This is a genomic window from Bartonella sp. MR100HLJHH, from assembly GCF_042194215.1.
GTDB classification, from domain to species: Bacteria; Pseudomonadota; Alphaproteobacteria; order Rhizobiales; family Rhizobiaceae; genus Bartonella; species Bartonella grahamii.
In genome coordinates this window covers 115343-230685 of sequence record NZ_JBHIMR010000001.1, presented here as the reverse complement: position 1 = coordinate 230685, position 115343 = coordinate 115343, and the positions used below count along the sequence as shown (strand labels likewise).

The 115343-nt window shown below is 37.4% G+C and carries 79 protein-coding genes and 1 tRNA gene (2 of these 80 running past the window's edge); 41 read left to right on the top strand and 39 right to left on the bottom strand.

Annotated features, from left to right (window positions below; genetic code table 11):
- The 4 genes from ACFIJ7_RS00900 to aroA form a co-directional block, all read right to left on the bottom strand.
- Positions 1–8330, bottom strand: partial view of a GH36-type glycosyl hydrolase domain-containing protein gene (locus tag ACFIJ7_RS00900; protein ID WP_375644383.1) — the 5' portion only. The gene continues 241 nt to the left of window position 1, outside the view; only the first 8330 of its 8571 coding nucleotides appear in the window; its start codon is at positions 8328–8330; its stop codon lies off the left edge, out of view.
- Between the two features lie 228 nt (positions 8331–8558).
- On the bottom strand, positions 8559–10259 hold the full coding sequence (gene rpsA, locus ACFIJ7_RS00895) for a 30S ribosomal protein S1 (RefSeq protein ID WP_026500132.1): 1701 nt from the start codon (positions 10257–10259) through the stop codon (positions 8559–8561).
- 132 nt (positions 10260–10391) lie between these two features.
- A complete protein-coding gene (cmk, locus tag ACFIJ7_RS00890) occupies positions 10392–11039 on the bottom strand; it encodes a (d)CMP kinase (protein WP_375635413.1) in 648 nt (215 codons plus the stop codon).
- Positions 11036–12364 carry a 3-phosphoshikimate 1-carboxyvinyltransferase gene (gene aroA / locus ACFIJ7_RS00885; protein WP_375635412.1) on the bottom strand — a complete coding sequence of 443 codons (1329 nt, stop codon included), beginning with the start codon at positions 12362–12364 and terminating at the stop codon, positions 11036–11038. Before aroA ends, cmk begins: the two co-directional genes overlap by 4 nt.
- 187 nt (positions 12365–12551) lie before the next feature.
- Here aroA and ACFIJ7_RS00880 point away from each other — a divergent pair, with 187 nt between their 5' ends.
- Entirely contained in the window at positions 12552–12932 is a 381-nt protein-coding gene (locus ACFIJ7_RS00880) for a TIGR02300 family protein (protein ID WP_375635411.1), read from the top strand.
- Positions 12933–13049: 117 nt separating this feature from the next.
- Positions 13050–13125: transfer RNA gene (locus tag ACFIJ7_RS00875), tRNA-Ala, on the top strand.
- A gap of 1187 nt (positions 13126–14312) precedes the next feature.
- Here the strand turns inward: ACFIJ7_RS00875 and ACFIJ7_RS00870 are convergent.
- Both ACFIJ7_RS00870 and ACFIJ7_RS00865 read right to left on the bottom strand, forming a co-directional pair.
- Positions 14313–14900: a hypothetical protein gene (locus ACFIJ7_RS00870; protein ID WP_375635410.1), complete on the bottom strand. Its 588-nt coding sequence runs from the start codon at positions 14898–14900 to the stop codon at positions 14313–14315.
- Between the two features lie 111 nt (positions 14901–15011).
- Positions 15012–16193: a DNA recombination protein RmuC gene (locus ACFIJ7_RS00865; protein ID WP_375635409.1), complete on the bottom strand. Its 1182-nt coding sequence runs from the start codon at positions 16191–16193 to the stop codon at positions 15012–15014.
- Between the two features lie 90 nt (positions 16194–16283).
- Here ACFIJ7_RS00865 and def point away from each other — a divergent pair, with 90 nt between their 5' ends.
- The 3 genes from def to truA are packed head-to-tail and all read left to right on the top strand — an operon-like array spanning position 16284 to position 18494.
- A complete protein-coding gene (gene def, locus ACFIJ7_RS00860; protein WP_375644382.1) occupies positions 16284–16820 on the top strand; it encodes a peptide deformylase in 537 nt (178 codons plus the stop codon).
- Positions 16820–17749 (top strand): methionyl-tRNA formyltransferase, encoded by a 930-nt coding sequence (fmt, locus tag ACFIJ7_RS00855; protein WP_375644381.1) that lies wholly within the window; start codon positions 16820–16822, stop codon positions 17747–17749. The genes def and fmt overlap by 1 nt, the downstream gene beginning before the upstream one ends.
- Before the next feature lies 1 nt (position 17750).
- On the top strand, positions 17751–18494 hold the full coding sequence (gene truA, locus ACFIJ7_RS00850; protein WP_375635406.1) for a tRNA pseudouridine(38-40) synthase TruA: 744 nt from the start codon (positions 17751–17753) through the stop codon (positions 18492–18494).
- A 32-nt stretch (positions 18495–18526) separates the two neighbouring features.
- On the opposite strand, the gene ACFIJ7_RS00845 is transcribed toward truA, so the two are convergent.
- The gene (locus tag ACFIJ7_RS00845; RefSeq protein ID WP_375644380.1) at positions 18527–19390 is read right to left on the bottom strand and encodes an LOG family protein; all 864 of its coding nucleotides are present in this window, start codon (positions 19388–19390) and stop codon (positions 18527–18529) included.
- A gap of 106 nt (positions 19391–19496) precedes the next feature.
- Here ACFIJ7_RS00845 and dapD point away from each other — a divergent pair, with 106 nt between their 5' ends.
- Together dapD and ACFIJ7_RS00835 are read left to right on the top strand one after the other, a co-directional pair.
- On the top strand, positions 19497–20345 hold the full coding sequence (dapD, locus tag ACFIJ7_RS00840) for a 2,3,4,5-tetrahydropyridine-2,6-dicarboxylate N-succinyltransferase (RefSeq protein WP_375635404.1): 849 nt from the start codon (positions 19497–19499) through the stop codon (positions 20343–20345).
- A gap of 240 nt (positions 20346–20585) precedes the next feature.
- Positions 20586–20756: a hypothetical protein gene (locus ACFIJ7_RS00835; RefSeq protein WP_375635403.1), complete on the top strand. Its 171-nt coding sequence runs from the start codon at positions 20586–20588 to the stop codon at positions 20754–20756.
- Positions 20757–20923: 167 nt separating this feature from the next.
- On the opposite strand, the gene lepA is transcribed toward ACFIJ7_RS00835, so the two are convergent.
- The 5 genes from lepA to dnaK all read right to left on the bottom strand — a co-directional run bounded on the left by lepA (position 20924) and on the right by dnaK (position 30063).
- A complete protein-coding gene (lepA, locus tag ACFIJ7_RS00830; protein ID WP_012754493.1) occupies positions 20924–22729 on the bottom strand; it encodes a translation elongation factor 4 in 1806 nt (601 codons plus the stop codon).
- Between the two features lie 1433 nt (positions 22730–24162).
- On the bottom strand, positions 24163–25077 hold the full coding sequence (locus tag ACFIJ7_RS00825) for a DMT family transporter (RefSeq protein WP_375644379.1): 915 nt from the start codon (positions 25075–25077) through the stop codon (positions 24163–24165).
- 32 nt (positions 25078–25109) lie between these two features.
- Positions 25110–26015 carry an acetylglutamate kinase gene (argB, locus tag ACFIJ7_RS00820; protein ID WP_012754491.1) on the bottom strand — a complete coding sequence of 302 codons (906 nt, stop codon included), beginning with the start codon at positions 26013–26015 and terminating at the stop codon, positions 25110–25112.
- Between the two features lie 856 nt (positions 26016–26871).
- Positions 26872–28014 (bottom strand): molecular chaperone DnaJ, encoded by a 1143-nt coding sequence (dnaJ, locus tag ACFIJ7_RS00815; protein WP_012754490.1) that lies wholly within the window; start codon positions 28012–28014, stop codon positions 26872–26874.
- 156 nt (positions 28015–28170) lie between these two features.
- The gene (dnaK, locus tag ACFIJ7_RS00810; RefSeq protein ID WP_375635402.1) at positions 28171–30063 is read right to left on the bottom strand and encodes a molecular chaperone DnaK; all 1893 of its coding nucleotides are present in this window, start codon (positions 30061–30063) and stop codon (positions 28171–28173) included.
- Between the two features lie 968 nt (positions 30064–31031).
- On the opposite strand from dnaK, the gene ACFIJ7_RS00805 reads away from it, so the two are divergent.
- A complete protein-coding gene (locus ACFIJ7_RS00805; RefSeq protein WP_375635401.1) occupies positions 31032–31586 on the top strand; it encodes a copper chaperone PCu(A)C in 555 nt (184 codons plus the stop codon).
- A 108-nt stretch (positions 31587–31694) separates the two neighbouring features.
- On the opposite strand, the gene lysM is transcribed toward ACFIJ7_RS00805, so the two are convergent.
- The gene (gene lysM / locus ACFIJ7_RS00800) at positions 31695–32150 is read right to left on the bottom strand and encodes a peptidoglycan-binding protein LysM (RefSeq protein ID WP_012754487.1); all 456 of its coding nucleotides are present in this window, start codon (positions 32148–32150) and stop codon (positions 31695–31697) included.
- 386 nt (positions 32151–32536) lie between these two features.
- Between lysM and ACFIJ7_RS00795 the strand changes: the two genes are divergently transcribed.
- The 6 genes from ACFIJ7_RS00795 (at position 32537) to thpR (ending at position 37582) form a co-directional block, all read left to right on the top strand.
- Positions 32537–33259 (top strand): response regulator transcription factor, encoded by a 723-nt coding sequence (locus ACFIJ7_RS00795; RefSeq protein WP_005774392.1) that lies wholly within the window; start codon positions 32537–32539, stop codon positions 33257–33259.
- 39 nt (positions 33260–33298) lie between these two features.
- Complete coding sequence (locus ACFIJ7_RS00790) at positions 33299–35083, top strand: stimulus-sensing domain-containing protein (RefSeq protein WP_375627983.1); 1785 nt, start codon at positions 33299–33301, stop codon at positions 35081–35083.
- Between the two features lie 23 nt (positions 35084–35106).
- Complete coding sequence (locus tag ACFIJ7_RS00785) at positions 35107–35571, top strand: HPr kinase/phosphatase C-terminal domain-containing protein (RefSeq protein WP_273722417.1); 465 nt, start codon at positions 35107–35109, stop codon at positions 35569–35571.
- 135 nt (positions 35572–35706) lie between these two features.
- Positions 35707–36105, top strand: coding sequence for a PTS sugar transporter subunit IIA (locus ACFIJ7_RS00780; RefSeq protein ID WP_375635398.1), 399 nt, complete (start codon positions 35707–35709; stop codon positions 36103–36105).
- Between the two features lie 17 nt (positions 36106–36122).
- Positions 36123–36416: an HPr family phosphocarrier protein gene (locus tag ACFIJ7_RS00775; RefSeq protein WP_012754483.1), complete on the top strand. Its 294-nt coding sequence runs from the start codon at positions 36123–36125 to the stop codon at positions 36414–36416.
- 626 nt (positions 36417–37042) lie between these two features.
- Positions 37043–37582 carry an RNA 2',3'-cyclic phosphodiesterase gene (gene thpR, locus ACFIJ7_RS00770; RefSeq protein ID WP_375644378.1) on the top strand — a complete coding sequence of 180 codons (540 nt, stop codon included), beginning with the start codon at positions 37043–37045 and terminating at the stop codon, positions 37580–37582.
- A 106-nt stretch (positions 37583–37688) separates the two neighbouring features.
- Here thpR and grpE read toward each other — a convergent pair whose 3' ends face one another.
- Both grpE and hrcA read right to left on the bottom strand, forming a co-directional pair.
- Positions 37689–38351, bottom strand: coding sequence for a nucleotide exchange factor GrpE (grpE, locus tag ACFIJ7_RS00765; RefSeq protein ID WP_375635396.1), 663 nt, complete (start codon positions 38349–38351; stop codon positions 37689–37691).
- Between the two features lie 124 nt (positions 38352–38475).
- Complete coding sequence (gene hrcA, locus ACFIJ7_RS00760) at positions 38476–39546, bottom strand: heat-inducible transcriptional repressor HrcA (RefSeq protein ID WP_375635395.1); 1071 nt, start codon at positions 39544–39546, stop codon at positions 38476–38478.
- A gap of 515 nt (positions 39547–40061) precedes the next feature.
- Here hrcA and rdgB point away from each other — a divergent pair.
- Positions 40062–40709, top strand: a complete 648-nt coding sequence (gene rdgB, locus ACFIJ7_RS00755) for an RdgB/HAM1 family non-canonical purine NTP pyrophosphatase (protein WP_375644377.1) — start codon at positions 40062–40064, stop codon at positions 40707–40709.
- Positions 40706–41905: a radical SAM family heme chaperone HemW gene (gene hemW, locus ACFIJ7_RS00750; protein ID WP_375644376.1), complete on the top strand. Its 1200-nt coding sequence runs from the start codon at positions 40706–40708 to the stop codon at positions 41903–41905. Before rdgB ends, hemW begins: the two co-directional genes overlap by 4 nt.
- An 83-nt stretch (positions 41906–41988) precedes the next feature.
- Here the strand turns inward: hemW and dapE are convergent, their stop codons facing one another.
- The 3 genes from dapE to ACFIJ7_RS00735 all read right to left on the bottom strand — a co-directional run bounded on the left by dapE (position 41989) and on the right by ACFIJ7_RS00735 (position 44943).
- On the bottom strand, positions 41989–43161 hold the full coding sequence (dapE, locus tag ACFIJ7_RS00745) for a succinyl-diaminopimelate desuccinylase (RefSeq protein WP_375644375.1): 1173 nt from the start codon (positions 43159–43161) through the stop codon (positions 41989–41991).
- A gap of 224 nt (positions 43162–43385) precedes the next feature.
- A complete protein-coding gene (locus tag ACFIJ7_RS00740; protein ID WP_375644374.1) occupies positions 43386–44132 on the bottom strand; it encodes a M48 family metallopeptidase in 747 nt (248 codons plus the stop codon).
- A 31-nt stretch (positions 44133–44163) separates the two neighbouring features.
- The gene (locus tag ACFIJ7_RS00735) at positions 44164–44943 is read right to left on the bottom strand and encodes an alpha/beta hydrolase (protein WP_375644373.1); all 780 of its coding nucleotides are present in this window, start codon (positions 44941–44943) and stop codon (positions 44164–44166) included.
- A gap of 196 nt (positions 44944–45139) precedes the next feature.
- On the opposite strand from ACFIJ7_RS00735, the gene infC reads away from it, so the two are divergent.
- The 3 genes from infC (at position 45140) to ACFIJ7_RS00720 (ending at position 48005) form a co-directional block, all read left to right on the top strand.
- Positions 45140–45658, top strand: a complete 519-nt coding sequence (gene infC / locus ACFIJ7_RS00730; protein ID WP_375644372.1) for a translation initiation factor IF-3 — start codon at positions 45140–45142, stop codon at positions 45656–45658.
- A gap of 324 nt (positions 45659–45982) precedes the next feature.
- Positions 45983–46168: a hypothetical protein gene (locus tag ACFIJ7_RS00725; RefSeq protein ID WP_375635389.1), complete on the top strand. Its 186-nt coding sequence runs from the start codon at positions 45983–45985 to the stop codon at positions 46166–46168.
- A 64-nt stretch (positions 46169–46232) separates the two neighbouring features.
- Complete coding sequence (locus ACFIJ7_RS00720; RefSeq protein WP_375644371.1) at positions 46233–48005, top strand: ABC transporter ATP-binding protein; 1773 nt, start codon at positions 46233–46235, stop codon at positions 48003–48005.
- A 1566-nt stretch (positions 48006–49571) separates the two neighbouring features.
- On the opposite strand, the gene ACFIJ7_RS00715 is transcribed toward ACFIJ7_RS00720, so the two are convergent.
- Both ACFIJ7_RS00715 and ACFIJ7_RS00710 read right to left on the bottom strand, forming a co-directional pair.
- Positions 49572–54230, bottom strand: a complete 4659-nt coding sequence (locus ACFIJ7_RS00715) for a translocation/assembly module TamB domain-containing protein (RefSeq protein WP_375644370.1) — start codon at positions 54228–54230, stop codon at positions 49572–49574.
- On the bottom strand, positions 54230–56194 hold the full coding sequence (locus ACFIJ7_RS00710) for an autotransporter assembly complex family protein (protein WP_375635386.1): 1965 nt from the start codon (positions 56192–56194) through the stop codon (positions 54230–54232). Before ACFIJ7_RS00710 ends, ACFIJ7_RS00715 begins: the two co-directional genes overlap by 1 nt.
- Before the next feature lie 406 nt (positions 56195–56600).
- Between ACFIJ7_RS00710 and ACFIJ7_RS00705 the strand changes: the two genes are divergently transcribed.
- Complete coding sequence (locus ACFIJ7_RS00705) at positions 56601–58133, top strand: YifB family Mg chelatase-like AAA ATPase (protein ID WP_375635385.1); 1533 nt, start codon at positions 56601–56603, stop codon at positions 58131–58133.
- 11 nt (positions 58134–58144) lie between these two features.
- Here the strand turns inward: ACFIJ7_RS00705 and ACFIJ7_RS00700 are convergent, their stop codons facing one another.
- A complete protein-coding gene (locus ACFIJ7_RS00700; RefSeq protein ID WP_375644369.1) occupies positions 58145–59050 on the bottom strand; it encodes a transporter substrate-binding domain-containing protein in 906 nt (301 codons plus the stop codon).
- Between the two features lie 1354 nt (positions 59051–60404).
- Between ACFIJ7_RS00700 and gyrB the strand changes: the two genes are divergently transcribed.
- The 11 genes from gyrB to tsaE all read left to right on the top strand — a co-directional run bounded on the left by gyrB (position 60405) and on the right by tsaE (position 78750).
- Entirely contained in the window at positions 60405–62837 is a 2433-nt protein-coding gene (gene gyrB / locus ACFIJ7_RS00695) for a DNA topoisomerase (ATP-hydrolyzing) subunit B (RefSeq protein ID WP_375644368.1), read from the top strand.
- A gap of 118 nt (positions 62838–62955) precedes the next feature.
- On the top strand, positions 62956–63738 hold the full coding sequence (gene ubiE / locus ACFIJ7_RS00690) for a bifunctional demethylmenaquinone methyltransferase/2-methoxy-6-polyprenyl-1,4-benzoquinol methylase UbiE (protein WP_375644367.1): 783 nt from the start codon (positions 62956–62958) through the stop codon (positions 63736–63738).
- Between the two features lie 2 nt (positions 63739–63740).
- Positions 63741–65327 (top strand): 2-polyprenylphenol 6-hydroxylase, encoded by a 1587-nt coding sequence (gene ubiB, locus ACFIJ7_RS00685; protein WP_375644366.1) that lies wholly within the window; start codon positions 63741–63743, stop codon positions 65325–65327.
- Positions 65328–65395: 68 nt separating this feature from the next.
- A complete protein-coding gene (gene coaBC, locus ACFIJ7_RS00680) occupies positions 65396–66817 on the top strand; it encodes a bifunctional phosphopantothenoylcysteine decarboxylase/phosphopantothenate--cysteine ligase CoaBC (RefSeq protein ID WP_375635380.1) in 1422 nt (473 codons plus the stop codon).
- Between the two features lie 1884 nt (positions 66818–68701).
- Positions 68702–69421, top strand: coding sequence for a sulfate transporter family protein (locus ACFIJ7_RS00675; RefSeq protein ID WP_375635379.1), 720 nt, complete (start codon positions 68702–68704; stop codon positions 69419–69421).
- 906 nt (positions 69422–70327) lie between these two features.
- Positions 70328–71248 (top strand): acetyl-CoA carboxylase, carboxyltransferase subunit beta, encoded by a 921-nt coding sequence (gene accD, locus ACFIJ7_RS00670; protein WP_375635378.1) that lies wholly within the window; start codon positions 70328–70330, stop codon positions 71246–71248.
- A gap of 4 nt (positions 71249–71252) precedes the next feature.
- Entirely contained in the window at positions 71253–72572 is a 1320-nt protein-coding gene (locus ACFIJ7_RS00665) for a bifunctional folylpolyglutamate synthase/dihydrofolate synthase (RefSeq protein ID WP_375635377.1), read from the top strand.
- Positions 72573–72614: 42 nt separating this feature from the next.
- Positions 72615–73613, top strand: a complete 999-nt coding sequence (locus tag ACFIJ7_RS00660; RefSeq protein WP_375644365.1) for a complex I NDUFA9 subunit family protein — start codon at positions 72615–72617, stop codon at positions 73611–73613.
- Positions 73614–74331: 718 nt separating this feature from the next.
- A complete protein-coding gene (ahcY, locus tag ACFIJ7_RS00655) occupies positions 74332–75729 on the top strand; it encodes an adenosylhomocysteinase (RefSeq protein ID WP_375644364.1) in 1398 nt (465 codons plus the stop codon).
- 33 nt (positions 75730–75762) lie between these two features.
- On the top strand, positions 75763–78228 hold the full coding sequence (locus tag ACFIJ7_RS00650; protein ID WP_375644363.1) for a PAS-domain containing protein: 2466 nt from the start codon (positions 75763–75765) through the stop codon (positions 78226–78228).
- 51 nt (positions 78229–78279) lie between these two features.
- Positions 78280–78750 carry a tRNA (adenosine(37)-N6)-threonylcarbamoyltransferase complex ATPase subunit type 1 TsaE gene (tsaE, locus tag ACFIJ7_RS00645; RefSeq protein ID WP_375644362.1) on the top strand — a complete coding sequence of 157 codons (471 nt, stop codon included), beginning with the start codon at positions 78280–78282 and terminating at the stop codon, positions 78748–78750.
- Positions 78751–79490: 740 nt separating this feature from the next.
- Here the strand turns inward: tsaE and trxA are convergent.
- The 6 genes from trxA to ACFIJ7_RS00615 form a co-directional block, all read right to left on the bottom strand.
- Complete coding sequence (trxA, locus tag ACFIJ7_RS00640; RefSeq protein ID WP_012754458.1) at positions 79491–79814, bottom strand: thioredoxin; 324 nt, start codon at positions 79812–79814, stop codon at positions 79491–79493.
- A 175-nt stretch (positions 79815–79989) separates the two neighbouring features.
- Entirely contained in the window at positions 79990–83466 is a 3477-nt protein-coding gene (addA, locus tag ACFIJ7_RS00635) for a double-strand break repair helicase AddA (RefSeq protein WP_375644361.1), read from the bottom strand.
- Positions 83463–86585 (bottom strand): double-strand break repair protein AddB, encoded by a 3123-nt coding sequence (gene addB, locus ACFIJ7_RS00630; protein ID WP_375644360.1) that lies wholly within the window; start codon positions 86583–86585, stop codon positions 83463–83465. The genes addA and addB overlap by 4 nt, the downstream gene beginning before the upstream one ends.
- A gap of 730 nt (positions 86586–87315) precedes the next feature.
- The gene (locus ACFIJ7_RS00625) at positions 87316–88890 is read right to left on the bottom strand and encodes a peptide chain release factor 3 (RefSeq protein ID WP_208438469.1); all 1575 of its coding nucleotides are present in this window, start codon (positions 88888–88890) and stop codon (positions 87316–87318) included.
- The gene (locus ACFIJ7_RS00620; RefSeq protein WP_375644359.1) at positions 88890–90551 is read right to left on the bottom strand and encodes a lysine--tRNA ligase; all 1662 of its coding nucleotides are present in this window, start codon (positions 90549–90551) and stop codon (positions 88890–88892) included. Before ACFIJ7_RS00620 ends, ACFIJ7_RS00625 begins: the two co-directional genes overlap by 1 nt.
- Before the next feature lie 364 nt (positions 90552–90915).
- Positions 90916–92163 (bottom strand): argininosuccinate synthase, encoded by a 1248-nt coding sequence (locus ACFIJ7_RS00615; protein WP_375635369.1) that lies wholly within the window; start codon positions 92161–92163, stop codon positions 90916–90918.
- 170 nt (positions 92164–92333) lie between these two features.
- Between ACFIJ7_RS00615 and ACFIJ7_RS00610 the strand changes: the two genes are divergently transcribed.
- Positions 92334–92981 carry a LysE family translocator gene (locus ACFIJ7_RS00610; protein WP_375635368.1) on the top strand — a complete coding sequence of 216 codons (648 nt, stop codon included), beginning with the start codon at positions 92334–92336 and terminating at the stop codon, positions 92979–92981.
- A gap of 497 nt (positions 92982–93478) precedes the next feature.
- Here ACFIJ7_RS00610 and rlmN read toward each other — a convergent pair whose 3' ends face one another.
- The 6 genes from rlmN to lptC form a co-directional block, all read right to left on the bottom strand.
- Complete coding sequence (rlmN, locus tag ACFIJ7_RS00605) at positions 93479–94705, bottom strand: 23S rRNA (adenine(2503)-C(2))-methyltransferase RlmN (protein WP_012754451.1); 1227 nt, start codon at positions 94703–94705, stop codon at positions 93479–93481.
- Positions 94706–94747: 42 nt separating this feature from the next.
- Positions 94748–95251 (bottom strand): invasion associated locus B family protein, encoded by a 504-nt coding sequence (locus ACFIJ7_RS00600; RefSeq protein ID WP_026500150.1) that lies wholly within the window; start codon positions 95249–95251, stop codon positions 94748–94750.
- A gap of 1708 nt (positions 95252–96959) precedes the next feature.
- A complete protein-coding gene (ptsN, locus tag ACFIJ7_RS00595) occupies positions 96960–97424 on the bottom strand; it encodes a PTS IIA-like nitrogen regulatory protein PtsN (protein WP_012754449.1) in 465 nt (154 codons plus the stop codon).
- Between the two features lie 911 nt (positions 97425–98335).
- Entirely contained in the window at positions 98336–99130 is a 795-nt protein-coding gene (gene lptB / locus ACFIJ7_RS00590; RefSeq protein WP_375635367.1) for an LPS export ABC transporter ATP-binding protein, read from the bottom strand.
- Positions 99131–99136: 6 nt separating this feature from the next.
- Positions 99137–99733 carry an LptA/OstA family protein gene (locus ACFIJ7_RS00585; protein ID WP_375635366.1) on the bottom strand — a complete coding sequence of 199 codons (597 nt, stop codon included), beginning with the start codon at positions 99731–99733 and terminating at the stop codon, positions 99137–99139.
- A 76-nt stretch (positions 99734–99809) separates the two neighbouring features.
- The gene (gene lptC, locus ACFIJ7_RS00580; protein WP_375644358.1) at positions 99810–100454 is read right to left on the bottom strand and encodes an LPS export ABC transporter periplasmic protein LptC; all 645 of its coding nucleotides are present in this window, start codon (positions 100452–100454) and stop codon (positions 99810–99812) included.
- Between the two features lie 184 nt (positions 100455–100638).
- Here lptC and ihfB point away from each other — a divergent pair, with 184 nt between their 5' ends.
- The 7 genes from ihfB to ACFIJ7_RS00545 all read left to right on the top strand — a co-directional run bounded on the left by ihfB (position 100639) and on the right by ACFIJ7_RS00545 (position 106432).
- Positions 100639–100917, top strand: a complete 279-nt coding sequence (ihfB, locus tag ACFIJ7_RS00575; RefSeq protein WP_012754445.1) for an integration host factor subunit beta — start codon at positions 100639–100641, stop codon at positions 100915–100917.
- A 7-nt stretch (positions 100918–100924) separates the two neighbouring features.
- A complete protein-coding gene (locus ACFIJ7_RS00570) occupies positions 100925–101221 on the top strand; it encodes a lipopolysaccharide assembly protein LapA domain-containing protein (RefSeq protein WP_375628030.1) in 297 nt (98 codons plus the stop codon).
- Between the two features lie 171 nt (positions 101222–101392).
- Positions 101393–102328 (top strand): class I SAM-dependent methyltransferase, encoded by a 936-nt coding sequence (locus ACFIJ7_RS00565; RefSeq protein WP_375644357.1) that lies wholly within the window; start codon positions 101393–101395, stop codon positions 102326–102328.
- A gap of 2 nt (positions 102329–102330) precedes the next feature.
- The gene (locus tag ACFIJ7_RS00560) at positions 102331–103185 is read left to right on the top strand and encodes an RNA methyltransferase (protein ID WP_273787537.1); all 855 of its coding nucleotides are present in this window, start codon (positions 102331–102333) and stop codon (positions 103183–103185) included.
- Positions 103175–103678 (top strand): signal peptidase II, encoded by a 504-nt coding sequence (gene lspA / locus ACFIJ7_RS00555; RefSeq protein WP_375635362.1) that lies wholly within the window; start codon positions 103175–103177, stop codon positions 103676–103678. The genes ACFIJ7_RS00560 and lspA overlap by 11 nt, the downstream gene beginning before the upstream one ends.
- Before the next feature lie 1004 nt (positions 103679–104682).
- The gene (locus ACFIJ7_RS00550; protein WP_012754440.1) at positions 104683–105456 is read left to right on the top strand and encodes a Bax inhibitor-1/YccA family protein; all 774 of its coding nucleotides are present in this window, start codon (positions 104683–104685) and stop codon (positions 105454–105456) included.
- 112 nt (positions 105457–105568) lie between these two features.
- Complete coding sequence (locus ACFIJ7_RS00545; RefSeq protein WP_375644356.1) at positions 105569–106432, top strand: endonuclease/exonuclease/phosphatase family protein; 864 nt, start codon at positions 105569–105571, stop codon at positions 106430–106432.
- 5 nt (positions 106433–106437) lie between these two features.
- On the opposite strand, the gene polA is transcribed toward ACFIJ7_RS00545, so the two are convergent.
- The 6 genes from polA to ACFIJ7_RS00515 form a co-directional block, all read right to left on the bottom strand.
- Positions 106438–109347, bottom strand: a complete 2910-nt coding sequence (gene polA, locus ACFIJ7_RS00540; RefSeq protein ID WP_375644355.1) for a DNA polymerase I — start codon at positions 109345–109347, stop codon at positions 106438–106440.
- Positions 109348–109669: 322 nt separating this feature from the next.
- Positions 109670–110377, bottom strand: a complete 708-nt coding sequence (gene dnaQ, locus ACFIJ7_RS00535; RefSeq protein WP_375644354.1) for a DNA polymerase III subunit epsilon — start codon at positions 110375–110377, stop codon at positions 109670–109672.
- Between the two features lie 4 nt (positions 110378–110381).
- A complete protein-coding gene (gene coaE / locus ACFIJ7_RS00530) occupies positions 110382–110966 on the bottom strand; it encodes a dephospho-CoA kinase (RefSeq protein ID WP_375644353.1) in 585 nt (194 codons plus the stop codon).
- Complete coding sequence (locus ACFIJ7_RS00525) at positions 110963–111835, bottom strand: shikimate dehydrogenase (RefSeq protein ID WP_375644352.1); 873 nt, start codon at positions 111833–111835, stop codon at positions 110963–110965. Before ACFIJ7_RS00525 ends, coaE begins: the two co-directional genes overlap by 4 nt.
- Positions 111828–112424 (bottom strand): Maf family nucleotide pyrophosphatase, encoded by a 597-nt coding sequence (locus ACFIJ7_RS00520; RefSeq protein ID WP_273787544.1) that lies wholly within the window; start codon positions 112422–112424, stop codon positions 111828–111830. The genes ACFIJ7_RS00525 and ACFIJ7_RS00520 overlap by 8 nt, the downstream gene beginning before the upstream one ends.
- Positions 112425–112436: 12 nt before the next feature.
- A complete protein-coding gene (locus tag ACFIJ7_RS00515; RefSeq protein WP_375644351.1) occupies positions 112437–113261 on the bottom strand; it encodes a pyruvate, water dikinase regulatory protein in 825 nt (274 codons plus the stop codon).
- Positions 113262–113816: 555 nt separating this feature from the next.
- Between ACFIJ7_RS00515 and rho the strand changes: the two genes are divergently transcribed.
- Both rho and mnmE read left to right on the top strand, forming a co-directional pair.
- Entirely contained in the window at positions 113817–115082 is a 1266-nt protein-coding gene (rho, locus tag ACFIJ7_RS00510) for a transcription termination factor Rho (RefSeq protein WP_015857121.1), read from the top strand.
- 31 nt (positions 115083–115113) lie between these two features.
- Positions 115114–115343: the 5' portion of a tRNA uridine-5-carboxymethylaminomethyl(34) synthesis GTPase MnmE gene (mnmE, locus tag ACFIJ7_RS00505; RefSeq protein WP_273787546.1), read on the top strand. The gene runs 1078 nt beyond the window's last position; only the first 230 of its 1308 coding nucleotides appear in the window; the start codon lies at positions 115114–115116; its stop codon lies off the right edge, out of view.

The following is a 115343-nucleotide window of genomic DNA, read 5'->3' as shown; positions in this document are numbered from 1 at the left end:
GTTGCAGCACGATAAAACCAACCGGCTGAGCCTGTATACCATGTCCAACCGCCTTGACCACATCGTGGTTCAACAGAATAAATATCTGCGGCCATCACATAAGGTTCAACACGATAAGTTTCAGGATCTTGTCCATGGGTAATCGGGTTAATCATAGAAAATAAAGCGTAAGCTTTATCGTTTTGTTCCATTTCAGCCAATGCTAAAATACTCCAAATGGCACCATGCGTGTATTGACCACCATTTTCTCGGATTCCCGGAGGATAACCTTTTATATAACCGGGCTCAAGTGTGCTTTTATCAAAAGGTGGCCAAAAAAGGCGAATGAGTCCGCCTTTTTTATCATAGAGATGTTCCAACATTGATGTCATTGCTTGCTTTTGATGTTCAGGCGACGCCATTTGAGAAATGACAGCCCAAGATTGAGCAATGGTATCAATTTGGCATTCATCATTAATTTTAGAACCAAGAGGTGTTCCATCATCAAAATAACCACGTCGATACCAAGCACCATCCCAACCGTTTTCCTCTAGGGATTTTGTTAAGCGTTCAAGGTATGTACTCCATATTTGCATATGGCTGTTATCACCACGTTTTTTGGCCAAAGGAATAAATGCTTGTAATGTGTACCCAAGAAACCATCCTAACCAAATGCTTTCGCCTTTTCCTTCCACACCTACCAAATTCATGCCATCATTCCAATCCCCACCTAAAATAAGAGGGAGACCATGGGGCCCGCAGCGTTTAATGGCAAGGTCTAAAGCTAAAGCACAATGTTCATAAACTGTTGCAACCTTTGAGGATTGGATAGGTTGAAAATAAGCATCCTGTTGCCCACTTTTGAGAACATCACCTTCAATAAAAGGAATGAGCGTATCAAGAAAAGCGTCATCACCAGTGGTAGTGACATAAAGAGCTGTTGCATATGCAAGCCAAACAATATCATCAGAAATGTATGTACGAACACCAGCATTTGTGTCAGGCAACCACCAATGTTGCACATCCCCTTCAAGAAATTGGTGCGCTGCTGCATTTAATAATTGTTCACGTGCTAATTGTGGTTCCAGCAATAACAAAGACAGGCTATCTTGTAACTGGTCACGAAAACCAAATGCACCACTCGCTTGGTAAAAGCCTGCACGTGCCATGATGCGGCATGCGTAGATTTGATAAGGAAGCCAATGGTTGACCATAAGATTAAAAGAAGCGTCAGGTGTTTTGACTTGGAAAGGAGAAACAAAATCACTCCATTGCTGTTTTTGTTTTGTGAGCAGAATTTCAAAATCACTTGCATGTACTTGATTGAGTAATTTTTCAGCTTCTTGCCTATTTTCAGCACTGCCAAGATAGAAGATGATTTCTTTTGTTTGCCCTGGTTGAAGATCAATATCATAGGCGAATGCTGAACAAGGATCACATCCTGCTTCAATGATATTCGAAAGAGCACCAGCTTTACGGATCGCAGTTGGATGCGTTACGGTTCCCGTTGCACCAATAAATTCAGCACGATTGGTTGTGGTGCTGGTTGGCATTTCAGATGCCGATAAGAATGTGACTTGTTGAGATTTTTCAATGTGATAAGGATTTTGAATAAAATGTACACCCCTTTTGTCCTCATAAGAGGAAATAATGAAGGGGGCATATTTTGTACGGGTATTTCCCAAAACCCATTCAACATAATTATAAAGGCGTAAACTGCGTAGTTTTTTCCCTTCATTCGTGAGGGTAAGACGTGAAAAGCGAACTGATTTTTCCGGATCGAGTGTATGAGTCAGTTCTAATGCAATTTCTGAATGTGTCGATTTAAAAGTTGAAAATCCAAAACCATGACAAGCCTCATAGACAATATTTTCATCACATTCTACAGCAGAAACGGGTGAAAAACGTTTTAAAGACTGGCGATCAACTAGATAAAGTGCTTCTCCTGGCCGGTTAGATGTTGGATCATTTGCCCAAGGAGTTAATTTATAATCGCGGCTATTATTAACCCAAGTAAAAATTGCACCTTCAGCAGAGACATGAAAACCAAATTTGTGGTTAGCGATGACGTTAATCCACGGGTGCGGTGTAGTTGTACGTCCATGAAGACGTATTACATAATGGTTATACTGGTTAAAACCACCGTAACCATTCCAATATTTTAGATCTTCTCCATTTATGGGAAAGGAGGAGGGTTTTTGTTGGCTAATAAGACCAATGGAAGCAAAAAAATTTTGTTCAGTTTGTATTGTAACTTGCCTTCCTTCGCTATACTTTGGGGAATCTAATTGATCATGCAATTCATGATAATTTTTATGAACTGTAAGATCAAAATCACTCTCATCAAGTCGTTTAAGCTGTTCAGATAAAGAGCCATTTTGGGCATCAAGAACGATGCGCGCTGATGCAAGAAGCGTTTTAAAACTCTGTTCACTCATTTGATCGCGTCGAAGCATGAAAATATGTTGGCGTTCATCTGCTTTTTGCGTGTGGTGATAATAAGATTCACAGACCCACTCAAGAGCGCGTTGTGTATTTTGTATGTAGGAAAATGTTTGTTCATTAAGAATGACCAAATCAACAATGAGTCCGCGTATATGCCAATATTCGTGTGCTTTAAGGAGCTCGCGCAGTACAGAGATATTTCCCTCGTTATTTAACCTAAGAAGACAGAGTGGATTGTCTCCTGAAATGGACATAGGCCAAAGATCGGACTGTTTTCCAAGCGTTTTTGCTAATATTTCAGGAGAAAGACGCCATGTTCGATCAAGGTAGATAAGCGATGTGGCATATTTTTGATAGACAATAGCTTCTTTAGGCTGGGTTCCGCTCTGATACAGTGCGACTTGTGAGCGCGTCCATGCCCTTGAAAGTTCTTTTTGAAACATATCGGGTTGTCGATAATGTTTAATATGATTATGCAGCGCTTCTTTTGTATGAGCAGCAAAAGTCCAAAAAATAAGTTCTGCTTTTCCATATGCTGAAATTTTGATACGGCATCGCAATGACATAATAGGATCAAGAACACAACCTTGACTGTTACTGAAACGAGCATTTTGGTCAAATGCAGCGGGCCGATGAATAGATCGACCCCGCCCAATAAACAGAGAGCGATCCGTTTCAGCTTCTGTCTCTTGGAGAATATCTGTTGTACTAGAGACAAAATGGGCAACATAGATTTCAGGATCGCTAGGTGAGCGTTTGCGCCTTTTGGCAAAAATTGTTTTACCTTCCTCAGCAATTTCTGTCTCTATAAACATACGGAAAAAAACAGGATGAGCTTGGTCTGTATCCATTGTGGCAAGCGCTAATTCACCATAAGAAGTCACTTCAATGAGGCGCTCTTTATTTGTCGTATTCATCAGTTGAATACGTCTACCTTCGCCACATCCTTCAGATGTAATAAGACATTCAAGTGTTGATTTTATACCATCAACCATTTTTGTATATTCAGCCTTTTCATCTGTAAAAATGCTGACAGCTTCTTCTTCAATAACACGTGTTGGCTCACTAGTAACAGACCACCACCGTCCACTATGCGTATCGCGTAAGAAGAATAAAGTACCTTGTTGATCTTCTGTTGCATCAGGAATAAAACGCGTAATCGCATAATCGTGCCACCGACTGTAACCAGAACCATTCGCTGTTAGCATGGTAAAATAAAAGCCATTAGACAAAAGTAACGTTTCTCGTGGTTTGAGCAACGGGTTTGTAATAATGCGCAAAGGAGCGGCGTCAAGTGCTTGAGACTTATTGCGCATACGATTAACAGCTTTGGTATGAATAATAGGAATGAGATGAGGCGCTCTTTCCTGTAACAGCAATTGCGTTGCTTCAATAATGGGATCACGGTGAAAACGGTCACGCATTCGCCCTTGAAAAATAACATTGTTAAGAGCAAGGATAGACATGCCATGATGGTGCGCATAATAATTGCGTACAACAGCGTATTTTTCCCCTGTTTTCACGCGTGAAGGGGTAAAATCGACAGAGTCATAATAACCATATGTTCCTAAAGCTCCAAGATCACGGAGTCGTTTTAAATTAGCGACAGCGCAAGCAGGAGCATATTGTGCCGCTAGAAGGCTGGCATAGGGAGCAATGACAGCATTGCGTGAAAGACCACGTTGGAGTCCGAGGTTTGGAACACCAAAATGAGCGTATTGGTAATTCATTAAATGATCGCGAGCGTTAAATGCGGCCTCTGAAATACCCCATGGCAATTCCCGTTTATGAGCATATTGTATTTGACAATGAATAATCAATCGATTTGTTTGATCTAGGAGAGATCCTAAAGGTTCATGCATTACGAGAGATGGCATAAGATATTCGAACATCGATCCAGACCATGATAGGAGCGCACCTTTCCAACCTATGGGTACGAGGAGTCGACCAAGACGAAACCAATGTTTAAGTTTTATGTCTCCTTTTGCGATAGCAAAAAAACTTGCAAGACGTGCTTCTGAAGCAAGTAGATCATAACAATTTTCATCGAGTTTGTTTTCTTGAACACGATATCCAATGGATAAGAGATGCCGTTTAGGCTGTTCTAAAAAGTCAAATTTCATATCAAAGGCTATTTGCCGTGCTACTATAGCCAACCTGTTTAGTTTTTTACGTAATTTTTCAGTATCACAATGAGCAGTCGCATCATGATGATAAGCGTTACAGGTATCGATAAGGCATTTAGCCCAAGAAAGCGCACGAGCAGATTCTATCGTTTGAATTTTGTGGTCAAGTTCACTGACTAAGTGCACAATATCGTGGGCTGCATGTGAAAGGTCTATGATGTGAGAAGGAATCGTATTTTCTTGTTTTACAAAAGTGAAGACAGAGTCATGAAAACGAATGATGTTTTCTTCGATTTTTTGACGTAACGAGCGTAAATTGGGTTGATGATCTGGAATTTCTTTGACAGTTTCTTCAAGAATAGCAAGAACATCCGATAAGCCTTCTCGATCACTTTGAAACAAAAGAGGCAGTTTTTCAGCCCATTCACTTAAGGCAGAAGAGAGTGTTATCAAATGACCGGCAAGATTTCCTGAATCAACGGTTGATACATAAGTAGGTAAAAGAGGCCTGAGTGTATCCGTTTCATACCAATTATAGAGATGACCACGGAACTTTTCCATTTTTGTAAGAGAGCGTAATGTACATTCAATACGGGTAATGGTCTCTTCAAAACCAATCCAGCCAAAATCACGTGCAGCAATAATAGAAAGGAGATAAACGCCAATATTCGTAGGAGATGTACGTTGAGCAACAAGAGGTTCAGGATCTTCTTGAAAATTATCGGGAGGCAAATAGTTGTTTTGTGCATTGACAAAGGTTGTATAATAAAGCCATGTACGCCGTGCAATAGAGCGAAGTTTTTTTTCATCTTTTGAAGAAAGATCAAGACTATCTTGAAAGGTTGAAGGTTGACTCACAATCCAAGCAATGAAGGGTGAAAAAAACCATGCTATCCCAAAAGGAAAAGCAATCAAGCTTGCAAAACTATCAGAAAAAAGAGAAAGTGCTACAGTAAGGACACCAATAAGCGATGCTGGTGCCATTATAAAAACATAGAAGCGCAAACTATTGGGCATTGATTTTGTTGCGGCAGAAGTTTTCCATTCAAGAAGATGCTGTTTTGAAATCGTCATACGATAGAGTGTACGAATAATCGCATCGGTCATAAAATACGCCGAATGAGCAAGAAACGTTGTTTTAAGAAATATATCAGCGCTTGTAAGAGCAGTTTTGTTCCAAATTAATTGAAAATGTCCACGCAAAGAATGATCTATATTGGACGAGACAAGCGTTTTTAATACACATAGAATGGAAGAAATGAAGGAGCTAAACAACAAGAATATTTGCCAGACGATTGCACTCTTGAAAGACAAAAAAGTCCATCCTGCAAATGCTGCGATTAACCACATAAGTGGAGTAAGAGAACGACGTAAATTATCCTGCATTTTCCAACGCGTCACGGAACTTATTTGACGGTAGAAAAAAAGATAAGGCAAAAGCTGCCAATCACCGCGAATCCAGCGATGATAACGCATAACATCAATATTATAAGCGGTTGGATAGTCTTCAATGACTTCTATGCTACTTACCAGAGCAGTACGAGCATAACCTCCTTCTAAGAGATCATGACTAAGAATAGTATTTTCTTTAATTTTGCCATCAAGCGCTTGTTCAAATGCATCAATATTATAAAGACCTTTACCGATAAAGGTACCTTCTCCTAAAAGATCTTGATAAGTATCAGAAACGGCAAAAACATAAGGATCAATGCCACGGTTGATAGAAAAAACCCGTTGGAGAATTGATGTTTTTTTTCCCGTTGTAAGAGAAGGAATAATGCGTGGTTGTAAAACGCTATAGCCTTTTACAACCTTTCCACTTTGCGGATCAAAAATGGGATGATTGAGTGGATGGTTAAGCTTTCCAACAAGTTTCGCGACGCTCTCTGGAGTAAGACGTGTATCACAATCCAGCGTCATAACAAAACGGCAATCCATAGGAAGGTGTGGCTTGGGAGGATAAAAGCTTGTGTTTTTATCGCCTCTTAAGAGCCGATTGAGTTCATGAAGTTTTCCTCGCTTTCGTTCCCATCCCATCCAACATTTTTCGCTTGTATTATAAAGGCGTCGGCGATGTAAAAGGAAAAAAAGAGGAAGTTCATCACGATGATAACGACTATTGAGTTTATCAATACTCTTTTGCGCATAGTGCAATAAATCAAGATCATCTTGCGTTTCTCTCAATGGAGCATCCACCCAATCTGTAATGAGCGCAAAATGAATGGCACCTTTAGGATTGGAAAGATAGTGCACTTCAAGATTGCGCACTTGTTCATCAATATCATCGCGTGATGTCATCAAAGTAGGTACAACAACCATTGTCCGTGCATGTTTTGGAATACCTTCTTTATATTCATAGCCAATGAGTTGTCTTGATGGGACAAACCATGAAACAACAGTGTTAAATAAAGCAAAAGCAGCATCGATAGCAGGAAAAAGCGCTAATACAGTAAAGCAAAAAGACATCCATGATGTCATGCCAGATATTTGTAAAAGGGCGTAAATTACAAGCAAAAGAGCGAGCGTCAGAAAAGAGACAGGAATAGCGATGACTCTCAATTTTGAGCAACAGGAAGCTCGTGTCCATTTTATGAGAAAGGGCGGGATATATCCACAAGCCTTTTCAAATATGCCACGACCATCATCAACAAGGTACCACCCCACACAAGAATGATGAGGCATATCTTTAGAAGTGGAATTTGCCATTTCTACAACTTTATGTGCAATTTCCAGCTCACTAAGAGGCGAAAAGCGTGCAACTTTTTCAATGACTTGTCGATAAATATTGCGTGAGTGAGAATCAATTTCAGAAAAATCACTATTTTTACGCAAAATAGAATCGACACAACTCACTGTTTCAAACCATGCTGTCCAATCAACATCATCTATAGCTTTAAGAGCACGGATAATATTTCCCATGGTCACACCATCTGCTGCTTGTCGGGTATGTTCATCAGCTGTTGCAATTTCTAAGCTACTGCCTTGGCTTTTCAATTGCTTTTCAAGCCAAGTTAATGCTACGGTTGAATCGACAGATGCACTGCGTAGGCGATAGAATAAATGTGCTGAAAACGTTGGATCAACAGTAAATGGTTTATACTGCGTAAAGAGAGAGTGTAGATTTGTTTTATTTTTTACAAGAGAAATTTTATCAGCCACTTGACTAGCAAGATGGCGCATATGTCGCGCTTTTTCGATACGTACTGAAAGACGACGGACATTTTCAATGAGCAGCATTTGCATAACAGAAGGAAGAGCCCACAATTCACCAATTGTGAGCGCACAAACTTCTTGAAATCCATTGGTCATAGCAGTGAGTGTTTCTTGTGAAAAGCTGCTATCAGTATGCGCAATATAAAGCCAAGTTAAAGCAAAAATTCGTGGTATTCCCGCTTTGTGTGTAGAAAGAGGAAGTTGCTTTATGAAGGACTTAGGTAGATTACGACGTAGCTTTTGTATAGTTTTATCAATGGTGTAATGATTATCAATGAGCCATTGAGCAGACGGTGCGATAGTCTCATCATTTCGGGCTGCAAAATCACTGGTATGAAAGGCATTAAGAATAAGTTTCGCATTTTCATTCAATCTCTTGCGAAAATCTTCTACTCCTTCATATTCAGGGAGTAAAATTTCTTTACCAGAAGCTATATCATGCCCTAATTTATAAAGATCTTCCCGTACCTTATAAATTGCACGAAGAGGAAAATCCGTATTAATAAAATGTTTTTTTTTCTCTTTTTGAGAAAAAAAGCACTTTATGAAAGGTATTATGCACGTCATAATGTCCCATTGTTATTCAATTACATCGTTTTTTATTTAAATTGTAAGCATTTTATCTGAATAGTGAACCGTTGATAGACAAAAAAACAAACTTTTTGTTTTTAGTTGCAAGCAGTTATAATTTTTTACGCAATAATTAGAAAATAAGCAGACAATTTTTTTAGAAAATAAAAAGGTCACCCTAAAATGAGTGACCTTAATAACACCGTCAACTTTAATGATTGATGATTAATCTTGTTCTTGTTTTTTTAAAGCAGCACCAAGAATATCACCAAGAGAAGCGCCCGAGTCTGTAGAACCATATTGTGCAACAGCTTCTTTTTCCTCTGCAATTTCTAAAGCTTTAATCGATACCGAAATTTTACGTGTTTTTTTATCAAATGCTGTGATGCGAGCATCAACCTTTTGCCCAATTGCGAAACGCTCAGGACGTTGCTCATCACGATCACGCGCGAGATCAGCACGCCGAATGGTTGTCTCAAGGTTGTGGTCAATCAATTTCACACCAATGTCATTGTCGTTAACAGCAATCACTTCGCATGTTACAACAGCACCTTTTCGCAATTCGCCAGAAGCAGCTGCTTCTCCAACTTTATCGCTGGAAAGCTGCTTAATTCCAAGAGAAATGCGCTCTTTTTCAATGTCAACATCAAGGACCACAGCTTTAACGATATCGCCTTTATTGTAAGTATCAATGACTTGTTCACCAGGACGGTTCCAATCAAGATCAGACAAATGAACCATACCGTCAACATCGCCTTCAAGCCCAATAAACAGACCAAATTCTGTTTTATTTTTAACCTCTCCTTCAATTTGCGAATTGACAGGAAATTTATTGGCAAAAGCTTCCCATGGATTTTCAAATGTTTGCTTTAAGCCAAGAGAAATACGCCGTTTAGAAGGATCAATCTCAAGAACAACCACTTCTACTTCTTGTGATGTAGACAGAATTTTCCCAGGATGAACATTTTTCTTCGTCCAGCTCATTTCAGAAACATGGATCAGCCCTTCGATTCCTGGCTCAATTTCAACAAAACCACCGTAATCAGTAATGTTGGTGACAGCACCCGTAATTTTTTTACCAATCGGATACCGAACACTAATGCTTTCCCAAGGATCACTTTCAAGCTGTTTCATTCCAAGAGAAATACGGTGTGTATCCTGATTGATACGAATAATCTGGACTTTAATCGTTTGACCAATTGTGAGGACTTCAGATGGGTGGTTAACACGCCGCCATGCCATATCTGTAACGTGCAAGAGACCATCAATCCCACCAAGATCAACAAAGGCACCATAATCTGTGATATTTTTCACCACACCTTCAACGATTTGGTTTTCTTCAAGATTTTGTACAATTTCTGAACGTTGCTCGGCGCGACTTTCTTCTAAAACAGTACGACGTGAGACCACAATATTGCCACGACGACGGTCCATCTTCAAGATTTCAAAGGACTGAGAATTATGCATGAGAGGTGAAACATCACGAATGGGACGAATATCAACTTGGCTGCGCGGCAAGAAAGCAACAGCACCATCAAGATCGACTGTAAAACCACCTTTTACTTGGCTAAAGATCACTCCATCAACGCGTGCACCAGCATTGAATTTTTCCTCCAAACGGACCCAACTTTCTTCGCGCCGTGCTTTTTCACGGGATAAAACAGCTTCGCCCATCGCATTTTCAATGCGTTCAATGTAAACCTCAACTTCATCGCCAACTTGCAAAGAACCGTCTTTTGCTTTAGCTCCAAATTCTTTGAGAGGAATACGTCCTTCAACTTTAAGACCAGCATCAATAATGGCCATGTCTTTTTCGATTGCAATAACACGACCTTTAACAACAGATCCTTCATTAAGATCATTGGTTTGAAAAGATTCTGTTAAAAGGGCTTCAAAATCCGCTGTTGTGGGATTGTATTGTGACATAAGAACTCCTAATATATACCTTGTGTTATAAGGTATGAGCGCTAGGTTAGTGTTAACATAAGCAACTCCCTGCCTTTTTCCTTGAATAAAGGAAAAAAAGTTAGCGCGAGGCTGGAAGTCACCTTAACGAATTTATCCAATTATATGCATTTTTATGATTGGATCAATAAAACTACATGCAATTTCAAATGTTGCTTCTATACTCAATTCTGATGTATCAAGCAAGTGGGCGTTTTTTGCTGGTTTTAGTGGACTTTGTTTACGGGTTATATCGCGACTGTCGCGCTGTTCAAGTTGAGCTAGGATTTCATGATAATTTGCTTGAACCCCCTTTTTTAAAATCTCCTGGTAGCGACGTTTGGCGCGCGTCTGAACATTGGCTAAAACATAAAACTTGATATCGGCATCAGGACAAACAATAGTTCCGATATCACGTCCATCAAGCACACAGCCAGGCAAAACTTTAGCAAAGTTGCGTTGTTTTTCGACAAGAATTTTGCGTACAGCAGGGTTAATCGCTATTTTTGAAGCCGCTTCACCAAGTTCATGAGAAGAAAGAAGGGCAGGATTTAAGGTATTAAAATCAAGTTCTTTAGCATAAATAATAGCATTTTTTTCATCATTAAGAGCTAAATTTTGTTGTAAAAGCGTATGAGCAACACTACGATAAGTAAGACCCGTATCGAGATGGCGAAGACGATAATGTGCAGCAATTTTGCGTGCTAAGGTTCCTTTGCCTGAGGCTGCAGGTCCATCAATGGCAATAACAAAAGGCTTCAAGCAATTTTCCCCCCAAGTTGTTTTATAAAAGGAATAAATTCTGGAAAGCTCGTAGCGATCATTCGTTTATCATCAATGGTAACAGGTTTTTCTGATATAAGCCCAAAAATGAGAAAACACATAGCAATTCGATGATCAAGATGTGTGGAGACATGTCCACCACCCAAACCTTTGGCAGAACCTTTCCCATAAACAATAAGAAAATCTTGACCTTCTTCACAGTCTACGCAATTAATTTCGAGTCCTTGAGCAACAGCAGACAGTCGATCTGATTCTTTTACACGCAATTCTTCAATTCCTAACATCACTGTTTTGCCTTCTGCAAAGGCTGCTGCTACTGCCAAAGCAGGATATTCATCAATCATTGATGGAGCACGTTCTTTGGGCACCGTAACACCTCTAAGAACCGATGATTTTATCCGTAGATCAGCAACATCCTCTCCACCTGTTTGACGTCGGTTCAAAAATTCAATTTGAGCACCCATTTCCCTCAATGTTTCGATAAGTCCTATTCGAGAGTTATTTATCAAAACATTTTCAATGGTGATATCAGAGTCTTCTACAAGAAGGGCTGCGATAATTAGAAAAGCAGCAGAAGAAGGATCACCCGGAATATGAATCGTTTGTCCAGTAAGATGGGGTTGACCGTTAAGATGAATCAAACGCGCACCTTCATTATCTTTTTCTATTTCAAGTTGTGCACCGAATGCTTTTAACATTTTTTCCGTATGGTCTCGTGTCAGAACTGGTTCAATAACAGTTGTAATGCCGGCGGTATTGAGTCCAGCAAGCAGGACTGCTGATTTAATTTGGGAGGAAGCTATTGGAACACGGTAACGAATCGGATTAGCCATTTTCGGACCATAAAGCGTTAAAGGAAGGTGATCGTCGTGCGTTGCTTCAATTTCAACCCCCATGAGACGCAGTGGATCAAGGATACGTCCCATTGGACGTTTAGAGAGAGAAGCATCACCAATAAAGGTTGTTTTCATATGATATGGACCAACCATTCCCATAACCAAACGAGCACCTGTTCCAGCGTTTCCAAAGTCTAAAGGTTTTTGTGCAGCTAAAAGGCAACCATTCCCTGTTCCTCGTATGGTCCATAAGCCATCTTTTTTAATAATACAGGCACCCATAGCTTGCATAGCAGCAGCTGTATTGAGTACATCAGCGCTTTCAAGTAATCCATGAATATGTGTCTCACCACTTGCTAATCCTCCCAATATAAGAGAGCGATGAGAGATTGATTTATCTCCTGGTATTTTAATTTTTCCAGAGAGACTACTCGATTTATAGGTGGTTATAGGGATTGCTTTTTGCATGGAAATTCTATTTAATTCTATCTAACTTTTATGAAATTGTGCATCCTTTAGCACATGCTTTAAAAGACGTCATGAAAAAATCACTGTGAAACGGTGTATTTATCTTTGACAAAGGCATTATTTTTCGATTAAGCACCATAGAATTTATCTTTTAATGGAATAATAGTTAATCAAAGAGGCACGGTTTATGGCAAAAAAAGAACTTGGAACTAAACGTGTTGATCCAGAAACGGGAAAAAAATTTTACGATCTAAATCGCGATCCTATTGTGTCGCCCTATACAGGAATTTCTTATCCGCGTTCTTACTTTGAAGTTGCAGCAGCTGAGGCAAACAATGAAGAAGACGTTGATACTGAAGAGCTTGATACAGCACTTGAAAAATCTGCTTTTATGCTTCTTGAAGAGGATGATGAGGATTCTAAAGATGACGATCTTCCTGATTTAGAAGATAGTGATGTAGATCTTGGTGATGACGATGATACATTTTTATCTCATGATGATGACGATGAAGATGATGACGTTACTGATATTCTCGGAGGCGGTGTTTCTAATGATGACGATGCTTAAGAGAAGTAAAAGAGGACATCTTTTCCATTGAATGTAAATTCTTCTTGATCTTCAATTTTGATCGTTCTAGAAAAGCTGAAACTGTATACTTTCCTTTTGGGAAAAATTGTTTTTATAGGGGCTATAGCTCAGCTGGGAGAGCGCTTGCATGGCATGCAAGAGGTCAGCGGTTCGATCCCGCTTAGCTCCACCAAAAGGACCAGCTATTCTATCAAGGGAATCAATTATAATAGAGAATGTGTGCATCAATTTAAAAGGTTTATGCGCTATTTAATCATCATTCCAATAGCGCCTGTTGCTTGCATTTTAGCGGTATTATAACACGTTTTTAATCATTTGTTGGATTATAAAATTTTACTGTCGTAACCGTGAAAGTAGATAATTTTTTATGCTTTGCACAGAAACAGAAAAAGAGCTGTTTAACTTACGCCTTGTTTTAAAGGACAAAATTTGAATTACCTTTATCACAATATTTCCACAAAATCATAATATGTTGGTTATCGATATCTTTTTAAAAGGTACGAAGTACCTAAACAAAGATGAGGGAATAAAATATTAAAATATTCTTCTCAATTATTGCGAATCAGAACTTTTTTCGAGTATTTTTAGCTTGATCAAATGTCCTGCCAATTAAAAAATTGCCTACTTTGAGTAGCATCTACCTACTCAATACTAAGGTGTATTAACGCTCAAATAACATATTGAATCAATTAATTTTGTTTTCTTGCACGTCACAAAAAAGGTTGAGGTGTGAAAGCGACGTGCGCCATCATTATATGTGCTAATTCCCAATGTTGCCAATAATTCTTACATTTGAGAATGTTCATAAGAAACATTTTTAGTCTTTTCTTTCACAGTTTTTATCCACATGCCAATTGCGCTTGTTATGTGCAAGCCAATGGTTTTTATTGATTCAACCTCAAGAGATCTGAAATGATAAAACCCTACGCCATTCGAGATTCTTACTTTAATATGATGCTCGAATTGCATTTCTTTTGATTGCTCTTTTATACGCTAACAAAGAAAATATTCATGTAATAATCAGTCAGCAATACGCATAATGAAAATAAAAAATAATATTAAATTTTAAAATTTTTATTCAATAATCTCTGGTACTTAGCCCTGTGAGAAATGTCAGAACCAAATAGAAGATAGTTTTCATTGTAAATTTTTTAAACAACAGAGGTAAAAATATTGAGAGTGCTCTCAAAATATTGTGCATTGCAAAAGCTTTCTGTCTCTTTGGTTTATTCTAAAAAATAACAATTTATTTCATTTAACAATCAGAAAAACGATACAGCCTTATCACGCCATAAGAAATTTGGCTCTCAAATAATTTTACCAAAACAATTCTCTAATTGAGATTTTCAAAAATCTTCCCTAACGCCATCCACATCTCTTTAATTGCTGTTCATAGAGCCTCGATATCCTTGCCATGCGCTGTGCTGCCTGTGAAAGTGCCGCAGAGACATGCCCGCCACTACGCGCATAAGCACCATGTCCCATATGATAATTTAAATAAAGGCTATATGCATCATCAAATCTCACCCCATTGCGTTGAACACTTTGGCGATGGTACCAAGCAATAAAATCAGCAGAATCTGCAAAATTCGTACGCCATGCAAAAGATCTGCCCGTAGAGCGAAGATACATTGCCCATGTACTGTCAAGCGCTTGAGAATAACCATAGGCTGTCGATTGACGCTTCCATGGAATAAAACCAAGTAGTTTTTTACGTGGAGGACGTGCATTGTGACGAAAGCTCGATTCCATATTAATGGTTGCAAGAATAATAGACATAGGAATCCCATAGCGCATTTCTGCACGTTTAGAAGCCTTACCCCAATTGTCAAAAAAACCATTTTTTTGTGCTAAAATAGCACACGCATTGTTCGTGTGTATGGGAGTGGTTGTTGCACACCCATCTAGCAGAAACACCAGTGCCCCTAAAAACAAAAGGTGTCGCATATTCCTATTCCTCTCGTTTAAGAAATAAAACAAGATAGAGATACTAAAAAAATATTACCAATCAATAAAGAACATGATCTGACTTGTGATATTTAAGAAGCTTGCTTTGCTTTATTCCTCGTCAGCAAAACGCAATGTTTGCGACTGAGCCAATGTTGTCATTTTTGTTGGTTCAGAATGATTCTCTTTTAATTCGACAGTTTCAATGCGATTTGCCCGTTTCATAATTTTGGAAGACGATATCAAAATTCCCTCTATATCTTCACCTGCTTTGTGAAAGTGCTTCTGTAACGCACGAACACGTATATCCATTCGTCCAAAATCTTCCATCAATTTTGCTACTTCTGATTGAATTAAGTGCGCTTGTTCACGCATCCGTGCATCTTTCATAATGGTTTGTACCACTTGGACAGAGAGCATCAACAAAGATGGTGAAACAATAATCACATGAGCTCTATTGGATTTTTGTACCAATGCCTCAAAGTCCTCATAAATTGTTGCAAAAATCGATTCAGATGGCACAAAAAGGAAAGCAGTGTCATGGGTTTCTCCAGGAATCAAATATTTTTGTGCAATATCACGAATATGGACTTCCATATCGGTACGAAATTGGCGTTCTGCCTCTTGACGCTCTTGCGCTGATTCTGCCTTACGCATAGCATTCCAAGCCTCCAGAGGGAATTTAGCATCAACAACAAGAGAAGGGGCTTTATTGGGCATATGAATGAGACAATCTGGGCGTTTTCCATTGGAAAGAACAGCCTGAAAAACATAAGCATTTGTTGGTAAGGCATCGGCAATAATTGCTTCCATCCGCCCCTGACCGAAAGTACCACGTGTCTGCTTATTGCTTAAAATGGACTGCAACTGAACAACTTGTCCCGTAAGCGATTGAATATTATTTTGTGCCGCGTCAATCACTGCTAAACGCTCTTGCAAACGATTCAAATTTTCATAAGTGGATTTGGTCTGTACCTGAAGTGTTTGGCCTAAGCTTGTTGTCATCCCATTGAGTTGCTCACTGAGTGATTTATTCAATTCAGCCTGCCGTTGACCAAAAATTTCCGCCATCGTTTGCATTCTCCCTTGCATTTCAGCTTGTGTTTTCAGCAAGGTAGCCATCTGCATTTGTGCCTCACGTGCGCGTTCAGCAATTTCATTTTCCAAAAATGCTTTTTTTCGATGAGAATGTATCAACATAAAAAATGCCCAACAAACAAGTATAAATAAAAGCAAAAGCATTAGTTTAGAAAAAAACTCTCCAGCGAGTATGGAAAAAAACGAATCAAACATAAATTGTAATATAACGCTCTTATTGTAAAAAAACGCAAGAATCCGTTATTCAATATTGACCAATAACAAACCATTGATTAATCTCTACTTATGCCAATGAGATCTTTAGTTACTTTACCTGATCCGATTTTACGGGAAGTGTCCAAGCCTGTTGATCAGGTCGATTCAGCTCTTCAAAAACTTGCGGATGATATGTTGGAAACCATGTATAGTGCTAAGGGCGTTGGTCTTGCTGCTATTCAAATTGGTATACCGCTACGTATGTTGGTTATAGATGTCTCTGGAAATTCTGAAGATGAGCAGAAAAAACCATTTGTTATTATCAACCCTGAAATTTTATGGCTTTCAGATGAGCGTAATATTTATAAAGAAGGTTGTCTTTCTATTCCTGACTATTTTGCAGAGGTTGAACGTCCTAAACGCCTTTGTGTTCGCTACCAGAACCGTGAAGGAAAACAAACAGAAATTGAAGCAGACGATCTCTTGGCAACTTGCTTGCAGCATGAAATTGATCATTTAGATGGGCGCCTTTTTATTGATTACATTTCAAAGATCAAACGCGATATGGTGATACGAAAATTTAAAAAACGCGCAAAAGAAAAAAACATGCAGGAAGCAGTTTTGTAATGGCTTTACGATTAAGTTTTATGGGGACACCAGATTTTTCTGTTCCTATTTTACGTGCTTTATTGGATGCAGGTCATGATGTTGTTGCTGTTTATAGTCAACCCCCTCGCCCAGCAGGACGTCGAGGACTTAAATTAATCCCCTCACCTGTTCACAATGTAGCAAAAGAGAAATCTATTCCCATCTTTACGCCACAAACACTCAAAACAATCGAACAACAGGAGCAATTTGCAGCACTTTCTGTTGATGTTGCTGTTGTTGTTGCCTATGGACTCCTTTTACCCAAAGCTATTCTTGAAACACCCCGTTTTGGTTGTTTTAATGCCCACGCTTCACTCTTACCACGCTGGCGTGGTGCTGCACCTATTCAGCGTGCAATTATGGCTGGCGATAAAGAAATAGGTATCATGATCATGAAAATGGATGAAGGACTTGATACGGGACCTATCGCTCTTTCTCGCTCCATCCCCATTACTGATAACACCACCACTGCTGAGCTTTCAAACAAACTTTCACATATTGGCGCAGAACTTATGATAGAAACCCTATCAACTCTTGAAAAAGACCAACTTAAACTAACCCCACAATCAGAGGAAGGCATCACCTATGCTGCCAAAATCAAAAAGGAAGAGACCCGCATTGATTGGACAAAACCTGCAGAATTTATTCAGAGGCATATTCGCGCGCTCTCTCCTTCTCCTGGTTGCTGGTGCAATATGAATATTGGGGGACGAGAAGAACGTGTAAAAATTCTTGATAGTCGCTTAACAACAGGTCCTTCTCTTGAAATTGGACGGATCGAACCAGATTCTTTGATTGTCCATTGTGGACAAGGGCGGATAGAAATAACCTCTCTCCAAAGATCGGGTGGTAAAGTCCTTGATAGCGCAACCTTTTTACGAGGTGCTTATATTTCTGCTGTTTTTTAAGATGCCACGTTTTAAACTCACTCTTGAATATGATGGTTCAAATTATGCTGGTTGGCAGCGTCAAGTAAAACTTCACACTGTACAAGGAGCTCTTGAAAAGGTACTCTTTTCCTTTAGTGGACAACAATTGACCATAACAACAGCAGGAAGAACCGATGCGGGCGTACACGCTACGGGACAAGTTGCGCATGTTGATTTCATAAAAAACTGGCATCCCCATACTGTACGTGATGCGCTCAATGCTCTTTTACGTAAACAGGGAGAAGCGATTTCAATCTTAAACGTACAAAATGTCCCTGATGACTTTGATGCACGATTTTCCGCTGTAAAACGCCATTATCTTTTTAAAATTCTTAATCGTCGCTCTCCACCAGCCTTAAATGCCAAACGCGTGTGGTGGTTGCCAAAGCCTCTTAATGCTGAAGCCATGCATGAAGCTGCTCAAAAGCTTGTAGGAAAACATGATTTTACCACTTTCCGTTCCGCACATTGCCAAGCAAAAAGCCCTATTCGCACCCTTGACCGCCTCGATATTCAAAGAGAAGGTGAAGAAATTTTCCTTTATGCGCAAGCCCGTTCTTTTCTTCATCATCAAATCCGTTCATTCGCAGGAAGCCTCATGGAAGTGGGTATTGGACGTTGGACAGCTCAAGATCTCGAAGCAGCTCTTCATGCTAAAGATCGTAAACATTGTGGTGTTGTTGCTCCTCCTTCAGGACTTTATTTAACCAAAGTAGAGTATTAATTATCCTTCAAGAGTGAACGTCTTAAAAGTCATTAAGGCAGTTTATAAAAAGAACGAATTTCTTCAAAAGCTTCTGCTGCTGTATTGACAAATTTCACAAAATTAACATCAGTAGGAGAAATTGTACCTTGTTCAGATAGATACTCAAAATTGATAGTATTGCTCCAAAATTCTTTGCCAAACAATAAAATTGGTACCTGTTTCATACGCCCCGTCTGTACTAAAGTTAACGTCTCAAACAATTCATCCAGAGTCCCAAATCCTCCAGGGAAGATAGCTAATGCTTTCGCTCGTACTAAAAAATGCATTTTGCGCATCCCCAAATAATGAAAATTGAAACACAAATGCGGCGACACATACGAATTAGGTTCCTGCTCATGTGGTAAAATAATATTCAAACCAATCGTTGGGGCACCAACATCACAAGCACCACGATTTCCCGCCTCCATAATTCCTGGTCCGCCTCCCGTAACAACCACAAATTCACGATATTCTGTCGTAGCAGAATAAAGTGAGCACAAACGCGCAAATTCTCTCGCTTCATCGTAATAATGTGACATAGCATGCAAATTTTTCTTTTGTATTTCATTTTTTGCAGCCCACGCCGCTTGCCCAGATTCAGGAATACGCGCACCACCAAACAAAACAACTGTTGATTGAATATCATATTCTTTAAGGGTTATTTCCGGCTTTAAAAATTCAAGACCAATACGTTGTGAGCGCAACTCTGGACGCATCATAAAATCTTGATCGATATAGGCTAAACGATAAGTAGACGAACGCATTTGTGCTGAATTAGAGATTTTATGTATTTGTTGTAGAGCATCCTTCGTATGGAGAAGTGGTGTCCAATTTTCTTGTTCTCCTTTTCTTTTTTCTTTACAGCCTTTTTTCATGCACCTGTCCTACTTCCTCATCGTTTTATTGACTGAACACATTTCTTCGCGTAGTTCATAGAGAATAAACCTTGAAGCTTTCAACTTGTTTAACGGAACTCTCGTCATGCCCCATCTCACACAACTTGAAATGATTATTCAACAAGCTTTTGACGATCGCGATTCTATCGATACTACCACAAAAGGCGAAATCCGTGAGAGTGTCGAACATACATTGAACCTTCTTGATAACGGTGAAATCCGTGTTGCAGAACGACAAAAAAATGGACAATGGCATGTTCATCAATGGTTGAAAAAAGCGGTTTTGCTCTCTTTTCGGCTTAATCCTATGCAAATTATTACTGGTGGAATCAATGGAACACATTGGTGGGATAAAGTTCCTTCAAAATTCTCTGGTTGGCAAGAGACCGATTTTAAAAGTGCTGCTTTCCGTTCCGTTCCTGGAGCCATTGTACGTCATTCTGCTTACATTGCACCCAACGTTATATTGATGCCATCCTTTGTTAATCTTGGTGCTTTTGTCGATGAGGGTACAATGGTTGATACATGGACCACCGTTGGTTCTTGTGCACAAATTGGTAAACATGTCCATCTTTCTGGCGGTGTTGGTATTGGAGGTGTTTTGGAACCACTGCAAGCAAACCCAACAATCATTGAAGATCACTGCTTTATCGGTGCTCGCTCTGAAATTGTTGAAGGCTGTATTATCCGTGAAGGTGCTGTTTTGGGAATGGGAGTCTTTATTGGAAAATCTACAAAGATTATTGATCGTACAACAGGTGAAATTTTTATCGGTGAAGTACCAGCCTATTCAGTGGTTGTGCCAGGTTGTTTCCCTGGAAAACCTTTACCAAATGGTGAAGCAGGACCAAGCCTTTATTGTGCTGTTATTGTAAAACGCGTTGATCAAAAAACACGAGAAAAAACATCCATTAATGATCTTTTACGTTCTTAGACACAAGATTAATTCACAATAATATTTCATCGTTTTTTTACTTGAATAATAACCTCGAATACAAAAATTCTCTCATTTCAAATCCTTTCATAGTGAATCTAATCACTATCATTTCCTTGCGTGTTACAAACGCAGTTGGTGTGTGGGCAAGAGACACTTTAAGAAAAGAGTAAAAATATTTTTAATGAAAATTCTCTCAAATGATAAGGACTGTCATAATATTTTGAGCTAAAAAAGAGTATGATAGATGCGCTTTGCACCTTTATGACGCGTAAAGACGGTGATGCCAAATGGATTTTATATCATTCACAGTGTATGTTACTTTATATTTTTCACAGCCTCCATTGTGAAATGGAATTTGATGCATTGAGTGATGATTCACTAAAACAAGCACACCAATATGCAACATAAATGTATTTCGTTTAAAGCATTCTGTTTTACGTGAGAAGCATGACATCATTACGCAATACACAAAAACATGAAGCACAGCGCAATTCTATTTAAAAGTGTTCTTTAAGCACCTGAATCAATTAATAAAAGCAAAAGCGCAATCAATAAGAGAAATACTCCTTTTTTCATTATTTGTTCATTTTGAGTGCTTGAATAAATGCCGATTGTGGAATTTCTACTTTTCCAAATTGACGCATCCGCTTTTTGCCTTCTTTTTGCTTTTCCAAAAGTTTGCGCTTACGCGTGACATCACCCCCGTAACATTTCGCTGTTACATCTTTACGCAAAGCACGAATTGTTTCGCGCGCTATAACTTTACCACCAATAGCCGCTTGAACTGGAATCTGAAACATATGCTGGGGAATAAGATCTTTCAGCTTTTCACACATGGAACGCCCGCGCTTTTCTGCAATCGTGCGGTGCACAAGCATAGACAATGCATCTATAGACTCTCCATTTACCAAAATAGACATTTTAACTAAATCCCCTTCTGCATAATCTGCCATCTGATAATCAAAAGAAGCATAACCCTTTGAGATTGATTTTAGCCGATCATAAAAATCAAAAACAACTTCATTCAGTGGTAAATCGTACGTTACCATAGCACGGGTTCCAACATAGGACAAACCAGCTTGTATCCCCCGCCGCTCTTGGCATAGCTCTAAAATTGACCCAAGATAATTATCAGGAGTCATGATTGTCGCCCGAATCCATGGTTCTTCGATTGAAGAAATTTTAACCACATCAGGCATATCCGCTGGATTGTGCAACTCTTTAACAGAACCATCATTCATATTCATGCGATAAACAACCGAAGGTGCAGTCGCGATTAAATCCAAATTAAACTCACGCTCTAATCGCTCTTGAATAATTTCAAGATGAAGAAGTCCCAAAAAGCCACAGCGAAAACCAAATCCCAAAGCCGCGGATGTTTCCATTTCAAAAGAAAAACTCGCATCATTTAAGCGTAATTTGCCCATGGCTGCACGTAAATCATCAAAATCGGCAGCATCAATTGGAAAAAGACCACAAAATACAACTGGTTGCGCCGGCTTAAAACCAGGCAAAGCATTTTCACAAGGACGGCGCTCTTCAGTAATCGTATCCCCAACCCGTGTATCTGCTACTTCTTTGATAGAGGCAGTGATAAAACCAATCTCGCCTGGTCCTAACTCATCAACTTGTACCATTTTAGGTGTAAACACCCCAACGCGCTCAACTGGATATTTTGCTCCCGTACCCATCATACGAATGGTTTGGCCTTTTTTTAAAATACCATCTATCACTCGTACCAAAACAATGACACCAAGATATGCATCATACCAGCTATCAACCAACATTGCTTTCAAGGGATTTGCAACATCGCCTGTATGTGGAGGTGGTAATTGTGTAACAATTGCCTCCAAAACATCAGGAACACCCAAACCTGTTTTTGCTGATATTTCTACTGCTTGAGATGTATCAATGCCTATCACATCTTCAATTTGTTCTTTAACACGCTCAGGTTCTGCTGCTGGAAGATCAACTTTATTGAGTACAACAACCAACTCATGGGAATTATCAATGGCTTGATAAACATTTGCTAACGTCTGCGCCTCTACACCTTGGCTTGCATCCACCACCAACAGAGAACCTTCACAAGCTGCCAATGAACGCGAAACCTCATAAGCAAAATCCACATGACCAGGTGTATCCATAAGATTTAAAATATAGGTTTCACCATTCTTTGCCTTATAGTGTAAACGTACCGTTTGTGCTTTAATAGTAATTCCACGTTCACGCTCAATATCCATGGAATCGAGTACTTGTTCTTTCATCTCACGTGTATCAAGTCCACCTGTTATTTGAATCAAACGATCAGCTAAAGTGGATTTGCCGTGATCAATATGCGCCACGATGGAAAAATTACGAATATAATTACGATCTATTGTCATATAAGGCGATTTAGCAAAGAATAATACAAAACGCAAAGACCAATTATGCTCCGGCTTCTATCAAAAGAATATAAACCTAAAAAGCTTCTCAAAACACAACTTTTCATAACCTAAAAAATGAGGCTTTTATTTGCTAAATTAAATCCAACGGTACTAAAATGATATTTTCACATCTTATTTTATGACTCATATGCTGGATAAACCGGCACCATCACACATTTTGCCAACCTCCAATGTTGCAACAATCCTTTACACTTGAAAGAGTTTATAAGAGATATGCCTTTCTTGTACAGTTTTTACCCACATGGACCACCTTCTTGTAACGTGTAAGCAAGTAGATTTGGATTGATTTAATATGAAAACGATTTGAAGTGAGAAAATTTTAATTCAATGTGAATAATTCTATATTATGATTATAAATCAATATGTTATAATATTTATATGATGGGCGTGTATATCACTTAAGCTTGCAATAAAATTCGCAGGAAGTGCTTTTTTATTTATACGCAATAACCTGCTTTTTTAGCAATCTTATATAAAATAACATGAATATCGAGGGAGTTTCTTCTCAATTTTTAAAACTTTAGAAATATGCTCTATTGAGTGATCTTTTTATGTACTTTTTATACAACTCCTTCCTCCGTCCATTAAAGATAAAAAACACCAATCCTCTTCGATTCATTGGATAATGCATTAATTTATAATGATCGTTTATTGTTTTTCAATTTAAATTAAAACTCTGAATATCTCGAGCCTTTCTCATTTTAAATCTTTTCATAGTGAATCAATCAAATTTTTTGCTTCCCCATTATAAAACAGGGCTAGTATATGGATAAAAACGTTTAAGAAATGAGTAAACATGCCTCTCTCTTTTAAATGCCAAAGGCTGTCGTAATATTGAGAACTGACAAAGAAAATGCTAGTGCCTTTTATTTAAGTAAAACGATGATGCTCTGTGGTTTTTCTATACTTCACGCGGACCGTCAATGAATATGATGTATATTAAGAAAATTGTCTTTTTAAAAAACGCGTTAATATACAACATTATGGGAAGCTGCTTTAGGCGTTCTATTTTACGTGAAAAGCGTGATCCCATGAAATAACAAAAGGAATAACGTGCAACGGTGCGTAATTTTTATTATTCAAAAAAATTACCATGGATGTTTTTGAAAATTGTAAAGCTAAATTTAACAATAACAGTAAAGATGAGTGTTGTTTTTTGTCTTTACCACTTCATGCTTTGACTCAATGAAGGTTGGCTTCCCGTTTCAGAGGTTAAGCAAACAGATAAATATTATTACTCCAATTTGCTATACAAAAGCTGGAATAGCTTATAAAGCCTCCTTATCTTCATATTTTAAAAAAGCCTCAAAAATGAAAACTTTGCAAGCAAAAATCTCATGTAATAAAATCATAATAGCAAAGGTGCATAGCTAATCAATTTTTTCAATTGCTTTATTTTTTTTACGCCATTGTGAAGGTTGTAATTCAGCCACAATGATCCCAATCAGAATAAGCAAGCCACCTAATAATGCTAACGGGGATAAATGCTCTCCAGCCAAACGCCCAACAATACCAGCCCATACCGGTTCACCTGCGTAAATGAGTGTTGCACGTGTAGGAGAAATAGACTTTTGTGCCCAATTCATAGCCAATTGAATGATGGCACTCATTAATGCCAATCCGATGCCAATACTAAACCATACCCACGAAAATTCAGGAATGCTTTCACCCATCAAAGGCATACAAGAAAATGAAAAAAAACCACTAAAAAATAACTGAATAATGGTCACACGCCGACTATCAACCTTATTGGCAAAAATTCCGATGAGTATGACTTCTCCAGCAATCGCTAACGCGCCTAACAAAGTCAAAGTTTCGCCTTTTGAAAAATCAAAATTCCCCGGCTTTTGTCCTGAAACAAGAACAAGCCCAATAAAAGCGAAAACAATACCAACCCAACAAGCAAAACGGGGAGGTTTTTTAAAAACAATCCATTGCAAGATTGGAACCATCGGTACATAAAGCGCTGTAATAAAAGCCGACTGACTACTAATAATCGTTTGAAGTCCAGCTGCTTGAAAAGCATAACCTAAAAACATGGCTAAACCAATCGCCATCCCAGCGAAAACTTCATAAACCGTTATACCTTTTATAGAGCGCCAAAAAATTGCTCCACATATAAGAGATGCAATAATAAAACGAAATCCAACAAAAAACAGGGGACCACTATAGCGTACCGCAATATGAATGACTAAAAATGTAATACCCCACAATATTGTTGCAGCAAATATTGCCAATTCTGGCTTACTTAATAAAGGATATTTAAGCTGTTTTATATTTGTCATGAAAGGCTTTCTCCTCCAATTTTCCGCACAATTTATGAAACAATAAGCGTTCCAACTCCCTGTTCGGTAAACAGTTCTAGTAAAACAGAATGAGGAGTTTTACCATTTAAAATGACAACACCTTCCACACCATTTTGAAGGGCTTTTATACAAGTCTCTACTTTTGGAATCATGCCTCCTGAAATTGTCCCATTTTTGATAAGTTTCTCTGCTTCAGAAACTGTCAATTCTTTTAAAAGTTGGCCCTGTTTATCCAAAACACCAGGAACATCAGTGAGAAATAAAAGGCGTTTAGCTTCTAATGCACCAGCAATAGCCCCAGCAAAAATATCAGCATTAATATTATAGGTTTTTCCATCGCGTCCTGGAGCCACAGGAGCAAGAACTGGTATCATTTCAGAACATGCTAAAAGATCCAGCAATGTGCGATCAACTTCAATAGGCTCACCAACAAATCCCAAATCTAAAACACGTTCAATATTCGAATCAGGATCAATGACAGTTTTATAAGCCTTTTCGGCAAAAACCATATTGCCGTCCTTACCACATAATCCTATTGCCCATTCACCCTCTGCATTGATGAGAGCGACAATTTCTTTGTTTATGGAACCGGCCAAAACCATTTCAACGACTTCAACGATCCGCTCGTCGGTTACGCGTAAACCGTTTTCAAATCGTGATTCAATCCCCATTTTCATCAAAATTTCAGCAATTTGAGGTCCTCCACCATGAACAACAACAGGGTTAATCCCCGATTGCTTTAATAGAGCAATATCACGCGCAAATGCTCGCCCCAAGGCAGGATCACCCATAGCATGACCGCCATATTTTACCACAACCGTTTCATTTTCGTATTTTTGCATATATGGTAAAGCAGACGATAGAAATGCTGCTTGTTTTTCTAAAACATCTACAGCACCGTTTTTAGCATCATCCATTAATAGAGCCTCCTCATCACTTTTTACCATCTCTTAGTGGAATTTAGGAAAAGTAATAACGAAATGAAACAAGAAAACAACTTCCTCAAAAAACTGACAGCGAAAAATTAAACAAAACAGGCGTACAAAACGTTATTATTTTATGATTTTATGTATAAAATTGAAAAGCAAAGTTCTGAAAAAATTTTAAAGCTATGCCGTACATTCGACTCGTTAGTTTATGCTTATGGATACTTAACAATGAATAAGAATATATACAACCATTGATTTTGTAAGATAAAAACAAAATTTTCTTATAATAATAAAATAATAATAAAATTAACAGATCACCAAGATAAGAAGTAGATTGACTTAGCTCTGTAACCTTATCCAAGCAATTTTTAAGACTATCAAAAATGCCAAAAATAAAATTGGTTATGAGGAATTGATATTTTATTTGAAAAAGATGGATTGTCTAACAGCTTATTTAGCTACTTCTTGATAGGCTACTACCTATTTGACAGTTTTAGTATAGGGCTTTTAAAAAGACATTTTGAGTAAAACAATAAATACAAAAAATGCTGAATGCATAAAGGCAGTTATCATGACACTGGAAATTAGTCACTCAATTGCGTTCTTCTTGTATGGATAAGCCCTTTTTAAAATATCATAGATACTCAAAAATAAGACTTATCCATAAAACTCGTGAAATGTAAAAAACTATCAGCGGCAGGCACTTACTTACCCTAAATTAATCGTTTCTCTCTTTTCTTTTCAAGAAAAAAATGCTTTTCACAGATGAATAAGACTATAGAAAGCTTAATTAAAATAACCTTCCAAAAGTTTTTTCTAATCTATTCTGAGAACATTCACATATTTAACCAGAAATATTTTCAAAAAATTCCTTCATACGTGAAAAAAAGCCATGTGATTGCGGTGAATTCTCATGATTTGAAAGTTTTTCAAATTTTTGCAATAGTTCACGTTGTTCTTGCGTTAATTTTTGTGGTGTCTCAATCGTGATATGGATGTAAAGGTCACCCCTTGCTTGCTGCCGACGCAACATGGGCATACCCTTACCCTTAAGGCGGAATTGACGTCCATTTTGTGTCCCTTCTGGGATCTTAACACGTGCTTTAACACCATCAAGATCGGAAACTTCAAACTCTCCTCCTAAAGCAGCTGTTACCATTGAAATAGGAACGCGACAGTGAAGATCTGCTCCTTCTCGCTGAAAAAACTCATGCGGTTTAACGGAAAGGAAAATATAAAGATCACCATTGGGGCCACCACGAATACCAGCATCACCCTCACCAGAAAGGCGAATACGCGTTCCATCTTCAATACCAGCTGGAACATTCACGCTCAATGAACGTTTTTTCTCTATGCGTCGTGTCCCCTGACATTTTGGGCATGGATCCGTAATAGTTTCACCACGTCCATGACATGAAGGACATGTTCGCTCAATAGAAAAGAAACCTTGTGCAGCACGCACACGACCAGATCCATGACATGTTCCACAAACTTGCGGCTTAGAACCCTTTCTCGCTCCTGATCCTTCACAAACATCGCACGTAACGGAACTGGGAATAGTAATTTCTGCAGTTTTTCCTGAAAATACCTCTTCTAAGGTTATTTCCATATTATAACTCAGATCTGCACCACGTTCGCGACCATCACCACGCTTACGGTGCGCACCTCCCATAATTTCGCCAAAAAAATCTTCAAAAATATCAGCAAATCCACCACCAGCAGCAAAACCTCCAAAGGGATTTGCTCCTCCTTGACTACCGCTATTTTCAAAAGCCGCATGACCAAATCGATCATAAGCAGCACGCTTTTGGGGATCTTTGAGGACTTCGTAGGCTTCGCCAATTTCTTTGAATTTTCGCTCTGCCTCTTTATCCCCGGCGTTGCGATCAGGATGATATTGCATTGCCAACTTACGAAAAGCAGATTTCAACTTTTTATCATCACATTCACGAGTCACGCCAAGAATTTCATAATAGTCAACCTTCATCATGTATTCCTGATAATTTCTCTGTCATCCATCTTATGGATAAGATTGCTTTTAATTTATATTTTTAGCAACAAAGTTGCAACTCACTCAAATAATAAAGCCCAGCCTTATATTTCAAAGGCCGGGTTTATAAATTAATCAACACACATGCTGACACTATTTCTTCTTATCATTAACTTCTTCAAAATCAGCATCAACAACATCATCATTCTTTGCATCTGTTTCAGTGTCAGCGCCCGCTGCTTGTGAGGCTTCATACATAGCCTGTCCAAGCTTCATACTGACTTCAGCTAATTTTTGCATCTTTGTTGTTACTTCTTCAGTATCACTGCCTTCAAGCGCAGATTTCAAATCAGATATTGCTGTTTCAATCTGTCCTTTTTCTTCAGCTGATACTTTATCGCCATATTCACTGAGTGACTTTTCAGTTGAATGAATAAGAGCTTCCGCTTGATTTCTGGCTTCAACACCTTCACGGCGTTTTTTATCCTCAGCTGCATGCTCTTCCGCATCCTGTACCATTTTTTCAATATCAGCATCACTTAAACCACCTGATGCCTGAATACGAATTTGATGCTCTTTACCAGTTCCCTTATCTTTGGCCGAAACATTAACAATACCATTCGCATCAATATCAAAAGTAACTTCAATTTGAGGTATACCACGTGGTGCTGGAGGAATACCAACAAGATCAAATTGAGCCAATAACTTATTATCGCTCGCCATTTCCCGTTCACCTTGGAAAACACGAATGGTCACAGCACTCTGGTTATCATCAGCTGTTGAAAAAACTTGAGATTTTTTTGTTGGGATAGTGGTATTACGCTCAATGAGACGTGTGAAAACACCACCCAAGGTTTCGATCCCCAAGGATAAAGGTGTTACATCTAGAAGCAAAACGTCTTTGACATCGCCTTGCAATACACCCCCTTGAATGGCAGCACCCATTGCAACAACTTCATCAGGATTAACGCCTTTGTGTGGATCCTTACCAAAGAAGCTTTGCACGACTTGCTGAATCTTGGGCATACGTGTCATACCACCCACTAAAACAACTTCGTCAATCTCACCGGCCTTTAATCCAGCATCTTTTAACGCAGCTTTACAAGGCTCGATGGTGCGCTGCACTAAATCGTCAACCAGAGATTCAAATTTTGCCCGAGTCAATTTCATTGTTAAGTGCTTGGGACCTGATTGATCTGCCGTGATAAATGGTAAATTGATTTCTGTTTGCTGTGACGAAGAAAGCTCAATTTTTGCTTTTTCTGCCGCTTCTTTTAAGCGCTGTAAAGCTAATTTATCATTTTTCAGATCAATTCCTTGCTCTTTCTTAAACTCATCGGCAAAATAACCGACCAAGCGCATATCAAAGTCTTCACCCCCTAAAAACGTATCTCCATTGGTTGATTTAACTTCAAAAACGCCATCTCCAATTTCAAGTACTGAAATATCAAATGTACCACCACCAAGGTCGTAAACAGCAATTGTCTTTCCGTCTTTTTTGTCCAAACCATAAGCTAAAGCAGCAGCAGTGGGCTCATTAATAATCCGTAAAACTTCAAGTCCAGCAATTTTACCCGCATCTTTAGTCGCTTGACGTTGCGCATCATTAAAATAAGCAGGAACAGTAATAACCGCTTGTTCAACTTTTTCACCCAGATAAGATTCTGCTGTTTCCTTCATCTTTTGCAAAATCATAGCTGAAATTTGCGATGGAGAATATTTCTTACCCGCTTCTTCAACCCATGCATCACCATTGTCACCTTTAACAATTTTATAAGGCACAAGTGCTTTATCTTTTTCAACCATAGGATCATCAAAACGACGCCCTATCAAACGTTTAACTGCAAAAACTGTCCCTTCGGGATTTGTTACCGCCTGCCGTTTAGCAGGCTGTCCAACAAGCCGCTCTCCCCCATCAGTAAAGGCAACAACGGAAGGTGTTGTTCGTGCTCCTTCTGAGTTCTCGATAACCTTTGCGTTTTTGCCATCCATAACAGCCACACAAGAGTTCGTTGTCCCCAAATCAATACCAATTACTTTTGCCATATTATAATCTCCATTCAGCAAGCTACCTCAACCTTCATAAAGCATCTTTTTAAGACAGCTCCTCATAACACTCAAAGCCCATACATTGCTTCAAGCAACATAAAATAATAAAAAATTGCAAGTCGCAATAAGCCTTGCTGCCTCGTATATAAGAACAGGCTTTTATTGCTACAAGAGAATAATGAGAGAAACATCTCCAAAATAAAAAATTTATTTTAAAATAGGCGCTTTAATGACCCATAAATACCATATTTATGAGAAACTTGAGATCATAATATATTTTTCTTGCAATTCTCAATAAATATATCTTTCTATAAAAATTAAAAAAACAAAAGAGTGATTGCACTCTCGCTCTTGATCTTCTCATCATTAATAAAATGATACTCACGTAAAAGCTTTTTAAAAGGCGAATAATTTATATCACGAATATTATAAATTTTCCTTGGACTAAAATAGTCATCATATCTAATGCTCATATCAGTAGAGGTATTATCTATCGATCTCCTTTCAAAAATTCTCCTTTTAACGGTCTCATTGTTTACTGCTATTTGAAAGATGTGTTTTAAACTCACCTAAAGCGTTTTTTCTTAACTGTATAATTTTGAACTTGAAAATATATAAAAATGCCTCTGTATAAATGCTTTAAAATACCAAGAGCTTTCGTAATATTAAAAATTGGTAAAGTAGTTGATGATTGCTCTGTGTTATATATTTATTAAGTAAAATAGTAGTGCATCATAGATTTTATACCATTTACAAACACTATTATGAGATGAACACGGAAGCGTTAAGAGGTGTGTTGTCATTGTAAACCTTATTGTCTTCCTTTAAAATCAAAGAATTCTATGATTTTTATTCTCATATTCAAATCAATTTCATTTTAGCATTTCTTTCTTTTATTTTAAATAAAAGCTCTGCTAAAATGAAAAGTTATTCAAAGTGTGAATCTTATGAAGGAGGGTAAATCAATGATGACATCTATTATTAAGAAAATAACAAATCTTATCTTTAAGAATATAATAAATACACAATATCCATACAAAAAGGTTATCATAAATATCGTGTGTGCTCTTCTCTTTGCTGGTATAACCCTGCCTGCAGGTGCTCAGCAATATCAACTTGGCGACATAGAAATTCTCAATCCTTGGACACGCGAAACACTTAGAGGTATAAGAGTTGGTAGCGGTTATCTCTACATTATTAATCACAGCAATACCCCAGACCGTTTGGTTTCTATTTCCACAAACGGAGTAAAAAAAACAGAGATACACTCTATGGCTGTCGTTAATGATATTATGAAAATGGAAAAAATGCACAATGGCATTGAAATTCCGGGAAATGGCGAAATCACGCTTAAGCCTGGCGGTGATCATATTATGTTTATGGGGCTTTCACAACCATTCAAGTTAGGTGATAAAATTAGCGCAAAATTGACATTTGAGAAAGCAGGAACGATTGATGTTGATTTCTCTGTAAACGCTATGAAAGCACCATCACCTTCTAAATCCTCTCCTAGCCACTAAGCTCCTTTTTTATAATACACACTCTTAAAATGAAGAAGCGTGAAATTTTTGTACGCTTCTTTATTTTTTGTTTAATGCCATCAGTAAAAAATTCTCCCCTTTGATGAATTAACTATGGTCAATTTCAGGAATACGTAAAACTTGTCCAGGATAAATTTTATCGGGAGATTTTAGCATTGGCTTATTGGCTTCAAAAATAAACGTGTTTTTATTACCTTGCCCTTTTCCATAAACCTCTTCAGCAATTTTCCAAAGATTATCACCAGATTTAACCTCATAAAAGCGAGAAGGTTTTCTGGGCGTTGTATCTATAACCTTTAATTGATCAACATCTACAGAAGAGATACCTTGTGAATTGCCAACAACCAGCAGTGCTTTTTCAAGTGTTTCCCTGTCTGGAACTTCACCGCTTAAAATAGCTTTACCGTCTTCAACTTGAATATTTACTTTTTCTGTACCGAGTTGAAAATGATCAAATGCTGTCTTAAAATCTTTTTCTTTTGGTTCATGGTCCCCAATACCTAACTTTTCCCCTACAGTTTTAATAAAATTAAAAAATCCCATTACAACCTCCTTTCGTGTAGCAGAAACAAATTTTTGTGCATATATTGCCACATTCTTTTCTTTGCTCTTAAAACACATAGGCAGATTTTCTAAACTTCAACAATCAAAACTATACCTGTTCAATTATGGGACAAATACAATAATAAACTTTGTAATAAACCTTGATAAAAAAAGCCTTTATGAAAATTTTCTCTCAAACGAAGGGATCTTAATAGACGTAGAAACATTATAAATTATGAAAGCAAAACAAGATTTTACAGTAATGACAAAAGGTTTTTTACTTTGCTACAATTTGTATCATATTTGTTTTGCAAAAAAAATATGAACTCCCATATAAATAAGTGTGGGTAATTTGCTACCACAGCAATAGAAAGGTCTAAGAAACCATGAAAGATACACCAACAATCACACAAACGATTGTACTTGTTGATGATGATCGCAATATTTTGACGTCTTTATCTTTTGCGCTTGAGACAGAAGGCTATCGAGTTGAAAGCTATACAGATGGAGCATCCGCACTCAAGGGTCTTACACTTCACCCTCCACACTTAGCTATTTTTGATATTAAAATGCCCCGAATGGATGGGATGGAACTCTTGCGTCGTTTACGTCAAAAATCTGATCTTCCAGTTATTTTTCTTACCTCTAAAGATGATGAAATTGATGAATTATTTGGTCTCAAAATGGGAGCTGATGATTTTATTACTAAACCTTTCTCCCAACGTCTTCTCATTGAACGCGTGAAAGCTATTTTGCGCCGTTCTAATGCACGTAACCAACCACTTTCTACAGGAACTTCTTCCACCTCTTCTCTCAAACGTGGAGATCTTGTGATGGATCAAGAACGCCACACCTGTACATGGAAAGATAAACCTGTTATTTTAACCGTTACGGAGTTTTTGATTCTGCAAACCTTAGCACAAAGACCAGGAGTTGTAAAAAGTCGTGATGCTTTAATGGATGCTGCCTATAGTGATCAAGTCTACGTAGATGATCGCACCATTGATAGTCACATTAAACGTCTGCGTAAAAAGTTTAAACAAGTGGATGATGATTTTGCAATGATTGAAACACTTTATGGTGTAGGTTATCGTTTCCACGAGGTATAAAACTACTTTGTCGCAAAAATTTGAACGGCAATCAAATCGATGACAGACAATTCTCAACTGGAAACTTTACAAAAAACAACCGTTAATGGTACATCCTCAACGCCATTTCTTATGTTTGCCCGTTTGCATCTCCGAACACAACGTCTCTTTAGACAATTGCTTTTTTCCAGCCTCACACGTCGCATTGTTATATTAAACATTGCTGCCCTTGCCATTTTAGTTACAGGCATTTTATACCTTAACCAATTTCGCGATGGTTTAATTGAAGCAAAAATTAAAAGTTTATGTACCCAAGGAAAAATTATTGCTGGGGCTATTGCTGCTTCTGCAACAGTAGATACAAATTCTATCCTCATTGATCCCCAAAAACTCTTAGAGTTACAGACTGGTGAAAGCGTTACACCCGCCCCTCAATCAACCGATTCTTGGGATTTCCCTATTAACCCTGAGCAAGTTGCCCCTCTTTTACGGCGTCTCATCACACCTAAAACGACAAGAGCACGTATCTATGATCGTGATGCTACTCTCCTTCTTGATTCGCGCGTTCTTTATTCTAGTGGAGAAGTTTTTAGTTATGATTTACCCCCACTTAAAACAGAACAAAGCATGTGGGATCGCCTTACTTCATGGTATTCAAGCACATTTTATGGCAAAGGTATTGCTCTTGACAGAGAACAAACAAAAACCAGTGGTATTGCTTATCCAGAAGTGTACCGCGCATTAAACGGATCTCTTGCTACGGCTAAAAGACGCAACAGACAAGGTCAATTAATTGTTTCTGTTGCCGTTCCTGTGCAACGCTATCGCGCAGTGGTTGGAGCTCTTCTTCTTTCAACCACTGGTTCTGATATTGATAACATTGTAAAAGGTGAAAGACTGGTTATCTTTAAAGTTTTTGCCGTTGTAGGCAGCGTACTTTTGGTTCTTTCTCTCTTTTTGGCCCATACGATTGCCCATCCATTAAGTAAATTATCTGCCTCGGCTAATCGAGTGCGTAATGGCAATAATCAGCGTGTAGAAATTCCTGATTTTTCAATGCGTGAAGATGAAATTGGTCACCTTTCAACCTCTATTCGTGATATGACTAATGCCCTTTATATGCGTATTGAAGCCATTGAACGCTTTGCTGCTGATGTAAGCCACGAATTAAAAAATCCTCTCACCTCTCTACGCAGTGCTGTTGAAACGCTCCCTCTGGCTAAAAATGAAGAAGCACAAGAGAAATTGCTTGAAATTATTCAACATGATGTGCGCCGTCTTGATCGGTTGATTACAGATATTTCTGATGCATCGCGGCTCGATGCAGAGCTTGCACGAGAAACCGCAGAGATTGTTGATATGACACCGCTTTTGGAAAGTCTTGTTCATGCTGTTCAGGAAGTGTATCGTAATACGCAAACCATTGACATAAGCCTTAATATTGTCCCACGTCCTCATGGAAAAGCCTATCTTGTATTGGGACATGAACTCCGTTTAGGGCAAGTGATTTCAAACCTTCTTGAAAATGCACGTTCTTTTATTCCTCGGAATCGTGGCAAAATTTGCATTACTATGAAAAGTCATGCTTCAACCCTTATTTTAACCATTGAAGATAATGGCCCAGGTATTCGTTCAGAAAATATTGAACGCATTTTTGAGCGTTTTTATACAGATCGACCAAACGAAGATGCTTTTGGACAAAACTCTGGACTTGGCCTTTCTATTAGTCGGCAAATCATCGAGGCTCATAATGGGACAATTACAGCCGAAAATATTATTGATCCTACACTTGGAAAGTGTAAAACTGGTGCACGTTTTATTATTATGCTTCCCCTCGCTAAATAAATCTTTTATCCAAAGTAAAAGACATGAAAACAAAATGTGAAATACTCCACGCAAATTGCCTTCAATTAGGCGGCAAGGGGCTGTTAATTATAGGTCCATCGGGATCAGGAAAATCAACCCTTACCCTTTCTTTGCTCGACCGTGCTGAGTGGTCAAAACGTGAAGCGAAGCTTATTAGTGATGATTATACAATGTTGCGTGCGGAAAATGGAAAGCTTCACGGATACACTCCTGATAATTTAGAGGGCGGTATCGAGATTCGTGGCGTTGGTCTTTATATGATAGAATTTGAAAAGCACACAACTATCGATTGTGTTATTTTTCTCGGTCCGGAATATGAACGTTTTTCCACAAATAAAACTTTTCAATTTGAAAATTTGCACATTCCTCTTTTAAAACTTCCCTCTCTTCGTGAAGCCGATTGTACAGCCATTTGTCAAGCTATTGAAGCATTTTTGTTTAGAAAAATATGGCAAAAATCTGTCTAATTTTTTTCTAAAGATAAAAAAATCACTATTTTTGCCTTTTTTTTGCAAATTTTTCTTGGCAGCAAGACAAAGCCTTGTAAAATGTGTTTCCCACCAATATGGTCGGATCTTATTAGTTAACAGGAGTTTGCGTAAATGATTGGACTCGTGCTTGTAACGCACGGTGAGCTGGCTGTCGAATTTTTACATGCCGTGGAACATGTTGTTGGAGTACAAGAAAAGTTCGCAACAATATGCGTTTATCCCGATGACGATATAGATCAGCGCCGAGGTGATGTTATAGCCGCAGTAACCGATACAGATACGGATCATGGCGTAATCATATTAACAGATGTGTTCGGTGGAACACCATCGAATATAGCTGTTCCTGCTATTGAAAAAGGACGCGTTGAAATGATTGCGGGTGTTAATTTGCCCATGCTTATTAAACTGATTTCTATTCGCAAATGTCCTGATATTTCATTATCAGACGCGTTAAGAATAGCACAAGAAGCAGGGCGTAAATATATTAATGTACCAAGTATGATTTTATAGCGGATAATAAAATACCAATGTTTTCCAAAGATACCCTCCCATGTATAAGTCGTCATTTCAATATCTGTAATAAACGTGGCTTGCATGCACGTGCTTCTGCAAAATTTGTACAAACTGTTGACAATTTTAATGTTACTGTTGAAGTTGAAAAGGATGGAAAAATCGTTGGTGGATCATCAATTATGGGACTTATGATGCTAGCGGCTTCATCCGGTTGCAACCTCACCATTCGTGTTTCAGGACCAGAAGCAACAGATGCTCTTAATGCTCTTGAAAAGCTTATCAATAACAACTTTGGAGAAGAAAACTAGCGCTTTCTCACCATAAATAAGGATGATGATTCTTAGAAAATAGGAACTTTCCATCATTATTTTGAATTTTAATTTCTCTTCCCACTTTTATACCAATATTCATATCCATTATGGATTAGCATAATTATCATAAATGTAAAAGCTTATAGTAATTTTATTATACTGGAGTTTTTCCTTCCTTTCCTAACATTATTTGATCAATTTGAATAGTTTTGCGTATTACGGCTATTACCCGACTTAATCGTATAATTAAATCTTTACAGAAAAAGAGAACTCTTCACCTTGTATTAGAATATGCTTTATTTTAAGCTAAAGATAGATGTCAAAATAATTTAGCACATCAAAAATCTATCAACTTTTCTTATTTTCTGCTAAATTTGTAGTCTTTATAATACACAAGGAATCTTCCATTGCACATCATTGTGATACAGCTCATGAAAACGCAATTCTTATCGATATCATAACCATTTTTTAAAACGAATAAGCTTTGTACGCTCATAATTATAGTAAGCATTTTTTAGACATTCTTTTTCAATACTATTGCCTTATTTTCTATGGTACATGCCTCGCCCTTATTATCTATATTGCGCTTTGGATAGCCTCTTTCATTATAAGGAGATAATATTATGGGTCGTCTATTTAGTGCCCTTCAGATTCCTCAACAAACAACACAACAACTTGTATCGTTGCAAAATGGCTTACCAAAAGCGCAATGGATCAACCCGCAAAATTTTCACGTCACCTTATCTTTTTTCGGTGAAGTTGAAAGTGCTACCGCAGATGCACTTATGCACGCCTTTGATACAATAAAGCTCTCTCCTTTTATGCTACAAATAGATGGTTTTGATATTTTTGGTTCAGAAAATACTGCCCCCTCTCTTGTTATTCGCATTAAACCTTGTAAAGCTCTCAATCTTCTACACGAAAAGATGCAATCTATCCGTAGCCATTTAGGTCTAACACCTGATGAAAGAGAATTTACTCCACATATTACTATTGCGCGACTGCTTGATACTAAACCTGAAGACCTTGTTCCTTATCTGTTCTTTCGAAGGAATTTTTCATTTCCTCCTTTTGAGGTCGATCACTTTGTTTTATTTTCATCGTCATCTCCCTCAAGCGAGGCCGTGTATCTTATAAAAGGAAGTTGGGCACTTCAAAGATAAAAGGGTGTTTATAACACCCTTTAAAAACTCTTTGAGAAAAGACCTCATATATGTGTAATTGCAGGGAATACTGCATTTTATGTTGGAGATTTATTATTGATGTGTTTTAAGCAGAATCAGTTTCAACAGAAGCTTCTTTTGCTCCTCCTTTGGCTACACCAACTATAGCTGGACGTAACACCCTTTCCCCGATAATATAGCCTGCCTGAACAACTTGTTGAACAGTATTATCTGGAACATCGGCATTAGGAATTTCAAACATCGCTTGATGAAAATGAGGATCAAATTTTTGCCCCTCTGGATGGATTTTTTGCACCCCATGACGTTCTAATGCTGCCATCATGGCACGTTCAGTCATTTCAACACCTTCTGCCAATGATTTCAAACCAGCATCACTTTCCCGCGCCCCTTCTGGAATAGCTTCCAAAGCACGATTGAGATTGTCAGAAACCGATAACATATCCCGTGCAAAATTAGCAATGGAATAAGCCTTTGCATCCGCCACATCTCGCATAGTACGGCGTCGAAGATTTTCCATATCTGCAACAAGACGTAAAAGCTGATCTTTCAGTTCTTTATTTTCATCCTGCAAAGACGCTAAAAGATCACTAACCTCATTGCTTTCTTTTTCAACGTCTTCGTGTTCCTCTGTTTTATGTGTTTTTAAAAATTCATCGGCTGCCTGTTTAAGTGTATTACGATCAGCTGGATTTTTTAAATCACAATTTTCAAATGAAGCGTCAGTAAATTTGTTTTTTTCATCAGACATAAAAATTTTATTCCTTCATAAGATTCGTTATTCTCGATATCGAAATTCTACAGACAAAAATCAAGGGGTATCGATGTATATAATACAATGAGCTTCTATAGTACAAATACTTACCTGCATCGTTTTAACGCAATAACTGTGACACAAGTTGAGCTGTATAATCAACCATGGGCACAATCCTTGCATAATTAAGCCGTGTAGGACCAATAACGCCTAAAGCACCAATGACTCTTTGTTGTGAATCACGATAAGGTGCTACAACTAAAGAAGAACCAGAAAGTGAAAATAACTTATTTTCTGAACCAATAAAAATTCGAACCCCAGAACCTTCATCCGTTAAATCGAGAAGCTGTGCCATACTCTCACGCGTTTCAAGATCATCAAACAAATGGCGTAATCGTTCTAAATCTTCTTCTGCTTTCACATCTTCAAGTAAATTGCTACGCCCGCGAACAATGAGGTGTATTTTATGATCAGCACCTTCTCCTCCCCAAAGAGCTAATCCCGTTTCAACAAGATGATGCGATAAATCATCAAGTGCAGCCCGTGTTTCTGAGCATAAACGTGCAATTTCCTCTTTAGCTTCACTCAATGTTCGCCCCTGAATATGAGCATTGAGAAAATTCGTTGCCTCCGTCAGTTGTGCATGGGTAACCCCCTCTGGCAAATGAACAATACGATTTTCAACTTCACCTTGTTGAGTCACCAAAACGGCAAGAGCGTGCTCCCTATCAAGGCGCACAAATTCAATATGTTTCAATGTTCCTTCTTGTTTTGTTGCTAAAACAAGCCCTGCCCCACGTGAAAGATCTGAAAGAACTCGGCTTGCTTGAACAAGAAAATGTTCAACCGATTGTGCATGACCAGCCTCTTTGACTTGCATTTCAATATTTTCTCGCTCTTCGTTTGGCAAATCACCTGCTTCCATAAATGCATCCACAAAAAAGCGTAAACCTGATTGTGTCGGCATTCGTCCCGCAGAAACATGTGGTGCATAAATCAAACCGAGATGTTCAAGATCACTCATCACATTGCGAATCGTCGCAGGCGATAATGTCTGTCGTAAAAGCCGTGAAAGATTGCGTGACCCTACAGGTTCACCATCATTAAGATAAGCTTCAACAATATGGCGAAAAATATCACGTGAACGTTCATCAAGATATTTTAGTTCATTATCAATAGTTTTGTGCTTCATCACAATTGTTTCACTACTTTTAAAATCCTCATCTCTTATATAAGTTTTGCCAAGGTTTGGTCAAATAGTCTAAAGTAGTATAAAAGCATATTATCCTATTGAGCCGTAAAATGCTACCTTTCAGAATGATGATTGATAAATTACGCAGGAGGTATTTTTTGTTAGAGTGTGTGAAAAATATTTAAGATTAAGAGTTGATCTATAAAGTGGTCTACTGTAGAGACTTTCCAAGAGAATCTGGATTGTTTAAAAACCGCTGTAAATAAAAAATTTCACCCTTTAGAGCAAGCCGGAAATTGGAAATTTACCATAAAAATGCTATTATAAAAAAGACATGTCCTTCATATCTTTGCAAGGTTATCTTTATACAAGATAAAAAATTTTATTGGAATAAAATATCATAAAACGTGTAAAATAATCATATCATGTAAAATTAAGCAGAATGTGTGTATATGAGTATTTAAGCTGGTTTTTAGCACAAAAATAGTTCCCCTTTCATTTTTGGAGAAATCTATATGAGAAGCATAGCAGATAAAAAACTTGTCATTGCTACACATAACACCGGCAAATTGCATGAAATCACTACTTTAATTACGCCTTTCGGTTTAATAATACAATCGGCAAAAGAACTGGGCTTGCCAGAACCAAAAGAAACGGGAAAAACATTTGAAGAAAATGCTTATATTAAGGCTTTTTCAGCAGCAAAAAAGACAGGACTTCCTGCCCTTTCTGATGATTCAGGCTTAGAGGTAGATGCATTGGAGGGTGCGCCAGGCGTTTATACCGCTGATTGGGCAATTCAAGCCGATGGCACACGTAATTTTCCAAAAGCTATGAAAAAAATAGAAAATGAACTCCAAAAAGTCGGAGCGCGAGAAAAAAGCCAACGAAAATGCCGTTTTATATCCGTCATTTGCATTGCATGGCCTGATGCTCATGCAGATTACTTCCGCGGATGCGTTGAAGGAACATTCTTTTGGCCTCCACGGGGCGACAAAGGCTTTGGTTTTGATCCTATTTTTTTACCAGATGGATATGAAAATACCTTTGGAGAAATGTCAACAGAGCAAAAACACAACTGGAAATGTAATGATATTCCCCCTCTTTCACATCGCGCACGTGCTTTCAAACTTTTGGCAGAAAACCTTTTAGCATTCTCATGAATGAACCTTTTGGCATTTACATTCATTGGCCCTTTTGTGCAGCTAAATGTCCTTATTGTGACTTTAATTCGCATGTTCGCATCCATGGTGTTGATCAACCACGTTTTGTCACCGCCTTTAAGCGCGAAATAGAAACGCAATACCACAAAATAGGCCCACGCCATATTACAAGTATTTTTATTGGTGGGGGAACTCCTTCTCTTATGGAGCCGCGAACTGTCGATGCCCTATTGCAAGCACTTGCAAAAAAATGGGTAGTCGATGATAAAGTTGAAATTACATTAGAAGCTAATCCATCCAGTGTGGAGGTAGAACGCTTTCGTGGATACCGTGCAGCAGGTGTTAATCGCTTATCTCTAGGGATACAAGCGCTCAATGATAAAGCATTGCGCAAACTTGGCCGACTCCATAATGTGGAACAAGCTCTTTGTGCCATTGCTTTAGCACGGCAAATTTTTCCACGTTTATCCTTTGATCTCATTTATGCCCGCCCCGAACAAACCCTTGAACAATGGAAATCTGAACTTGTACAAGCAATTGATTTGGCAGCGGACCATCTTTCTCTTTATCAATTGACGATCGAAGAAGGAACTGCCTTTAAATGGCTTCATGATGCAGGAAGACTTATCCTTCCCCCATCAGAGTTAGCAGCAGATCTGTATCATCTTACCCAAGAAATAACGGCACTGCATGGACTTCCTGCCTATGAAATCTCAAACCATGCAATGCTCGGTGCTGAATCAGCACACAATCTTCTTTATTGGCGCTATCACCAATATGCAGGCTTTGGTCCAGGAGCACATGGACGTTTCATTGAGCACGCACCGAATCATTCCTCTGCCTGTTCAAAAACATTGTCATCACATCTTGAAAACCGCGAACGTTATGTCACAATAAATGAAAAGCATCCCGAACAGTGGCTTAATTTGGTAGAAACAACAGGACATGGCTGTATTGAAACGGAACATTTAACCACTGAACAACAGGCAAATGAAATGCTCCTTATGGGATTACGCCTTTGCGAAGGCTTAGAACTTATACGCTATGAAACCTTAAGCCCTAAACGCATCCCAATGGAAAAACTGATCGATTTACAACAACAAGGGTTGGTAGAAATGGTAGGAAACCAGCGTTTGAAAGCCACGGCTAAAGGACGCATCCTTCTTGATCACATCATCAGCCAACTGGCAATATGATTTTAACCTGTTATCATATCAATTGTGACACATTTACGGTTTTCAATTTGAGGTGAAGATGCTTTTGAGAAAGCAATTGCTTCTCACCGCAAAAAATCAACAATGAAACGTTCATAAACAGCCGTGAGAGTCTCCAGCGCATCAAGCGTTACACATTCATCCACCATATGCATCGTTTGCCCCGGTAAACCAAATTCAACCACTGGGCAATAATCTTTAATAAACCGCGCATCCGAAGTCCCCCCCGAAGTTGAACATTCTGGTATATTCCCTGTCACACCTTCAATAGCATTGGATAAAGTTTTAACGAGTTTATCATTTTTGGTCAAAAAAACATCTCCCAAACTTGGAATCCATTCAAGCTGATAGTAGGGTAATTGATCATTCTTATTTTTTGGCTGCACCAAAGCAAGGCGTTTTTCAATTTCTGTCATAAGCGTTTCTTTTGTCCAAAGATCATTGTAGCGTATATTAAAACGGATTGTTGTTTGCGCTGGAATAACGTTCACCGCGGGATTCCCCGTATCGATGGTTGTTAATTCCAAATTACTTGGTTGAAAATTTTCTGTACCTTGATCTAAGGCTTTTAGTGTCAATGCTTGAATAAGCTTATTTACTAAAGGCAATGGATTGGCTGCCCGCTCAGGAAAAGCAACATGACCTTGGCGACCTCTCACGGTAATGATACCAGAAATCGATCCGCGGCGACCAATTTTGATGACATCCCCAACAGTTTTTACGCTTGTTGGTTCTCCGACAAGAGCTGCAGTCCATTTTTCCCCTTTTTGCTCTGCCCATTTCAGAAGTTTTACCGTACCATTAAGTGCAGGACCTTCTTCGTCACCAGTGATCAAAAGGCTTATTGTTCCTTTAATAGACTGTTTTTCTAGAACTCGAGCCAACGCCGCAATAAAACAAGCGATTCCGCCCTTCATATCAACAGCACCCCGCCCATATAATTTTCCCTGATCTATGACAGCTTCAAAAGGTGAATAGGTCCATTCATCCAATGCGCCTGGTGGTACGACATCTGTATGACCTGCAAACATAAGATGGGGTCCTTCATTTCCCATTTTTGCATAAAGATTTTCAACATTATCTGTATTTTTATCCGTAAAAATAGGGCGCTCAACATGAAATCCCATTTTTTTCAAAAATTGCTCCAAAGTTGATAAAGCCCCTGCTTCATGAGGTGTAACAGAAGGACAACGGATAAGTCTTTGTAATAGCTGAAGTGGATCTGTAAGAACAGGCATAAGCTCCCCTTCCCATTTTTTTATAAGTTATCGGAACTTAAGGTTATTACGCTGAATTACAAAAAAGATAAAGCAAAAACATTGAAGACACTCAGCAAACCAAGCAGGGGAGAACAATCGTGCTGAGAGCTTCAATGGCTTCCTCATTATGCATGAGCAAGTACACACACAACAAAACACTCGACAAAAAGTTCCGTTAAATATTGCCTTCATTGGAAAGCTTTTTACGCCTTTAAATTATATGAATCAAAATTAATTGCGTGCAATCTATGAGCATTTTCCTTCAACCAAGCACGATACGTTTTACTATCAGGACATAGTTCTTCACAAAGAGCCCAAAATCTTGGACCGTGATTCATTTCAACAAGATGAGCAACCTCATGAGCAACAACATATTCCACAACTTCTTTTGGTGCCATAACAAGGCGCCAAGAAAAAGAAAGACGCTTATCTATTGAACAAGACCCCCAACGACTTCTCGTATCTTTATAACAAATTGATTTGACTTTACGCTCTACTTTATGGGCATAATGTGCCACCAAAGGTGTTATAATACGTGCTGCTTGTTTTTTCAAAACGTCAGCAACACGCCTTGGCAAATATTCTAATTGACCATAAACGATAATTTGAGGTTCTTGTTCTGCATCTCCTGCAATAATTTCCGTCACCCCACGTCCTTCTCTATGCTTTATGGAATGGCAAACACCCAATAAAGGAATCGTTGCCCCCTCTTTGAGATAAGCATTTTCATGAGAGATTTGTACACGAGCAAGACGTGCCTCAATCCAAGACCGATGCTTTTCAATAAAACTTTGAATCGTACAGAGACTTATCGCTGGTGGTGTTGTTACACAAATCCTCTCTCCGCTCGCATCAATACGTAAGGTAAGACGGCGCGCGCACTTATTTTCCCGCACCCGTACAGGTACAGAGCGATCAGAAAAAATAAAATGCTGTTTAGAAATGCTCATATATTTTTATCTTCATCAATAAATGTACCCCTTATTTTGCATTAATCTGATTAATAAAAGATCTCAATACCGTTTCGAGGCAATCTAAATCTTGCGGACGAGAAAAGCGATGACCTGCATCACGAACAAGTGTCAATGTTACATCATGGAGAGGTAAATGATCAAGTAAAGTCAATGTATGCTGATAGGGAATATCTTCATCTTCCATCCCTTGTAGAATATGGACTGGACACCCAACATCAATGCATCCTTTCATAACACAATTTTCGCGTCCATCTTCAATCAATGTTTTTGTAAAGGGCATTGGCTCTGTATCATCAACTGCAGGTCGTTCAATATAGCCTTTTTCCTCCAAAATCTTCCATTCTTCTGAGCCTAATTTTGGTTCCACCAATGTTTGTGTAAAATCAGGTGCTGGAGCAATCAATATCATGCCAGCAAGCTTCTTATTTTTCTGTGCTAGCATCATAGCAAGCTTTAGCGCAATCCACCCGCCCATAGAGGTGCCAATCAAAATTTGTGGCCCCTCACAATAATTTTCAAAAACCGCTAAACTTTCTTTAACCCAGCGTGAAATCGTTCCTTGAAAAAAATCACCTTCAGATTCTCCATGTCCAGAGTAATCAAAACGTAAGCAGGACAAATCATTCTTCTGAGCAAAACTATCAACCAACATCGCCTTATCCCCTGACATATCGGACAGATAGCCATGAAGCCAAACTAAACCTAGAGAATGGCTGCCTTTGCGATAACGTACTGCAAGTGCGGTGTTCTCAAACGAAAAAAACTGACAAGGAATATTTTGATCCATGATTCTTTAATCCTCCATAAAACAATTCCTTTAAATTAAGAGAAAAACTTTTATAATCTAAATCATTCCAAAAAGTAATAAATCAAATAATGAAAAAGACACGAATTATAGTTGTTTTTAGGTGCATAATTGTATATTAAATTAACTGTAGTTGAATCAAAATTAAGGAGCATAAACCATTCGTAAACCGTTTAAAATGACACCTACCCAAAAAGACGGACCACGTTCAAATCAGGATATCCGAGTACCTCATGTTCAGCTTATCAATGATGAGGGACAACATCAGGGGGTTGTTGGGATACAAGAAGCTCTTGCTATGGCTGCAGATGCGGGGCTTGATTTGGTTGAGATTGTACCAAATGCGGAGCCACCCGTATGTAAAATCATCGATTTGGGCAAATTAAAATATCAAACCCAAAAAAAAGCTGCTGAAACACGTAAGAAGCAAAAAGTCATCGAAATCAAAGAGATTAAGATGCGCCCAAATGTTGATGTCCATGATTATGGAGTCAAACTCAAGGCTGTTCATCGCTTTATTGATCATGGTGATAAAGTAAAGATTACTTTGCGTTTTCGTGGTCGTGAGATGGCTCACCAAGATCTTGGATTAAAGCTTCTTCAGCGTGTGAAAGAAGATACAAGTGAAATTGCCAAAATTGAATTGGAGCCAAAGCTTGAAGGCCGGCAAATGATGATGGTGATAGCACCTAAATAGTTTTGCATTAGAATAATATTTGCATGCAACTCATCAAAATAGGCGTATGGCATTATTTAGAAGCACCACATAGAGTTTTTGTGGTGCTTTTAAGGTTTTATAAATGTGTATAAATCCTTATCGATTTATAAGAAGAATTCGTTATTTTGCATATTAAATGAGAAAGCTCAAACATCGTAAGGTCTTCTTATTTCAAGCTCTCTTATCATGCAATGCGGCAAAATTGTTTGCTTACACATCACAAACGGAGATGATACATAAAAATTATTAAAAAAGCAGAAATGTTTTTTGTGAGCTATTTCAAGTGCCAAAGGCTATCACAATATGGAAATTGGTAAATACAATGGTGAAACTCGCCGTTACCTTTTATTGAAAATTAAAAATAATGATGAACAACGAATTTTTACTATACCTTTTACAGAAACTTTGCACTACATTTTTCACTCTCGCCGTCGTGAAATTGATGTGATGAACCTTGAAAGAAAAGGCTATTTTTGTAAAAAAGATTAAGGGGCTTTTTAATTAAGAATGTTTCAATCTTGCATAAAATAATGAGAGAATATGGAAGCAATTCATGGCTAAAAAACAAATTTCCTCTTTTGATAAACATCTTATTATCCGCCTTTTGCGAGAAAATTTTCGTAAACATATGCGTTGGTACAGTGCGGCTATTTTCTCAATGATCATCATTTCTTGTACCACAGCAACCAGTGCATGGATTATGCGTGATGTTGTTAATCAGATTATTGATGCACAAAATTTTCCTATAATTGTTTTGATTTCTAGCTTCATTGCTTTTATCTTTATTCTCAAAGGAGTTGCAACTTTTTCCCAAACTTACTTTCTAAACAAAGCAGGCAATAGTATCATTGCTGAACAACAGCGTAAAATTTTTGCACGACTTATGGAACAAGGAGTCTCTTTTTATCATAATAACACTTCATCTGATCTTCTTGTTCGTGTAACTCATAATGCGACAGCTGTACGTAATATAATTGATACTATTATCACAACTTTTGTACGTGATTTGCTTTCCGTTAGTGGTCTGTTGCTTGTCATGTTCATTCAAAACTTTGTGTTAATCTCCATTACTTTAATCGTAGGACCACTAGCTTTTTTAGGCGTTCGAATGGCTTTAAAACGCGTTCGCCGCCTGATGGAAAAAGAGCTCCTTTCACTTGGTGAAATTATCAAAATCGTACAGGAAACGGCTGTTGGTATTCGAATCATAAAGGCCTTTTCACTAGAAGAAGTCATGAAAAAACGAATGGACAAAGCCATTTGTGATGTTGAAAAACAAACAAACAATATTGCAACACTCGAAGCTATTACCAGTCCGATTATGGAAACACTCACGGGTGTTGCCATTGCAGGTATTATTTGTTTTTCCGGTTATCTTGCAACCCAACGCGCAGGTGTTCAAGGTGAATTTATGTCCTTTATTGTTGCTTTACTTTTAGCGTATGAACCCGCAAAAAGGCTAGCAAATGTACGTGTCAAAATTGAATCTGGCTTGGTCAATATCCGTACGATGTTTGAAATACTCGATTGTCCCCTTACAGTTATAGAACATAAAGAAGCTAAAGATCTGAGTAAAACGCAAGGAACTATTCGTTTCGAACATGTTTCTTTTGCATACACTAATAACAAAATGATATTGAAAGATATCAACCTAGAAATAGAAGCCGGAAAAATGACAGCATTAGTGGGACCATCCGGTTCGGGAAAGTCAACCCTTATCAACCTTATTATGCGCCTCTATGACCCCATAAAAGGACGCATATTGATTAATGATCAAGATATTCGCTACACAACATTTCGCTCTCTGAGAAACCTGATGGCCTATGTAGGACAGGATACTTTTCTCTTTCAAGGAACTGTTAAATATAATATCGGGCTTGGAAAAGAAGGGGCTAGTGATGACGAAATTATCGAAGCAGCAAAAGCAGCAAATGCTCATGACTTTATTATGAGTTTGCCAAATGGTTATGATACACAGATAGGTGATAATGGCTGTAACCTTTCAGGGGGGCAAAAACAACGACTCGCTATCGCTAGAGCAATGATTCACGATAGCGAAATTCTGATTCTTGATGAAGCAACGAGTGCGCTTGATTCACACACCGAAGCACAAATTAATGAAGCCATTCACCACCTTACCAAAGGACGCACAACGATCATTATTGCTCATCGCCTTTCAACGATTGCTCGTGCTCATAAAATTGTAGTCATACAAAATGGACAACTGATTGAACAAGGTACTCAGAAAGAATTGCTAGCAAAAGAACATGGGTTTTATAAAAAACTTCATAATATCCAGTTCAAAAACATACCTCTTAATTTCTAGATTCTTAAATAAGATTTGAAATAAAAATGGATAGAAGGTAATGCTCCATTTATAAAAAAGTCTTGTTACCAAGCAAAAGTATTACTTCAATCAAGAATTGGCAAAGAATTTATGGTTTATTGAAAATAAACTTCTTGGATTTAGATGAAAACTTTACTCGCCATTTTGTTGAATGCAATTGACTTTAACAATGAAACTTCAAAAACCCCTTCCCTTCCTCAAATAAGTGTTGAAACATTCATAAATATTGCCAATCCTAAAAGAGAGAGCATCAAGGTTTAAAAAAATTGCCGTGGATTATGATGATGAATCTGGATTAATACAACCTTTATCCGTGTTTATCCCTGCACTGACAATTTTTCTCCACACATCTTAAAGGACAAAGATTCTACCCAATCTGATCTGTAAACAATCCAGATTTTTATTGAGTTCGTTCCACTTGATAACAACTTATGTGATTCACTTATACAAGGCTTACCCTAAATATTCACCACGTGCTTTCAAAATACTTTGTCAAAAAAGCTTACATGCCTTATATTACCGTACCTCAAATGTCGATCTTTTATGGTACAATAGGATAGGCTGACAATTATAAATTATGCTGCAAATTATAGATACACTCAGCATAAAAGAAAGACATTGAAAAAATAAGAGAAGATTTATTATAAAACTTTTTTACTGTTGTAGCTTGCTTTAACGCAAGCTTTGCTGTTTTTTCTACATCCGAAACTAAAGTGATATTCCTCCAATACCTTAACTTCTTGAAGAGTTTATAAATGCACAACGTTAGTGCTTATATAAGGCTATGATTTCAACATGCAAAAAAACAGATGAAAAGTAAAATGACATTCCTCTTTCTTTTAACCGCCTAAATAGAAAAATATGACATATAACTCTGATAAACATTTTTACAAAAAATATCTTTTGACCTGCATTTTAATACTTTGATTTATAATCATAATTTATTACTTTACATCTTAAATAAAAGATAAGATGTAATTTACTTATTGCAAATTTTCTTTATATTTATGATGAATTAATCAAAAGCACTTGTTGTACGTCATAAGAGATATTGGTGTATGCATAAAAACTCTTAAGATAAGCAATAAAAATACCTCTACATTTTCAAGTGAAAAGATTGTCGGCAACATGAGAAGCTGGAAAATAGAATGATAATGCCGGCTTATATCTTTAATAAATACTTATACCTTTATTGACAATGGTAGTATGGATTTTATACCATTCATAAGGGGTACTTTATATCATTTCACAAGCAATCTTATGAAATAGGCTCAAGCGCACACTGAGAAATGTTTCTTTAAAACAAGCACATGAATTTGCAACACAATAGTGTTATATTTTGGAGTGTTCTGTTTGGGGGGGCTATTCATTATAAGAAAAGTGATCTCATTCAAAAACACAATAAACAAAAATCGAATATTTCAGATATATTTCTTCACGCCTCAAAAAATCTTCTTCTTTTATAGGACTTTTAGCCTATGTCTTCTTCCTAAGATTTAGAAATGAGAGACAAAAAACGAAGAATTTGTTTTTTAAATTCAATCTTTAATAATCTCTTTCATAAAAGAGACCAATACTAGAATTTTGTTCATTTCCTATGGCACCTTTAGCTTTGAGATGACGCGAAATATCTAAATTAATTGTCCCTTTCGTCGTTCCATCGGACCCTGCTTCAAAGCCCAAATAAATATTATTGTGTATGTAGCGTCCAATACGTAAGCCTGTATTACCCTTCTCATTAACGATAACATCAAGATCATCAAGCCCAATTTTAGTTCGTAAAGTATTCAACAAAGATGTATTAGAAGCACCTGCAAGATCAGCCGCTGCTGCTGCAAGTTGAGCAATCTGAAATGGTGATAATTCATTAAGAGAGCGATTAAAAATCAAACGCGCCAAAATCTCATCCTGAGGCAAATTCGGTTGTGAAGAAAAATTAATATCAAGATTATCAATCGTCCCACTTACAGTTACAGTGACTTGAATATCACCACTGTTATTGTTGGTTACAAAATAAACCGTAGGATTAAGATTACCGCTAAAACTCGCTTGTCCTTGATCAAAATTAAGACGTTGCGAAAGAATATCAAAACGTCCACGAATCATTCTAAATTCACCAACTGGATGCACATCATTCAATGGACCTGCTAGATTAATGAGTCCTCCCAGTTCAGCATCTAACCCTTTTCCGCGTACAAAAAATTGATTGCGTGCTGTAATACGCATATTTGATAGCACAACAGATGAAGATTCTTGTGTAACAATCCGGCTTTTGCTTTTGTTCGTGTTCTTAACATCAGCACGTTCAAGTGTTGTTTGAATCGATTTAGTTAAATTCTTATTTCTGATATCAAGAAACTTGGCACTTTTAAAATGATCAGGAATAAAAACTTCAGCTTTTTCAACGATGATATCACCACCAAGAACAAGATCATTTAAAAAATGACCTGTCATTGTCATCTCACCTGATAATGTTGCCAGAATCATAGAACCATCATTATAATTGGCATTATCAAGATGAAATATCAAATCTGTCTCTAGACCATTAGAGATACGACCTGAAGCAGAAATTCTCCCCCCCTCAAACGAAGAAGCTGAAGCTTTCTCTATAAGGATATGATCACCGTTCAATTTGCCTTCAAGCGTTATATTATTCAACCCTACATTTGTTTGTGAATCAAAAAAGCTACCGTCGCCTATAGAAATATTTCCTATCAATTGTGGTTTTGATAACGCCCCATTAAGAGCTGTATCAATTCTTGCTGTACCCGTTATATGTGCACCACGCTTAGCTAATAAGAGATTAACAAAATCAAGAGGCATTATCCCTTTAACGTTTAATTTTGCCTCTGAACCGTTAAGAGATACAGGCCCATGGACGGAAAGATCTAATCCTTTATCTCCAGTAGCTATCATATTTTCAATATGAAAAGTCGATTTTTTATAAGAACCACGAGCATTTATATTGATTGACATCGGTCCTTTATACGTCATAGCGGTTAAACTTTGACTAGAAAGCTCAAAATGAGCAGATGGATCCTTCATTGTTCCACTAATATCAACTTTGCCTATCACTGTCCCATCAAGCGCTTGTCCTGCAATAAAACCATTTGCCAAACGTGCAGATAAATTTTGCAAATTAATATGAAGATCAAGCTTATTTTTCTCTAGAGATACACGCCCCTGAGCTTGTGCTTGTACTCCTTCTCCTGTTAAATTTGCATTCAAAGTAAGATTTTGATCTAAGGTTTTCCCCGTAGCAGAAAAAGAAAAAGGCATAATTTTTTTATCTTGAAAAGCAACGGTTGTCAGTCCCTCACCTTTTATATCGTAAGTTATATCAGGTTTTGTTAAATGACCACGAATCATAACCTGCCCTGTTACACTCCCTGCTGCTCCAAGATCAGCTTTCCACAGATTAACTAAAGTAGCAGGAAGCGCATTCATTGTAAGTTGCAAATTCAGGGTATCTTGAATATTCCCTGCTAAGATGATGTTGCCTCCATTTATTGCAATTCCTAATTCATTGATTGCCATTCCATCTTTATCAAAAGCAATTATGGATGGTTTCAGCAATTTTGCATGAAAAGTGTGTTGTTTTAGATCCACAGTTTCAATTTGCACTTCTCGTTTTATACTTTCTGGAAGTTCCTCAACCATTAAACGACCAGAAAGCTGTGCATTGAGAGTATCATGCAACATCGCTTGGACAGTAAAAACCGTTTGTCCATTATTTCTATCAGCGTGAGCATTTAAACGATTGACCATTATCAAAGGTGTTTGAATATGTTCTGCATTGATAACTCCTTCAAACTGTGTCATGCCAAAAGGATCGAATATATCAGCATCTATTGCCAATTTTTTTATTTTATTCTTGGAAAAATTCAAATGGTTAATATGCGCCTTCACATTGGTTTTTTGTCTGCCATTTTGTTCATCAAAAATAAAATCTCCTTTTACTTCTCCACTACCATCCTGCAAAAATAACGCTGACAGTACGGAAATATCATCGGCATCAATATGCAGCGCTCCTTTCAAAAAACCGCCAAGTTGTTGAGAAAGAGCACCCGTTATTTTTGCACTTCCCCCTCTAATATCGATATTTTCAAGTTTTCGAATTTTATGAGAATCTTTAAAAGAGGCCGATAAATGCAAAGGTTTCTTAGCAAAAATCCCTTCACCTTTTATCACCCCCGTTAAAGCAGTAACTGGTGCTGTATTATCTACAAGTGCATCTATGTTAAATGTTGTATTTTGAAGTTTCTTCCCTACGATTAATGCTTCAGCAATATGGGCACGTGTATTTAGTTTTATATGGCTATTGCGCCCTCTCGCCGTACTTTCAATTGTAAGCGCACCGCTTATCTTTGGATCTAATTTGGACAAATCAGATATTTCAGCAGATAGATCCATTTTAGCGCTTTCATCTGAAAAATAACCATTAGCCTTTATGTTTGTATATTGATTTTTCAAATTAAAATGACGAAAAATGAAACCTTTCGTATTTCGCGTAGCACCACCTGAAAGAGTGATGTTTCCTTTGAATAAACGATCAAAAGACTGCACGCCTATTTTCATATCGTCAGCCATTCCTGATAATTGGAGATCAAAAATGCCACTCAATAAATTGATCGTTCCTTTGGCTTTAATATCGGCACTACCAGAAAGTGATTGTTTACTGAACACTTCCAAAGGAGTTAATGTTTGAGCTTTTAAACCGAGGTCGCCTTTAAAAACAAAACCCTCCATTGTCCCTTTTAACCAAGAAGAAAAACCCTGAGCCGTAACACTCAAATCATGAATCAAAATTGGTTTATTCGAAACAATATCCGTATCTAAATGCACATGAACCGCTTGGCTTAAATTTTCTACTAACGCTCCCTTAATCTTTTTAACCCCTTGAAGCGTCCCTTTAACCTGAACACCAACATGACGAGAAGCTGAATTATCAAGATTTTCGCTTACTCCTCCCATATCAAAAATTGCATCGCGAATATAAATATTTTTATTGCTTAAATGACCTACAACCAACCGCCCATTCCAAGATTGTTGCCCTTCGCGACCATAGTCAATGTTCAGAGCAAGAGTATTGGCAGGTTTTGGCACTTCTGATACAGGTAAATGAACAGACTCCTGTTCGTTATCAAGAGCCATTTTACCATCAACAAAAAGCCGCCGCAAAAATCCATCGGCAGTTATTTCAGCATTGGCTATAACATTCATTGCTTTGCTCTGAATAACCATCTGATCAAGGTGTGTCACACCTTCTTTTGTTCTTCTTGCCTTTGCTTTTAATGTTATATCAGATTCGAAGAGACTATGATATTGAGAAGGCATTAAAGGGCTCAGTGTTCCCTCTAATTTCGTAGAAAAACTGTGTCCTTCTGGAACACTTGCAAGAATAACATTACCATCTAAAATAGAATGATGATCAGACTCTAAAGAAAGTTTGATAACCAAATCATCAAAAGTACCATCACCTTTCACGACGAGATTTAGTGCTGGACGTTGTTCAATGTTAAAAATATTCGCCAAAATACCATTTTGTGGTTCGTTAGCAGAAATATCAATTTGAGCTGTACGATTACTATCAGATATCTTGGTGAGAACAGAAAAAGAACCCGGTGCATCTAAACGATGCGCCGCTATATCGACATCAAAATTACCACTAGCTAAAGTGAATTTGCCTTTTAGGGACATATCAGCAGAAAAACCAAAAAGATTCTGTTCAAATATCACATGTTGAGCTGTAAGCGTATTGATAGAAAGAGCAAGCGGCAATTTTGGTAAAGAGAACTTACCCGTCTCAAGGGAAGAAACAAAAGAAGAATTGCCTTGCGGTTTGCGTAAAAATGTAACCTGTTCTGCCGAAAGCTGGTTAATATCCATCCGCCCTCTCAGCAACGCTAGACGATTCCAATTCATTTTAGCATTGGTAATTTTAAGCCAAACCCCTTTTTTATCACTGACCGTAATAGCATCAATTGATGTTTGAGAAGACAGTGTCCCTTGCATATTGTGTAAACGAACTTGACGATTGGGCGCTGAAAGCTTTCGTTCAATTAAAGAAACAAACCATGAGCGATCATCTGTTTTCATTTCGCTAGAGGGAAGAGTATCTCCTCTTTGCGCAAAAACAAAACCACCCACCCCAAAAAACAAAAATACAAAGAAGAAAGCTGATAAATGTACACCTTTTTTCATTAAAATGCTTGCCCTATACCCACATAAAAACCAATGCGAGGATCACCCTTCTCTCTCTTTAAAGGAAAGGCTAAATCAACGCGTAAAGGACCAAGACCCGTCATATAACGACCTCCTATACCGGCTCCCCATTTAATTTTTTGAGAAAAATCAAAATTCGCCTTTTCCCCTACTAAACCTCCATCAAGAAAACCGACAAACCCTATTTTGTCATTTAAAGAAACACGCAATTCTGCCGATCCCTCAACAACTGCCCGTCCACCAACAACCGCATCATTTTCTGTTTTGATACCAATATTACGGTAAGCATAACCACGAACAGAGCCCCCACCACCAGCAAAAAAAAGCGTATTCGCGGGGATTTGTGCTGTATCATTCCCAAGAATTGTACCAAGCTTTGCCCGCGTAGCAAAAACAAAACGATTCCCTTCATCCAACGCCCAGTAAGAACGACCTTCTGCTGTTACTTTTGCAACAAAGTTGCTAAAACGCATCTCATAAAAAGGCTCAATGAAAACTTCACCATATAAACCTTTTGTTGCATTAAGCTTATTATTACGACTATCGTAAATCAAACCGCTAGGAAAACCTATTGTTGTAAAATTACGGCTCCCAAAATAAATATCACGTGAATAACCATTTGAAACTTCTACAGCAGCCTGTCCCGATAGATTACCATTGAAAATATGCGTAATCCCTAATCTTCCTTTGATGGCTTTTGTCGTATAATTTTCTAGAACATCTTGTTGTATTTTTAATTCTGACCTGAGATCTGTATCTGGCGTAAGTACACCAGGCTTTATAAACGTGCCACCGAAAAGATAATCAAAATTTTTAAAATTATACGATTGCTTTTTATTGCTACCAACACCGCCTATCTTTGTTTCAATTTTAAGAACCTCTGCATGACCAAAAAGATTGTTATGCATCCAATAAGCTTCAAAACCAGCACCATCTAATGTTGAATAGCTACCGCCTATACCAAAACGGCGCGGTTTACGTTCTTGTACAACAAGTGAAAGCGGTAAACTGCCATCTGGATTAATGGTATCAGCCTCACGTATATTGATAGCGCGAAAAACACCAAGGCGCGCAAGACGTTCATTTGCCTTCGCTAACGCATCGGAATCGTACTTCTGACCTTGCTTCAATCCGGTCATCCATGCGATATAAGCTGAATCTACACGTGGTTTATTACTTATATTACGCACACTTAAAGGACCATAATGAGCCTTTTGTCCAAGATCAACAACAATCCGTCCTTCAACACGCAACGCAGCATGATCAGCCACGACCTCACTTTTCATAATTTTAGCTTTAGCATAACCTTGTTGACGCCATCCTTCTATCGCCCATTTTTCTGCTTTCAAAATGGTTTCAGATTTAGCAATAGCCCCAACTTTATAGCCCAATTCTTCAATTGTGGGCATTTTATGCGCTTTACGTTTTTCAAACGGAGCTACTTTATCAATATCTGCAATACTAAAAACATATTGTGGACCGGCATTAATTGTAATAGCAATATTGGATTGTGCTGGAAGTTGAGTTACCGGACTTAAATCAGCGACTTCTAAGCCATTAATTTTAATACTAATAACACCACCGTAGCGCCCATCAGCATAAAGAGCAGAAAGAATTGCTCGATAATCTGAGCGCGCCTTGGCTAGCAAACCAGAAGAACTGGCGGATGCTTTCTCTTTATCAGCAACAAGAGAAGAAACAGATTTAACTATTTTTATACCTTCTAATGGCGCGCCTGGCGGTGCAACAACATCAACTTTATAAAATCTCTCTGTACTTTTGGCATAATTTGAAGGAGAATTTGTTTTCTTTTGACCAAAAAAAGGTATGCCGAAAAAATCAAATGCAGCAAGTGGCTGTGGAAAAGCAAAAGCGAAACACAAGCCTATAAATACACAGCGCACAGTCCCTGATTTTAACAAAATTCTTGCCTGGTATACCATAAAATCAGATACCTTATAATACACTTTGCATCTACTATACTTTAAATAATATAAAAATAAGAAAGGTAAATGTAATTACTTTGCACATTTTACACGTTTTATCACATCAAATAACACTCTGCGATACATAACGTCACCCTCCCCTTATATTTTCATAAAATTTTGCACTGTTGTATAACACGAACAGCCTCATTCTTTTTCCTTAACATATTTATTTAGCTTATTATAAATGTTTTATTGCGTCCCATACTATCATGGTTAAATTTGTACAAATGACTTTCCATGAGGACGCTAAAAAACTGCCTATGTATATAGATCTCTCTATAAAAAAAACCATAGAGATGCTTCTTGATTTTTATGCATAGATATGATTGTCTCTACAAAGTCTAAAGGGGAAAATAAATAAATGATCGCACGTGTTACAACTGTTGCTTTTCGCGGTCTAGAAGCAGTCCCTGTCGATGTACAGGTTATGATTTCGTCTGGTAAAATAGGAATGGCTATTGTTGGATTAGCTGATAAGGCAGTTGCAGAAAGCCGTGAACGTGTGCAAGCAGCCCTCCACGCTTGTGGACTTTCTATGCCTACTAAACGGATTACGATTAATCTTGCACCAGCTGATTTGCCTAAAGAGGGCTCGCATTATGATTTGCCAATCGCTGTAGGCTTAATGCTTGCTATGGGAATCCTCCCTCCTGAAGTAGCACAAGACTATATCATTTTGGGAGAATTATCACTGGATGGTTCACTTACCGCTGTTAATGGTGTTTTACCAGCTGCCATGACAGCTTTATCACTCGATAAAGGACTGATTTGTCCCTTCCAATGTGGACCTGAAGCTGCTTGGGCAAATGCAGAAATAAATATTCTTGCCCCAGAGACTCTGCTCACTATAGTCAACCATTTCAAAGGAACCCAAATTCAAAAACGTCCACAACCACGCCAATATACTATCGAAACTGAACTCCCAGATCTTTGCGAAATCAAAGGACAGAAAACAGCCAAACGTGCCTTAGAAGTTTGTGCTGCTGGACGCCATAACCTTTTGTTTGTAGGACCTCCTGGTGCTGGGAAATCTATGTTAGCGCAACGCTTACCTTCCATTTTGCCACCTCTTGATAGCCGTGAGCTTTTAGATGTCTCTCTGATTGCTTCTATTACAGGAGAAACGGTTCATAATACCATTTCACTTCATTGCCCCTTTCGTTCCCCACATCATTCTGCTTCCATGGCCGCAATGATTGGTGGGGGACTTAAAGGACGACCGGGAGAGGTCTCTCTTGCCCATAATGGTGTGTTATTCCTTGATGAATTGCCTGAATTTTCTCCGCAGGTTCTTGATTCTCTTCGTCAACCCTTAGAAAGTGGGGAATCGGTTATCGCCCGCGCTAATCACCATATTAGCTATCCTGCTCGCTTCCAACTCATTGCCGCAATGAATCCTTGCCGTTGTGGTATGGCAGGCGAAAAAGACCATGTTTGCGCTAAAGGAATACGCTGCCAAATCGATTATCAGTCCCGTATTTCTGGTCCTCTGCTTGACCGAATTGATTTACGGATTGATGTCCCTGCTTTGACAGCTATGGACCTTATGCAACCAGAACAATCAGAAAAAAGCTGCGATGTTGCCAAACGCGTCGCACGATGCCGTACCATTCAAGCTAAACGTTTTGCAACAATGGGGTTTGATCATATTCGCACCAATGGCGATTGCCCTGCCAAAATTATAGAACAGATTGCCATTCCTGATAAAAGTGCGACCATACTCTTACGAGATGTGAGTGAAAAAATGCACCTCTCTGCACGCGCTTATCATCGCATTCTCAAAGTTGCACGCACAATTGCTGATCTTGACGGATCAGATAATCTTTCACGCTATCATCTCGCAGAAGCTATTTCCTATCGACTAGGCGCAGAAAGATTAACAGCCCTTAACTAAAAAACTATTCATCAATAAAAACTTATTGGAAAATAACGCAAATAAAGTTCTGTAAGTTTACCATCCTCTTCTAGAGATTTCAGCGCATAATTGAGTATATCAACCAATTTTTCATTCTTTTTTGCAACAGCAAGCTGCATTCCTTGTCCCAATAACTGTGGCGCCATATATGCCCCCCCAACAAAATGGCAGCAATCAACAGATTTTTGTTTTTTGAACCATAACGATAAAGCAAATCCATCATCAAAAATAAGGTCAATTTTACGCTCTTGTAATGCTTTATAGAGCTCTTCTCTCTTTTTAAATTCTTGCCATTTTGCTTTAGGAAAATAATGATGAAAGAGCTTTTCGTGAATACTTTTAGACAAAACACCACTGGTTAAATGTACCAATTGATCGCTTATTGGCTCATCGAGATCTAAAAGTCGAGAAGCAACAAATCGCGCTGGAAAGCGCAAATATGACTTTGTAAAAACAAGATCTTGCTGGGTTTTACTTGTTTCTTTTAAACCCGCAATAATGACTTCTGCACCACCATTTTTAACATATTCTACAAGCTCTTTCCAAGGAATTACTTCTACTTCACAAAGCTTCTCTAATTTTAATTTTGAGCAAATAGCGCGCAATAAATCGATATTATAACCTGCAAGATGCCCCGTTTGATCAAGGAAATTAAAAGGAGGAAAATCAAAAGTTGTTACAAAACGCAAACGAAGAATATCCGTCGTATCAGGTTGTACCAAATGTTCATGCGAATCAAAAAAAGAAGGCAACCTTTCAGCTTCTGCGTAAGAGGAAAATAGAACCCCCCCTGCTACAAATAAAATACGAATAAAAATATTGTATGGATTATTGAATAAAAAATACCATAAACGCAATTGAAGATGTTTTATATATATAGATTTTTTTATTTTCAAAATCTCTCCCCCATTTTTAAAGCTAAGATGCAACTCTTCTCGATTATTATCTAACGCTCTTCACCAAAATATCTGGCGTTTAATAAATAAAATTCTTGCTATTTTTAAAAAGTAATTTTAGAGAAAGGCGATTTGATTTTTTAAATATAAGAAATAAGCTGTACATACTTTAGTGGCACACTCCATTTTATCAAAATATCAAAACCATTTTCTTGCGTATCACAACCAGAGGGAGTATATAGACACTATTAAAGAAAAGAGTAAAAATACCCTTCAAATGCCGAGGGGTTTCTCAACATTAAGGTTGTGTCAACATTTAAGAGCTGGAAAATAAAATGATGCCGCTGGTTTGCACCTTATTGTCAATATGGGCAAGATAGGGGACATGAATCTTGTAGTATTCACAGGGTATTGTGCGTTATACTATTTAAACATCGTTGTAAAATGAGTTTAGGAACATTGAGAGATGTTTCTTAAAAAAGCGCGTGAATAACAGCGCAATGGGGCTTTGTTTTAAATAAGGGACGTAACCTCCATTACAGGAATGAGAAAAACAAAAGCGTAAGACAATGCGTCATCACCCCCATTCTTTAAAAACATCGCCGTAGACGTTTTTAAAAGTTGTAAAACTGAATAAAAGAACGATAGTGGAAACGTGTTTTTACATTTACGCCTTTATATTTTCCACATTTTAAAGATGCCACAAACCAATATACCCAATATTTTCGCCTCAATCTAATATATAAAAATTTGAGCTGCTTAGAGAGCTCGTAACCTTTGTTTTAAATATACGGCAACATTAGAATTGAAAATTGATTTATGGATAAAACAAGTAAGACCTTTGTTAGTCTAACACAAAAATGTATAACTAATTTTGAAACATTACGCATATGCAAAAATAAACAAAATAAATAGCATCATTATTGTAAAGCTTAATTGACCTCATTCCCACACCTCAAAGGAAAAGGATTCCTACTAGCGTTGACGTCTAGACAGTCCTGCTTCTCTCGACTAATTCTTTGGGGCTATCCACTCATGCAATTTACTTAACTAAAGGTTATACAAATAAACCCTGCTCCGAATATTCACCACACACTTTAAAAATACTTAATGTATCAAGGTAGTGCTTACTTTCCTTATATCACCATATCACCGCCCTAAATGACGGAGTTTTACGACATAACAGTACAATCTCATTTCATCATTCTCTTCATTATATATCGACAGATATTGAATCTAGTTCTGATATACGGTAAATGTTTAATGTGGTTATTCCATAAATAACTGATCAGAACATTAAGCTTTAAAAAAGCAGATAGAATATTGTAAATTGAACACAGGAATGGACTAACTTATGAGTGATGAAATAACCTCAGCGGCACAAAGTGATGATTATGGCGCTTCTTCTATCAAAGTCCTCAAAGGCCTTGATGCTGTACGCAAACGTCCTGGTATGTATATCGGTGATACTGATGATGGATCGGGTTTACACCATATGGTCTATGAAGTTGTAGACAATGCTATCGATGAAGCTTTAGCCGGTCATGCTACTCTTGTAAACGTCACACTCCATGCTGATGGTTCTTGTTCTGTTCGTGATAATGGACGTGGAATTCCGACAGATATCCATCCAACAGAAGGTGTTTCTGCAGCTGAAGTTATTATGACACAGCTTCATGCCGGCGGAAAGTTTGATCAAAACTCTTATAAAGTTTCAGGTGGATTACACGGTGTTGGCGTCTCTGTTGTGAATGCATTATCCGTTTGGCTTAAATTGCAAATCAGACGGAATGGTAAAATTCATGAAATATCATTTACCCACGGAGTGGCTGATGCTCCATTAAAAGTTATTGGCGATTGCGATAGAGAAAGTGGAACAGAAATCAGATTTTTACCAAGTTCTGAAACTTTTACTATGGTTGAGTTTGATTTTGAAACTTTGGAGCGCCGTTTACGGGAATTAGCCTTTCTAAATTCTGGCGTTTATATTCTCCTTGTTGACGAGCGTCATGCTGATACTAAATCAATTGAATTACATTATGAAGGTGGATTAACGGAGTTTGTCAAATATATTGATCAATCAAAAAAAGCTCTGCTTGATAATCCTATTTACATTGCAAGTGAAAAAGATGGTATGAGCGTTGATGTTGCCCTATGGTGGAATGATTCCTATCATGAGAAGGTCCTGTGTTTTACCAATAATATTCCTCAGCGTGACGGTGGAACTCATTTGATAGGTTTTAGAAGTGCCCTTACGCGCCAAATTAATGGCTATGCTGAATCTTCAGGTATTGCTAAAAAAGAAAAAGTAAACTTAACCGGTGATGACTGCCGTGAAGGATTAACAGCTATTCTTTCTGTGAAAGTTCCTGATCCAAAGTTTTCTTCACAAACAAAGGATAAGTTAGTCTCTTCTGAAGTGCGTCCTATTGTTGAAAATTTGGTCAATGAAGGTCTTTCAGTATGGCTGGAAGAACATCCTCATGAAGCAAAACTTCTCATTAGTAAAGTGGTAGAAGCTGCAACAGCACGTGAAGCAGCACGCAAAGCACGTGAACTCACAAGACGAAAAGGGGCGCTTGATATCACTTCTTTACCAGGAAAACTTGCCGATTGCCAAGAACGTGATCCTGCAAAATCAGAAATCTTTATTGTCGAGGGGGATTCGGCTGGCGGTTCAGCAAAAAGTGGGCGCTCACGTCAAAATCAAGCAATTTTACCCCTTCGTGGTAAAATTCTCAATGTTGAACGAGCACGTTTCGACCGCATGCTCTCATCTGATATGATTGGAACACTTATTACAGCTCTTGGAACGTCTATCGGTAAAGATGAATTTTCACCGGATAAATTACGTTATCATAAGATTATTATCATGACAGATGCGGACGTTGATGGAGCCCATATTCGTACTCTGCTGCTCACTTTCTTTTTTAGACAAATGCCCGAGTTGATTGAACGTGGGCATCTTTATATTGCTCAGCCTCCTCTTTATAAAGTATCGCGTGGAAAATCTTCCCAATATATTAAAAATGAAGCAGCATTTGAAGAATTCTTGATCGATACTGGATTAGAAGAAACAACGCTTGAGCTTTCAACGGGAGAAGTTCGTGCAGGGGCTGATTTGTATCAACTCGCTAAAGATGCTCGTATATTACGTCAACTTTTAGATGGTCTTCATACCCGTTATGACCGTAATATCGTTGAACAAGCAGCAATCGTTGGCGCTTTTAATCTTGAAGTCTTTGCAACACAAGAAAAAGCGCAAAAAATAGCAGATACTATAGCACACCGCCTTAATCTGATTGCTGATGATATGGAACAAGGTTGGAGTGGACAATATACAGCAGATGGAAACTTATGTTTTGAGCGTATTTTGCGTGGTGTTAAAGATGTTGTTACGCTTGATGTGGGACTTATAAATTCAACTGACGCACGCCAAATTGATCGCATTTCCCAAAATTTTATCGACATATATCATCCTCCTGTTCTTTTACGTCGCAAAGATAAAACAGAGCGTATTTTTGGTCCTATGAGCCTCTTAGAGAGCATTTTTACAAATGGTAAAAAAGGTATTACTCTTCAACGTTATAAAGGTCTTGGGGAAATGAATGCTGAACAGCTTTGGGAAACAACGCTTGATCCTAATGCACGTTCTCTTTTACAAGTAAAAATTCATGATGCAACCGATGCAGATTCACTCTTTTCTCGTCTCATGGGTGATGAAGTTGAACCTAGACGTATTTTTATTCAAGACAATGCCTTAAGCGTTGCCAATCTTGATATCTAAAGGTACTCTTCTGTTTTTAGCTGTGTAAATGTCGCAGTTTTATACGTTGTTTTTTCGTATTTGAACATTCCCTCTTTATTTCATTTACGATAAAAGAAAAATAAGGAAGGTCATACACATGGCAGTTGAAACAGAACGTGTAGGAGCCAAGGGTGGCATGGAGCACTCTTTTGGTTTTACAAGAGTAGATGAAACACAAAAACAATCCATGGTGGATGGTGTGTTTCATTCTGTTGCTGAAAATTATGACAAGATGAATGATATCTTATCATTAGGGTTACACCGTGTGTGGAAAAATTCCATGATTGCTTGGCTTTCCCCACCAGCACTTTCTCATTGGAAAGTTCTTGATGTCGCTGGCGGTACAGGTGATATTGCTTTTCGTATTCTCAATGCTTCACGCCAAAAAGCCCATGCTACAGTGCTTGATATTAACGGCTCAATGCTCAACATTGGCAAAAAGCGCGCACAAAAAAATGGTCTTGCCCCTCTGATTGATTTTGTTGAAGCCAATGCAGAAAATCTACCTTTTGAAGATCAAAGCTTTGACGCTTACACTATTGCTTTTGGAATTCGCAATGTTCCTCATATTGATCAAGCTCTTAGAGAAGCTTTTCGTGTTTTAAAGCCCGGTGGACGTTTTTTATGTTTAGAATTTTCAAATGTCGAGACGCCTCTGCTGGATAAAATTTATGATCTTTGGTCTTTCCATGCTATCCCTAAGCTTGGTCAATTTATTGCAAATGATGGTGATGCTTATCGTTATTTGGTTGAATCTATCCGCAAATTTCCTAAGCAAGATGATTTTGCCCATATGATCAAGCATGCAGGATTTTCGCGGGTATCGTACCGCAATCTCACCGGTGCGATTGCAGCGCTGCATTCAGGTTGGAAAATTTAAAAATGGTGCAAATTTCCCCTTACCTTCAATTGATGCATGCAGGATGGGTTTTAGCACGTGAAGGTGTTTTAAGTGCTCTTCCTCATGATGATCTTCAAGGATTTCCAGCGCTATGTCATCGTATAGCGAGTGCATTAGCACGACGCAAAACGAAAAAAAAACAGCGATCTGAAAATATTTCGTATGCCATTAATAAGCTTGGACCCTCTTACATAAAACTTGGTCAATTTCTTGCCACAAGACCTGATATTGTTGGGCGTGATATTGCGGAAGATTTGTCACAACTACAAGATCGTGTCCAAACATTTTCTTGCACTGCTGCTGTTGCTCAAATTGAAAGTTCTCTTGGTCGCTCTATCGATGATTTATTCATAAATTTTTATCCCCCCATTGCTGCAGCTTCTATTGCTCAAGTTCATCCAGCTGAATACAGTGATGAAACTGGTCATACGAAAAAATGTGCTGTAAAAGTTATTCGTCCTAATATCAGAGCACGTTTTTCTAAAGATCTTAGAGGATTCTATCTCATTGCTCACTTACAAGAGCGCTATATCCCTGCCTCTCGAAGGCTTCGTCCTGTTCGTGTGGTAGATACTTTAGCACAAACAACACGCATTGAAATGGATTTACGTTTAGAAGCAGCGGCTATATCTGAAATGGCTGAAAATATTCAACATGATACAGGCTTTCGGGTTCCACGTATTGACTGGGAACGGACAGGACGTAATGTTCTTACAATGGAATGGATTGATGGTATCAGAATATCCGAAATTTCCAAACTCAAAGAAGCAGGATTTGATTTGCAGGCGCTTGCCATTACGCTTATTCAATCTTTTCTTCGTCATACATTGCGTGATGGTTTTTTTCACGCTGATATGCATCCTGGTAATTTATTTGTAGATGCAAAAGGATGTATTGTTGCTGTTGATCTAGGCATTACAGGAAGGCTTGGCAAAAAAGAAAAGCATTTCCTTGCTGAAATCCTTTATGGCTTTATTACCCGTGATTATCATCGGGTTGCACGCGCCCATTTTGAAGCCGGTTATGTTCCTTCACACCATAACATTGAAAGCTTTGCGCAAGCCAACCGCGCTATTGGCGAACCAATACATGGACAATCAGCACAAAGTATTTCCATGGCTAAATTGCTCACTTTATTGTTTGAAGTCACTGAATTATTTGACATGCAAACGCGACCTGAACTTTTATTGCTGCAAAAAACGATGGTTGTCGTGGAAGGTGTTGCCCGCACATTAGACCCCACTTTTAATATGTGGAAAGCTTCTGAACCTGTTGTCAAAGAATGGATTAGTAAAAATTTGGGACCTGTAGGCGTTGCAAAAGACTTTAGTGAAGGAGCGCAAGCTCTCCTTTCGCTGGCACGCAAAACACCACAATTGGTTCAAAATTTCCAACGGATAGAAGAAGATTTCGATCAAATGAGAAAAACAGGTTTTAATCTTTCTCCTGCCACCATCAAACAACTTGCTGTCGAACAAAGTCGTAGAAACCGTTATGGTCGTTATAGTCTTTTCATCATTGCGCTTTGTTGCGTTTGTCTCACTTTTTACTTTTTTCATCTTTTCTAATTTCCTTAATATGCTAAAAATATCAACGATGAAATCATTGCAATCATTTTATTTCTTGGAGGTATTTTATGGCCAGTATTACTATTCGTAACCTGTCTCCTGAAACCAAAGAAGCTTTGCGCATACGTGCCGCGCAAAATGGTATTTCTATGGAAGAAGAAGTCCGACGCCTTTTAAGCAATCCCACTCCTCTCACCACACAACTCTCTCATACTAGTGCTGTTGAAGTGCAATCATTGAAATCAAAATCTCTCCTTCTTATTATTGGGGGAAGTATTGCATCCTATAAAGCACTTGATTTGATTCGCCGTTTACAAGAACGTGGAGCACACTTAAAAGTTGTGATGACAAAAGCAGCGCAAAAATTTATTACGCCTTTAGCTGCTGAAGCTTTAAGCAGTGGTACTGTATATACTGATTTATTTTCACGCGAAGAAGAACACGATATTGGACATATCCGATTAGCACGTAATGCTGACCTTATTATTTTAGCCCCTGCTACAGCCAATCGCATTGCAAAAATAGCCAATGGCATAGGAGATGATCTGGCTGATTGCATCCTTTTAGCGGCACGCTGTCCACTCTTAATTGCACCCGCTATGAATCCGTCCATGTGGGCGCATCCAGCCACTATTCGCAATGTTGCACAACTGCGCGCAGATGGCGTTCATATCATTGGACCAGAAATCGGAAATATGGCTGAACGTGACGAGATAGGATATGGGCGCATGAGCGAACCTTTAACGATTGTCGCTACCATAGAGGCTCTTTTGAATGTGCATGAAAAACCTCTCTCTGACCGCCATTTCATCGTTACCTCTGGCCCTACCCATGAACCAATTGATCCAGTGCGTTATCTTGCTAATCGGTCTTCAGGTAAACAAGGTCATGCCATCGCAACTGCTCTTGCGCATTTGGGTGCAAAAGTAACACTTATTTGTGGACCTGTTAATCTTGCAGACCCACAAGAAGTAAAAACCATTCATGTTGAAACAGCACAACAGATGTTACAAGCCGTTCAAACCGCATTGCCTGCTGATGGTGCCATTTTTGTCGCCGCTGTTTGTGATTGGCGCAGTCAAACGCAGTCTTTACACAAAATTAAAAAGAATGCTCATAAAATACCACCATCCCTTCATATGGTCGAAAATCCTGACATTTTAGCAATGATTGGACACGCTCCAAATCGCCCCTCATTGGTCATTGGTTTTGCTGCTGAAACATGTGATATTATTGCCAATGCGCAAAAAAAATGTGTTGAAAAAGGAGCTGATTTCATTCTTGCTAATGATATTTCTCTTCAACTAGATGGCACAAGTGTCATGGGTGCTGATACAAATCAAGTTTATCTCGTGAGTAAGGAAAAAGTTGAACAATGGCCCCATATGAGTAAACAACACGTAGCGCAAAAATTAGCAAACATGATTGTATCATTTTTTGCCCCCCAGACACCTACTCCTCATGAGGAAAATATACCCCATTTCAAATAATAACTCTTCAAATGCATTCATATTAAAACACCTTATAAAATAGAACTAACAATAGGTGTCTATCTATCTCGATTAGTATACAATATTTTGAGTTATAATGATCATCTAGCGTTGTTCATATTAAATTAGAATCCTGAATATCGTAAGATTCTCTCATTTCAACTCTCTCTCATGTTGAATCAATAAAAACCATTTTCTTGCACGTTGCAAAGAAGGATAGCCGTATGAATACAAAACGTTTAAGAAAGAACTAAAAACGCTTATAATGGACCGTCTCAAGAACAGAGCTGTCGAGCAATACTGAGAGAATGATGGTGCCCGCAGTGCTCTTTTATTAAGTGTAAAGATAGTGGTGCCCTATAAGTTTTATATTATTCACGAGAGCTTTACCCTTATACCATTCACAAGCACTGTTGGGAAATGGGTGTGACGAGCGTTGGGAAATGTTTCTTTAAAAAATTCTATTTCACCCATAGCCATCATAAAAAGTAGGATCTATTGCACCTCTGTTTCCCCAGCTTATAAAAAACAAGCTATTATTTACTTTGCCTACCATCAATTTTGAGAAAGCTCTTGCACTGGATAGAGTTTATAAAAGCATTTTCTTTCTTCAATGTTTTTATCCCCATATTAGTCCTATTTATGATGTGCAAATAAATGCTTTTGATTGTTTCATGATGAGAGCAGCTAATAAGAAAATATGACAACTTTACTTGGGGCTCTTATTCACTATGAAAAATAATGTATAAATCAATGTATTATAACATCTCAATGCAATTTGAAGCATATCTCACACTGATGCTCATAAAGAATGTAAACAAAATTCATTGCACCACTGTCTATAAGTTTATGAAACTGACGCCTTTATTATTTTCCTCAGTGATCGGTCTTTAAAATTAAATGTGTGTGTCCTCTCTCCAGCATACCAAGACCACAAAGACTAGGATTTGATCCATGATATCCTCACATTGTGATGTTTCATGAGAAGCATTTTTAGTCCTTTATCGAAAGCTTTGTATCCATACACTGGTCTCGCCTATAATGTGCAAGTAAATAATTTTTTGATGTTGAATAAAGGCTTTGAAATTAAAGAATATTTCTATATTTTGGATTCTTATTCAAGTTGAAAATGATCAATTCTCTTCATAAATTAGTGGTGTTATTATCTAAAAATTATTTGATACAGTGCACCACTTGTATGAAAAGTGCTTCAATGAATTCTTACTTCATTGCACTTATAGCTTTTAAAATTCAAAATCTCATCATTTTTAATCATCAGTGGTGTCTCCCACTCTTTGCTTCTTCTCAAGAAATTACCCTTCCATGGGATATGGACAGTCAATCGCCTAAGCTTATTTTTTCCACTTCTATCATATTAATCATTCTGTTGCCCAAATCAGAATATCTACAAGCTACTACGTTACTCCTATTCCATTGAACTCAATATGTTTTGAATAAAAGCGAGAGGCAAAAGCATGCCGCCAAATAGTATAAAAGTACAGAGCATTAGGAATTGTGCAAAACAATTAAGCACGTAGATAAACGAAATTAGACAACTCTACTGAATAAATAGAAGTCAACAACTTTCCTCCCAAATAGTTCTTATTCCTTAATTTTTCACATATATCATATAAACGCAATAACCTACACTCTGTACAAAAATATTAAAAATTTCTTCTACAACAGCTGCTTTTTAAATTCTTCTTGATTTTTAAAAATCAAAATTTCTATCTATTCAAACTTTATTTTAAACAAAGAAGCCTTAGCCGTTTTTTATAATGTTCTTGAAAAGAAATCTTGTAATTCAAAAAAGAAAAAACTACACCGTACATTCTTTAAATATATTTCTTGTTTTTTTTGCTTCTTTCCTTAGTTTATTAATTTATGATTTTTACTGCTGCCTATCGTGCTTTACAACGTCTTCTGACCTCGCAATATAGTATTATGATACTGAAAGCATTGGGGATTACTTTTTTCATTCTCGCCATTTTATGGTTATGTGTGCACCAACTTTTTATGTCTTACTTTTGGCCTTGGATTGCTCAGTTTTTTCCTGAACTCCCTAGTTGGGCGGGATGGATTGGTTTTAGCATGCTTATCATTTTTAATCTTGGTTTGGCTCTTTTGTTGGCTTTTTTGATTGCACCAATCGCAGCTATGATTGGTGGTTTTTTCATTGACTCTGTTGCTGAAATCATTGAAAAAGAGGATTACCCAAACGAGCCTATTGGACAAGCTTTGCCGTTTCAGCGTTCTCTTATCATTTCCTTTAAATTTGTTATTTTAAGCCTTCTTGGTAATGGAATTGCTTTTATTTTATTCTTCATACCAGGTATTAATTTAATCGCTTTTTACGTTATTAATGGTTATTTGCTTGGTCATGAATATTTCTTGTTTGCTGCTTATCGTTTTCGAACAGAGCAAGATGCACGTGCTTTTTTACATACTCATTACACAACGGTTTTTGGTGCAGGATTATTAATAGCGCTTTTTGTTTCGATTCCAATTCTTAATTTAACAACACCGCTTTTTGCAGCCGCCTTTATGACATATTTACACAAAATGCTTTCCCAAAAGACCATGGCACGCATTACACAAAAATAATGTTACTTGACTTTAAGGCTAATAAAACTTGCCAGCCAAAAAAGCATAATATAAAATTTTATGCTTTATCTTTTATTAAAGTAATATATTGATTTATAACGATAATTTATTGTTTCACAACATGAGTGAAAAACCTAAATATCATGAGGCTTTCTCATTTTAATCCTATTCATATTGGATTAATTGAAATCGTTTGTTAATATGTCATAAACGGAGGTGGTGTGTAGATAAAGGTACTTTCAAAAAGGCGTGAAATATCTTTTATGAATCCTCTCAATGCAAACATTATCGTCACATTAAAACTGGAAAAGAGTATGATGGTATCGATTTGTACCTTCTATTTCAGTAAAAATGAAGAGCATAATGTATTTTATACCATTTACGGAGAGTATATACTCTTCTGAGGACAGTCATTAAGAGAGTTTTGGTGATTATTGAAAAATGTCTTTGTAAAACAAGCACATGAATGAGTAATATAATAGCATTTTTGAGGGTATTCAATTTTAATTGTGAAAAGCGCGCGCTTTAAAGAAACCTTTTGAAAAAAATCTTGCTCTGATGATAACGTTTCGCTAATATGGTGTTATCATGTACATTATCTTAAATGGATTATTTTAGCCTTGTTAAAGCCTTATATTATAAGGTTTCTTTTCTTAAAAACTGTTGATACGAATGATTAATTGGATTTTCATTTTTATTAAAAAATAAGGGGTTTGTTAACCATCGCAAGGAGTGAATTTTAATACCAAAGTAAAAAAATAAAAATTAAAAAACAAGCTATACGTACACAGATAAAAGTATTAAATAGACTCCTTTGTTCCACCGGTAAAGCAAATGTGACTGCTTAGGTTCATATTCTTTCAAATCATGCGAAAGATGTGTAATATTTAAAGGAAGGTTATAAAGATGAACTGGATTACAAATTATGTTCGTCCTAAAATTAACTCTATATTGGGGCGCCGTGAAATTCCAGAAAATCTATGGATTAAAGATCCTACCAGTGGTGAAATGATCTTCCATAAAGATCTGGAAGCTAATCAATTTGTAGCTCCCAATTCTGGCCATCATATGCGTATCAGCGCTAAAAATCGTCTCATGCATTTTTTTGATGATGGTGTTTATACAGCTCTTGAAAATCCAAAAGTTGTAACAGATCCTTTAAAATTTCGTGACGAAAAACGCTATATTGACCGGTTAAAAGATTATCGTTCTAAACTTGGTGTTGATGATAATATTTTAAGTGCACGTGGTACGATTGAAGGCTTACCAATCATTGCGACCGTTCAAGATTTCGCCTTTATGGGTGGATCACTCGGTATGGCTTCAGGAGAAGCTATTATTAAAGCTTTTGATACTGCCATTGCCGAAAGGCGCCCGTTAGTTCTTTTTTCTGCTTCTGGTGGCGCACGCATGCAAGAAGGAACACTCTCGTTGATGCAAATGCCTCGTACAACCGTAGCGATTGAAATGTTGAAAGAAGCAAAACTTCCCTATATTGTTGTGCTGACTAATCCAACCACCGGTGGTGTTACTGCTTCTTACGCCATGCTTGGTGATATTCACATTGCTGAACCTGGCGCTATGATTGGTTTTGCTGGTCCACGTGTGATTCAACAAACTATACGCGAAACCCTACCAGAAGGTTTTCAAAGTAGTGAATATCTGCTCGAACATGGTATGATTGATATGGTTGTATCACGTTTAGAAATGAAAACAACAATTGCGCGTCTTTTACGTTTGATGATGAAACGCCCTGCTGTTTTTGACCCTTCCGATCCATCCCCAACAGACTCTCAAACATCGCTTTCTACGACAAAAGCAGCTTAAATTTATGCAACAAAACCAGATACAAAGGGTGGTGGATGATTTACTAAAAAATTATCCGAAAAAATTTGATCTTTCTTTAGAGCGTATTATTCACCTTTTAGAGCGTCTTGGTAATCCACATTTAAAACTTGCCCCTATTATTCACATCGCTGGAACAAATGGCAAAGGATCTGCCTCAGCGATTTGCCGTGCTCTTTTAGAAAGTGCAGGATACTGCGTTCATGTCTATAGCTCACCTCATCTCGTCAACTGGAATGAACGCTGCCGGTTAGGTCAAAAAGGAGGTGGTCAACTTGTTACAGAAAACCAATTGGCTGAGACAATCCGTGAAATTATAAAAGTAAATCGTCAAGAGCCGATTACTATTTTTGAAATTTTTACAGCCGCTGCCTTTATGCTGTTTAGTACACATCCAGCTGATGTTGTCATTTTAGAAGTTGGGTTGGGAGGGCGTTTTGATGCTACCAATGTCATTAACAAACCAGCTGTATCGCTTATTATGCCCATTGATTATGATCATGAGAACTTTCTTGGAAACACAATTGCTCAAATCGCTTTTCAAAAGGGGGGAATTATCAAACCAAATGTTCCAGTAGTCATCGGGAAGCAAAATTATGAAGAAACTCTTGCTACTTTAATACCCCTTGCCGATAAAAATAAAGCACCTTATTCTCTATTTGATCAAGATTATCAAAGTTATAAAGAACATGGACGTATGGTTTTTCAAAACAATCAAGGTCTCATGGATCTTTCACTTCCTAACCTTATTGGAGACCACCAAGTTGCCAATGCTGGCGCATCTCTTGAAGCAGTTTGTCAAGCAGGTTTTCAACTTTCAGAACAAACCATAAATGACGCTTTGAAAAATATTTATTGGCCCGCACGGATGCAACATCTTATCCAAGGACATTTGGTTGATCAACTGTCTCCTAATATTGATTTATGGTTAGACGGTGGTCACAATCCTGCTGCTGGAAAAGTTATTGCGGCAGAACTTACACAATGGAGAAAAAAAACAGATCGTCCCATTATTATGATTGCTGGCATGCTCAATACCAAAGATGCTGTCGGTTATTTTCGTTCCTTAGCGAACCTTGTCGATAAAATATATACGATACCGCTGATTAACAATAATGCCAGTATCTCTCCAATAAAATTAGCTGAATCAGCGCAAAAAGCAGGAATCTTTGCTACTCCACAAGCACATCTACAAGATGCTTTGCATAAGATTAGAGCCGAATATAAAGAGGCAATTGTCCTTATTAGTGGTTCCCTTTATCTTGCGGGCGATATTTTACGTGACAATAAAACACCTCCATGCTAGAAATTGATTATTTTAAAGCTTTGAAAGATAGACTTTTTAATCATGCAACTTGATTGTGCACTTTATCAACATCCTAAACTTATTACTGTTTTTGGCGGATCTGGTTTTGTAGGACGACATGTCGTTGAAACTTTGACTAAGCGGGGATATCGCGTTCGTATCGCTGTTCGTTATCCACAAAAAGCTTATTACATGCTCCAAATAGGAGAAGTAGGACAAACCCAAATGCTTAAAACGGATATCAAGCATCGTGCCTCTGTTGCACGCGCGTTGCTTGGAGCTGATGCGGCAGTGTTTTTACCTGGTAGCTTAAAACAAGCAAATCAATCGAATTTTAAAAACACACAAATTTATGGTGCTTACAATGTTGCTGAATTAACAGCACAAGCTGCTATTCCACTCATCTATATGTCAGCACTTGTGGCTAACGAGAATGCTTCATGTCTTTATGCACGTGTTAAGTTTATGGGTGAACAAATCATTCATAACAAGCATCCTCAAGCAATTATTATCCGTCCATCCGTTATCTTTGGACCAGAGGATTGTTTCTTTAACACCTTAGCAGATTTGTCACGTTTTTTACCAATTATGCCTCTTTTTGGGGGTGGGCAAAGCAAATTGCAACCCGTGTATGTTGGTGACGTTGCTGAGTTTATCGCGCGCGCTTTAGATGAACAGGTTGCTTGGGGAAAAAATTATGATCTTGGTGGTCCCCAGATTATCACTTTCCAAAATACTCTTGAAAATATACTCAAAATTATTCACCGTAAAAAAACAATCCTATCCATGCCTCTTTCTGCTGGTCTATTGATTGGAGGAATTTTGGGAACTATCGGTAAATTTCCTTTTGTACCAACACTCGTAACAGCCAATCAAATACGTTTTTTGCAAATGGATAACATTGTTTCTAAAGAGGCTATAGAGAATGGATATACTCTAGAAGGTGTGGGAATTACCCCCAGAGCAATGGCTGCATTCTTGCCAAGTTATCTTTGGCGATTTCGTCCACATGGTCAATTTTCCAAAAACTTACTCGTCTAGAATAAATTTTTCCAGAAATGAGTTAATTATTTGATTTATAATTTATAGCTCGTTGTTAGCGGTTTTAAAATCAGAGTGCTCAATAGAGTAATGTCTTTGCATTTTTAATGCTCTATTCAGTATCACAAAAAATGTTTAATCGTATATCTATAGTATTTTGATAAAAATCGTTGAAAACAGGAGAAAAGCACTCCCTATAAACTGTCTTTATCCAAGAACAGATGCAACATTGGAATCCTAAAGAACCGATTCTGAATTGCCTATTCATAAATATGATAACCTATGGCTTTGCATTATATTATTTTGGTAGAAAGCTTAATAATGAGATTAAAGTAAGGTAATACTTCCTTTTTCAACAACCGCATAAGCGAGTAGAATACTCGTATACTACTTTCGATATTATCCCATAAAAAATCGATATAAAAACTATGAAGCAATGCACAATTTTTATTATTTAAAAGGTATTCTCTCTGGAGATTTTTAAAAGCTTTAACGTTACGTGAAAAGGATAGAGTTTTGTTTATATAATAAGACTTATCATGGAGATCTCTTATTCTGTCAGTAACATCATCACTCAGATTCATAAATGCATATTTGTTGCACAAATTTATGAAGATTTTAAAAGAGCTTTTTCACATAAAGAAGTCCTCTTCTTGTCTTGCATTTTTTTTTAATTTCTCCTACCGTCTTGGAAAAACTTATTTTAAAGGGATAAAGAATGGCAGCTCAAGATTTTGTTGTCAAAGATATTGCACTTGCCGCTTATGGTCGTAAAGAACTTGATATTGCTGAAACTGAGATGCCTGGTTTGATGGCTTGTCGTAAGGAGTTTTCCTCTAATCAACCTTTGCGCGGAGCGCGTATTTCTGGCTCATTGCACATGACAATTCAAACAGCTGTTTTAATTGAAACATTAAAAGCTATTGGCGCCGATATACGGTGGAGCTCTAGTAATATTTTTTCTACGCAAGACCATGCAGCAGCAGCTATCGCCGCAACTGGTATTCCTGTATTCGCCGTTAAGGGTGAAACATTGGAAGAATATTGGACTTATATAGATGCAATTTTCCAATGGCCAGATGGTAATCCTTCCAATCTTATTTTAGATGATGGAGCTGACGCCACAAACTATATTTTAATGGGAAGTCGTGCAGAACAAAATAAAGATATCCTATCGCATCCCAAAACAGAAGAAGAAGAATTTTTTTTCAAACAAATACAAAAGCGTATGGATGCAACGCCAGGATTTTTTACACGACAGCGTGCAACAATTAAAGGTGTAAGCGAAGAAACCACAACAGGTGTAAACCGTCTTTATCAGTTACAAAAAGAAGGGCTTCTGCCTTTTCCTGCTATTAATGTCAATGATAGCGTCACTAAATCAAAGTTTGATAATAAATATGGATGTAAAGAATCATTGGTCGATGGTATTCGACGTGGAACAGACGTGATGATCGCTGGTAAAACTGCCATTGTCTGTGGTTATGGTGACGTAGGAAAAGGTTCAGCAGCATCTCTTTCTGGTGCTGGGGCTCGTGTTAAAGTAACAGAAATTGATCCTATTTGCGCTCTTCAAGCAGCTATGGATGGCTATGAAGTTGTTAATTTGGATGATGCTGCTTCCAGTGCTGATATTATCATCACGACAACAGGCAATAAAGATGTTGTTCGTTTAGACCATATGCGACAAGTAAAGGATATGTGTATTCTTGGAAATATTGGTCATTTTGATAACGAAATCCAAGTCGCAGCCCTTAGAAATTTGCCATGGACAAATATTAAACCACAAGTTGATATGATCACCTTTCCCGATGGAAAACGCATCATTTTGCTCTCTGAAGGGCGTTTGTTAAACCTCGGGAATGCGACTGGGCATCCCTCTTTTGTCATGTCAGCCTCTTTTACTAATCAAGTTTTAGCGCAAATTGAACTTTTTACCCGTGCAGAACACTATACAAATGAAGTCACTGTTTTGCCTAAACATCTTGATGAAAAAGTTGCACGTCTACATCTTGACCGGTTAGGAATAAAATTAAGTGTTTTATCAGAAGAACAAGCCGCTTATATTGGAGTCACACCACAAGGACCTTATAAACCAACCCATTACCGTTACTAAACATTTCCTTGGGTTAAAAAAGGGAAAGATGTCGTGCGCAGCTTTGGTGACTATAACCCCAAAGAAAAAGCTCAAAAAATGATTCGAATCTATGCGTATATATTTTGCCTTTTTTTCTTTTTTTCTCCAACATGCGCTGTTGCTCAGTCACTGGAAGGTTATTTACCATTTTTCTTCACTTTACTAGATGGTCCATGGCTGCTTTTAGCACTGTGTGGAGGGATTTCTTGTGCTTCACTTCTCACGTGCTTGGCTGTTATTATGCGTGCAAAAAAAACTGCACAGAAGCCTTTGAATATAATTCAGGCAAATTTTTCTGAAAAACTTAAATATTATGAATGGCTTCTGGAAGAAACCGAGCAATTCCTTCTTATTTGGGAAAATCCAACAACCTTACCCCGTGTCGTTGGTGCCCTTTCTGCATTACAAAAAATAGGAATCGACCAGAAAGATTTTCAGCGTTTTGAGCTCTGGGTTGAAGAAAATTCTCTGCGAGAACTTGATTATGCATTGACTCAACTACGTTGTAAATGTCACCCTTTTGATCTTTCTATCACCACCACAAACAATATATTGCTGCAAGTTACAGGAGTCATCGCAGGAACAGTCGCTATTGCTCGTTTTCAAGATATCTCAAAACAACAGAGTGAAAATGCTCGTTTACAGAAAGATATCGCCCGCCTTCTTACTGAACTGAGAATGCAGCGTAATCTTCTTGATCTTATTCAAGAGCCCGTATGGATAAAAGATTGTGAAGGAAAAGTTTGTTTTATAAATCGCGCCTTTAGAGAAATGACAGACTTTCGTGAAGACAGTGATGAAGTGGGGGATCTTTTCAATGAAAATACACAACGTAAAACAGATGAAACAGAAACAATTTTTCAAGAACATGTTCACACAGTTATTGATGGAGAACGACATCGTTTTCATCTCACACGTATTACAACAGCCGAAGGGATGGCAGCTTTTGCGCGTGATGACAGCGCATATGAAAATCTTGCTCATGAATTAAGTTATGTTCTTCAAAGCCATTGTGAAACACTTGACCAAATTTCAACAGCTGTAGCTATTTTTGATACAAACCAAAAATTAAAATTCTGTAATCATGCTTTTAAAATTTTATGGCCGTTGGAGACTTCCTTTTTAGAAAGTGAACCAAGCCATACATTATTTCTTGAACGTTTACGTGAAAAAGGGCTCATTGCTGAACACCCCGATTGGCGCGCGTGGAAAGAAGAACTTTTTAAAGCCTATCGACAAACAGAATCGAACCAACAAATTTGGAATCTTCCAGATGGGCGTACGGTGCGTGTTATCTCGAACCCTCATCCACAAGGAGGTGTCACTTGGCTTTACGAAAACCTTACAGAAAAAATTGATCTTGAACGCCGTTATAATACACTTATTAAAATACAAGGTGAAACACTTGATAAACTTTCCGAAGGCGTGGTTGTTTTTGGTACTGATGGGCGCCTTCGTTTATCGAATCCTGCCCTGTCGAAATTGTGGTCGCTTCCCTATAATTTACTGGTAGAAGGGACCCATATTACACAGTTACAAAGCCATTGTTCAGCCTTAACCTTAGGACAAGAATGGGATCAATTTACCAAATTCATTACCGGTTTTGCTGAAAAACGTGAAACATATTCAGGTCGTATAGATCTTAAAAATGATATGATTATTGACTATACTCTGGTCCCTCTTCCCGATGGACAAACGATGCTTACTTTTGTGAATGTTACGGACACTGTCCATGTTGCGCGTGCTCTTCAAGAAAGAAATGAAGCATTAGAAAGTGCTGATCGTTTGCGTAATGAATTTGTTCAACATGTTTCCTATGAATTGCGTACACCTCTCACCAATATTATTGGATTTTCGGATATTTTACGTGATCAAATTTTCGGCTCTATCAATAAACGTCAACAAGAATATCTTGGGCATATTCATTCAGAATCAGGAACTCTTTTAAATATTGTTAACGATATTCTTGATCTTGCTACCCTTGATGCAGGCATTATGGAGTTGGACATAAAATCGGTTAATATTGCAGATGCTATGATACAAGCAGTAACACGTATAGAAGATCGCCTTAATGGACGCCATATTACGCTTTTACAACAAATTTCTCCTTCCTTAAATTCCATTTCTGCTGACGAAAAACGCTTGCATCAAATTTTTGTGAATGTGCTGAGTAATGCTATTAATTTTGCAACGGAAGCGAGCACTATTGAATTTTGCGTCGATGAACAAGATGATAATATTGTCTTTAGCGTTCACAATGAAGGCTCTGATATTCCAAAAGACGTCCTTGATCGTATTTTTAAACGTTTTTCTTCTCATTCACACCATGGCGGGCGTGCAGGAGCGGGTCTTGGCCTTTCCCTTGTGAAGAGTTTCGTTGAACTACACGGTGGACATGTTGAGATTCTTACCGGTTCTGGAAAAGGAACAACAGTTAAATGTTTTTTCCCACTTCCCAAAGGAGATAAGATTTTTTAATTTCAATCTTTATTATAACAAAAATTTTTCATCCATTTCATGGAACTCTTAATGAATTTTAGTTTTTTTCTTGAAAATGAAGAGGAAACAAAGCTTTTTGCACAACATTTAACCCTTTCTTTAAAGCTGGGGGATCTTGTAACGTTGCAAGGAGATCTTGGAACTGGAAAATCAACTATTGCACGTACAATCATCCAAACACTTGCGAATGATAACACTATGGATGTTCCAAGCCCTACTTTTACTCTTGTGCAAAGCTATCAACTTCCACAGTTTGAAATTATTCATGCTGATCTTTACCGCCTTTCTATGGCAGAAGAAATTGATGAATTAGGGCTTCATGAAGCTCGTGAGAAAAATATTTTACTTGTTGAATGGCCAGAAAGAAATACAGCTCTTTTAGAGCTCGCCACTTTTGCACTCACCTTACACTATAAAGAACATGGGCGTCATGTAACACTCAGATCAGCACAACATGCCATTGAACGTTTGCAACAGTCTTTTGCAATTCGTACATTTTAAAAAAACATCGACATGAGCATGGACCTCATCATTTTTTAATTGATAATACCTCTAATACGTACCGAAATTTGAAATGATGAACAACATAAAGAAGTCCCTCATGGCGGATCAACCATGAAGATGAGACGAAATACTGACTCTTTTATATAACAATGACATAAATTGCAAAGGACATCCGTTAATTTATAGGAATTTATCAATTTATTTTAGAGAATGTTTTTTGCCTTTCATATTTTTGGTAAAGGCTCCAAAAAAATCTTTTGATTCTAGAGAATAGTACAAGAGAATTTTAAATTGAAGTGGTAACCCTTTAGAAGAGCATTATATAATCTGTAGTGAATTGCTTACTTCTTTCTGCTTAAAAATTGTGAACTTCAGAAAAGTAATTTGCAAAGTTTTTTCTTAAAATCTCCTTATTTCTAGATTGATATTGCCTTTTTATGTGTTGAAAGCACTATCTATCTCAATAGTCTTATCCAAGAAGAAAATACCTCTATGAAATTATCATTCACCCAATATTTTTGACGCGCATATAAGGAAAGAATTGCCTATATTCTTCATACAGGGCAATTTTTTATAAAAAATAGTCAATTGAATCATGCATAAAAGTATGAATTCTTAAATTCATTTAACATTTTGATTTTATTATCTTTTTATTATAATATAATGCAAAAAAGAATATTAAAAAAAATCAAAAGGAGAGACAAAGCTTCTCTCCTTTATAGTGATTATATGTGGAATTAACTAAGCCCATCTTTTATCCATTCAGAAAGACGTCCTTTAGAGGTAGCTCCAACCATATTCGATGAAATATTTCCATTTTTAAACATTAATAATGTAGGGATAGAACGTACTCCGTATTGGGTAGCCAGTTCCGGATTTTCATCAATGTTTACCTTAGCAATTTTAACTTGATTTTGCATTTCCATTGAAATTTCATCCAAAATTGGAGCAATCATTTTGCAAGGGCCACACCATTCTGCCCAAAAATCAACCACAACAGGGGTGGAAGAGGTTAGAACTTCACTTTCGAAATTGTCCTTATCAACTTTTATACACGTCATTGATTTATCCTTTATATTCACTTTTTATAAATTGGTATGATAACAATTCATATCAAGTTATTGCAAAGATAAATTATTAAAGGACTTTTTTACACCAGAGATTGTACATTGTGTTTGTTTGGGCGATTTTATGAAAGTAAAAAAACGTAAGGATACTTTGAAGGAAAGGAATAACTTATAAGGCAACTTCACCAAGAAATGCCTCGAGTTTTTCTGGAGAAAGCTTAAAAATTTTGGCTTCTTTACTGTAGATAAGCAGAGCTTGGATATCTTTATCGGGATGAATAGCTTGCAACAATTTTCGGTAAAGAGCCATTTGCAACCAGTGATGGGAAGCAATAGCAGCTTCATTTTCTGGCAGGGTTCCTGTTTTAAAATCAGCAAAGATAATGCTGTTTTGCGTGATGTAGAGACGGTCAATTTGACCAGAAATTGCTTGTTCTTTTCCACGAATTTTCACTATACCCATTAAGGAGACCTCAGCACGTGAATGCTCAGAAAAAAGGGGCTTGAGGTAAACGTGATCTAATATTTTCCAAACATGGCGAAGAGCATCTTCTCTTTGGCTCTCATACCAATGAGAGGCTTTGATATTGAGATAGTTTCGAGCATAGTCTCGACGTTTTTGTAGGGGATAATCGGGTAAATATTGTAACAATCGGTGAACGATATTACCATATTCAATGGAAAAAGCTCTGTTAGTATTTGTTGCTCCTAAAACAGGGGAGGTGGTAAGCTGTTTTGGACTTGAGGACAGCTCTGTATCAGCTTCAATGGAAAGGCTCGCGACTGAGGGTTTTAACGGTTTTGGTAGCACTGGTTCTTCTGGTACTTTATGGGAGAAAAAAGCAGGCAAAGGTGGTAAGGTTTGGCATTCAGCGCAAGGGACTTTTGGGTTTATAGAAGCAGAGGAAGGAGATGTAATACAATAACGCCAAGCTGCAATATCTTCCGCAGGACCTTTTATAGCTACCGCATGCGGTTCGAGAGCTTTCTTTACCAATTGTAGCCACGTATGAGGATTATTGCGTTCACCGCTATACCCGCAAACAAACAATCGATCTTCAGCACGCGTCATTCCCACATAGAGAAGGCGCCTATACTCCTCTTCAGCACGCTCTTTTAAACGCAAAGTTGCTTGTTTAGAGGGCATTGTATCAAATTCTGCATTAGGGCGCCAGATAAAAGCTTGTTGGTCACTCAAATGTGCATTGTTCAAGGGAACTTCAAGCAAGTGAGGTGAATGCTGGGGATGCCAGATTGCACTACCAGGATCAACCAGAAATACAACGGCAGCTTCCAGTCCTTTTGCAGCATGAACAGTCATGATGCGAATTTCTTCATGGTTTTGGTCAAACTCACGTTTAATTTCTGGTTCACTGACACTTAATGTTTCCAAAAAAGCTTGTAATCCTGGTAACCCCGTTTTTTGAATCGCGAGTGTGTAGTCCATAAAAGCATCAAGCACATCATTGGCTTCCGAGCCTAAGCGCGCTAAAATTTTTTGTCGTCCCTTATCATTATTTAAGATATGACTATAGAATTCGAAGACTGGTATTTTATCCACTAAAGTACGATACTGACTCAAGCTTTCAAAAGTATCTTTAAAAGGAATATGCGACGATGCCTGTTCACAAAGGCTTTTCCAAAGAGAGCCTGTACGGTGAGCGGCAAGTTGATAAAGTTCCTCTTCGCTAAGCGCAAAGAGTGGACTTTTTAAAACACAAGCAAGAGACAAATCGTCTTGTGGTTGCAAAACAAAACGTCCGAGTGCCATTAAATCACGCACACTCATATGTTTTATAAGCTGTAAACGATCTGCACCAGCGACAGGTATATTGCGTTGTTTAAGGGCACGAGAAAGCGCTAGGGCAAATTGATCACGCTTACGAACCAAAACCATAATATCACTAGCACGCAATAACCGCCCTTTTGCTGGAAGCATTTCTCCTTTGTGTAACCAGCCTGCAATAGTTTCAGCAACTTTTTCTGCCAAACGTATTGCTGGTGTATCTAAATGATCAACAGTTACATGCCAATCATCAGGAAATTCGTCTTTTTCTTTAGAAATGGCATCCCATAAAATAACTTCACCTGGACTGTGAGTACGGATAGCTTCGTGTATGGTTTTTGTATTTTCTGCTGAAAGCCCTTTATAATTCTCTGGTGTTTCAAAGACAAGATCCACACTTTTAAGAACATCGGCTGTGGAGCGAAACGAGTAATTCAATTGTATTTTTTCAAATTTCTGCTTTGCTTGTTGTGCTTTTTTTTGAATAATTTTGCCATTTGCAGCAAAATTTTCTGGTGCAGCGCCCTGAAAGGAATAAATAGACTGTTTTTCATCTCCAACAGCAAAAAGAGTACGTATATTGTCACGTTGACTATGACCTGTAAAAAATTCTTGCGCTAAAAGTTGAATAATTTTCCATTGATCAGGGTTCGTATCTTGTGCTTCATCAAGCAAAATATGATCAAGACCCTTATCAAGTTTATAGTGCACCCATTGGCTTGCACCTTCACGTTGCAACAAATGGAGTGTGCGCTCAATGAGATCATCAAAGTTTAAAAAACCATTGGCTTTTTTTAAATTTGCATAAATTTTGAGATAAAGGGCACAAAGCTGAAAAGCCGCCATATTGAGTGCACAGACTTTTACGCACTGATATTTCTCTAAAAGAACAGAAAGCTTGCTTTGTTTATCTTTAATCAATTGTTGAATAAAAGGCCAAATTTCATCTGATTTTTTAGACGATATAAGTGCAAAATTACGAGGTTTACCTTCTGTTGTAAAATAAATATTTGAAACAATATCAATGATAGTTTCTTCATCACAAGCGGTTTCTAATTGGGGAAGTTTTTCAATGATACTCTTGGTGTTTTTATTCCCATGGGTTTGGCAATGGGTAAAAGCATAAAGAGGAAGACGAGCAGTCTGTTGAATTTTTTCTAGTAATTGCTGATTTGTATCATCAGGTGCTAAATTAAACAGCGCCCGCAATTTTTCTTCTCCATTTTCAGACAGAAGAGAAGACAAAAAATCAGACAGTTTATGTTGCTTTTCAGCTGCTTCATACAGCAATTGGTTAAAAGTATGTTCACTGATAACCTTAAGCAGCTGTTTTAGAGCGGGTTGTACATCATGATGCTTTAAAAGTTGGCAGCGGGCTTCTTGTAGTAATTTCTTGCGGTTGACATCATCTATGAGTTCGAAATGTCCAGCAATATTGGCTTCTAGCATAAATTGATGCAAGAGAGATTCGCAAAATGCGTGAATAGTCTGTATTTTCAAACCACCAGGTGTTTCTAAAGCACGAGCAAAGAGTTGGCGCGCATAGGTTATTTTTGTTGCACTGATAGGTTTGTTTTCAAGCTTCGATAAGATTTCTTTAAGCTGCGCATCATCGAGTTCATTCCAGCTGGAGAGTGTGCGAAAAATCCGCGATTGCATAACAGCGGCGGCGGCTCTCGTGTAAGTAAGGCATAAAATACGTGCTGGAGGAGTACCGTTTAAAAGCAAACGAATAACGCGTTCGGTTAGAACATGGGTTTTTCCAGATCCTGCATTTGCAGAAACCCATACATGTGTTTTTGGATGTGTTGCTGTTGCTTGTGCATCAATGGCTGCTTCAGGAATAGAAAAAAGAGTCATGATTGATCTCCTTTATGAAATCCATTTGACCATTCCCATAAGCGTGCCAGATGATCATAGTCACTTTCATATTGTTTTAACATAGGGACTGCGTGTGAAAGATAGCCTTGTTGTGGATTTTGATAATACTCCATTAATGCGATAAGATGTTCCCACGCCCTTTCACCAAGATTAATAACATTTTGGTGATCTTTTTCCGCTTTTTCTGAAAGAATTGATTGAGGAGTAATCTTACCTTTTCCATTAAGAGGGATATAAAATAAATTTGAGGGAGTAAAATCTTGAAAATCTGTAAAAGCTCCTCTCATTAATAGAGCGGTTTCCAATGCTAATTGTGGAAATAATAAATCGCGAACTTGTTTTGATGAAGGGGGTGTACTCGTTTTAAAATCAAGTATTTCAACCGTTTTGTTTGGCAATATATCAATACGATCAGCACGTCCTGAAAGAATTACACCTGTTGTACCTATGGGTATTTTTTGCGATTCCACTTCCGAATGTCGTATTCGGGGTTCTAGACTTTGTTCCCATTGCAGAATAAAGGGAGCAAGATTTTCAAATGTATTCCACCAGATTGTTTCAACATCAGCAGGTAAATTAAACTTATCAAATTCTTTACGTCCAAGAGTGAGGAGTACATTTAATGCATTGTCAACCTTTAGATTTTTTATTTTTGTGCAAAAAGCAGCAAGAATAGCGTGATAAAGCATTCCACGTTCAGCAGCACAAGGGTCATAGACGAGTGCTTTAAGTGGTTTGAGTCGCAAAATTTTTTTAGCGTAAATGGCATAAGGGTCATGGCGTAACGTTGTTATTTCGGTGATGGAAAAATGACGTGGACGCACTGCAATGGGTGGTACAGGGCAAGGGCGTGTTGCACAAGCAGACATGTCCGTATTGTCAAGCATCTTTGCCCAATGGCGTATCTTTTCACCTCGTGCACGGATTTGTTTCCAAACTTGTTGTCCTACGACAGTTTCTAAGCGTTGTAGCCAGCGTGAAGGGAGAGAAGGAACATGATCAACTCGTAGTGCTCGGCTCATCACGACTTTATTCATTCCCATAGCCCATTGAAAATCATGCGCGGAAAGACCAATACGCTGCTCTGGTGGCTCCAGAGTTAACATCATTTTCATCGGTCGCGATAAAAAAGCATCATTTCGGGTTGATATCGGCCATGACCCTTCATTAAGACCGCCGATGACCACTGTATCAACTGTTTGCAAACGTGATTCCAAGGTACCCCAGATGAATAAACGTGGATGTCCTCCAGGCGAAGGTGTGACGGAACGGGTTGCTATTATGGCAGAAAACATAGCGGGCCATTCGCAAAGATGAAATGTTAATCCCGATTGATCACTGACCAATTCACGCAAAAAATTTGATAAGGCTTGTCCTGCTTCGTGTTGATAAAGATGTGCAAGAGAATTATCCTCATTGCGACCAAAATTTTCAAAAACCTCAACAGTTGCTATCGCAGCTTCGTTGATGGTGCATTCTTTCTCTTTTTTCATAAGAGATGTTAAAGGTTCAACAGCTTTCCTCAAAAGATGACAAAGGAAACGTGCTTCTTCACATTTCTGCTGATCAAGAGCGTTGATTTCAAAACTATTATGAAAGTATGTTTCAATCCATTTTTCAAGAAATTGATCACATTCGCAAAGATTGATGCGCCCTGTATTTCCTCGAAGAATAAAAAGTTCAAAATTTTCTGCCATTTCGCGTAAACGATGACGGTTTTGTTGGAGTGTTGTCAGTGGATGTTTAAGAAGAGAAAGAAAAGCAATGGGATCATCGGGTTGCAACACATTTTCTAAGATAAGTCGTAAGAGAGTTACAGGTAATGTTTGTGCAAGTGGTATTCCGCCTGAATCATTTGCTTCAATTCCAAATCTCTGTAATTCCACAGCAACACGGCGTGCTAAATTACGGTCATTTGTAATAAGGGCCGCAGTTTTTTTGGGTTCTTCAATAGCTTTGCGTAAGGTAATAGCTATAGCGAGAGCTTCTTCACGTTCATTTATAGCTTCAATAAATGACCAATCTGCACAAAGATTTTCATAATCATCACGGACAATTTGTATCCATTTATCTGTTGTAGAAGCTGGTCGGAGTGCTTCTGATAAAAGAGCCATTCGTCTTTTCTTTGTTATACTTTGTTGGCCAATTTCGCAAACATGATGACGTTGACATCCCATGAGAGTTAGAAGTTTTTTTAAATGATATTGAGGATGGCTAAAAACATTTTCTGCAGGATCAAAAAAATCACAAGCTGTTTTTTCTTTATTGCTTGTGCTTAGTGCATTCCATTGTTCTTCATCCATATAAAGATCAAGGCCAGGAAGAACAACAGCCCCTTTTGGCAGAGAAGCTATAACCTTTAAAAGATGAGAGACTGCGGGCATAGAACCTGACACACCAGCTGCAATGACCGGTTTATCAGGCGGCATACGTCGTAAAGTCTCTGCGTGCATTGTGAGTGCTTGATTACGCCATTCAGCGGGATTACTTCGTTGTCTTTCTGTCAAGATTTTTGGCCAATTTTGCGTAACAATAGTCAAGAAATCGAGCGTTATTTGCCACCATTCAGCGACCATATCAGGTGCAATATTTTTAAGTTTTGACCAGTCTGCTCCTTCTGTTTCAATTTCGTCCATCAAGTGTGCTAAATCTTGCGCAAGCCAAATCGCATCAGCACTATGAGCCGGAATAAGCACATCTTCTGTGCCAAACATGGCACGCAGATGCGCAGGTAAATTTTCACGCCATGGACGAATAAGGCGTGCTAAAAGTAAAAGACGTTCGCTTTCTCCAATAGGCGGATCGAGAGTGCTGGTATGATTTTCAACAAAAAGGAAACTGTCTTCATCTACATCTCCTAGAGCACGAATGGTTGGCAAGAATGTTGATTGTGTATCACTTCTTTCAACAAAGGCTAAACGCAAAGCGCGAGCAGCACGACGTGTCGGAACATAAATAAGGCTATCGGCAAGGGCAGTTTGAATATCTCCACTAGAAGCGAAATTATCAATAAGGCTACCAGAGAGTAGTGCATCAACAAAGTGAGGCAAAAAAGCAGTTCCCGGAGAAATAGAAAAGACACGCGGTTTATAGGTCATATGATCTCATATTTGGGATAACAAATTTCAGCTTATTGATTATTTGTATTATTTTGACTGTATACAATATTTATACAAGGAAAAACTGAAAAGCTATATTTATACAGCAGATTTTTTATTTTAGATTTAAAAAATCAGTTTCATAAATAATATTTTCCCATAAAAAGCTTGGGAAAAAAAATAATATTTCCACCCTTCACAGCGAAAATAGATTACTTTGATGGAGAGAGTTTTGCAAAAGTTTATCGTGCAAGCCTCTATTTTGCTAGGATTACATCCCTTATGCAAAATAGAATGCCCAAAAATATCATTATGTTGCAATTTTATATGTTTGTTTTTAAAGAGACATCTTTCATTGTACTTGAGCTTACCTCGTAATGTCGTCCCGTAAATAATATAAATGAATAGTATAACTTAAACTTCCGTGAATGGGATAAGATACACCACACACCACCATCGTTACATCATAACGCTACAAACCACCATCATCACTTTTTTACCCTCACCCAATATTTTGAAAGCTCTTGGCTATGGAGAAGATTTACAAGAGGCTTTGTATTTCTTGCTTCCAGTGTTTTACGCACACATCAATCCTACTTATGACATGCAAACAAACGATTTTGATTGTTTCAATATAAGAAACTTATAATATTCAGATTTTTAACCCAATATAAAAAATGATAAATTATCATTATAAATCAAATTATTGTAGAAAATATTTTTCTTTATTTTAAGAGCGTACTTGGTAATCTTTAAAAGCAGAAAATTTTATTTTAGGAGCTCTTTCTGCCTCATAATTCAATGAAAAATGATTCTCCGCTAAAAAGACTGGATCACCTTCTAAATCATACGCAATAGCAGAGCGGTGATTGCTGAGAAACTTTTGCAACTCATCTTTGCTCTGCGCTGAAATCCAACGACATAAATTAAAACGCGCAGACTCAAAATTCACTGGCAAAGAATATTCTATTTTTAATCGTTCTTTTAAAACATCAATTTGCAAAGCACCAATAACACCAATGAGAGAAGGCGACCCATCATCAGGAATAAACAATTGTACAACCCCTTCTTCAGCCATTTGTTGCAAAGCTTCTTTGAGCTTTTTTGCTTTCATTGGATCGCCCAAACAAACACGACGCAAAATCTCTGGTGCAAAATTTGGTACTCCCTTAAAGAGGATATCTTCTCCTTCAGTCAAAGTATCGCCAATACGCAATGTTCCATGATTAGGAATCCCTACGATATCACCGGCATAGGCTTGATCAGCAATTTGGCGTGAACGCGCAAAGAAAAATTGTGGAGCCGAAAGTGTCATTGGTTTTCCTGTTCGAACCAACTTTGTCTTCATACCACGTTCAAGTGTTCCCGAACATACCCGAAAAAATGCAATACGATCACGATGATTAGGATCCATATTTGCTTGAATTTTAAAAACAAATCCCGTCATTTTAGGTTCCATGGCTATGACATTGCGCTGATCTGCACTTTGGTCACGAGGACTTTGACCAAAATCAATAAGCGCATTGATCAAATCACGAACACCAAAATTTCGCAAAGCTGAACCAAAATAAACCGGAGTCATATGACCTTCACGGAAAGCTTGAAGATCAAAATTCTTGCAAACACTTTGAGCGAGTTCTACCCCTTCAATAAAAGTTGAATGTTGATATTCAGGAAGTAAATGGACAACCTCTCTGGGATTTGAAACTATCTGCTGTGTTATCTCATCATCTTTTTGACGAAAACGATTATGATAAAGGTCATAGGTACCAACAAAATCTTTACCCGTACCAATTGGCCATGTTATAGGCGCAGTATCAAGAGCAAGCTTTTCTTCAATTTCATCTAAAAGCTCTATAGGATCACGTGCCTCACGATCCATTTTATTGATAAACGTAACAATAGGAATATCCCGCATCCGACACACTTCAAACAATTTTAATGTTCTAGGCTCAATTCCCCGTGCCGCATCCAAAACCATGACAGCACTATCAACAGCTGTGAGTGTGCGATAGGTATCGTCCGCAAAGTCCTCATGTCCTGGAGTATCTAGGAGATTAAAAATATGATTTTCATATTCAAACGTCATCACCGAAGTTACAACGGAAATACCACGATCACGCTCAATATTCATCCAATCAGAACGGGTTTGAATACGATCTTTTTTGGCTTTTACTTCTCCTGCAAGTTGAATAGCACCACCAAACAATAAAAGCTTTTCTGTCAATGTTGTTTTCCCAGCATCTGGGTGAGCAATAATTGCAAATGTACGCCGTCGCTTTACTTCCTGCACTCTCTTTTCCATTATTCCTCCGTCGGCCGTGCAAGCGCTTCAGCAATCAGTGCACGCATTTCATTAATCCCATAAAGCGCTATAAATGATCCCCATCGTGGACCTCGCTCTTGTCCCAGAAGGACTTCATACAACATTTGAAAAAAAACATTGGAAACACCAGGCCCACCTTCAGGGCTTTTTTTGCTATGGTCTTGATAGCGTTCCGTTAACCGTGCAACGTCAAGAAGCATATTTTGTAGCATGTTGCCATCAACAGTTTCAGGTAAATTAGCTAATTTTTCATCAATTTGTGCTAATGTTGTGCGTTCACTTTCATCAGGGAGCCGGAATTTTTTGTTTGGTTTAACAAAAACATCAAAATATCTAATGGCAAACTTCACTAATTGATCAAGTTCTGGATAAGTTTGTGCATTTGCTCCTTTAGCGTAACGAGAAATAAAACCCCAAAGAACTTCTGCATTCTCCGCATTTGAAGCACTTACCAAATTTAGGAGCATCGCAAAGGAAACAGGCAAATCAACCTGCGGAGGACAACCATTATGAATATGCCATACAGGATTATTCAACCGCTCTTTCCATTCTTGGCGACCATAGGCTGAAAGATGCGCATAGTATTCATCAACCGCTTTAGGAATGACATCAAAATAAAGCCTTTTTGCTGTTTTAGGCTTTGAAAACATATAAAGCCCTAAACTCTCTGTTGGGGCATAAGTAAGCCATTCATCAATGGTTAAGCCATTTCCCTTGGATTTGGAAATTTTCTGCCCTTTCTCATCTAAAAAGAGCTCATAGTTGAATCCTTCTGGGGACTTCCCACCTAATACTTTACAAATTTTAGAAGAAAGATTTGTGGAATCGATAAGGTCTTTTCCTGCCATTTCATAATCAATGCCAAGTGCTGTCCAACGCATTGCCCAATCCACCTTCCACTGACACTTAACCTTGCCCCCCATAACCTCTGTTTCTATGGTTTCTCCTGTTTCTGGCTCAATATAAGTAACTGTACCTTTTTCAACATTACGTGCAATCATCGGTACCTGTAATACTTTTCCAGAAAAGGGAGAAATTGGTAAAAAGAGCGAATAGGTCGCTTGCCGCTCTGCACCCAATGTTGGTAAAATAATTGCCATAACCTTGTCATAACAGGCAAGGATTTTCAAAAGTGTTTCATCAAAACGACCAGAATGGTAATAATCCGTAGCACTTGCAAATTCATAATCAAAACCAAAACGATCAAGGAAAGCCCGTAGCCGCGCATTATTTGCTGCCCCAAAAGAAGGATAGTCATCTCCAAAAGGGTCGGGTACACGGCTCAACGGTTGACCAAGATAATGTTCCATCCTCTCGCGATCAGGCACATTCTCAGGAACCTTGCGCAAACCATCCATATCATCAGAAAAACAAAGCAATTTTGTTTTTACTTTATTCTCCGTAAGAATATGAAATGCATGACGCACCATGGTTGTACGTGCAACTTCCCCAAAAGTACCAATATGCGGTAAACCAGAAGGTCCATAACCTGTTTCAAATATCACACTGTCTGGATAACCCGTCTTTTCATACCGTTTGATAATCTTACGTGCTTCTTCAAATGGCCAAGTTCTCGATTGAAAAGCCGCATCTTTTAATTCAGGCGCAAGGTTAAGGGTATCACACTGATCACGCATCATTATTTGTCCTAAAAATTACACTCTTTCAAAATAGGGTGTATGGTTCTTGAATTTATTCGTCAATAATAGCAAGCAAAAAGATGAAAATTTCTTTATACTCTTAAGTCACAATACAAAAATCGCCCTCGCTATAAACATATTTTGTTCTGATAAAAATCAAAAACATTCAATATTATAAAGCAAAATTGACTTGTTTTGATTATCAGAGCCTTCATTGCTATTATTATCATGAATTTTGCTTATTATACTGATTTAGTACAAAAGCGAAGCCTCTAACATTGAATGAAAGGACTGCAAAAACCAACAGATAAAAATGCTTAAGTTAGGCATTCCATACAAAAGTACTTCCCCTACTTTACACTTGTCACTGTAATTTTCTATTTCTTTTTTTGTCACCTTGATGACGCATTGCTAATGTACGCAAACGTAAAGCATTTAATTTAATAAAACCAGTTGCATCTCTTTGATCATAAGTACCTTGATCATCCTCGAAAGTTACCAACTCACTCGAATAAAGTGATTTTTTACTTTGGCGCCCTTCAACAATTACGTTTCCTTTATAGAGTTTTAACGTGACTTCACCTTCAACATGTTCTTGAGATAAATCAATAGCTGCCTGCAGCATCTTACGTTCCGGCGAAAACCAAAATCCATAATAAATGAGTTCTGCATAACGTGGCATCAATTCATCTTTCAAATGAGCTGCACCACGATCTAGCGTTAAAGATTCTATAGCTCTGTGAGCCGTTAAAAGAATGGTCCCCCCTGGTGTTTCATAAATACCCCGCGATTTCATACCCACAAAGCGATTTTCTACCAAATCTAACCGACCAATACCATTATCGCGCCCATAATGATTTAATTCTGCAAGTAAAGTTGCAGGAGATAAATTTTTTCCATTGATTGAAACAGCATCACCTTTTTTAAAGCCAAGAGTGATTCTGGTTGCTTGATCTGGAGCATCTTCCACCGAAAGAGTACGCATATGGACATATTCAGGAGCAGGAAGTGCTGGATCTTCTAAAATCTTTCCTTCTGATGAAGAATGCAATAAATTTGCATCCACTGAAAAAGGTGCTTCGCCTTGCTTATCCTTTTCTACAGGAATTTGATGTATACGAGCAAATTCAAACAGATCTGTCCGACTCTTAAAATCCCAATCACGCCATGGAGCAATAATCTTTATATCAGGGTTAAGAGCATAAGCGGAAAGCTCAAAGCGTACCTGATCATTGCCTTTGCCCGTTGCCCCATGAGCAATTGCATCTGCTCCTGTTTCCTTAGCAATTTCAATAAGGCGTTTTGAAATAAGTGGGCGTGCAATTGATGTTCCTAAAAGATAAGTTCCCTCATAAACGGTATTGGCTCGAAACATCGGAAAAACAAAATCACGCACAAATTCTTCGCGCAAATCTTCAATATAGATTTCTTTAACACCTAACATTTCAGCTTTACGACGAGCAAATTCTAGCTCTTCCCCCTGCCCCAAATCCGCTGTAAAAGTTACAACTTCAACGCCTAGCGTACTTTGCAACCATTTGAGAATAATTGACGTATCCAATCCCCCTGAATAAGCCAAAACAACTTTTCTAATATTTTGCCACTTCTTCATTTCAAAATTCTATATGAGCTGCTCTTTTATCTCTACCTAGAAATCAAAACAATGCAACAAATATAAAAATAAATTCTCTTTAAGCAACATTAAAAAGACGCAAAAAACGTAAATAAAAACGCTTTAGAGTGTAAATAATGAATACTGCTTAAAAATAAAAGGAGATTTACGTGTCATTTCTACCGGAGTGGTCTATTGTTGTACAATTTGCTTTAGCATCGTTGATTTTAGCACTTATTCCAGGACCTGATATGATGCTTTCTGTAGGACGAACCATTACACAAAGCAAAAAAGCTGGAATTATGTGCGCCTTGGGTAGTGCAACAGGGTTTGCCATTCAGGTTACCGCTGTAGCACTTGGCTTATCAGCGCTTATTTTTGCTGCGCCACACACTTTTATTCTTCTAAAAATTGCTGGCGCCTTTTATCTTTTATGGTTTTCCTTTCAAGCGTTACGGAGAAATCCAACTTTTTCCTTCGAACAGACATCTTCTAAATCTCAAAGCGCTAAACGTAACTATCTTGCTGGTATTGGAATCAATCTTTTAAATCCTAAAGTTATACTCTTTAACGCGACATTCTTACCACAATTTATCAATGCGGATGATCCTATGGCAACACAAAAGCTACTCTTTTTAGGACTCTCTTATATCCCTATTTCTTTTCCCATTACAATTTCTATCGTTTTTACAGCGCATAAACTTACCAAAATTCTCAAGAAAAAACCTCTTTATATTCGCTTTCTCGACTGGCTTATTGCTGGTACTTTTACTATCTTTGCCCTCCATCTCCTTATAGTTACAAAAATTGATTTATAAATGTAATTTATCGTTTTTAATTTAAATGAGAACCAAAATATTGTAGGATTCTCTCATTTCAAACCTGTTTATTTTGAATCAAACAATATCTTTCCCTTGTACGTTATAAGCGAATCGGGAGTTTTCGTGTGTGAAGCGAAATCTTTTTAAAGAACGTAATAAACAAAAGAGTGAGGCAATACACAATCTCCACTTTTTAAAAGATATTACCGTAGATGCTTTTAAAAGTCATAAAATAGAATTAAAATGTACGATAATAATATGGAAATTAGTTAAGACCCTTAAGACTTCATATTGCCTCTAAATGAGGTTTCCTCCTTATTTTAGAAATTACGCAAACAGACTGCTATATACAATATTTCTCCCCATTGAGCATATAAAAGCTGAAACTGTTCGTCTAACACTTATCCATCTTAATCTCTGTCTCACACATGCTATTATATGCTGATTTACTGAAAAAAAAGCATAGGCTTTAATATCGCAGAAAGTTGCATTAACTAATGACCAATGGCATTTTCAAGTCGCAAACGTTCAGATTTCCGTAAACGCTCTGAAGCTGATTTAAGTTGTCCACATGCCGCTAAAATATCGCGTCCACGCGGTATCCGAATAGGAGAAGCATAGCCCGCTTGATTAACGACATCAGCAAAACGCTCGATTTGCTCCCAATCAGAACACTGATAATTGCTCCCTGGCCACGGATTAAAAGGGATTAAATTGATCTTAGCAGGAATCCCTTTCAATAACTTAATCAATCGCTTAGCATCATCTAAACTATCATTGATATCTTTCAGCATAACATATTCAAAAGTGATTCGCTTTGCATTGGAAAGACCAGGATAATTACGGCAAGCCTCCATTAGTAAAGCAAGCGGATATTTTTTATTAATGGGAACAAGCATATCCCTTAATGTATCGTGTACTGCATGGAGTGAAATCGCCAACATAACACCAATTTCTTCTCCGGTTCGGATAATTCCAGGAACAACCCCACTGGTTGAAAGCGTAATCCGACGTTTTGATAAAGAAAGCCCGTCGCCATCAGAAGCAATCAATAAAGCTTTTTTAACAGCTTCAAAATTATAAAGAGGTTCTCCCATCCCCATCATAACAATATTGGTAATTTTGCGACCTTCAATGGGAACTATTGCCCCATCAGGGGTATTTTTATCAGGAAAATCACCCAAACAATCACGTGCAACCAATAATTGTGCCAAAATTTCTTCCGCAGTCAGATTGCGAACAAGCATCTGCGTTCCCGTATGGCAAAAAGAGCAAGTTAACGTACACCCTACTTGCGATGAAAGACATAAAGTACCACGTCCTTCTTCAGGGATATAAACCGTTTCAATTTCAACAGGCCTTCCAGCTCCACGTGCAGGAAAACGTAAGAGCCATTTACGCGTACCATCTTTTGATATTTGTTCTCCAACAATTTCTGGGCGCGCAATGGAGAAATGACACTTAAGTGTTTCTTGCATTGCTTTAGAAATATTCAGCATCTCATCAAAATTTGAAACGCCACGCACATAAAGCCAATGCCAAAGCTGACGCACACGCATACGCGTTTGATGCTCTGGTACACCAACTGTCTTTAAAGCCTGCACCATCTCATCTTGCGACAAACCAATTAAAGAGAGCTTAGAACTCTCCTTCACGACCACATTATCTGTTTCTCGCGCAAAACATGAACCAACTGGTCTAAGGTCATAGGAAATGGCCATTGCTTTCCAATTCACATCACTATTTTAGAAATTATCGAAACCTTAATGGCACTTTTGAGCTGCATTTAATGCAGCAGTAACCCCTTTTAAGGAATAAGTATAAGTGGTATGCGTTCCTCGTTTTGATATCGCTTTCACTGTCATATTGCTTCCAGCACGCATAGCAGAAACAAGCTGCTTTTCTAGCTCTGATGAAGCCAACCAAGCTGAGGAATCTTTCGTGAAAAAATCAAAGTCCTTACCTCCAATGGTCACTGTCACTCTCGACCCTTCTTGAAGGGTATAACCAGCCATAAACTGCGGTTCAAACGAAATAGGTGAATGAGAACGCTTGGTAACCAAGAAAAAGTTATCACCATGATTAACTGTCGTTGGAAGAGCCTTCAAAGGTACCGATAACACATAGCAAATCGTATTTTTGGGCGATTTATAAGAATAGGCTCCCCACGCTTCAAATTGATTTAAACGGCTTGGCGTTTGTGCATATGCCACGCCCGCTGTAACAAAAACCATTACAGATGCAGCAATAACAGTCTTTTCAAACATCTTCATTTAGCTCACTTCTTTAGTCTCTAACAAGATTCTCTTCATTGGAAAAATTCAACAAAAACTCCTCGATATCCATGTGTTATTGTCTTAATTCCTTCAATAAGCGAAATATTTTCACACTAACCAGAATAGATTTCCACGTTCCATTGTGACCTTTTAATCGTTACCAAAACATAAACTTCTTATTCAATAACCACATTAAAAAATAACATCTTCATTTTATGCTACTCATTTCGTTTTTGTATAAAAAACGATTTCTTTAAGCTATAGAACTTCAAAACGAGATGAAAATATACCCCATACTCCCCGCAAAAAAGCTTAATCGCCTTACGGATATCACTTCTCGACTTTATGCATTCAATACATTTATGTTCACAAAATACTCCATCTTTCACCCATTATAGTGCATTCATACTTCGTATTCAATATCGTCCCGATAACACTTTTTCTCAATCTTCAAAATATCTTGTAAAAATAATAAAATATTATCAATATATTAATAATAAAACATAAAGAATTCAGATTCTATCTCAATAATCACATACCACTTTGTTTCTTTTGATCTTATTTCCCTATATATTTTATCTCCAATTATTAATTTCTAAAATGATTTTAGTAGCTTATAATATTATTTTAATGTATTAGACGATATTTTTCTACAGCAATTTTAACCTTATCGTTTTTTAACAACATTTTAATCAATTAAAGTGGATCTGAATAAATCTTCCCATGCACAAAGCTGTTTCACCCAACCTAAAGCTATAACTTTCATTTTTACCGTACAAAATTGTTTTTTAGCATGGGCTCTATAAAACAGCTGACATCTAAATCATATCTATAAAATAGTTGACCTCTCCACTTGTGAAGAAGCAAACCGGCACCATAACACTATTTTCCAGCTCCCAATGTTTTGCTACAACCCTCGATACTTGAGACGATTCATAGGAAGCATTTTTACCCTTTCTTGTACAGTTTTTATCCACACGCTAATTCCGTTTATAACGTGCAAGCAAATGGTTTTGATTGATTCAACATAAACAGGTTTGGAATGAGAGAATCTTACAGTATTCGCATCTCTCATCCAACATGCAAAATAGTGAATTATATTTATAAATCAATATCTTGCTATACTGAGGATACACTCTTATTTCTTCTTGAGCATTAAAATATTATCCCTAAACACTCAAACTCAATTTACGAAAAAATTCGATGCACAAATAAATTTTTCTGTTGATTTCTTTCCCGCTTTCAAAGGACAAAGATTCTTAATCCAATCTGGACTGAAAAAGTTTGGATTCTTGTCGAGCGGTCTCCTCTTGTCTTCCCACTTATGTGATTTACCTAACCAAAAGCTCTACAAACAAGTCCTGCTTAAGAATATTTACCACACATTCTAAAAGCATTTAATGTATTAAGAAGACTTACATGCCTTATCTCTCCACACCTCAAATGATGGCTTTTTACAGTACAACAGGATAAATTAACCCACGAAGCATAATGATTAGATGCTTTAATATACAAGAGCAAGTAACAAAAACAAGTACTTCGTTTTTGTTACTTGCTCTTTAAAAAGAAGGTTCGCTTAGAAACGATTTCTCAAAATTGCATGACATAACCTTTTGTTATCAGTCTTTTAAGATAAAAATTATATTATTTTCTACGTTCCGTGGTGTATACCTTGCAACTTATACACTCATAATATCTTCTAAGCTGCATTTGATTCTGAAGTTTGAATCAGTAAAGCATAAAGCGCATTAGCATTATGCGTATTGCGCAATTTTTGCACAACATCAGTGTGACGCAAAACACGTGCGATCTGTGATAAAGCTTTTAAGTGATCTGCACCAGCATTTTCAGGTGCTAAAAGGAGAAAAACGAGATCTATAGGTTCGTCATCAAGAGCTTCAAAATCAACAGGACTTTCAAGACGTGCAAATATACCAATGATCCGATTAATATCAGGTAATTTTCCATGAGGAATCGCAATACCTCCACCCAAACCCGTTGAACCAAGCTTCTCGCGTTGTAAAACAACATCAAAAATCACATGCTCACTAAGACCTGTTAGCTTGGAAGCTTTTTCGGCTAAAATTTGCAGAACCTGTTTTTTCGAATTAGCCTTAAGAGCCGGAATGATCGCTTCCGGTGCTATTAACTCACTCAAATTCATACTTTAATTTTCCTCTTACACGCTAAAATGCTCATCAATAAACCTATAAACGGTATAGATACTTAATGTTCTTTCACTTTTCGCAACATCGCATGTGTTTTTACTTTTCAATTTATAATGGGTGATGGCTCAATACATCTCATATCACTTCTAACACAACAATAAATAGTATTCGGATCATCATTAACGGCATGAGAAACCAAAGAAATGAAGTTGTTCATAAAGTTAATTTCCTCACGACTCTAGAAAAGGTCATTATTCATAAATTTATTAAACTTGTCATAAGAGTTGATGTATAATTCGCCATCAGAGTTTTTCTTTCTTTAAAAATGAGCCCTTAAATTAAGATGAAAAGCATACTGAGCAAAATGGACCTTTACTTTGAAAATTACTGTATAGCTTGAACATCGCCTTATAACAAGAATATAAAGGTTTTTAGAGATTTAATGATTATTTTGAAAGGTTTATAGATTTATCCTGATATCTTTAGCCGAGCTCCTATTTTCAAATAGGCCATATAAACCAATAAAATACGACAACTCCTATTGAATAACCGCAATATATAACCGGTGCTCCCATCAAAATACCTAAAACAGCATCATCGATATATTATTTGATTCGACAGAGAAAAATATGATAAATATCTCTTACCTTTCAATAACACACGCATTTATTGAGAGCTTCGTTTATCACTCATTATCAAGTTAATCTAGTGATATCTTTTCTATGATACAATCATGAGCAAGCTAAACTTATAAAACAACAAACTAACCCTCTAATGATGAAGTCTTTTTCACCACTCAATAACAACATTAAGGTTATAGTCATAAAAGAAGTTTTGGCATAAATAAGGAGATTTTCAGTAATAATGTTTGGTTAAACTTAAATGGAAACTCGTGAAAGCTGTAAAATCAAAGAGAAAACTGATTTCCCAAATAAATTCTGCGTACATCAACGTTGTTGATAATATCATTAGGACAACCGTGAACTAACACCCGCCCTGTATGAATAATATAAGCGCGATCGACAAGCCCTAATGTCTCACGCACATTATGATCCGTTATTAGAACACCAATGCCACGCCTAGTTAAATGACGAATAAGTTGTTGAATATCGAAAATAGCGATAGGATCAATTCCTGCAAATGGTTCATCAAGTAACATAAAATGGGGACGAGAAGCTAAAGCGCGCGCAATTTCAAGTCGCCGACGTTCACCTCCAGATAACGAAAGTGCAGACATTTTACGTAAATGATCAATTTTAAATTCATGTAAAAGGCTATCTAACTCTTCACGTTGTTTAAGGCGATCTTTTTCAACGACCTCTAAAACAGCTTTAATGTTATTTTCTACTGAAAGACCACGAAAAATAGAAGCCTCCTGTGGAAGATATCCAATACCTAAACGCGCACGTCGATACATCGGAAGATGCGTAATATCAAATCCATCAATTTTAATGGATCCTCCATCAGATTTTATGAGCCCCGTAACCATATAAAAACAAGTTGTTTTACCTGCCCCATTGGGCCCTAAAATGCCAACGGCTTCTCCCGTACGAATGCCAAAAGAAACACCATTAACAGTTCGTCTTCCTCGATAAACTTTAATCAAGTTACTGGCAATCAAGGTCCCTTTTAAGGGATTTTTTGAAGCTTCACTTTCAAGATTATATTTATCGGTCTGTTTTTTTCTTTTGATTCCAAACATGAAATCTTAATGGCCATTCTTTTGATTTTGTTTTAAAATAATAGAAACACGACCTTTTTTCTTAGGCGTCTCACAACCTTCTAAAAAAGCCTTTCCGCTTTCCATATTTGCCGTTAGTTTGCACCCCGTGGCCACATTGTCACCGTCAGTTAACACAACATGACTCCCTGTCAAACTCATCATTTTTGACTTTCCATCAAAAACGCCTTTATCACCCGTAGCAATTTGCGTAGCAATTTTTATATAAACTTTTCCTAAAGCTTCCATTTTTTGTATACCCGACGAACCAAATAAAGAAACAGATGATGCCTTTGTATCTTCCTTGTTTTTATCAATTTCTTTATATGCTTTATCGTAGTAAACAACTAATTTTGCCGTTCTTAAAAGACGTTCACCTTGCACCACTGAAACATCACCTTTAAAAAGCGCTATCCCTTCTTTATCACGTATTTCCAAAGAATCTGCATGAAGTTCTACCGGTTCTTTGTCGCTTGATAAACTTATTCCAAAATGAGCCACTTCGGCATATCCTAAAACTGCTCCTCCTAACATTCCCATGCTAAAAGCCAAGGTCACACCTATCCATCTTTTGTACGATTTCATTATTTCAATTCTTCTGTTTGTATATACACATACTTCTCTTTATAAATATCCTTTGAAGATTCGTATTGATATTACGTCATTGCTTTTGAAGCACTAAATGCACACCACCATGGAAATACATGTTTTTTCCTTTTTCTCGAATTTGTAAGGCATTTGCGGCAAGATGCAAACCGGCTTGCTGAATATTAACACGCTGATCTGTTTTTAACTGTCCCTCGGATAAGTTAATACTCGCTGACATAAATTGTGCCATCATCCCATCATTCGTCGTAATGGTGAATGGCTTGTCCAACTGTAAAAAACCATTAATGTTATCGTAAACCCCCCCTTGTGCTGCGAGAAAAACCTGTTTTTGTTGGCCCATAAATGCTTTAGCTGTAATGTTTTGCAACCCAATCATTCCAGAGTGTGTATGGTCTTGAAATGCCTTTTCTGCTTTAAGCCAATAAGGTTCATGAGCACGCGTATACCCTTCTAACTTTGGATTGAGCATTGTCAAATTCACCACGCCACTTTCTTCATTATTCAAAGGCATAGAATCAGAAGTAACGGGAACCAAGAAAAACGTAAACCAGCAAAAAACCAGCGCTGAAATCAACGCTAAGAGAGGTAAAAAAATTTTTAATATGCTAATACGACGCGAATGAAGGGATGCTTTTTTAAAAACATCTCCAAAAGATGATTGCGTTGAAAAGGCTTCATAATTATTGTGTACGGACATACTCTCCTAATCTCTTAAATACTCCGCATTTTTAATCTGTATAACCTTTATAGAAGGTATTTTCAAATTTTGTTTCTTGCAATTTGTTTTTTCTTGGTTTTATTTTGCTTTTATCCGTTTATATATTGTAATATGCATGAAGTGCACAATTACAAAAAAATTTTTGTGTGAAAGTGAGGCTATTGTGGTAAAATCAGAGCTTGTGCAAATTATCGCTCGTCATAACCCGCATCTTTTTCAACGGGATGTAGAGAATATTGTAAACGCTATTTTTGAGGAAATTTCAACAGCACTTGCAAATGGCAATCGCGTTGAACTTCGTGGATTTGGAGCTTTTTCTGTAAAAAGCCGTTCAGCCCGTAATGGACGTAATCCACGAACAGGTGAAGCTGTTTCTGTTGAAGAAAAGTGGATTCCTTTTTTTAAAACTGGCAAGGATTTACGCGACCGTCTTAATCAGTGAGAAACTTATGATAATTAAACGTATTCTTCTAACAAGTATCGGTGTGATTCTCGCAGCGTTTTTGATTGTTTTTATCGTGGCTAATCGTCAAATGGTTCCGTTAACCCTTGATCCTTTTCGAGCAGATTCTGAAAGTTTTACTTATCATGCTCCCCTCTTTATATGGCTCTTTATTTTCTTTGGTTTTGGTATTTTATTAGGGAATCTGATCAGTTGGTTTTCCTATCACAAATACAAAAAAGCTCTCAAAAAAAGTAAAGCAGAGATCGAGAAATTGAAAACGTCTATCACAAATCTGGTGTAATGGTATTTTAATAAAATCTTTTCTCTCTGTATTTTATATTCAGTACAGAGTTAAAAGTGCTCTTTTCTTTTTTTATACATATTTTAATTGGCTTTAGCTCTTTTGCACTTTTACGAAATACTTAAGAGCTTTATAATATATTTTCATACCTCATATACCGTGATACAAAACATGCCCGCACAATGCTTTCAATCCTCCTCCCATAACAATAGATATCCGCAGGAAAAGTTGCCACTTATTTTAGAAACAGGTGTAAGTGAAAACTATGCTCTCATTGATTCTGGTCATGGAAAAAAATTAGAACGTTATGGAGCTTACCGCATTATTCGACCAGAAGGTCAAGCACTATGGAAACCCGCTTTACCACGAAAACAATGGGCTAATGTTGATGCTATTTTCACAGGAAACCGTGATGAAGAAGGGGTTGGTCGTTGGCATTTTCCTAAAAAGCCACTTGATGAAACATGGACTCTTTCTTGGAATGGATTGTTTTTTCTAGGCCGTTTTACTTCCTTTCGTCATGTGGGGGTTTTTCCTGAACAAGATGCTCATTGGCGCTCTATGGAAGAGCAAATTGTTAAAGCCGAACGTCCTATAAAATTGTTGAATCTTTTTGGCTATACAGGTATTGCCTCTTTGATTGGGGCACGAGCGGGTGCGAATGTTACCCATGTTGATGCTTCTAAAAAAGCCATTGCGTGGGCAAAAGCTAATCAAGAAAAAGCAGGATTACCAGATCATTCTATTCGCTGGATTTGCGATGATGCTATGAAATTTGTCGAGCGTGAACTGCGTCGTAAGAAAAGCTATGATATGATTCTTCTTGATCCCCCTGCTTATGGGCGTGGACCCCATGGTGAAATTTGGCAACTGTTTGATCATTTACCCGCTATGATCTCAAATTGTCGTAAACTTCTCTCTGATAAACCGCTCTCTGTTGTCCTTACAGCTTATTCTATTCGTGCTTCCTTTTTTGCACTTCATGCTTTAATGCGTGATGCATTTGTAAATCTTGGTGGTACGGTCGAATCAGGAGAACTCATTTTGCGTGAAGAAGTTGCAGGACGTGCTCTTTCTACTTCTCTTTTTAGCCGTTGGATTGCTTGAATATGTGTAGACCCAAAACTGGTAGAGTGAAAGAAATTACCTCTCTTAGCAACCCCATCATAAAAGACCTTAAAGCACTTAGCCAAAAGAAAAACCGTAATAGAGAAGGTCTTTTCATGGCAGAAGGATTGAAATTGGTCATTGATGCTCTCAATCTCGGCTGGACAATACAGACGCTTATTTTTTCTAAAAGTAAAATCGGTAATGCTGCTATCGAAAATACTGCCGCACGTGCTGTAGCCAACGGTGGTTTTGTTATTAAAGCCTCACAAAAGGTTATGGAATCACTTACACGACGCGATAATCCACAAACAGTTATTGGTATTTTCAAGCAAAAATGGCACTCTCTTGAAATGATAAAAGGACAGATTAAAGATGTTTACATCGCGCTAGATCGTGTACGTGACCCTGGAAATCTTGGTACCATTATTCGAACTGCTGATGCTGTAGGTGCTAAAGGTGTTATTTTAATTGGCGAAACAACAGACCCTTTCTCGCCTGAAACGGTCCGTGCAACCATGGGATCTATTTTCTCTGTACCACTTTATCGTCTTGATGAAAGCGCCTTTTTAAACTGGTCTGCTCACTTTAAAGGTATGATCGTTGGAACACATCTCAAAGGATCTCTGGATTATCGCACACTTGATTTCAAAAATGGCCCTATTATCCTTTTAATGGGAAATGAAAAACAGGGATTATCAGATCTTCTTACAAATCGGTGTGATAAACTTGCGCGTATTCCACAAAGCGGACGTGCAGACTCGCTTAATCTAGCTGTAGCAACAGCTGTTATGCTTTATGAAATCCGTCGCCCCTATTTAATACTGGAACCATGTGAGGAAAAATATGATGCGTAAATCACTCCCTTTTCTTCTCTTGGGCTTGGCTTTTACAGTAGTACTTGATCAAGCTGTCAAATACTGGGTTATGCACAATATGCCTTTAGGAACAGAAATTTCGCTTATACCTTTTCTTTCCCTTTATCATGTGCGTAATTCTGGCATTGCATTTTCGTTTTTTTCTTCCTTTTCTCACTGGGGAATCATCGCCATCACAATCATCGTGATTATCTTCCTTCTATGGCTATGGAAAAATACTGAACATAATAAGTCTTTAATGCGCTTTGGCCTTATTCTTATTATTGGGGGAGCAATTGGCAATCTCGTTGATCGTATTCGCTTTCATCATGTCACTGATTATATACTCTTTCATATTGATGATATTTTTTATTTTGCTATTTTCAACCTTGCAGATAGTTTTATAACTCTCGGTGTTATTGCCATTCTTATTGAAGAATTGCGCACTTGGATGAAAGAAAAACGTCATTCTAACAGTACATCTTCTCATTGATATGCTCATTGTCTTAGAAAACAGAGCTTATTGACCATCATAAGCCTGATTGTAAATTGATTTTTCTTGGATAATTCTTGCAGCTAATTGTTTTTCGTGTTTCTTTTCATAAAATTATAAAATCTTATTTTTCAACTTTACACTTCTACACTTGGTCAATGCAAAAGAAATGAACTCAAATAGAAACCAATATTTTTTATCCATATGTCCTCTATCAAATTCAGAGAGAAAATATTTTACAGCATTTAAAGTTCTATTATTTGCTTAGAACATTTGCTTTTCATATGTTTTTTAGTTTTTACAGATATTGTTTTTTACAGAGCCTTTCTTAAGTGCTTCGTTAAAAAACTCTCCTTTTTTATTTTATATATTGTTTAATAAAAAACATTTTTTCAACTATTTTCAATGGTGTATTGTTAAAGCAACCTATTGATTATAAATATAAATCATCGTTTTTTATATTGGATAAAAGCCCTTAATAGCCTAAATCTCTTTTATTTGAAATATCATTTAGCATACAAAAAGACAGTTTATCACTATATATCAATATGTTATATAAATCCAATTCAATAGCTCTTCTAACCGTGCAAAACAGGTGCAATATTGAAGGTTGAAAAATAGTATTATAGATACTTGCCGCTCTTCTTACAAATGCAAAAATAGTGGATATTTTATAAAGGATTGTATTACATAGTTTCTGTGAATAATAAAAATTTTTTGAGTGTAGTCTTTTTATCTTGTAAAAATATGGCAAAAAATGGAAATATTTTTTATTAAAATGAACCGTTTCCTTACCAATTTGTAAGGTTCCTTCTTCATATAAATCTCTTGTAATTTTTAAATAAATCTCCATAATAAGAGCAAATATGCTGGAATTCTGTCAGTGATTCTTAAGGGTTTTTGTATTTGCCCAATTAAGGCTTATGCCAAGCTTATCTGTGTAATGACAGAGACACTTTTAAAGCCCTATACCTGACGGGACATATGCTAAAGGATTTTATATTATGGCTAATTTTAAAAATTTACGTTCGGCGCCTACTTCTCACGCCGATGCATCAATTGATCAGGGATTGCGCGATTATATGTTGGGTGTCTACAATACAATGGCCATTGGTTTGCTTATTACAGCTGCTGCCGCTTATGTAATTGTATCATTAGCAACGACAACAGATATGAGCCAAGCAGCAGCTCAAATCAATAGCAGTGTTTATTTAACATCATTTGGAGTAACATTTTATACATCGCCATTCTCTTACATTGTTATGTTTGCACCACTCATAGCAGTTTTATTCCTCAGTTTTAAAATTAATACATTGAGCACAAATGCTGCTCGTAGCCTCTTTTTTGGTTATGCTGCTCTGGTTGGTCTTTCACTGTCTTCAATCGTTTTGCGCTATACGACAGAAAGTGTTGTGCAAACCTTTGTCATTTCCGCTGCAGCTTTTGGAGCTCTTTCACTTTATGGTTATACGACAAAGCGTGATCTCACGGCAATCGGTTCATTCCTATTCATCGGATTGATCGGCTTGTTTCTTTCCATGATTGTGAACATTTTTCTTGGATCAAGCGCTTTGCAATTTGCTATCTCTGTGATTGGCGTGTTGATCTTTGCTGGTTTAACAGCCTACGATACCCAAAGCATTAAGTTGATGTATTATGAAGGAGATGAAAGCGACACCAGAGGACGTAAAGTTATTATGGGCGCGTTGAATCTTTATCTTGATTTCATCAATATGTTTGTCTTCTTGCTACAATTTCTTGGCTCAAACCGTGATTGATTGCAGAAATCATAACTTAATTAAAGAACCTTGTTTCTAAAAGAGACAAGGTTCTTTTGTTTTTAGTGTAAGTCTTTACCCTTTGCCTCTTAGGGACTATTCTTTTCGCAAAATGACAAAAATACCTTATAAGCAAAAATTCCCTTGGTTTACCGGTTTTATCCAACAAAAACTCCATAGCTCCCTTTTAAATGCAATTCACAGCCGCTCTCATCATCAATCAAACATCATCAATCAAAATAGTAATTATGATCTGACTGTTGCTTCCTATAATGTGCATAAATGTGTAGGTGTTGATAAAATTTTTAATCCTACAAGAATTGTCCGTGTTATTACTGAATTACAAGTTGATATCCTTGCTCTTCAAGAAGCAGATAGACGTTTTGGAGAACGCGTCGGTTTGATTAATCTTCAGCTATTAAAAGCTGAAACCGGTTTGATTCCTGTACCTCTTAATACTATGTCACCTCATGGACACGGTTGGCATGGGAATGCTCTTTTTTTGCGAAAGGGATATGTACGTGATACTTTACAAGTCACTCTGCCTAGTATTGAACCACGTGGGGCTGTAATTGTAGAGTTGGAAATGGCAGCAGGCCCTATTCGTATTATTGCGGCTCATTTTGGCTTATTACGTTACTCTCGTAAACAACAAACAAAAATGCTCCTTGAAATTTTCCAAAAACGCTCCCTTATGCCTACACTCCTCATAGGAGATTTTAATGAATGGCGGATGGGAAAAGGCTCATCTTTAAATCATTTTTTTCCCTATTTTGATAGCACTTTTGAAGTTGTACCAAGTTTTCCCTCTCGCTTTCCTTTTTTAGCCCTTGATAGAGTTTTTTCTTTTCCCCACCAATTGGTAACAAGTATTGAAAATCATCATTCACCGCTTGCACGCATTGCTTCAGATCATTTGCCTATCAAAGCCTATCTTAATCTTTCCAACGCAATCAACATTCTTAAAAATAAATAAAAAAATTAATGTGCCTCATCCCAATTTTGAGCCGTCATGACTTTTACTTCAAGCGGTACAGATAAAGATAAAATCGGCATTGTAGCATTTTCCATAACATTTTTAACAACAGCCATGGTTTTTTTACTCTCTTCTTCTGGTACTTCAAAAATCAGTTCATCATGCACTTGCAGCAACATTTTTGCTGATAGTTTTTCTTCTTTTAAAGCATTTTCCATCTGTATCATAGCGCGGCGAATAATATCAGCCGCGGAACCTTGAATTGGAGCATTGATAGCTGCTCGCTCATTAAGAGAACGAATTTTTACATTCTTTGCTTTTATTTCTGGATAATGGATACGACGTCCAAAAATTGTTTCTACGTAACCATTTTCACGTGCAAAGATTTTGGTCTTCTCCATATAATCTTTAATTCCTGGAAATCTTTCAAAATACAGTTGAATATAACGACCCGCTTCTTGGCGTGAAATTCCCAATTGATTTGCTAATCCAAAAGCTGAAATACCATAAATAATACCAAAATTAATCGCTTTTGCACGCCGTCGTATATCTGAATGCATTCCTTCTATCGCAACACCAAACATTTGTGATGCCGTTATAGCGTGAATATCATGCCCTTTAGCAAAAGCTTCTTTTAATGCTTTTATATCCGCAATATGTGCAAGAATACGCAATTCAATCTGACTATAATCAGCAGAAAGTAACACATGTCCTTTTGGAGCAATAAAAGCTGTTCGAATTTTACGTCCTTCAGCAGTCCGCACTGGAATATTTTGCAAATTTGGCTCTGATGATGATAACCGCCCTGTTGATGTTATTGCCAAAGAATAATTCGTGTGAACTCGCCCTGTTTTTGAAAAAATATAAGAAGGCAAGGCATCTGTATAGGTAGATTTTAGCTTTGCAAGTTGACGCCACTCAATAATTTTACGCGGTAAAACATGACCTTCAGCAGCCAACTCTTCTAAGGTCTGTGCAGAAGTTGACCATTGTCCACCCTTAGTTTTAGCGCCTCCAGGTAATCCCATTTTTCCAAAAAGGATATCCCCTAATTGCTTTGGCGAAGCAAGATTAAACTTTTCATCAGCTTGTTTGTAAATTTCCTCTTCTAGAATCAAAGCAGCTTGTGCCAATTCTCCTGAAAGACGCAATAAAATCTGCCGATCAATAAGAATCCCACGTTCTTCCATTCTTGCAAGAACTTCTACAAGGGGTCGATCAAGACGTTCATAAATTTTTGTCATTCCACGAGCAACAAGTTGCGGTTTTAATACTTGCCAAAGGCGTAGCGTTATATCAGCACGTTCCGCCGCATAAAGGGTTGCTTGTTTTAAATCTACTTGTGCAAAAGAAGTAATTTTTTTTCCGTTATACGTTAAGTCTTTATAGGAAATTGGTTTATGCTCAAGCCAACGTTCAGACAAATCATCCATATTATGGGTTAATATTCCAGCATCAAAAGCATATGATAAAAGCATGGTATCATCAAAAGAGCTTATAATAATGTCGTATTGCTTCATCACCAACCAATCATATTTTATATTCTGACCAATTTTTAACACCGATGAATCTTCTAATATTGGTTTTAAAAGTGCTAAAGCTTTTCGGGTCTCAATCTGCGAGGCAATGTGCCCGCCCCTCAAAAGATCCTCTTCTCCTTCATCAAAATGTTCAAGAGGTATATAAGCTGCTTTTTCTGGCTGTAATGCGAGTGAAAAACCAACAAGCTTTGCTTGCATCGGATCAAGAGATGTTGTTTCAGTATTAAAAGCGAAAAAACCCTGCTCTTGTGCTTGTGATAACCAATCTTTTAAAATTTCCTCATCAAGAATTGTTGTATAAGCATCTCTTGTAATTTTTTGAGTCAGCGCTTGATCTTTACGTTTTTGTGCAAAAACTTGTGGAGAATTTTCAGAAAAATTATGAAGAGATGCGCGCTCAGTATTTTTGATATCAGAATCATGCCCGTGGCTCAGTTTTTCCCATTCAACATCTATATCAAGTGCATCAATAACAGCCGCATCGCATGACGTTGCCTCTGCCACGCGACGCGTTAATGTTGAAAATTCCATCGCTTTCAAAAAAGCAATTAAACGTGGACCATCTTGTGGCTCCAAAATAAAATCATCTAAATCATTATCTATAGGAACATCTGTTTTAAGCCTAACAAGTTCACGAGAAATTTTAACTTGTTCTCTATAAGCTTGAATGTTTTCACGTCGTTTTGTTTGTTTAATTTCTGTTACGTTTTGCAATAAAATATCAAGAGAATCAAACTGATCTAACAACTGAGCTGCAGTTTTGGGACCAATGCCTGGAATACCCGGTACATTATCCGTTGAATCTCCAATTAATGCTTGTAAATCAATCATTTTTTCAGGTGCAACACCCCATTTTTCTACAACTTCTGAGATACCTATATGCTTGTCTTTCATTCCATCATATAAAGATACATGCGTATTTACGAGTTGCATAAGATCCTTATCAGAAGAAATAATGGTTGTTTTTGCCCCAACCTTTGTTGCCAATTTTGCATAGGTAGCAATCAAATCATCCGCTTCAAAGCCTTCCTTTTCAATACAAGGCAAATTAAAAGCCTTCGTTGCTTGACGTATCAGCGCGAATTGAGGAATTAGATCTTCAGGAGGTTCAGCGCGATTCGCTTTATATTCAGGATAAATTTGTTTCCGAAAAGTATCAGATGAATAATCAAAAATAACAGCAAAATGTGTTGGAACAATACCAGTCGCTGTATTACGAGCATCACAAAGTAATTTCCATAACATATTGCAAAAACCAGCTACTGCTCCTACAGGAAGTCCATCCTTTTTACGTTTTAAAGGCGGCAAAGCATAATAAGCACGAAAAACATAGCCTGATCCGTCAACCAAAAAAAGATGATCTGTTGCTTTCATGACAATTTTATTTCTCCATTTTAGCTAAAAACGCAAATTACCCTTATATATTTTTTTCACTTTTATTTTATTTTTTTCACTTTGCCTCTAAAAAGCCATTTTTTCTTTTCATAAGACATGAAGTCGTTGCACTTTATATTAAGTACCTAGAGCTTTTCTTTGCTGTTACAGGATTAATAGCTTTCATTTTGCTCCTCCTATGATAGCTGAGGTACGATGTAGCGACAGGGTCGTTGTGGTGTTCCCCTCCCCACAACGACCGTTTTTTTTGACATCCATATTCTTTAATTTAAATGGTGACTTTTTTAGAGAAAAGATGATGTTATTCATGAATTTTGAAGTTATTCCACAGAGCTTTTTCACCCATCGTGTTGATAAAATCGGCATGAAACCTTTTTTCTTGCGTACTCAATCTTGAAGGTAAAGCCTGTGGGCGAATTTTAACTGCATAAGATGTATCTTTATCATTCTGGATATGTTCATCAACACCCCTTCTATTACCAAAACCCAATACACCTTGTTTTCCACCGATCAGTTCAATATAAACATCGGCTAGGATCTCTGCATCAAGCAAAGCACCATGAAGAACACGATGGCTGTTATCAATTCCAAAACGTTTGCATAAAATATCAAGAGAATTAGGCCCCATAGGGAATTTACGCCGTGCCATAGCCAGTGTATCAAGAATATTATCAACACTGATGAGCGGTTTGTTGACGCGTTTTAATTCTGCATTAATAAAACCAATATCAAAACTCGCATTATGCGCAATCATTGTCGCGCCTTTAATAAATTCCAAAAATTCATCAACAATATCACTAAAACTTTTCTCGTTTTTTAGGCGTTCATTGGTTAATCCGTGAATTGCTACAACTTCATCAGGAATAATAACGCCTTCAGGGTTTAAATAAACATGAAATTGGCGCCCCGTAAGATAACGATCAACCATTTCTACACAACCAATTTCGATTACGCGATCTTTTTCTTTATCTAAACCTGTTGTTTCTGTATCAAAAATAATTTCCCGCATGACTTCAATTCTTTAGTTTTTTTATCACATCAAAAACCTGTTGACGTGTATTCTCTAAATCTTTCCCTGTATAAATAATAAAATCCGCACGTTCTCGTTTTTTTTCATCCGGCATTTGTTGAGCATTGATAAAGGCAAATTTTTTCTCATTCATACCTTTGCGAATCATTACACGTTCTTTTTGTATTTCTGGTGGGGCAGAAACAACAATAACGCTATCCACACGACTTTCACCATTTTTTTCAAATAGAAGTGGAATATCAAGAATAACTAATTTTTTCCCCTGTTCACGCGCTATATTAATAAATTCCCTTTCTTTTTCTTGCACCAAAGGATGAATTATTTTTTCTAATGTTTGTAATTTTTCCTTATCATCAATCAAAATTTCAGAAAGTTTCAAACGGTTAACTTCACCGTTTTCAACAACACCTGGAAAAATACGCTCTATGAATGACAAAGCTGGCTCACTTTTATAAAGCTGTTGTACTGCTTCATCAGCACTAAAAACAGAAATACCCGCCTGCTTGAAAAAATCAACAACTGTTGATTTTCCCATAGCAATTGATCCTGTTAATCCTATGATCTTCATTCTCTTTTTTCACTCATATCCTCTAAAATGGCTGTCCGTAACGCTTTTGTTACCTGTGGTCTTATTCCAAACCACTGTTCAAACCCTATAACAGCCTGATGTAGAAGCATCCCAAGCCCATCAACCGTCTTGAGATCACAAGCTTTTGCCTGTTGTAAAAAAGGAGTTATCAATGGTGTATAAATAATATCTGTTACTAACGCCGTTTTTTTTGCTTTATGAAAATCGCAAAAAAAAGAATCACTTTTTTCTTCTGGATTTTTTATGCCAATAGAGGTTGTATTAACAATCAAATCAGCTTGATGGAGTATTTCATGGATTTTATGCCAATCGTAAACTTTAATGGTTTTTCCAAAATGCTGAGCTAAATTATCGGCGCGTTGTTTTGTACGGTTAACCAAATAAATCTGTTCAAATCCGCGTTTTTTTAAGGCATATATGATAGCGCGTGCGGCACCACCTGCTCCAAAAACAAGAGCTGTTTCCCCTCCCCAATCAGATGCAAAATCATCAAGATTAGCGCTAAAACCATAGGCATCGCTATTCGTGGCACAAAGCTTATTTCCTTCATACCAAAGTGTATTAACAGCACCAATCATTATTGCTCTCTCATCTTTATAATCTGCTAAACGAAAAGCTTCCTGTTTATAAGGCAAAGTAACATTTCCTCCACAAAAGCCTATTTTTTGTAAAGACGCAATAAAATGACTGAATTCTTCAGATGTTACTTCTTGTGCAAGATATTCTCCTTGTAAACCATATTGTTTAAGCCAAAAATTGTGAATTTTAGGTGATTTTGAATGATGAATTGGAGAACCAACAACAAAAGCACGCGGATAATTTATTTTTTTTATTGTTAAGTCAACCATCAATAATTCCTAAATGACGCAGTTTTATGAGTAGAGGCAGCAAAGGTAAACCAACAATAGTAAAAAAATCTCCTTCAATTTTTTCAAAGAGATGAATCCCTTCCCCTTCAATTTGATATACTCCCACGCTGTTTAGAACATCTTTTCCTACGCGTGCTAAATAATGTTCAATAAATTCTGACGAGAGCAAACGGACGGACATATGTGCACTAAAAGCTTCAACCCAAATTTTTTGACCATTTTTAAATAAAGCTACCGCACTATGAAGAGAATGGGTTTTTCCTGATAACTCACATAAACGTTGATGTGCTTCCTTAATATTTGTTGCTTTGTGAAAAACTTTACCTTCCAAATCAAGCACTTGATCACAACCAATAACGAAAGCATCAGGAAAACGATCTGAAACATTTTTTGCTTTTGCACCCGCAAGAAAACAGCTGAGTTCTTTAGGTGTTTTTTCTTTTGCTTTTTTTTCTACTTCTCTTTCATCAAAAGAAGCTCCTTCAATGAAAAAATTTAAACCTGCTTTTTTTAATAATTTTGCACGATAAAAACTAAGAGATGCTAATATTAACGTATCTGCGTTCATGAGAATTTTCTCTCATTTTCCTTCACGAAATCGTGATAAAAGTTCAAATATTGCAGCAGCAGTTTCTTCAATAGAGCGTCTTGTGACATCAATAATAGGCCAACCAAAACGTTCGCAAATGCGTTTTGCATAGATTAATTCTTCAGCTATGTTGATACGATTTGTATAACTATCAAGAGCAAAACCTTCTCCCAAATCTCGATTTTGGCGAATATGTGAGATTCTTTCAGCTGAAGCAATTAAACCAATAATTAAAGAATTTTTTGCCTCTAAAAGGGATTCTGGCAAATCAATATTAGGAATAAGAGGAACATTAGCCGTTTTTATTCCGCGATTTGCTAAATAGATACTTGTTGGCGTTTTAGAGGTTCTTGAAATTCCCACAAGGATCACATCTGCTTCGGATAAGCTATTGGAAGACTGTCCATCATCATGCTCTATTGTAAAATCCAGTGCCTCAATACGGCGAAAATAATCTGCATTAAGATCATGTTGTGCGCTTGCACGTAAATGTGTTGGCATTCCAAGGTAAGACTGAAAAGCATTTAAAACAGGATGCAATATATCAATACAAGGAACTTTTACTTTTTTACACTTTTTTTGAAGGAGAAGTTTAAATTCTTCATCGATCATTGTGTAAAGAACAATACCTGGCTCTTGTTGTATTTCATCAAGAGCTTTTTGTAACTGTATTTTATTACGAATCATAGGATAGATATGCTCTGTTGCCTGACTCATTGTATACTGCGATGCTACAGCTCTTCCCACAGAGATTAATGTTTCTCCCGTTGCATCAGAAAGCATGTGTAAATGAAAGAATTTTTTTTCTTTTGTCACAGAAATTTTAACTCCTTGTTAAGATATGTGTATATACCTTTACCGTTTCTTATAAAACTAAAATTTAGGAAAAATTCTTCGTTTTTATGCACAAATTAAATGCTCGTGATAATTTTATACCTCTTATAAAAAAAGAGGGGATAATATCTTTAAGATAGTGTTATTTTTATTCTTTTTTTTAGTTCCTTTTGTGGATAAAATTGAGGATAAATAATAATCCACACTAAACACAGTTATAAATAAGAAGAATCCTTTCTTTAATATAAATTTATTAATATAAATTTCTGTAAAAAATACTTTTGAATAGCATTTAATTAATGCTATAACTCTAACTCATATTTTTGTTATAAATTAAATTTAATACTATTTGTGTTTTATATTTTTTCAAGTTTTTCATATAATTACTTAATATTATAGGGATAAATTTCATATAAATGGTACTTGCAGATTAAAAAAATTGAGTGTAAAATATTTCTCTTCTTAAGAATATTTCATTCATAAATTTCCGTAAATTATTTAAGATAATCTTCTCCTTAATTACAAAGAGCATATTTCATGCAAAAAATGAAACTACAAGAACTTAAAAGCAAAAATCCCGTTGAACTTGTTTCTTTTGCTGAAACATTAGAAGTTGAAAATGCCTCTCTTATGCGCAAACAAGAATTAATGTTTGCTATCTTGAAAAAACTTGCTCTACAAGATGTAGAAATTATAGGAGAGGGTGTTGTTGAAGTTTTACAAGACGGTTTTGGTTTTTTGAGATCTGCTGACGCTAATTATCTTCCTGGTCCTGATGATATTTATCTTTCACCAGCACAAATACAGTCATTTTCTTTAAAAACAGGCGATACCATTGAAGGCCCTATACGCAGTCCAAAAGAGGGAGAACGTTATTTTGCTCTCCTTAAAATTAATACAATTAATTTCGAAAAACCTGAAAAGATTCGTTATAAAATTCACTTTGATAATCTTACTCCTCTTTATTCAAATGAGCGTTTCCAAATGGAAATACAAGATCCTACAGAGAAAGATATGTCATCACGCGTGATTGATTTGATATCTCCATTGGGAAAAGGACAAAGAGGGTTAATTGTTGCTCCTCCTCGGACAGGAAAAACAGTTTTACTTCAAAATATTGCTCATTCCATTACCACTAATCATCCTGAATGTTATCTCATTGTTCTTTTAATTGATGAACGACCAGAAGAAGTTACAGATATGCAGCGTTCAGTAAAAGGAGAAGTGGTTTCTTCTACTTTTGATGAACCTGCAATACGTCACGTACAAGTAGCAGAAATGGTCATTGAAAAAGCCAAACGCCTCGTTGAATATGGACGCGATGTTGTTATTCTTCTTGATTCTATTACACGTCTTGGGCGTGCATATAATACAGTTGTTCCTTCTTCGGGTAAAGTTTTAACAGGTGGTGTGGATGCAAATGCTCTCCAGCGTCCAAAACGTTTTTTTGGTGCAGCACGTAATATTGAAGAAGGTGGATCTTTAACCATTATTGCAACGGCTTTGATTGATACAGGAAGTCGTATGGATGAGGTTATTTTTGAAGAATTTAAAGGAACAGGTAATTCTGAAATTGTTCTTGATCGAAAAGTTGCTGATAAGCGTATTTTCCCTGCTATGGATATTTTAAAGTCAGGAACGCGTAAGGAAGAACTTCTGGTAGAACGACAAGATTTGCACAAAATTTTTGTTCTTCGTCGTATTTTAGCATCTATGAATGTAACAGATGCAATTGAATTTTTGATTGATAAATTAAAGCAAACAAAAAACAATAGTGAATTTTTTGATTCAATGAATACGTAGAGTCATTAAAGTTTTTATTAGGATAAAACCTGTGGATACAATCTTTGCTGTTTCGAGTGGATTGTTACCTTCAGGGGTTGCAGTCATTCGGCTTTCTGGTCCTCATGTTGTGGATATAGTTAAAACGCTTTGTGGTCGTTTACCTAAAGCACGTTTTATGCATTATGGAAATCTTACTGCTCGTGATGGGAGCTTTTTAGATTCTGGTTTAACTGTTTTTTTTCCCGCTCCTCATAGTTTTACGGGGGAAGATTGTGCAGA

Bases quoted from the DNA above. Each gene is read 5' to 3' on its own strand.
- rpsA (WP_026500132.1), bottom strand. From the start codon at position 10,259: ATGTCACAATACAATCCCACAACAGCGGATTTTGAAGCCCTTTTAACA.
- aroA (WP_375635412.1), bottom strand. From the start codon at position 12,364: ATGCAAAAAGCAATCCCTATAACCACCTATAAATCGAGTAGTCTCTCT.
- ACFIJ7_RS00880 (WP_375635411.1), top strand. From the start codon at position 12,552: ATGGCAAAAAAAGAACTTGGAACTAAACGTGTTGATCCAGAAACGGGA.
- ACFIJ7_RS00870 (WP_375635410.1), bottom strand. From the start codon at position 14,900: ATGCGACACCTTTTGTTTTTAGGGGCACTGGTGTTTCTGCTAGATGGG.
- ACFIJ7_RS00865 (WP_375635409.1), bottom strand. From the start codon at position 16,193: ATGTTTGATTCGTTTTTTTCCATACTCGCTGGAGAGTTTTTTTCTAAA.
- def (WP_375644382.1), top strand. From the start codon at position 16,284: ATGCCAATGAGATCTTTAGTTACTTTACCTGATCCGATTTTACGGGAA.
- fmt (WP_375644381.1), top strand. From the start codon at position 16,820: ATGGCTTTACGATTAAGTTTTATGGGGACACCAGATTTTTCTGTTCCT.
- truA (WP_375635406.1), top strand. From the start codon at position 17,751: ATGCCACGTTTTAAACTCACTCTTGAATATGATGGTTCAAATTATGCT.
- ACFIJ7_RS00845 (WP_375644380.1), bottom strand. From the start codon at position 19,390: ATGAAAAAAGGCTGTAAAGAAAAAAGAAAAGGAGAACAAGAAAATTGG.
- dapD (WP_375635404.1), top strand. From the start codon at position 19,497: ATGCCCCATCTCACACAACTTGAAATGATTATTCAACAAGCTTTTGAC.
- ACFIJ7_RS00835 (WP_375635403.1), top strand. From the start codon at position 20,586: ATGATAGATGCGCTTTGCACCTTTATGACGCGTAAAGACGGTGATGCC.
- lepA (WP_012754493.1), bottom strand. From the start codon at position 22,729: ATGACAATAGATCGTAATTATATTCGTAATTTTTCCATCGTGGCGCAT.
- ACFIJ7_RS00825 (WP_375644379.1), bottom strand. From the start codon at position 25,077: ATGACAAATATAAAACAGCTTAAATATCCTTTATTAAGTAAGCCAGAA.
- argB (WP_012754491.1), bottom strand. From the start codon at position 26,015: ATGGATGATGCTAAAAACGGTGCTGTAGATGTTTTAGAAAAACAAGCA.
- dnaJ (WP_012754490.1), bottom strand. From the start codon at position 28,014: ATGAAGGTTGACTATTATGAAATTCTTGGCGTGACTCGTGAATGTGAT.
- dnaK (WP_375635402.1), bottom strand. From the start codon at position 30,063: ATGGCAAAAGTAATTGGTATTGATTTGGGGACAACGAACTCTTGTGTG.
- ACFIJ7_RS00805 (WP_375635401.1), top strand. From the start codon at position 31,032: ATGATGACATCTATTATTAAGAAAATAACAAATCTTATCTTTAAGAAT.
- lysM (WP_012754487.1), bottom strand. From the start codon at position 32,150: ATGGGATTTTTTAATTTTATTAAAACTGTAGGGGAAAAGTTAGGTATT.
- ACFIJ7_RS00795 (WP_005774392.1), top strand. From the start codon at position 32,537: ATGAAAGATACACCAACAATCACACAAACGATTGTACTTGTTGATGAT.
- ACFIJ7_RS00790 (WP_375627983.1), top strand. From the start codon at position 33,299: ATGACAGACAATTCTCAACTGGAAACTTTACAAAAAACAACCGTTAAT.
- ACFIJ7_RS00785 (WP_273722417.1), top strand. From the start codon at position 35,107: ATGAAAACAAAATGTGAAATACTCCACGCAAATTGCCTTCAATTAGGC.
- ACFIJ7_RS00780 (WP_375635398.1), top strand. From the start codon at position 35,707: ATGATTGGACTCGTGCTTGTAACGCACGGTGAGCTGGCTGTCGAATTT.
- ACFIJ7_RS00775 (WP_012754483.1), top strand. From the start codon at position 36,123: ATGTTTTCCAAAGATACCCTCCCATGTATAAGTCGTCATTTCAATATC.
- thpR (WP_375644378.1), top strand. From the start codon at position 37,043: ATGGGTCGTCTATTTAGTGCCCTTCAGATTCCTCAACAAACAACACAA.
- grpE (WP_375635396.1), bottom strand. From the start codon at position 38,351: ATGTCTGATGAAAAAAACAAATTTACTGACGCTTCATTTGAAAATTGT.
- hrcA (WP_375635395.1), bottom strand. From the start codon at position 39,546: ATGAAGCACAAAACTATTGATAATGAACTAAAATATCTTGATGAACGT.
- rdgB (WP_375644377.1), top strand. From the start codon at position 40,062: ATGAGAAGCATAGCAGATAAAAAACTTGTCATTGCTACACATAACACC.
- hemW (WP_375644376.1), top strand. From the start codon at position 40,706: ATGAATGAACCTTTTGGCATTTACATTCATTGGCCCTTTTGTGCAGCT.
- dapE (WP_375644375.1), bottom strand. From the start codon at position 43,161: ATGCCTGTTCTTACAGATCCACTTCAGCTATTACAAAGACTTATCCGT.
- ACFIJ7_RS00740 (WP_375644374.1), bottom strand. From the start codon at position 44,132: ATGAGCATTTCTAAACAGCATTTTATTTTTTCTGATCGCTCTGTACCT.
- ACFIJ7_RS00735 (WP_375644373.1), bottom strand. From the start codon at position 44,943: ATGGATCAAAATATTCCTTGTCAGTTTTTTTCGTTTGAGAACACCGCA.
- infC (WP_375644372.1), top strand. From the start codon at position 45,140: ATGACACCTACCCAAAAAGACGGACCACGTTCAAATCAGGATATCCGA.
- ACFIJ7_RS00725 (WP_375635389.1), top strand. From the start codon at position 45,983: ATGGAAATTGGTAAATACAATGGTGAAACTCGCCGTTACCTTTTATTG.
- ACFIJ7_RS00720 (WP_375644371.1), top strand. From the start codon at position 46,233: ATGGCTAAAAAACAAATTTCCTCTTTTGATAAACATCTTATTATCCGC.
- ACFIJ7_RS00715 (WP_375644370.1), bottom strand. From the start codon at position 54,230: ATGAAAAAAGGTGTACATTTATCAGCTTTCTTCTTTGTATTTTTGTTT.
- ACFIJ7_RS00710 (WP_375635386.1), bottom strand. From the start codon at position 56,194: ATGGTATACCAGGCAAGAATTTTGTTAAAATCAGGGACTGTGCGCTGT.
- ACFIJ7_RS00705 (WP_375635385.1), top strand. From the start codon at position 56,601: ATGATCGCACGTGTTACAACTGTTGCTTTTCGCGGTCTAGAAGCAGTC.
- gyrB (WP_375644368.1), top strand. From the start codon at position 60,405: ATGAGTGATGAAATAACCTCAGCGGCACAAAGTGATGATTATGGCGCT.
- ubiE (WP_375644367.1), top strand. From the start codon at position 62,956: ATGGCAGTTGAAACAGAACGTGTAGGAGCCAAGGGTGGCATGGAGCAC.
- ubiB (WP_375644366.1), top strand. From the start codon at position 63,741: ATGGTGCAAATTTCCCCTTACCTTCAATTGATGCATGCAGGATGGGTT.
- coaBC (WP_375635380.1), top strand. From the start codon at position 65,396: ATGGCCAGTATTACTATTCGTAACCTGTCTCCTGAAACCAAAGAAGCT.
- ACFIJ7_RS00675 (WP_375635379.1), top strand. From the start codon at position 68,702: ATGATTTTTACTGCTGCCTATCGTGCTTTACAACGTCTTCTGACCTCG.
- accD (WP_375635378.1), top strand. From the start codon at position 70,328: ATGAACTGGATTACAAATTATGTTCGTCCTAAAATTAACTCTATATTG.
- ACFIJ7_RS00665 (WP_375635377.1), top strand. From the start codon at position 71,253: ATGCAACAAAACCAGATACAAAGGGTGGTGGATGATTTACTAAAAAAT.
- ACFIJ7_RS00660 (WP_375644365.1), top strand. From the start codon at position 72,615: ATGCAACTTGATTGTGCACTTTATCAACATCCTAAACTTATTACTGTT.
- ahcY (WP_375644364.1), top strand. From the start codon at position 74,332: ATGGCAGCTCAAGATTTTGTTGTCAAAGATATTGCACTTGCCGCTTAT.
- tsaE (WP_375644362.1), top strand. From the start codon at position 78,280: ATGAATTTTAGTTTTTTTCTTGAAAATGAAGAGGAAACAAAGCTTTTT.
- trxA (WP_012754458.1), bottom strand. From the start codon at position 79,814: ATGACGTGTATAAAAGTTGATAAGGACAATTTCGAAAGTGAAGTTCTA.
- addA (WP_375644361.1), bottom strand. From the start codon at position 83,466: ATGACTCTTTTTTCTATTCCTGAAGCAGCCATTGATGCACAAGCAACA.
- addB (WP_375644360.1), bottom strand. From the start codon at position 86,585: ATGACCTATAAACCGCGTGTCTTTTCTATTTCTCCGGGAACTGCTTTT.
- ACFIJ7_RS00625 (WP_208438469.1), bottom strand. From the start codon at position 88,890: ATGGAAAAGAGAGTGCAGGAAGTAAAGCGACGGCGTACATTTGCAATT.
- ACFIJ7_RS00620 (WP_375644359.1), bottom strand. From the start codon at position 90,551: ATGATGCGTGATCAGTGTGATACCCTTAACCTTGCGCCTGAATTAAAA.
- ACFIJ7_RS00615 (WP_375635369.1), bottom strand. From the start codon at position 92,163: ATGAAGAAGTGGCAAAATATTAGAAAAGTTGTTTTGGCTTATTCAGGG.
- rlmN (WP_012754451.1), bottom strand. From the start codon at position 94,705: ATGGCCATTTCCTATGACCTTAGACCAGTTGGTTCATGTTTTGCGCGA.
- ACFIJ7_RS00600 (WP_026500150.1), bottom strand. From the start codon at position 95,251: ATGTTTGAAAAGACTGTTATTGCTGCATCTGTAATGGTTTTTGTTACA.
- ptsN (WP_012754449.1), bottom strand. From the start codon at position 97,424: ATGAATTTGAGTGAGTTAATAGCACCGGAAGCGATCATTCCGGCTCTT.
- lptB (WP_375635367.1), bottom strand. From the start codon at position 99,130: ATGTTTGGAATCAAAAGAAAAAAACAGACCGATAAATATAATCTTGAA.
- ACFIJ7_RS00585 (WP_375635366.1), bottom strand. From the start codon at position 99,733: ATGAAATCGTACAAAAGATGGATAGGTGTGACCTTGGCTTTTAGCATG.
- lptC (WP_375644358.1), bottom strand. From the start codon at position 100,454: ATGTCCGTACACAATAATTATGAAGCCTTTTCAACGCAATCATCTTTT.
- ACFIJ7_RS00570 (WP_375628030.1), top strand. From the start codon at position 100,925: ATGATAATTAAACGTATTCTTCTAACAAGTATCGGTGTGATTCTCGCA.
- ACFIJ7_RS00565 (WP_375644357.1), top strand. From the start codon at position 101,393: ATGCCCGCACAATGCTTTCAATCCTCCTCCCATAACAATAGATATCCG.
- ACFIJ7_RS00560 (WP_273787537.1), top strand. From the start codon at position 102,331: ATGTGTAGACCCAAAACTGGTAGAGTGAAAGAAATTACCTCTCTTAGC.
- lspA (WP_375635362.1), top strand. From the start codon at position 103,175: ATGATGCGTAAATCACTCCCTTTTCTTCTCTTGGGCTTGGCTTTTACA.
- ACFIJ7_RS00550 (WP_012754440.1), top strand. From the start codon at position 104,683: ATGGCTAATTTTAAAAATTTACGTTCGGCGCCTACTTCTCACGCCGAT.
- ACFIJ7_RS00545 (WP_375644356.1), top strand. From the start codon at position 105,569: ATGACAAAAATACCTTATAAGCAAAAATTCCCTTGGTTTACCGGTTTT.
- polA (WP_375644355.1), bottom strand. From the start codon at position 109,347: ATGAAAGCAACAGATCATCTTTTTTTGGTTGACGGATCAGGCTATGTT.
- dnaQ (WP_375644354.1), bottom strand. From the start codon at position 110,377: ATGCGGGAAATTATTTTTGATACAGAAACAACAGGTTTAGATAAAGAA.
- coaE (WP_375644353.1), bottom strand. From the start codon at position 110,966: ATGAAGATCATAGGATTAACAGGATCAATTGCTATGGGAAAATCAACA.
- ACFIJ7_RS00525 (WP_375644352.1), bottom strand. From the start codon at position 111,835: ATGGTTGACTTAACAATAAAAAAAATAAATTATCCGCGTGCTTTTGTT.
- ACFIJ7_RS00520 (WP_273787544.1), bottom strand. From the start codon at position 112,424: ATGAACGCAGATACGTTAATATTAGCATCTCTTAGTTTTTATCGTGCA.
- rho (WP_015857121.1), top strand. From the start codon at position 113,817: ATGCAAAAAATGAAACTACAAGAACTTAAAAGCAAAAATCCCGTTGAA.